The following is a 93474-nucleotide window of genomic DNA, read 5'->3' as shown; positions in this document are numbered from 1 at the left end:
TCTAACACGATTTGTGATTTAAATTCGGCTGTATATCTTTTTCGTTTCATATACCTACCTTAACATCTCCTTTTTTCGTGTCTAGATTCTTGGGTCCATTATATTATAAGTTTGCTTTCACTTCAAATCCAGCAAATTCAAATATTTTCCATACTATACGAATCTATTGCACAATTAGATAATTCTGCAACCTTTCTTACCAAATTAAGAAGATTATCAATATCTACTTGTGTTATAATACGATATTATATATATAGGAGGATTTTCATGAAAAACAACTTATTCATCTTAATTTTTGTTAGCATTTTAGTTCTAGCAGCTGGTTGTAGCTCCACCAATACTTCAGAATCACAATCGGAGCCAGAGCAGAAAACAGATACAAATTCAGAGACACGATCTGAAACTGGAAATGATAATATTGAACCTCAAATTGCAAATCTCATGATTGAAAAAGTAGATGACTCTAGCTTTTATGTTGTTACTACAGCAGAAGGAAACGAAATAAATTATGCATACTATGTATTTAAGGACGGTGAGGTCTTAGAAAAATTCCCGTACAAAAAGGATGCCCACTTTTCTTATTCACCTACAGAATCAGGCACGTATAAGGTTAGGTCATTCATAAGAGACCAAGATGAAAATATAGTTCATGATGATACAGATGAAATTGAATTTAATTTTTAAATTATATTATTCATAGAAGAATTAACATTGCTTATAATCTCATATTTTCAAATAGCTGTAGCAGATATTAAATGCAATTTCCGCTGTGGCTCTGACTCTCTTTATTAAGAGAAGACTACCATTAGTGAATCAATCCATCTGCAATACTTAAATCTAATAGTTGTGCTATTACACAAAAAAGAGGTTCCAAAAATTGTAACTTGGAACCTCTTTTTTTAAGATTTATATTCAGGTATATCTAATTGTAAATTATCCAGTTTTAAAGCTTGATAAAGATTGTACATTGTAGAAACTTGTTTTTGTGCCCATCCAATATCTGTTGCATATTGATGTGTAGCATAGCCATGTCTCTCCATACCTTCTGGATTCCAGCGCATTTTATATAAAGTATTTTGCCCCGCTTTTACATAACTATTACCTATGAATGATGCACCGCCTACAATAGCTTTATATGGTGTTGTCCAGCCTTCTTCATAGGCTCTTTTAGCTCCGCATTCTATCGCACAATTATCAAATGCTCCCACACCATACATATTATAAACTTTTACACCATTATACATTACTCCCTTAGCTAGGGTAGATCCGCCATTACCGGTTTCTAAAATAGCATGTGAAAGTAAATAAACATCGTTTATTCCATGTGCCTTCCCTGCATCTCTAAAAGCTTTTCCCTGACTAGAAAGTGTTCCTTTACCAGAGAGGTAATTGTTTAAATCTGTTATAGATGCATCACTTATTTTAGAGAGATCTAAGAACTGAAATTGCTGTCTTGCATCATTAACAAAATTAGTTGGATCTAGGTAATGTAATACATCTTTTTCACTAGCGTTTACCCATTGTCTATGGTTAAACGAGATTTGATACCATCCATTGTATTCTCCTAAAATAGTAACTTTAGTACCGTTACTAAGCTGACCGACTGTTTTATTCCCAGCAGCCGGCCCACTGCGGACATTTAGGGCACTTGCTGTTACTCTATTATTACTAATGTACGCTTTGGAAACATATGCATAAGGGCTATCTGTTTGCGCAGATGCGTTCATTTGCATTTTTAAAGCTTCTGATAATGTTACATTATAAGGAGTCTTAACAGCTCCACCAGTAATATTCACATCAGCTTTCAGTACGTACCCAATTCGATCCAAATAAAGCACCCGCCACCAATTTCCATAGTCTGAGGCTATTACATAATTAATATCTTTATCTATTTTCCCCATAGAAACTAATTTTCCTGATGAATTATCGTACACATCTACTTGTTTTTTAGGAGTTAACTTTCTATCAGAATTTGTATAAGAATTATTTAAATTATTTATTTCAGTTCCTGTTGCATAGCCGGTATCAGACTTTCTGACATATCCATAGATATCTCCAAACTGTACTCGCCACCAATTTCCGTAGTCACTTACAATCGAAAATACTTGATTTTTTTGCAAAGAACCAACTTTCTTCAAAGAACCGGAACCACGATTATCATAGATTGGTAGGTTATTTCTATGTACTCGGAAAAATTCATCGCCTTTTTTAAACTCCGCTTGTACTTCATCTTTTCTTACATAACCAATTCGATCGGCTAAAATAACACGCCACCAACTTCCGTAATCACTGGCTATTGGAAGAATTGAACCCTTTTCTAAATTACCAAACGGCACAAGAGTTCCAGACGTATTATCATATATTGTCACTCTTCGAAGTGATTTTATGTCTCTTGATATTTTGGTATAATTATTTTTGTTTTGAATAGAACGGCCAGTGCTTGGAGAAGTATCAAATTTTCTTACATAACCGTGAATATCCCCAAATTGAATTCGATGCCAGCTACCATAATCGCTAACAATCGAATACTCTTGTCCTTCAATAACTTCACCGACTTTTTTCAACGGACCAGAACCACGATTGTCATAAATAGCTGTAGTTTGATCAGCTCTAAAATAATTATTAAAGTTCGCATGTTGAAGATTTCCTTCATTTTTTTGCACATATCCAACACGATCGGCAAAAACTATACGCCACCAATTAGTATAATCTGTAGCTATTGGAAACACAGTTCCTTTAGACAATTTACCAATTGGTTCTAAACTCCCTGACGAGTTATCATACACAGTTACATCTTGAGTTGCTTTATATTTATGTTTTGTATCTGTATAGGTTTTATTCTCGTTGTTTATAGATCGTCCATTATCTGGAGAAGTACCAAACTTTTCTACATAACCGTAAATATCTCCAAATTGGATTCGGTGCCAGCTGCCATAGTCATTAACTCTTTCATAAGCCTGCCCCTTCTCAATCTCTCCAACTTGCTTTAAAGGCCCGTTACCTCGATTATCATAGATCGGTAGATTTTTATCTGCTTTAAAATAGTTCTGAAAGTCTGCATACTGAACATTACCTTCATCTTTCCTTACATAGCCAACTCGATCTAAATAAACCACTCGCCACCAACTACCATAGTCACTAGCAATTGGAAATACAGTTTCTTTATTTAGTTCACCAAAAGGAACTAATTTTCCAGAAGTATTATCATACACTGTCACATTTTGATTTGCTGTATATTTATGTTCAGTATTATCATATGATTCGTTCCAATTCTTTATATCAGTTTTCTTTCCACTTACCGTATCGGATTTTTTTACATAACCATAAATATCTCCAAATTGAACTCTCCACCAGTTCCCATAATCACTAAAAATTGGATAAACCTCTCCTTTTTTTAGGTTCCCGATTGGTTTAAGTGGCCCGTTACCGCGATTGTCATAGACAGTCAAATTATTAACATTTACTTCAAAATAACCAGTTGATGAATTCGAAAAAGGAGTTACTGTTTTAAATTGAGTCTGCTCTAAAGATTTATCAGTATTTTGGTGAGAAATTTCTTCTTCATTTTCGGAGGCCTCTTCCTCAATTTCAGAATCCTCTTCTGTTGCTGTTTCTTCTTCAAGGAGCTCTTCCTCGGTTTCAGAGCCCTCTTCTACTGCTATTCCTCCTTCAAGTAGCTCTTCCTCAGTTTCAGATCCCTCTTCTGCTGCTCTCTCTTCTTCAAGGAGCTCTTCCTCAGTTTCAGAATCCTCTTCTGTTGCTGTTTCTTCTTCAAGGAGCTCTTCCTCGGTTTTGGAGTCCTCTTCTATTGCTATTTCTTCTTCAAGGAGCTCTTCTTCGGTTTTGGAGTCCTCTTCTGCTGCCGTTTCCTCTTCAAGGAGCTCTTCCTCAGTTTGGGAGTCCTCTTCTGCTGCTGTTTCTTCTTCAAGGAGCTCTTCCTCAGTTTGGGAGCCCTCTTCTGTTGCTACTTCTTCTTCAAGGAGCTCTTCCTCAGTTTCAGAATCCTCTTCTGTTGCTGTTTCTTCTTCAAGGGGCTCTTCCTCAGCCTCAAGACCCTCTTCTGATTTTGCTTCCTTTTCAAGGAACCTTTCCCCGGTATCGTTCCTTTCTTTCAAATTAATTTCTTCCTTGAAAACTCCGTTGTCACCACTATGTAATTTTTCATTTTCAACAATTTTCCCTTCTTCTAACAACGGTTCTGCGCTTGTTGGTATTGGTGAAACAATCTGTACCAATATAAACAGTGTGAAAATTAATAAAAAGAATTGAAAAATACTTATTTGTTTTTCCATCTGCTGCCTCCTTTCATTATCGTATTATAATAAAAACTACCACCCTAGTTAATTAGGATGATAGTTTTTATTATAATACTTTTGGATTAGATAAACAACGGAATTTTATGTTCATATAAAATCTTTATGAGATTTATTTAGCATTAAAATTAAGCAGTATGTCTACTTATATCACATTACTTCAAGAATTAAATATAATGGTTTTAAAGGGATAAATCATTTTAAAGCTTATTAACTATAAAAGTGAATTCGCATTTGGTTTATATCAAAAGTCCCGTTTGCTCTTCCTTCACTTATCTTAAAAGCAACTTTAAATCTATTTGCTTCTGGATGCATTACTGCTTTATACTTATAAATATTTTTTTGATTCAATATATTTAATTCTTCTTTTTTAGATTCAACTCTTTCAGAATTATTATATTGAATAAAATATAGCTCTAGTAAGAAATCATCAGGTAAATGTTTTTCAACTTCAAAGAATAATTCTGCTACTGAACCCTCTATTTTATATAAATTAGCATATTTTTCAGAAGGTGGTTGTGAAAAAGGGTTATCAAACAGTTGAAAATACAATCTATCGGAAGGAACATAGTCTTTCCAGCTGATGGTACTGGATATATTAGATTTTTTTTCTATCTGCAATTTTTCATTTGAAGTCCTTAAATATTCATTAGGTATTAAATTTATTTTTTTTAGAACTCCTTTTTTCTCTTTAACACTACTCTTAGGAACTTTTATATTTGTTTTTAATATTTTCTTTTCACTTGAATACCACTTATCAGATAACATAATACTACTTGTAAATAAACTCCATAAAAAAGTATCATATACTGCAAGAGATCTTTTTCCTTTTTTATTAAATAATTCTTTTACCTTATTCTTATTGACAATATCAAAAATTGGAGAATTTTCGTCTGCAAAAATAACTTCATAAAACTCTTTATTTAAATTTGTCAATATATTTTTTCTCCAATTAAATCCACCTCTTATCGAAGTTGCATATAAAGGTTTTCTCTTTATCCAGTTTTCTATATCATATTTGCTATAAGGATGACCTTTCTCAAATGACCATCTGTCTTCCGCGAATGGGATATTAACCAAATCAGAATTTATTCTTAATAGAATATTGTATATTAAATGCTCATTACTTCCATAATGAGTTTTTAACAACTGCGCTTTTTTCGCCAATCTAGATTCAAATAGAGGAGGATAACTATAAAAGCCCATTGTGTATCCTGATCTAGAGCTAGCTGACCATCTGCCACTTCTATAAGTTAAATAAAAACTATTTAAAATATCACTATATGTTAAGTGTTTTGGATGTCTGTCTATAAAATCATTGAAAAACTGAGTATACTTTTTGTATTCATCATCATTTATCAAATCATTATACTTAGCAAAACTGGAAAGGAAAAACTCAAGTAATTCCTCTCTAGATGTAATGTTTGCAAGTTTAGCATAACCACCTTTATATAGTCCTCCTCCTTGGCCACCAATACTAATTCTTTGATTATTGAACTCTGGTGTAAGTCCGCTAATATTCTCATAAGCAAATAACATACCTTCACAATTCTTTATTGTATTAACTGCTCTATCATATAAATCAATATTTATTGATGATGCGCTTCCTGGCGGGATTTTAACTTCATGTTTAATATTTAGTTGATTAGCTATTTTTTTTCCTATAATTACATCAGGAGTATCTTCAAAGCCATTCGTTATTGTTTCTACATTCACCCCCAACTTATGCATAGCTGCAATGACTAAACGGCTATCTTTTCCGCCCGTTAAACCCAATTTAAACGTAGAATTATGTTTTTTGAAATATGAAAAACTATCTAGAAATAATTCTGATATTTCATCATAAAATTGATTTGTAGGATCTTGGGTATAAATATAATTATCAAAATCGTCTATTGGACTAATATTTATATGATTATCATAAATAATCATTTTACTATTCCTATATAAAGCTTTAACTCCCATAAAAGGAGTATTATCATCACAAAAAAATCCATTATTTAAAAACGAAACAAACGAACTGACGTCATAATTTGGAGTTTCTAATCCATATGCAATTAAATGAACAAGAAGTGCTTTTGTTCCAACAACTATCCTTTTCGGTGTTTCACAATAATATATTGGCTCTATTCTTGTAATATCAGACCAAGTCGTAAAAGTGTTATCATGAAGCCATGAAATCGTGAATATCCCGCCGATTTCAGATATATATTTTTCCTTATCAGAAGCTGATAAAAAATCATGTATTACAGTATCTTCATCCTTCAAAAAGTCTCCAGATAATCCAAAATGATGTTCATAATGTGAATAATTGATCTCATTTGGTTCATTTGTGTAATTATATAATGATAGATTGTTAGAAGAGCCTGGATTTTTTTTCACTTTAACATTTTCTTTTCCAAAAAAACGTGAAAAAGATTCTTGTATTTTTCTTTCATAATTCAAATTATTTTCTTCTTTTTCTGATATAAAAAGATATCCTTTCATTAAACCATCCTTTCTATTCAAAGCTCTATACTTATATTCAATATAACGCAGCTATTTTTAATTACTCCTCTAGATAATAACGTAAAAACAGAAATATCTAAATAAAAAAATAACATCATTATATACGTATAAATGTTGTTACGTATTACGGACAGATTAATTCAGCAGCACAACAAGTTTTCAATCGTCAAAGTGCTGACGTTTGAGCTAGTAACTACTTTAAGAGAAAAAAGCAATTTTTTTCTGATATAATTAACGAAAATACTATATTTTTCTACCTTTAACTTATCCTTTATATTTGTGCAGAAGTAAGCGAATATCTATCAAAAAAATGCCCAATAGGCACTTCTATTTGAGTATCATACACGCACAATCTTATTTCAAGCACTTGCTTAGGGATTTCTCTCCTTCTATCAAATACATAGAATCAGACGTTACAGTCAATGGCAAGCAGCTTTCACTGCATTTCTCTACTATTAAAAAGTCCATATCAATGTCTCCATTCATCCACAACATCATCTATCCTTTATTGCATACTATTTAATTTATTTCTATTAAGTTTCATTTATATTACTTGCCCATGAATAAATATATAACAATAATAAGACACAACTGTAGAATGAAATGATAATTAATTTAGTTAGTTTCTTACCTAAAGGATAGGAGTCTATTCTATACACTAAAAGTATGACTTTCACCATTTTTACAAATTACTGTATACTTGTTGCCATTTGCTGTTTTTAATACATAATTTTTAATCCCACTATCAGAATTAGGCTCTAAATTAATTATTGTTTTATATTCCAAATTATCGCTTTTATTAGAGAAACGTAATTGGTTAATTGGATACTTTTCATTAAATTTACTAGACTGCCATCCTGCTATTGGCGCCTCTTCACCAAAATAGTGTTTATATTCCGTAACATGGTTAACCTGTAGCAATTCAATTTCTTTTTCATCGGCAGTGCTTTTTAATAATATTTTCTTTTTTGTCAATGAAGTTACCTCAACATCTTTACCAATATTAAATATTTGACTATAAGTATGTGTTTTTGAAGATTGTAACTTATCATGAATAAGGACAGAAGACATTTTTTTAAGATAAATAAGTGTTCTTTCTATTTTGACTCCTGGATATAATTCATGTATTCCAACAACATAGTTATAATCGTGATTAATACCATATTTAATAACTTTAGATTTTCTTAATTGAGCGGATTTTAGTTCATAGGTTTTTCTATCAACAGTCACACTATTATGAGCTAATGTACTTCTGAAATATTTACGATACTCATCGTTTTCTTGATAATTATATTTTCCTGAATCCACAAAAAAATCTGTATCACCAATAGTAAGTAAAAAAGATAAATCATCTGCATGTTTATGGGCTAGCGAATGAAATGAAGCCGTAAAATAAATATATAGTTCCTTCTTCTTTTTCAAGGTATCTTTAAAAATTGCAACACCGTCATCTTCATATACAATTTCTTTTACTGGTTTTTCGCCTTTTTTTCCTTTGGACCTGACATAAAGCATTTTAGGATTTTTAATTTCGGACATATGTATAAAACGTACAGAATCAGGGCCTGAATCACCAGTCATTGGAACTATTCCATTTGGCTTCACAATGTAAGCTAAATATTCTTCCATTTTAAAGATAGTATTGCGAAGTTTTGATATCTGCTTACCGTGATATGAAAGAAAATTATCAATTTCTCGCAATAGCCTTAACATTAATATATGATAAGATGAACTATTTTCTCTATGTACTCCTTTTTCAGATACAAATTTATTAACGTAGGTCAATAGTCTTTCTACTGCTTTTTCATACCAAAGTTGACTATTAGAAATTTGAGGGAAAATTGTTGATAATTCAATTAAAGCTCTGTCTTGATATACACCATGGTTATTTCTAAAATTGTAATTTCTATCAGCGTAAAGAAACTCACCATGTTTTTCTAATAATAATATTAACTGATGTTCAAATTCTTCTTCATATAATTCTGAGTTAATATAAATAGACCAAAAGTAAATAATAGCTACGACACGATTAGCAGTACTGTGATCCTTCCAAGCATATTTACTAACAGATTTTTCTGAAGAATTATTAGCCTCTTCCCAACTCTTTATAATTTCTTTTGCTTTATCTATGTAAACACTTTTTTTTTCGTCTTCATATGCATTCATCAAATAGTTAATAGAGCTTAAACTATGTAAATAATAGCACCATGTTCCATTGTTAAAAGGATCTTGCTTCCAATCAATTCCATCTTTTATTTCTACATGCCCCCATAAAGGATGAACAATTAATTTATTATCAATAATTTTTTTTGCGTATTCTATAGTTTTTTTATTTTTTTTATTTTTAAATATCATAAAAATGCCTCCCTTTATCCTAATTTATATTGTAAACTATTTGTATGCCCACAACAAGAAGCAGTAATATTTAAGCGGAGGAGCAAGTATATGGAAAAACAGATAGTTGAATTCAATCCTTTAAAAGAAAACATTAGCGAAAAGTCCAAGGTAGTTATTTATGATGAGCAATATAAGAAAATTTTTCTTGAAAAAGAAATTGATAAAGACAATACATGGACTATTAAAGAATCAGATTTAGAAGAGCATTTAAAATATATATATAAATATCAAGTGTTCAAGAATAACAAATGGATAGATAAAACATCTTATAAGTCTTTAAGATTTGAAAGAAAAACTAATAAAGGAATAAATTATGTTTTATATCCAGAAAAAGATAGTAATTTTTTAATTGTTGGTTTTCAGGGTATAAGTAAAAATCCTAGCTATAATTATGTTAGAACCTTGAAAAGTATAAAAGCAGTACAGCTTTATATCAAAGATGATTATGGAACCGATATTACAAGTTCTTCTTACTATTTAGGTCCTGATGGTTCAAAAATAATTGCCGAGGCAACATCTGAATTAATTGAAGGCATTCGGGTTGAATTTGGTATTAAAAAAGATAATGTAATCTGCATTGGTTCTAGTAAAGGCGGGTTTGCTGCCCTTTACTTCACCTATAAGGAAAAATACGGACACGCTGTTGTCGGCGGCCCCCAAGTTAAATTAGGTACATATCTTTCACATGGTAAACCTGCAGATAATCTTGATACCAATTCATTTATGCCAAAAATTCTTGAATATCTCATTGGAGAAGTAACTGATAAAAAAATAAAACAGTTAGATAAAATTCTTTTTGACACTATTGAGCAAAGTAATCATGATCCAAATATTTTTATTCACGTTGGAAAAGGCGAACCTCATTATAAAAAGCATGTCATGCCTTACTTAGAAAAGGTAAAATCTTTACATTTAAAAAATACAAAAATAGATTTAGGTGATTATAACACCCACAGTGAACTAGCTAAATTTTTCCCAAAAATATTATATGAAACAGTTTTAAATATAATAAATATAAAAAATGAACCTGCATCAATAAAAGGTTTTGAAAATATAGTTATTGATTTTAACAAATTAAAAACAATGGTATTAAATAAAAATAAGCAATTAGCGTTAAGCGTAGTAAAAGATAATATTACTTATGAATTTTTACTCTATATTAGAAATAATAGTCAAAAAGCAATTGTATTTGGTTCTGGTGCTTATAATCCAAATAAAGTTTCTCCGCCAATATTTAATCGTTTTTCTTGGTATGAACATTTTGAAGAAACTTGTATCTACTACAATGACCCTACTCTGTATTTGAGTGAAGAATTAACGATTGGCTGGGGCTATGGAACAAGTGAAAAGCATTATATTGAGGAAATTGCAGAAATATTAGAGGTACTATATAAAAGAATTAAAATCTCACATGAAAAAGTTTTATACTTTGGATCCTCTGCTGGAGGTTTTCAAAGCTTAATGCTAGGCTCAAGATTACAGGGATTGGTAGTGGTAAACAATCCACAGACTATAATAGAAAATTATTATAAAAATAGTGTAAAAAAACTGCTGAATTGCTTAACAGAGAAATCTCTTAATCCTGAAAGAGCCATTGCCACAAAATATTTTGAAAAAAACAAGTATGTACCGACAATTATATATATGCAAAATATGGCATCTGAACATGATATGCAAAACCAATTTATCCCTTTCATGGAACAATTAAGGAAAATAAACGGTGATTTTATAGAGAAAAGAAGAGTAAGGACATTAATGTATATGAATGAGGAACAAGGTCACAATCCGATGAACACAAAAGAAACCGTAAAAGTAATTAAAAATAATCTACAGCTTCTAAAATGAAATCGAAATCAAAAGTAGCGATTTACAATCAAATTTATAATCTTCAAATAGCCCAAAACTACTAATTAATCGAGTTTGGGCTATTTGAAGATTATTTAAAAACAAAAAACTTGATTAGTTCCAGTACAATAATAAAAACCACAAAAGATTGTATCATTACAACTAACAGAAACAGTAGAACTTTATTTTATCTTAAACATTATATTTCGATTACTAACATCTAAAATCACTGTATATTCAGCTGTAACTAAATAAAATAAACTATCATCACTTGAACTAATTTGTGATTCTGACGTTACCTCATTAATAATCGAAGAATCTACATCAATCTCATCGAATTCAATAGTTTCAGCGATATCATCTTCATTAAAATAATAAGAGTAAGCACCATATTCATATTCAAGGATATCTTTCCCAGATTGGTTTGTATACTCGTCTGTTAAACCTCGTAATGTATTTTTCACATTTTCATAATCAGCACCTAGAAAAGCGAACAAATAAGCATACGATTCTTGTATAGATTCCGAAAATAGCGGTAAAAATGTTTCAATGGAGAGCGTAGAATTCGCCATTTCGTCATCATCTATTAATTCCACATTTTCGGTTTCTACATAACCCGAAATAGTATCATTTTCAACACTAACTTTATAAATAGAATCATCTATCTCTTCTTCAATAAATACTTTCGTAGCAAAAGAAACTTCTGCCTCTATATCATTTTCATTTAAATCAGAATCAAGATAGACAGGTACATCTCTTCCCTTTATTATCCCACTTTTATCAATTGTAAGAATTGCTGGTTCTGATTCTTCTGCTAAGTTGTCGCTATCCTCTACTTCTGTTGCCTGTCCTAAACGATTGGTAATAGCTTCAATTGGATTATCGATAAACAGGAGTATCGTACTACATACAAACAGCGTAAGTAGAAAACTTAATTGCAGGAAAGGGAAGTGTCTCTTTTCAACTTTTTCTTTTTTGGGATTAGACCTTCTTTTCATTGGTATTTCTGGTCCTATTTCTAGACTGTTTATATTTACTGATTGCTTTTGAGTTGCTAACATTTTCTTGCGGTACTTCTTTTGTTCTATTTTGCTCAAATCATTAAACCAATCAATAAATTTAGTATATTCTGCTGCAATTTTATCTTTCTCGCCAAACATCTTAACTTGACCAAAGTTTAACCATAAAATTCGATCAGAAATCGTTTTTACCTGTGAAAGAGAATGACTAATAAAGAAAATTGTTTTTCCCTGTTTCTTAAATTCATCAAATTTATCCAAACACTTTTTGTAGAATGTGGAATCCCCTACTGACAATGCTTCATCTATAACTAAAATATCTGGTTGGATATGAGCAGATATCGCGAAACCTAAACGGGATTTCATTCCACTGGAATAACTTTTAATTGGTTGGTTAATAAAATCTCCAATATCTGCAAACTCAATGATAGTCGGTTTTATTTCTTTTATTTCTTCTTTCGTCAAACCGTGCATCATACATTTCAACTCAATATTTTCCATTCCAGTTAAAAAATTATTTAAACCTGCTGAAATGGCTACTAAAGACGTCTCACCATCAATAGATATATCACCAGTTGTCGGCGGTGTCACTTCAGCAAGTAAACTGGACAATGTTGATTTCCCAGATCCATTAATCCCAATAATTCCAATAGTTTCTCCCTTATATACTTCAAAAGAAACAGAAGATAAGGCTGAGAAACCTTTTTTTCCTTGTTTCAAAGAAAAAATCTCTAATAATTTGTCCGATTTTTTCTTTAACATGCTATATGTTTTTGTTACATTAGTAAATTTTACTACTGGCTTATTCATATGAAGCCTCCGTTATTACAAATAATCTACAAACTTATTTTTGAAATTGTTATGCACAATACAACCTATAAATAAAATTAATAAGGTTAGTGACCAGAAATAAAACATATGCCGCCAGTCTTGATAAAACCAGTCCCCGGATAAAAATGAATCTCTGATTCCCATTACAATATAAGCAAAAGGATTTAATTCAATAAATGGCTTATACTTCTCTGAAAAATTATCTATAGTCCAAAATATTGGAGTTAAAAAGAAAAATAATCTAATTACAGATTGAAGCAGTAATTGAAAATCTCTGACTAACACAGAAATTGTTGATGCAAATATTGTAATGGAAAAAATAAGTGCATACATGCATAGTATATAATAAGGCAACTGAATAAGCTGGATACCAAAATCTAAGTTATAAAAATAAGCAATAAACACTAATATCACTAACATAATTAGAAAATTAAAGGTATTACTAATTATTACTACAGAAGGTAATATACTCACCGGAAACTTCATTTTTGAAACTAAATTCACTTTACTATATATACTATTAGAACCTTGATTAATTGTAGAGCTTATAAACATCCAAGGTACGAGCCCTAATAATAAATACAGTAAAAATGGCGTATCGCCAACAGGTGCTCCGTTCCTTAATCCAATCCCAAATACAAACCAATATACACAAACACGTATAAAAGGATTTAAAAATTGCCAGAGAATGCCTAGATAATGCATTTGATATTTGCTTTTGTTTTCATAAATGGAAAGACGGAAAATTAATGGTAAATATAACACCTGGTCTCGCAAAATAGCTATAACCGATTTCATCCTAGAACTTTCTCTTTATTGGTAAACTCATATAAATTTCCATAGTTAATATAGTCAAAATTGTCATTAGTGTTAGAAACAATATTTTTTGTGTCAAATATCCTTTTATTTTTCATTAAACTTAGGTTTTCTTGGTCTAATACTTTAAATTCATTGTGATCTGTTAGTATAACAACTAAATCAGATTCAGCAACAGCTTGTTCCATATTTACTTCTACCCAATCTGTATCTACATGCGGATCAAAAGCTCTTACTTCATAATTCCCTTGTAATTTAAGCAAACCATAGATATCCATTGCAGGGCTCTCACGAATGTCATCCACATTCCCTTTGTAAGCAAGACCAAACACAGTTACTACTTTACCATCTACTTGTTCCATCAGTTTATTAACATTCTGAACTACATATTCTGGCATAGATGTATTGATTGTTCTTGATAAATCAATTAACTTAGCAGTTTCCGGTGCTTTTGAAATAATGAAATATGGATCAACAGCTAAACAATGTCCCCCGACTCCTGGGCCTGGAGTATGTAGATTTACCCTAGGATGTTTATTAGCCATATCGATTACATCTAATGCATTAATATCTAATTCATTACATACTTTCGCTAGTTCATTAGCTAATGCGATATTTACATCTCTAAATGTATTTTCCATTAGTTTAGACATCTCAGCAGTCTTCGCATTTGTTTTAATAATTTCTCCTTGTACAAACGTGCTGTATACCATTGCTCCAGCTTCTGTACATTCTGGTGTTACACCGCCGACAATACGGTTATTGTAAATTAATTCGTGCATAATTTGGCCAGGTAAGACACGCTCAGGACAGTGAACTAAGAATATATCTTCTCCAATTGTAAATCCAGCTTTTTCTAATACAGGCTGAACTAAATCTTCTGTAGTTCTCGGTGCAATTGTTGATTCTACAATAATAACATTTCCTTTTTCAATATAAGGCAGAATTGTATCCACTGCACTTAGTACATAAGCAGGATCCATTGATTTATGAACATCATCATTGTTTGGTGTTGGAACAGATACAATAAACGCATCCGCTTTTTCAGGTGTTAATGACGCTCTAAATGTACCTTTTTCAATTACTTCTTCTAACGCTTCCTGTAGTCCAGGTTCTTCAATATGAATTTGTCCTTCATTCAATGAATCTATTACTTCTGGCTTCACATCTACTCCTATAACCTCTACATTGTGTTTTGCAAACATGATTGATGTCGGCAGTCCAATATATCCTAATCCCATTGTGTTAATTTTCATTACTTTTCTCCTCCTATAGGTAAGCCTTATTTAAAAGTACTTACCATTTTATTATAGTCTTTTGTTTGATATAATTCTTCAAATAATTTCAAGTCATTATCTTCTACCTGTATATAATCTTTATACAATGCATAGATTTTATATAATGTGTCGATTGCAGATTCTAGATCACTTTCTTCAATCTTACCTAGTCGTTTTAAATACCAATTTTTAAAATAAGTAAAGAATTTCTCTTCCATATATCCTTCTAATAATTGATGTTCCTTTAAAAATCTGATTCTTTCTGTTTCTAATAAAAGATATCTTTGGAAAAACTTCTCTGTAATCACATTAGTTACGGAACCTGATACTGCAGCATAATATACGTGAATATCTAAATCAATGGCTTTTGCCTGTCTGGAATTCATTAATAATTCCTGGAAGAAAAGCGTATCTTGACCTATAGCTCCCTCTACCATCTTTAAATTATTGTTAATGACTAACTCTTTTTTCATTACTAAAGCCTGAATACTCATTGCTTTAAATGAAGTATCTAGCATATACTGTTTCACATCTTTTTTCTGAATAACATCCCCCTTATTATACTGCATGGCTGTTTTATAATAGTTAAAGTTTAATACTTTATCTGAAACCTTCAACATATTACCGACCACAAAATCATAAGTTCCAGAAGACATTTCATCAAGCAGATAGCGATAGCCATCATTAATTGCCTCATTATCTGGATCAAGATAGGTTATATAAGGAGAAGTAGCTATTTCAATACCTTTATTTCTTGGCCGTGATGCACTGCCGCTTCCATTATCATTATAAAAATATGTTTTAATATTTGAATAGCTATCCGCTAAATGATTTATAATTGTTGGTGTGTTATTATCTGTTGATCCATCATCTACAATAATAAGTTCCATCTGTTCAAATATACTGCTTCGTTTCAAACTATTAAAGCATTTATTCAGCAAGTGATCTCCATTATTATAAGTAGGAATGATAACCGATAACTTATAATTCTGTAATGGCTCAACATTTTTAATTTGCTTGTCATTAAATTCAAAATGATCAATACTATAACCGTTCGATTTTTGTTGAGCACCATCCATGCTTAAAAGCTCTTCTACAGAAAAACTGTTACTCCAGAAAACTGTCCTTGTTTTATCATCTATGACATTAACATAATCATGTTCAATTCCAGTGATAAGTTTTTCTCCGTCATAATAAGCATTTTTCGTAATATAATCACTATCTGTATATTTAAAGCCATTAATCATATCCTCTAAGTAAAATTCTCTATACTTTTTACTTTCGTCAAAGAATGTTACCATGTCATATTTTTCTTTTATAGTTTCGTTAAATTCTTCTATAAGTATGAGATCTTTATATGGATATGTTTGTTTATCAAACATTTTTTGAATTTTTTCTGTTTTATTCTGTACCAATACAGCAATTGATTTCGTTTCTTTTTTATATGAAGTATTAGTCATTTCCAAAATATCGATTATTCGTTTATAAGTTGTTTCATGAGACATTACTCTCCGAATTCCATACACTTGATGCTGATATTTTTCTTCTTCTGTAAACCCATTTAGAATATCCTTAACTTCACTTCTATTATTGATTAGGAATACATTAGGGAATTTATTATTCACACCAAGGCTATAGTTTGAAAGTAAAATATTTCCTAATGCTTGAAGTTCATAAATCCGATTAGCAAACATGGTGTTACTGTATTTTACAGAATTTAAATTAATTGCCCAATCATACAGTTTGTGCAGCCTCTGCAAAGTACCATGATCTACTGCTGGTGATAGATATTTCACATATTTTTTAGGGAAGAAATGTCTTTCCAATTTCAACTCATAATTACGATCAATGATTTTCAAATCATCATTATTATCTATTACACCATCAAAAATTCTCTGTGTATCTTCTATTCTATGAGGGTATTTAACATACCAGGAACCTGAAAACAAAATTTCTTTTCTCTTATCAAATTTTTTGAAGCCGATTGGATTATGGTATATAGGATTGATTCCAAAATTTAAAACATCTACATTTTCATTTTTACAATCCTTTTTATAATTGTCTACTACTTCTTCAGCAGTTGTAAATACATACTCGCATTTTTGGGCTAATTCTATAAAGATGTCATAGTTTACCGGATCCTCTTTAGAATAGAATACTGTTTTTATCCCATTTGATTGGTAATGGGATAAAATATCGAACATATCCTTTCTATGTTTTCTGATATTTGGATTCCCTAGACCTTTCCATTCCATATTTAGCCCTTTCCAAGTAGTTACCAATAGAAAGATATCAAGTTTATCTGTATATTCCTTATAGTTATCTCTCGTAATATAATGGAAATTAGCTAATCCATCAAATGAATTATAAAGGAATTCATCAGCTACTATTCCAATATTCACATCTAGTTTCTTATAGAAACGGCTGCCATTACTTTCCGGAAGTTGATTAATTAAAGGTTTAACTTTAGAGATAAAATCTACATCTGCATGTTGATCTCTGTATGCTAAGTATTCCTTTTTTTTCTCAATATCACCTTTTTGTACTTCTTCTCCTTTAACTGATTGGACAATTGGCTGAATTGGCAAACCGTTTTTCAGTTCTTTTTGCTTTTTGTTAATATCTTTAATATCTTCAGCAATACTTTTTTCTAGTTTTCCTTTTAAATCATTAAGTGTCTTCAGTCGCTGTTTAATTGCTTTTTGTTCCACTTGTCTTACCTCCAAAACGTCTTCTGCGCCATTTCCAATAACTAATCGTTAAGCTTCCTAATTTTGATGTCTTTAATGCTTCATATCGTTTCATTAGCTGTGAGTGTGTTTTCAACAATTTTTCTTCTTTGTTATAAGCTTCCAGTAATAACTCATCTGATTTTACTTTCTTTTTCTTTTCATTTAATACTTCTTGCTGCAAGGTAATAATTTGATTTTGAACCTGTTTATTATTTTGTTTTTTATTTTGAGTTTGCATTTTTTCACTTTGCTTTTGCAGTTTTTTCAACTGATTTTGTTGTTTTTTGTCCTTCTGTCTAAAATCTGCTAGCTTTTGCTCTAAAAACGTAATTCTCTTATCTTTTCTCAACTGAGTATCATATGCATTTTGATTGGAAACGTTAATTTCCTGTGTAAGTTCGTTTATTTTTTGAGATATTCCAGTTTTTTCACTTTCAAGGAGTTCGTTCTTTCTCTCTGATTCTTCTAGTTTGTATGTTAAATCTTTTATTAAAAGTTCCTTTTGCTTTAGCTCAATATCCTTGCTATTGTTATCACTTTCTTGCTTACTGAAAAGGGATTTCAAATCATTGTAATCATCTTCTGTTTTACTAATTGATAATTTTAAATTCTCATTTACCTCATTAACATGCTCTATTGTTTTATTCAGTTCTTCAATCGTGCTGTTTAATTCATCAATCTCATTCGTTTTCTCTTTCAATTTTGTTTGCGTTTCATTGTTCCTTTTCTCTAATCGATCCTTTTGACTTTTGGCAGCAGTTAACTGATCTAATAAGTTTCGTTCCAAATTATAGAAACCGTCTTCCAGCTGTCCTATCTGTTTTCTATCTATTGTAATTGCTTCAGCTTCATTTTTCACAAACACTGCACCAATCCATTTGCCTAAAACTTCTATTGAATTAATATTTAGCTGTTTGTTTTGCAAATCCACTAATCCTTGCATATAATAAGTTTTCTTATGATCAAAATAATCATTTATTCCAAAGGGTACAGTAACAATAATTCTTCCGTTATCTGATAAAAGATTTGTAGCTTTTTTTATAAAACGTTCTGTATCTGTAATATGTTCCAATATTTCACCAAGAATAATACTATCGAATTTTTGCTCTTCAAAATCAAAATCTATAAAATTAGCTGTACGGAACTCAACATATTTTTTTGTTACTTCAGCTTCACTATTTAACATTTCATTAGCATAATCAATCGATTCTTGCAATAAATCTATTCCTAAAACTTTTTTACTTTCTCTTCCTAATAAGATTGAAGTAATCCCTTGAGAACAGCCTATATCAAGTATGGATTCTCCTTTAGCCTGTTCACAAACCCAATGAATTCTATTTCTTACTTTTTCGCCAAAACCCAAACCTACTTGGTCATAATAAGCTTCCGTCACCCGATCTAATGGTTTTTTCACTACCCAACACCTCTTAATTCAACAATTTAAATAGTTTCATATACAGTTAAAAAGTTTTTCTTCTCTTCTTCCCAATTATATTTTTCTTTAGCAAATTTACAATTAGCAGCTTTTTTGTCTCTTTCAGCAGGATTTTCCAGTAAATAATTTACTCCGTTTGCTATAGACTGATAATCATGTGAATCTACACAAATTCCTATATCCTCACCTTCAACTACCTTTTTAATCTCTGGAAAGCTGCAAGCCACCACCGGTACATCACTCATTATGTACTCAAATAATTTATTAGATGATGCTGAATAATGATTATAATTGATATTGTTCAATACTTGGAATCCAATATACCCGTTTCTAGTGTATGCTGGAAGTTTTTCAACGGGGACCTTCGTTAAAAATTTCACTTTTTCACCCAAGTTCATCTCATCCACCATCTTCTCAAGATCAGGTTTAATTCTCCCATCTCCAATAAATACAAGTGTCCCTTCTTTAAAAAGCTGTGCTGCTTTAATCAGCTTGTCTAAACCTCTTCCAGCCTGTATACCGCCTTGATATAAAAGTATTTTTTCTTCTTGCGGAATATTTAGCAACTCTTGTAAATTCTCTTTTTTTTGTTGTTTATTTTTCTGTTTAAAAGGGTAATTATAAACTACGTTTGGATAAAATCCATAAAGCTCTTCATTATACTTCGCTCTGGTATGGTTCTCTACTATCATGGAATCTATTTTGTTAATAAAGAATTTTTCTGATTTACCGTATGCACCACTGTCATAACCTGTTCGGCTGGTCTGAACTTCATGTGAATCATATATTAATTTTCTTTTTCTCCATCGCAATTTTGAGCAAATATATCCTTGCGGCAATGTATTCAGATCATTAGAATGATATATACTATAGTTTCCCTGCATTCCTCTAAATATCATTCTCAGTATAATACTGCCGCGAATCCAAACAACTTTAGCTTTTGTTCTCAAAAAAACAAAAGCTAAAGCAGTAAGAGCCCCTATAATTATGGGTTGGAAATATATTAAAATCCCCCATAAAAGAAGAACAAGTACGCCTAGAAGTTTATTTTGAGTACTTTTTTTAAATATCTTTTGTATCAATTCCAATAAAAGAGGATATCTTCTAACTCGATAAATTTTAAAATTTGAATTGCGATGTTCAAATCTAGGCAAATCTTTATGGCTAGGGTCATGAATGCATATCAAGTCTACACCGTATCCGTCTTCTGATAGAGCTGTACATTCACGAAGTACCCTTGCATCGTTTGTAAAATGATTCCATACAAACATACAAACCTTTTTATTCATTATTCAACTCACCTTAATCCTGTTGTTTAATTAGCTTATAACTCTGATTAAATGATCAATATTTTTTTCCCAAAGGTAATTATGTTCAACATACTTCCGTCCGTTTAAGCTCATTTCATCGTAAAGCTTGTCATTCTCTTTCAATTCTTCGATACACTTTATTAGTTCATCCAGATTATGAGAAACAAATCCTGTTTTTCCGTCCTCTATCATTTTTTCAGAAAAGCCGGAAACAGAAGCTACCACCGGCACTCCACATGTCATATAATCAATTACTTTACCTGGTAATACTGTTTCAAAAACCTCTGCTTCGACAAGTGTTACGATTCCCACTTGATGATTCGAAATAATTTTGAAACATTCGCTTCTGGTTGTTGGGTTGACAAACTCAACATTTTTTAAGTCTTTTTTCTTAATATAGTCTATCAAACTGTCACGACGTATTCCATACCCTATAATAGTTAATTTAATATTTCTCTCATTTAACTCTTTCGCTAGATTCATTATAGCTGTTACATCCTGAGCCAGCCCAAGGTTTCCAGCATAAATAACTTTGAAATCGTCACTGCCCTTTTCTTCGGAAATATTTATTTCATAGTTTCTTGCTCCGTTTGGAAGATAAGTTATTTTATCAGCAAAAACTTTGGATTTTGAAACAATATAACCAATAAATCCTTTGCTGTTCACTACAATATTATTTGCCTGTATATATAATAGTTTTTCTATTTTTTCAAACAAACCAATAACAATTGAATAATTAAAAACCCCTACTCCTTTTAGTGATTCTGGCCATAAATCCCTTATGTCCAAAATCAGTTTTGCTCTAAAACGATACTTGGCAATCAAACCAACTATTGCAACAAATATCGGCGGAGAAGAAACAAAAATGACATCATACTTATTTCTGCTAAACAGCACAAAAAAAATCATTTTTATAGCCATCTCAAGATAATAAAATAAGCGATTAAAAATATTTCTAGAGTATTTTTTCTTCATGATTTTTATGCGGTGAATATTCTTATCTTCATTTAGTTCTGTATTATCCCAAAAATGATTTTCATCATAAAAATGTTTGTTTGGATATGAAGGTTGAGTAGTTAATATTTCAACATCTAAACCTTGTTCCTTCAACAATAGATAAATATTTTTCATTCTATTCCCTGCACTGCCTATTTCAGGATAAAAATTTTGAGAAATAATAAGTGTTTTTTTCATTCAGTTTACTTCCTAACAAAATTTAATTAAGCTCATTTTAACAACAAATAATTATGTAATTCGACCTATTTCTCTCTTCCGCTACACAATAAGTGCTATTCTACCTTAATTAAATTATAATTTCAATGCTCTAATTATTTTCAAACACATCACACAAGCTTATATCACAAAGCTTTAAGGCAATTTGTAAATTTCTTGTAACAATATTTGATTACTACGATAGATAATTTTCGTTTTAAGCTCTAATTGATTTTTTACGATCAAACGTTAGAAGTATTCTTCATTATCTTCCTTTATAAGCCACTTCCCCTCTACAAATCGTATAAGCAACATCCATCTCCTCATCTAATAAAACAAAATCCGCATCCTTACCAATCTCAACACTACCTTTTCTATCAAAAATACCAACTTGTTGTGCTGGGTTAACCCCAGTCATCTTCACAATATCCTGTAAAGTCACTCCATCCAGCTTCAGCATTATTTTCACCGCATCAATCATTTTCAAAATACTGCCAGCCAATGAACCATTCTCCAAGGTAGCCTCCCCAGTTTTCACAAAAACAGGCTGTCCACCAAGCTCATACTCTCCTTCATCCAACCCTTTTGCCCGCATTGCATCGGTAATCATAATAATTCGATCAGACCCAACATTATCATAAATAAGCTGCAGCATCTCTGGCACAACATGAATACCGTCTGAAATCAACTCAGCACGTAAATCCTCCAACAGAAAAGAAGCTCCCACCGCTCCGATATCACGATGATGAATGCCATTCATTGCATTACATAGATGCGTCAGCTGCCTAACACCTAATTTCGTAGCATCCTTTATTTGCTGGAAGGAAGCATCCGTATGCCCTGCGGATACATTCACGCCAGATTGATTTAGTGTTTCTATAAATTCTCCTGTTTTATCATGCTCAGGAGCCATGGTAATTGTCCGAATTTGTCCATTTGCATCATCCTGCCAGGCTAAAAATTTAGACAGATCCGGTTCTGTTATATATTGCTTCGGTTGTGCTCCTGCTTTAGAAACTTCTACAAAAGGGCCTTCTAAATGAACACCGACTAAATCCGCTCCTTGTTTTTCTCCATCAGCAGTCCATGCAGCAACATTTTTTAACGCAGCAGATATTTCTTCATCTGATTGGGTAATGGTCGTAGCAAGATAGCTGGTTGTCCCTTCTGATGGCAGCTTTTCTGCAAGTGTCTGTAACGTTTCTGCTGTCGCATCCATCACATCCACGCCATAGCCACCATGAATGTGTCCATCAATAAAACCCGGCAGCAATTTTAATTTGTTCTCTGCATCGATAACTTTTCCAGAAAAGGAAACATCAGCTGCTTCTTCCTGTGTCAGAATCTGTGTTATTTTTCCGTTCTCTGATATAACGGATGCGTTTTTTATAACTCCTTCCGGCAGATATGCTTCTTGAATGTTTTTTATAAGCAATGTTGATTGTTCCACCATCTATTCCTCCAATTAATCATTAATCTATTTCTTCTATTATAACGCTATCTCTTTAATAAATGTATATTTTGTTGTTATTTCCCGGGAAATGATATGATTTATCGAAATAAATTCAATGGAAAGTTACACGTAAACGTCTGTTCAATGTACATTTACATTATTTGCCAAGAATGATTATGTAATTAATTACTTTCCCTCTATCTATATAACTATTTCTGTCATTATTAACAATACTTCAAACCCGATTATATACCTAATCTTCAAATGAAAGTGTTATCAAAACAGTTCTATCGACCTTATTTTTTAAAACATTACAAACATGTTACATTTCTCTATATAACCTACCATTATTATCTATAAAACGATATAATTCTATAAAGATGTATTTATTGGATTATTTTTCATAGACAGATGTGCTAGATTACATATTTGTACTATGCCGTAATGGAATAAACTAGTAATACTTCATTAAAACTAACAAACTACATTCTATCAATCACAATAAACAAACATCTGGGAGTAAAATACATCTTGTTCGTTTATGGAATATGGGATTTGTACTTATACCAGGATTGTTGCGTACATCGTTTATGGATTTATTTCTTCATTAATATAACGTACGAACAAAGCTAATAGAAAGTATACCTGTCACATACAGTTATTTTCTTGATGCACTCCTCTTTGGTCTCCTTACAAATCATATTCAAACACATCTCTAAAACCCCAATCATTAAAATCTAAGGAGGAAACGCACACATGGCTAACAAAAAAATCATCTTCTCTGTTACTGCATCTGCAGCAATTGCATCTGCCTTTGTAGCAACAGACAGTGCTGACGCAGCATCTTACAAAGTAAAAAGTGGCGACAATCTATGGAAAATCGCCCAAAGTCAAGGAACAACCGTGTCCAAATTAAAATCTATCAATAACCTTTCTTCGGATCTTATTTTCCCGAATCAGGTTTTACAAACAACTGGGTCTTCAAGTTCGAATTCCAGCTCTGGTTCTTCTTCTAGTTCCAGCTCCAGCTCGAATTCAAGCTCAAGCAGTTCCAGCGGAAGTACATATACAGTGAAATCCGGTGATACATTAAGCGGTATTGCCTCTCGACACGGTATTTCTTTAAATAACCTAATGAAGTGGAATAATCTATCTACGACATTAATTTACCCTGGAAATAAATTAACTGTCAGCAGCGGCGGTTCCAGCAGTTCAAGCTCTAGTAATTCTAGCAGCTCTAGTTCCAATCCAAGTTCTGGATCAAGCTCTTCCGGCTCAAGCTCCAGTTCTTCCAGCACCTATAAGGTGAAATCTGGGGACAGCCTTTCTAAAATCGCAAGCCAGCATGGAACGACTGTATCTAAATTAAAATCGCTCAATAACCTGTCATCTGATTTGATTATTGCCGGCCAGACATTAAAAGTAAATGGTTCCAGCAGCTCTAGTTCCAGCTCTTCTAACAGCAGCAGTTCAAATAGCAGCTCTGGATCATCCAACAGCTCTTCCAGCAGCTCATCATCTAGTGCAGGTTATAATGTAGATACCCTTATCTCTGTCGGGAAAAGCCAGCAGGGCGACCCTTATGTATGGGGAGGAAGTTCTCCTGGCGGGTTTGATTGCAGTGGGTTCATCTATTACGCTTATAATCAGGCAGGTAAAAATATTCCTCGTACCAGTGTTGCAGGCTATTATGACAGAGCACAGACGATTAGCAATCCGCAGGTAGGAGATTTAGTATTCTTCTCTGGAACGTATAAATCTGGTCCATCTCATATGGGTATCTATGTTGGAAATAATCAGTTCCTTCATGCAGGTTCATCTACTGGTGTTACCATCACATCCTTGGATAACCCTTACTGGAGCTCTCATTTCGACAGTTTTAAACGTTTTTATTAAAATACGAGCATTATTGAAAAATCTGTACCCGCCTGTTCCAGACGAACAGCAGGTACAGATTTTTATTTTGCTTCCCGCTTGACAAACCAGTCCTGTTCATGTCTTTTCAAAAAATGGTACTTCATAACACAATAGATTATGGTAAAATTAAAAATAGATAATTAGAAATACGAATAATTAGGAGGAGAATTGATTCCATGTTAGTAGGACTAATGCAACCTTTCAAAGAACCAACCGATCTGGCAAAAGAGATATCCATCGAAGCACAATCCAAAGGAATCGAGATTCTGTATATGAACCCAAGCGATATCAACGAAGATGACCATATGACCTCCGGGATGGTTTTAAAGGAAGATACGTGGGAAAATGTCGAGATGTCTATTCCAAAGATTATTGATGTTTCTGCATTCTGCTTAAAATCTAAACAAAAAATAGCCTATTTACAAGATCGCGCCTACTTAACCGAGGATGGGAGAAATAAAATCTCCAAGGAAAGTGTCCAGGAAATGTTAACAAAGGATCCGCAGCTTCAGAAGTATGCCATTCCAACCTTACGTTGTAAAAGTTTCTCTATTATTAAAGGCTTCTTAATAAAATATGGAGAAATCGTTGTGAAGCCTGTCTACAGTCAATCCGGAGAAAACATTTATAAAATCGTACAGGAAGATAAAGATTCCTTCCTGGTCAGTCATCAGGATTCCACTGCGAACATGACATTGAAAGAAGTCTTCGCTTTCTTTCAATCTATTATTTCCAAACGTAAATGTATTGTCCAGCCATATATACCTTCCAGAACGGAACATGGCGAGCCCTTTAATTGCCGTGTTCATTTAGAGAAAAATAAAGAAGGCAACTGGGTGATTGTGAAAAAATATATCCGAGTTGGTACGGAGAAACAAGTATCTCCCAACAATCAAGAAAGCGGCGTCACTTTTGATGCAGGTATGTTTTTAACCTTAAAATTTACTGAGGATGCCCCTGCAGTGGATGAGCATCTGGATTCGTTTGCCTTAAATGTTGCAAAAAAAATAGAAAAAACACGAAAAAAAGAATTAGCTACACTTGGTCTGGATATTGGAATCGATAAGGACCAGAACCTTGTGCTCTTTGAATCTATCAGTGCCCCTGATTCTTCACTGCTTCATCAAGAAGTAGCACAATTACGCACAGACTATTATGTTTACTTAGCTGAACAAAATGCGAATCACTTTCCCAAGGAATTAGCTTAAAAAGTTCGGTTCCGTATACGTTTTTTTAATGATGTATCCTGTCAAGAATGTCACAGCCCATTGTGACATTCCTGACAATCTTATATCCATTACACCTATTCGTACGTACAGTTTATCCCATGCCGTGCAAGATACTTTTGCACAGAACTTCATTTCCTAATTTCCCTTTTTCTATAGCGAAAAAACATATTTTTTGTCCTCAGATTTATTCCTGGTTCTTTTCTTATGTTACTATTACGTTAATACGTTTTTAGGAGGTGGAAATGATACGTACTATTCTCACTTATGGAACGTTTGATTTACTGCATGTAGGCCATGTGAATTTATTAAAGCGTGCAAAAGAAATGGGTGATTATCTTATTGTAGGATTATCCACCGATGATTTTAATATACTCAAGCATAAGCAGTCTTTTTATTCCTATGAAGACCGGAAAATCATTCTTGAATCTGTACGTTATGTCGATAAGGTTATCCCTGAAATTTCCTGGGAGCAAAAAAAAGATGATATTTTAACCTATCACGTCGATACATTTGTTATGGGGAATGATTGGAAAGGAAAATTCGATGCCCTGCGCTCTTTTTGTGAAGTGGTTTACCTCCCTCGGACAGATGGCATCTCTTCTACGTTGATTAAGGATAATTTAAGAGACGACAGCTGAAAATAGACACTCTGTCATATAAATAAAGCTGGCGCCGTTTCAGCGTGTCTCAGCTGTACTTATGTGATTCCCCCTGTTACATCATCATAAATATGTAATGCAATTGTAAATTTACTAATAGTTCATTCCATAGTAAAATTAAGTGGGCTTTATCAAGAAATCCGTCGATATTTCTTGTAAAAAAAGGAGATTTGTAATGGTAAAACAAAAGAATATGCGAGGCCGCCGGGTTACGCGAAAAAAGCGTAAACTCCGTAAAGGTGTCTTAATTACCTTAGTTATTATAGGCTTGGCTTTAATTAGTGTTGTTGGTTACGGAAGTTATTTATATGTTAAAGCAAATAATGCAGTCTCTGATTCTTATGAAGATGACGGTCGTGAAGGTTCGGATTTACGGGATTTTGAAGTGGATCCGAATATTGACAACGTGTCTATCCTTATTATTGGAGTCGATGAAAACGAACACCGGGATAATGCAGAAACCTCTCGATCTGATACACTTATGTTAGCGACTTTTAATAGAGAAGAAGGCAGCGTTAAATTAGTAAGTATTCCTCGTGATTCGTATGTATACGTCCCGGAAGTAGGCCGTGAGGAAAAAATCACTCACGCTCATGCCTATGGCGGACCAAAAGCAACAATTGAAACGGTTGAAAATTTAATGGATATTCCAGTCGACTATTATGTACGTGTTAATTTCCACGCCTTTGTTGATGTGGTAGATGCTATCGGAGGCATTGACGTTGATGTTCCATATGAACTTAAAGAATCTGATTCCATGGATAAAGGCGATGCAATCCATCTGCTCCCTGGGGAACAATCCGTTGATGGGGAAGAAGCATTAGCATTCGCCCGGACCCGTAAACTGGATAATGATATTGAACGCGGAAAAAGGCAAATGGAAGTTGTCAATGCTGTAGCAGATAAAGCAGCATCTCTCAGCTCTGTGTTTCAATTTGATGACTTGATTGCCGCTGTCGGCAACAACATGAATACGAACATGACGTTTAATGAAATGATGACTTTTATAAAGTACGCTACCGGCGGTCTTGATATTGAAGATATGACCTTAGAAGGCAGCGATTATCAGCCAGGTTCTACGTATTATTGGCTGCTTGACGAGCCGGCATTAGAAGAAACGAAAAGACTGCTTCAAGATCACTTAGAAATCTCCAGTTCCTCTGCGGAGGAATCAGGAGAAACTTATGAAGATCCTAATTCGGAGGAACCGGCAGAAGAAGGAACGTATGAAGAGGAAGGCTCTTATGAAGAACAAGGTGAACCTTATCAGGAGGAAGAGCCTTATCAAGAAGAGCAGCCTGGTGAATCCTATGAAGAAGAGCCTTATCAAGAAGAACAGGATCCTTATCAGGAAGAAGTACCTCAAGAAGAAACGGACGAATATGGAAATCCTTTATAAACACGAAACTCTTTCCCAGATTTTTTGGGGAAGAGTTTTGTGCTGTCTGTATGTTCACCCATCCTATACATGAAAAAAGCCTCCCTATTCTTGTACCATCCAAGAATAGAGAGACCTGCTTATCTTATTTTAACCTTCTTTTATGCAATTCTTCTTTTTTATGAAATAGAGAAATAATACTTCCTCTCGATCTGATTCCACATACAATCGAGAATAGATGTATCCCCAGTATAACGAAGCTGAAGACAGCCAAGGACGTCATCAGCTGTGCGTTATTAACCACAATTCCCATCGCACCGAAGAACATGCTGAATGCGTAGATAATCCATACAGATTGTCTATGGGAATAACCATTTTTCAGTAATAGATAATGAATATGATTTCGATCCGCTACCGAAATGCCTTGTTTATTACTAATTCTCCGGATGATTGCAAGCAGCGTATCGAATACCGGAAGTGCAATTACAATAATCGGGATAACGAAGCTGAAGAAGGCTACATTTTTGAATAAGCCGAGCATCGATATAATCGCAATCGAATATCCTAAGAATAATGCTCCGGTGTCTCCCATAAATATTTTTGCCGGATGAAAATTGAATGCTAAAAACCCTAATGTTGCACCAATCAACAGGACACATAATCCAATGACAATCACACGATAATCCATGATGGCCATAATCAAAATGCTGATGAAGGCAATGGTTGACACGCCTCCAGCCAGACCGTCTAATCCATCAATCAGATTAATCGCATTTGCAGCCGCCACAATCCAGAAAATCGTAAGAGCTATCCCAACATACTCTCCCAAGAAAACCGTTCCCATAAAAGGTAATGTCACTTTCTCAATGACTAATCCGGAATAGGCAACAACCGAAGCTGCTCCTATTTGGCCTAACAGCTTGGTGCCGGGACGAAGATCCAGTATATCATCCAGAAACCCTGTCAATAGCATGATGATTCCGCCAATGATAATCGCCGTCATCTGCGGATGTTCCGGCTGCAGATAGAGGAATCCTGCAGCGATACCAATAAAAATAGCTAATCCGCCAATGCTTGGTACCGCCCGTTGATGCTGTTTTCTATTATCAGGCTGATCTACTAGATTGCATTTTTTAGAGATCCATATAATGATTGGTGTCGTGATGATTGCTGTCAGCAAAGCGATAACAAACGCAATCAGCAACTCAGCAGCACTCCACATAGTTGTTCACCTACTTAATTATATTCTAGTAAACTTACCTTTGTATTCTATTACCTACTCTTTCGTTTATCATACCATAATTTGATACGAACTGTTATATAAAAAAGCAAAAAACACCCGAATCGATTTCCGGAGAAAGTAATTCGGGTGCTAAAACATATTAACGATATTGTGTAATGTTAAATTTGAATACCGGGTTATTCAGCATATCATATAATCTTTTAATGCTTGGAACTTGCTTCACTGCCCAGCCAATATCTGTTGCATATTGCGGGTATCCAGGGTTCGCAGGATTCCACCTCATTTTATATAACGTATTTTGGTTATATTGATTATGAATGTAGCTGTTTCCGATAAATTGGGCACCGCCAATGATAGCCTGTTCTGGTGAGAACCAGCCTTCATTATAAGCTCTGATGGCTCCGCCGTTATGCGCGTTGCCATCTACCGCACCAATACCATACATATTGTATGTGGTTCTAATATTTCGAAGGCTGCTTCGGTTAGATGAAGTAACTACAACAGGATTTCCGCTCCTATTTAAGCCCACTTCAATTCCTCTTGCTAAAGCAGAGCCTCCATTACCAGTTTCCAATAACGCATGTGAAATCAAATAGATTTCGTTGACACTATGCTGTTTGCCAGCTGTTATAAAGGCTTGTCCTCTGCCGGCAAGAATGCCTTTCCCTTTTAGAATATCGTTATTTAAGGAAGAGGCTGTGACACCAACACTGCTGGTTAAATCTAAATGCTGGAAGATATCATTATTCTCTGGATTCAGATAACTGCTTACATCACTTCTAGTTGGATTTCTCCAAGCATTGTAGCTGATTCTGTACCAATCACCTGTCGAACCAAGAATTGTAACCTGTGTTCCGCTGCTTATCTGCCCATAAATGTGACTCGAACTGCTTGCAGAGGAGCGGACATTTACATTTGCAGTTGTTCTGTTTGAACCATCCACATAATTCTTATGCACATAAGCAGCATTATTTCGATACATATCTGTCTGTTGTAATTGGTTCATTTGCGTATTCAATGCTTGATTGAATGTGACGTCATATGTTTCATGGTTAATTACCCAGCGATTACTGACTGCTTCATCTAGAGCTGCCAGTGTTCTTTCATCTGCGATTCCATTTACGCGCAAGTTATTATCTCTTTGGAATTTCTTTATTTGGCTTTCCATGTAGCTTCCAAATAGCGTAGTTACGGATATATAACCGTAGCCTAACGTGTTTAATTGCCGTTTAATAGCCGGAATATCGCTGTGACGCTTCCCTCTTTGGAAGGAGCTGTTGTAAACACTGTTCAGCTTGTCTTTTGTTGCTTTATTCATTTTCCCAGTCGCACTTAATCCATAGTAAGATTGGAATCTCTTTACTTGCGTTTCCATGAAGCTTCCATAAAGGGTTGTCTTTGTAATATAGCCAAAACCAACAGCGTTTAACTGTTCTTTAAATCGAATTACTTCAGGATGTCTGTCTCCACGCTGGTAAGAATCCTTTGGAGCAACTTCTTTCAATTTAGCTACTGTTACGTCATCTGCTATTCCGCTGACACGCAGGCCATAATCTTTTTGGAATTCCTTTATTTTCTTCTCCATAAAGCTTCCATAAAGGGTTGTTACACTTATGTGTCCGTAGCCAAGATTGTTTAATTGACGTTTGATCTCTGGAATATCATTATGACGCTTTCCTCTTTGGAGCGGATGGTTGTATACACTGTTCAGTTTATCTTTTGTCGCTTTGTTCATCTTTCCAGTGACACTTAATCCGTAGTAAGATTGGAATCTCTTTACTTGGGTTTCCATGAAGCTTCCGTAAAGGTTGGTCTCTGTGATATAACCGAAACCAATGGCGTTCAATTGTTTTTTAAATTGAACCACCTCTGCATGTCTGTTGCCGCGCTCATAGGTGTCTTTCGGAGCAAGTTCTTTTAACTTAGCTACCGTTACGTCATCTGCTATTCCGCTGACTCGCAGGCCATGACCTCTTTGGAATTGCTTTATTTTTGTCTCCATAAAGCTTCCAAATAGTGTCGTAACACTTATGTGCCCATAGCCAAGGCTATTTAATTGCCGTTTAATATCTGGAATACTATTATGGCGTTTTCCTCTTTGAAGCGGGCTGTTATATACACTATTCAGCTTGTCTTTAGTTGCTTTGTTCATTTTCCCAGTTACACTTAGTCCGTAATAGGATTGGAATCTCTTTACTTGTGTCTCCATAAAGCTTCCATAAAGCGTTGTTTCTGTGATATTTCCAAAACCAATGGCGTTCAATTGTTTTTTATACTGAACAATTTCTGCATGCCTGTCTCCACGTTGATACGAACTCTTTTTAGTTAGTTCGTTCAATTTCTTTTTGGTTACTTCATCAACTATCCCGCTGACTCGCAGACCGTGATCTCTTTGAAATTGTTTTATTTTTGTCTCCATAAAGCTCCCAAAAAGCGTTGTAACAGTTATATGTCCATAGCCGAGGCTGTTTAATTGCCGTTTAATATCTGGAATATCATTATGACGTTTCCCTCTTTGCAACGGACTATTATACACACTGTTTAATTTGTTTTTGGTTGCTTGGTTCATTTGACCATTAGCAGTCAGTCCATAGTAGGATTGGAATCTTTTTACCTGCGTCTCCATAAAGCTTCCAAAAAGGTTTGTTTCTGTGATATAGCCAAAACCAATGGCGTTTAACTGCTTCTTCAGTATAACAATCTCCTGATGTCTATTTCCCTTTTTATAGGTACTGTTTGCAGAAAATACGGTTGCTCTGGCAAAGCTTTGTATGCTGATTTCCTTTTCTTCTTCTAATTCAGCATTTTCTTCTGTGTCTGCTTCGGAATCTTCTTCTGTGGCTTCTTCAGAACTTTCTTCTGTTTCTACTTCGGAGTCTTCTTCTGTAGCTTCTTCAGAACTTTCTTCTGTGTCTGCTTCAGTTTCTTCCTCTGTGGCTTCTCCGGCATTTTCTTCTGCGTCCGCTTCAGTTTCTTCCTCTGTGGCTTCTTCAGCGTTTTCTTCTGTGTCTGCTTCAGTTTCTTCCTCTGTGGCTTCTTCAGCGTTTTCTTCTGCGTCCGCTTCAGTTTCTTCCTCTGTGGCTTCTTCAGCGTTTTCTTCTGCGTCCGCTTCAGTTTCTTCCTCTGTGGCTTCTCCGGCATTTTCTTCTGCGTCCGCTTCAATTTCTTCCTCTGTGGCTTCTTCAGAACTTTCTTCTGCATCTATCTCAGAGTCTTCCTCTGTCACTTCTTCAGAACTTTCTTCTGCATCTGCTTCGGCTTCAGCGTCTTCTTCCGCATCGGCTGCCGGCAGTTCTTCGACTTCTTCCTCTTCCGTCACAAATTCTTCAGGTTTACTGAACTCCAGGTGCTCTTCACGGTCGAATGAATCGTCTGCTAAAATGTATTCTATTTGTAGTAGTGTGTCTTCATCTGCAACTCCCGTGTCTTCTATGTCATAAAACTTTTGAAATGCTTTTACAGCTTCCTCTGTATGTAGGCCATAATAAGTTGTAGGTTTTTCTAATGCTGCAAATCCAAGCTCTGTTAAATCTTCTTTCAGATCTAGAATTTGTTCATCGTCATCCCCTAGTTTAAGCTTTATTTCTTCTGACACCGCTTCGTCCGTGGAAGAATCCTGTTCATCAACATCTGATTCTTTATCCCTATCTTCTGGCTCATTATTTTGCTCATCTTCTTTAGATGAATGACTCATCGCATATACTTCACTGACGGAAGCAAATGGAGAAGTCACCAATAAAATCACCAAAAAGAAAGGAAACCACTTTCTTCTCAAATCTTTCCACCTCCTATATTTAATTCTAGCTTTCTATCTATATATCGGCAATACCTAATCTTTTCTTAAGCAATTTTTTTAAATTGAAATCGTTTTATCCTAGAAAAAAGTTCACGAAAGGTTCACTATTTTACTAGATTGCTATATTAGCGCCAAAAGTCCTGGTTTTTGCAGTTTTTTAAGTAAGATAAATTAAAAACTTCACTCAGGTATTTCCTCCCTGTTATATGAATATAACTCTTCTAAATTCCCTCCCTTAGATAGAAAGGACTATAATCGTCTAAAGTAATAATTATAGCCCTTCCATTTATGATGCGTGTGCTGAGTTCCTTTTAGCCCCTATTCCAATCCATTTTCCGAAGTTTACGTTTGGCGCTCTTTGCCCAGCTTTTTACTGCTTCCAAGCTTACCTGTTCTTTCTCTGCAATTTCCTGATTGGATAGTCCTTCTATTATTGCACAGTTAAACCAGATTTTTTGCTTCTCCGTCAACATCGATGTGAATTCAGAGAAATCGGTTTCACTTTCCTGATCTAGCTTTTCTTGCGGATTCGTTCCTCCTTCATTTTTAGAGAGTATTTTTTTCTTTTTCCCATCCATATAATTTCCTGCCTGCGTCTCTACTTCCTGCTGATGCCCCAGCTGCTCTATGTATTTCCTTTCCAAAATGGATTTATGGAATACATTCACCAAACGATTTCGAATTTCAAAATTCATGTATGTCGCTAATGGTCCTTTATCCGGATTATAGTTTTCATACGCTCTCCACATGGCTACAAGTCCTTCTTGAAAATATTCCCCATCCTTATCATTAATTTGCAGCCTTGCCATTTGGTAGTACACCCTACGCTGATTCTGTTCAATAAAATCCTCCAGTTCCCATTTCTTCTTTGTCATTTTTGAACTCCCCTTTCAATAGATTGCTTTTAATCTAGCAGAAGTTAAAAATTATGTCATATTGCCAAACTAGGATTTTCTCGGGGTAAAATGCGAGTTTGTCCGGGTAAACTGTCGTTTTTTAATAAATATGCTACCGTTTGACGCTACAAACGGTAATTTATAACTTATTTGACCTTTTTAATGACATTTTTCGACATTCGCTGTATGAACCCTGCTATAAAGTCTGATATAGAGCGTTTTATAGGATCATTCTTCCCTTTTTAAACAAGTAATTTTTTATCAAAACATAAAATCTTTTTATAAACATGCCCCTTTTTGTCTCTGAGAATTGAATATAAGTGTGAAAGGAGGTGATGAACATGGCAGTCGCAGAATTAACCGAATCGGTGTTGCAGCTTACGCTGAATGAAGGTGTAGACCCCATCACCGGCGAGTTTGTCCTAAAGCAAAAACGATTCAATTATGTGAAACCAGACGCTACTGCTGAACAGCTTTTATTAACAGCAAATGCATTCGCATCTGTTCAGCAGCATACCCTGTACGCAATCAGTCGTCGTGATGTTTCCGAAATTCATGAAAGAGAAGCTTAATGGGGGATTCCGTAAAGAAAGGAGGTGAGAACCTATGCGCAAGCTTGAATTGAAATTTGTAAATGAAGAAGGCCGTGTGGTAACCTACACGCTCGATCATCCTGTGGAACCAGCTGATCCAGCAGCTGTTCAGCAAGCAATGGATACCATTCTTCAGCAGGATGCCCTGTATTCCGCAAGCGGCGGATTAACTGAAATCCACAGTGCCCGTATCGTGGAACGTATTGTGGAAGATATTGAATTATAATCCTTTTATCGTAACAAGACTTTGGCCCGTGAGGAGAGTATCCTCACGGCATTGTCTTTTATTCTAGAAAATTCTTCTGTTATTCGTCTGAAAGCTTGTTCTTAAAATTTGTTTAAAAATCAAAGGTGGTGAATGCGATGGAGGCATGGATTTCTCTTTTAACCGATATTGGGTTTCCTGCTGCGGTAACCTTCTACTTGTTACATCGGGTTGAAGGAAAACTGAATCAGTTGATTGAGTCCATCTACTCGATTTCTATTCCAAAACGATTACATTAAAAAAGAGGATTTTCCCATGTTACGCCTGTGGGAAAATCCTCTTTTTTATTATTCTTGGAAAAATGCTGTTCTTATCTTCTTTCCAGATTATAAGATTGCGCAATGGCATCTGCTGTATATTGTGCCAGCTGCTTTTTATAGCTGTCACTTTTCAGCAATGCGTTTTCTGTGAAATTATCGATAAACAGATATTCAATAAGAATCGCCGGCATATCTGTGTTCCGCAGAACATTAAAGTTCGCTGACTTTTGTCCTCTGTCGGAAACATTTAAACGGGAAGAAATATACGAATGAATGTCATTTTGTCTATTTCTTGTTTCCTGAGAAACGCCCCCATTGTAGATATATGATTCAAACCCGCCTGTTGACCCATTAAAGGCGTTGTTATGAAAACTTACAAAATAATCAGCACCCCATCTATTTGCATGGTTTGCCCGTTCGGTTAATTCAACAAACACATCTGATCTTCTCGACATTTCTACTTCAACACCCTGATACTTACTCGTAAGTATCCGCTCTGTTTCCAGCGCAATGTCCAATACAACGTCTTTCTCGTTTAAGCCGTAGCCTTGACCGCCTGGGTCATGCGCTCCATGGCCTGGATCAAGAAAGATTTTTACATTCGATTGCTGATCAAACGCTTGATTGATTCGGCTTAAAGTAACTTCATCAATCATTCCATTTACTCGTAAGCCATTGTCTCTTTGGAACTGTTCTACTTTTTGCTCCATATAGCTGCCAAACAACGTGGTAATACTGATATAACCATAGCCCAGACTGTTTAACTTTTGTTTGATATCCGGGATGTCATTGTGACGTTTCCCTTGCTGGAATGGACTGTTAGATACACTGTTCAGCTTTATTTTTGTAGCATTATCGATTGTTCCATTGACGTTAAGTCCGTAGTATTCTTGGAATCTCTTTACTTGTGTTTCCATGAAACTTCCAAAGAGTGTCGTCTCTGTAATATAGCCAAAGCCAACCGCATTTAATTGCTCTTTATACGTCACAATATCTGCGTGTCTGTCTCCACGCTGGTACGTATCCTGTGGCGCTGCCTCATTTAATTTCGCTAACGTTACCTCATCTATGATTCCGTTTACCCGTAAACCATGATCTCTTTGGAATTCCTCTACTTTTTGCTCCATGAAGCTGCCAAAGAGCGTCGTGATACTTATATATCCGTAGCCAAGATTATTTAAATCCCGCTTCATATCCGGAATGTCATCGTGACGTTTTCCTTGCTGGAATGGGCTGTTATAGACACTTTCCAGCTTTTCTTTCGTTGCTTCGTCGATTTGACCATTAACGGAAAGCCCATAGTATTCTTGGAATCTTTTAACCTGTGTTTCCATGAAACTTCCGAATAGTGTCGTCTCTGTGATATAGCCAAAGCCAACCGCATTTAATTGCTCCTTATACGTCACAATATCCGCGTGTCTATCTCCACGCTGGTACGTACCCTGCGGAGCCAATTCATTCATTTTATCTAATGTTACTTCATCTATGATTCCATTCACTCGTAAACCTTGGTCGCTTTGGAACTCCTCTACTTTTTGCTCCATAAAGCTGCCAAAGAGTGTCGTGATACTGATATATCCGTAGCCAAGATTATTTAAATCCCGCTTCATATCCGGAATATCATCATGACGCTTTCCTTGCTGGAACGGGCTGTTATAAACGCTGTCCAGCTTTTCTTTCGTTGCTTCGTCAATTTGACCGTTAATGGAAAGTCCATAGTATTCTTGGAATCTTTTAACCTGTGTTTCCATGAAACTTCCAAAGAGTGTCGTCTCTGTGATATAGCCAAAACCAACCGCGTTCAATTGCTGCTTGAATTGAATCATGTCCTCATGTCTGTCTCCACGCTGATACGTATCCTGCGGAGCCAGTTCATTCAACTTAGCCAAAGTTACTTCATCCGCAATCCCGCTGACACGAAGACCATGATCTCTTTGAAATTGCTCTACTTTTTGTTCCATAAAGGTTCCAAAGAGCGTCGTGACACTGATATATCCATATCCAAGATTATTGAGCTTCTGTTTGATATCCGGGATATCATCATGACGTTTCCCTTGTTGGAACGGACTGTTATAGACACTGTCGAGCTTTTCTCTCGTGGCCCGGTCCATCTTTCCATTAGCAGGAAGACCATAGTATTCTTGGAACCGCGTTACCTGCGTTTCCATGAAACTGCCAAAGAGCGTTGTTTCTGTGATATAACCAAAGCCGATTGCGTTTAATTTTTTCTTAAACTTTACAATCTCTGAGTGTCTATCTCCCTGCTGATACGTACTTTGGGCAGCAAACGTTTCTACTTCGTTCAAACGCTGCTCACCAATTTCTTGGTCTTCTTCCTCGGATTCCGCGCCTTCCTCTGTTTCAGATTCTTGCTCTTCCTCGGATTCTGTGCCTTCCTCTGTTTCAGACTCTTGCTCTTCCTCAGATTCTGTGCCTTCTTCTGTTTCAGATTCCTGACCTTCTTCCGATTCTGCGCCTTCCTCTACTTCAGATTCTTGGCCTTCTTCCGATTCCGTGCCTTCCTCTGTTTCAGACTCTTGCTCTTCCTCGGATTCTGTGCCTTCTTCTGTTTCAGATTCCTGACCTTCTTCCGATTCTGCGCCTTCCTCTACTTCAGATTCTTGGCCTTCTTCCGATTCTGTGCCTTCCTCTGTTTCAGACTCTTGCTCTTCCTCGGATTCTGTGCCTTCTTCTGTTTCAGATTCTTGGCCTTCCTCGGATTCTGTGCCTTCTTCTGCCTCAGCATTTTGCTCTTCTTCGGACTCAGCGTCTTCTTCTGCCTCAGCATTTTGCTCGACTTCTTCCGATTCTGTCTTAAATTCTTCTGGCTTACTGAACTCCAGATGCGCTTCACGATCAAAGGAATCTTCCGATAGCAAATCTTCTATCATTTGCAGTGTTTCTTCATCTGCGATTCCTGTCTCTTCTATGTCATGAAAAGCTTGAAATACCTTTACAGATTCTTCTGTATGTAAGCCGAAATATTCTGTCGGGTCCTCTAACGCAGCAAATCCAAGCTCTGTTAAATCTTCTTTCAGTACTTGAATTGCTTCCTCTTCATCACCCAGCTGAAATCGTACTTCTTCTGGCTCTGCTTCATTGTCCGAAGCGTCCTGTTCCGCGTCTATTCTGTTGTTGTCTTCCTCTTCTATGTGCTCATCGCTCTGCTGACTTTCCTTCGATTGATTATTACTCATCGCGTACACTTCACCCGCAGTGGAAAATGGTGAAATAATCAATAAAGCAATGACTAGAAGAGGAATCCATTTTTTCCTCAAACTGCCGCACCTCCTATTAAATTTTACTTCCTTTCTTTGTATCGGCAGAAAACAGGTACTTATTTAGTATAAAAATCACAAAAATAAATACCACTCTACCAAAAGAACTGATTCACAAAGGATTGTTAAATCCAAAAATAAGTCAATGCACCTAAATTTTAATTATATGTATGGTTTAAAAATGATTTATCGTATGTAATTGCTATTATATTTTACCTATTTTTTTATTGGAAAATTAGACAGACTTATGTAAAAAATGTGAATCACAGATAAGACTAACAGAAAATTTGATTTTTAACAACATTTTTTGGAAGTTAAATTTTACTTATGCCTGTGCGTATGCTATTTTCTTAACTAAGCAGCATGATGAGGCAACGCTACACACCGTCCTATTTAACACCAAGATTACAGGAGGCGCGACATGTATATATGTTATATGAGGAATTTTACCAAACCACCCGAATATGTAAAATTATTAGCTAAAGCCGCGAAGTACTATCAAATTGAGGTTATCTACAGTCATCCGAAAAATGTGGATGTAGATAAAGAGGTGATTAACGGGTTTACGCTGCATGATAACAAATGGCGTGAGATAGAAATCCCTGTTCCTGCATATATTGACTTGAACAGTTATTGCTATAAATATAAAAATGTGGCTGCTTTCCTAAAAAAGAAAAGCACGCTGTTAAATCTGAAGGGATTTGGCAGTAAACTGAAGCTCTACAATACTTTGATTGAGGATGGAACGTTTGCAAAATATGTTCCGGATACGGCTCAAATCACGGACTTCGACTCTTTTATGCAGTTTATCCAAAAGCATCAGCGGGCTATTCTCAAGCCCAAAGTCGGCCACAAAGGAATCGGGGTCTATTTGGTCCATCAGATCGATGAAGATTCCTATCAGCTGTACGTCAATAATTCGGAAAAGATGCTGTCTGCGGAAGAACTCAAAGCTTATATCGAAGAATTAATAGATGATAAGGTATATTTAGCACAACAATATATTCAATCCCTGACCACGGAGGGCAGTCCTTTTGACTGCCGGATACGTCTAGAAAAAAATGGAGAGGGAAAGTGGGCTGTAGCCATTCCTCTGATTCGTATCGGTTCCAATAATAAGGTTGTTTCGAATGTGGCCCAAGGCGGCGGCGTACAAAAACTGCTTCCATTTATTAAATTTCACTATCCAGAGGGTTGGAAGGATATTAAAGCGGAATGTGACTATGTCGCAGAATATCTTCCTCCGAAATTGGAAGCTCTCTATCAAAAACAAACCTCCTGCCTTGGCATCGATATAGGAATCGATACGGATGGAAAAATCTATATTTTCGAGGTCAATGCTGCTCCCGGCGTGGAGTTTGGAGAAGCAGAAATTATTAACCTGAAAGCCGATTATTATCATTATCTTCAACAGCAAACAGCGGATGAATAATCAAAAGGAACGAAGCATGACTTCACAGTGTCATGCCTCGTTCCTTTTTTCGTTCCATTAATTAACTTTTCTTCACCAGCTTCTTCGCTTTTCTGAGAAACCCGGTCACCTTCCATGAGGTGCTGTTTATCATATCCTGGATCTGTTTTTCTTTTTTCGCTGTTTTCTTTGTTTCTTTGCTTACTGCTGTTTCTAATTGGGAATTCGCTATTTCCAATTGAGCAATCTTATGCTGGTCATCCTCGATTACATCGACCAGCTGCTTTACTGGATAATTTAATTTTTCTTTCATGACATAGGCATAGTAATTGCTTCGATGGAAGGCTGCTTCGGAGATAACGTTCTTGGTACCCGGTCCATCATTTGTTTCAAACAAATACAAATCGCCATTTGATTCGATGCCAATATCTATTCCCAGGTACATGATGTGTGTTTTTCTTAACTTCTCCATTTTCTTCGGCAGTGTCTTTCCTATCGTCACCAAATTACTGTAAATCGTCTCCCATTTATCTCCGTAGAATGCTTTTAAAAAGGCAACAGGCTCACTGACGCCGCCTCCTTGACTCACATTCGAGACAACAGACTGCCCGATTCCGATCCGTACATAGATTTTTGCAATCGACCATTTGCCGGCGCGGTCTCTTTCCACATGCACCCGAATATCAAAGGGATCACCCTGCGGTGTTTTGGACGCAACGTATTTTTGAAGAATATAATTCCTTTGCTGCAAGACCTCATCAAAAAATTCTCGCAGATCATTTAATGGAACATCCCATTCATTCCGCTGGTAGCCTATTGTAAAGAGATCTTCTCCGATTTTTTCAATAGAGTAGATATCCTTGCCCTTTATTCCATTTCCAGGCTTAATCACGACTTTATTATATTTCATTAAGTTTGGATAGACATCATCAAATGTCTTTACATTATGTGTAGGAATAATTAAATGAGCGAATTTCGGATCTTCCTTTAATATTCCTTGTAATTTCTCTTTATTTATCAAGTTCTCTCTCGTATCCGAAAGAAATGTCGTCTCTCTTAAAAAGTCCATGACTTCTTTATTATCTTTTTTAAAGCAATATATAGCTGCATCAATAAAAGGTGGAATATCGGTTTTTTTATCAACCCATTTATTATTAACCATTACTTTCCCATAAATCTTTCTTTCTTCGATACTAACATCTTTTGGTGACATATAAATAATTTCAATTCCGTATGATTTCGCTATTAATGCTGTCATTGTTGCCAGTTTTGTAGGTTTTTTAAAATTAGTCATAATACCTACTTCGTACATGGATATTCCCACCTTTTCATTCTTTTAACATGCCATTTGCTATATTCTTCATCGCTATTCTACTTTTACTGCTGCTGTGTCCGGGAATAATGCATCGACTACTTTCCCAATGACATCCCTCTTTTTTCCAACCCACGGGAAATGGTGCATGGTAAGCATAGGACCCAGAGGACCGACATTCATTTCCAAAATATGAATATCCTCTCCATTGATCAGAACATCCACGCCGCATATTCTTGCTCCCGGGATAGCACGAACCGCTTTTCTTACGATTTCTTTGATTTCAAAACTAATATCATCTGTTACATCAATGGCGTCTCCGCCTGTTGACACATTGGAATTCGACCTCAAGTATACCATCTCACCGTCGGCCGGGATAGTCTGAAATGTATAATTCAACTTAGATAATACCCGTTCAATTTCCTCATCTAATTTTATTTTAATATGAATGGGATTTTTTCTTTGCTCCCGTTCTTTGTTTTTCGTCTCTACTAATTCAGCAATGGTCGAAACACCATCTCCTGTCACATTAGCCGGGATTCGGTGTGCAACCCCTACAATTTCATTTTTTACATACGTAAAGCGATATTCTTTCCCGCTGATGTATTCTTCAATAAGCACTTCTTTATGTTTTTCGCCAACTTTATGAAAGCACTGCACAAATTCATCATAGTCCGTAAGTTTCACGTATACATCTGTACCTTTTGCATCGTTATATGGCTTTATCACGACTGGTAAAATTGGCTGCGCCCAAGCCCATGCCCGTTCGACATCTGTATTCGAAAACACGATGTTCTCTGGAGCCGGGAAGCCCTTCCCTCTCAGCATTCTGCTTGTGATTTCTTTTCGGTTCGTCACTTCAATGGCCAGCGAGGTATTATAGCTGTTTACAATCATTCCTCTTCTAATGAGGTACGACTTGCCATTGTACGCCATTTTAAATCTTTTATTCGGTAACGGGGTTACCTCGACCCCTCTTTTATGTGCCTCCAAGACAATCATTCGATTCGATCGATTTAATATTCTTCCCGTTAAATCCTTTGCCCTCATAATCTCCCACCTTATGTATCTGCCAGAGAAGACCTGATTGGTTTTATTCCCATTCTTTTTCGCGCCTTCTCTGGCAGGCTATTTAATTGCCTATTTATTCTTCTGACGGTTTCAGCGGCGGTTTGTCTTTGTGATGACCTGAAATCCGGTCTTTCTTGGCTCGTTGGTATAGACAAGATCCTGTTCTTCTACCTTCTCGACAGAGGACTTTTTATTTCCTTTCTCTACTGTCTTTTTGAATGTATCCAGGACTTCTTTTTCCTCGCCGATCAGGTAGACTTCCACCGTCTTTTTATTTATTTTTTTCGCATGGCCAAAGAGATCGTTCTTCAGCGCTTGTCTTTTAATAAAACCCAGATATCCTACCTGGTTCACTTTTCCGGTTACCGTATATTTTTTCGCATACATGTTAATTGCCGGTGTCCGGATCACTTTCATTTCATCTACTGCATATTTTTTTAATGGTTCTAACATGCAGAGATAGTCGAAATAAAAGTTGGATTTTTCTTTCCCGATTGTTTCCGGGAAGTAATAATCCATGATGGCACCAGGGACATCTCTTGCCTTTCCTTCTAAGGGGAACAGGTGAAAACCAATTTCTGCAGTTCCGTTGATTTCCAGCACCACGCCTTTTCGATTGTCCTCTGGATTGACGATAATATCTAACCCGGCATGCGGAAGCGATGGCAATGCCTTTAACGCATCTACGGCAATCTGCTTCACTTCATCTGTCAATTCATCCGTTGCCTCGATTGGATCTCCGCCAGTAGACAGATTGCTTTTTTCCCTTAAGAAGACCTGCTCGTCTTTTGCCGGAATACTGTCTACTGTATAGCCGGCTCTTTTCAACATGGAATTCACTTCGTAATCAACCTCTATAGGCTTTGTTGCTAAATATGGATTCTTTTTTCTTTCGTTATTTTTTAGTTCAATCAATTTTTCAATGGTGTTTATCCCATCTCCAACCACATTGGCAGGAATCCGGTTCGTCGCGCCAATAACCTTATCGCCGACAACATATACACGGTATTCCTTGCCGCCGTAGTGTTTTTCTACAATATATTGACGGTAGGAATAGCTGTTTCTTAATTCTTTTAAAACAGCAGTCAGTTCCGCTTCATTATCAATATTGGTGTAGACGCCTTTTCCCATGCTGCCTTTTAATGGTTTGATAATAACCGGGTAACCAATCTCATTCGCGTAATCAATGATCGCTTCATCTGTTTCTAATGTCTTCCCTTTAGGGACAGGTACATTCCCCTTTTCAAGAAAAGCTTTTGTTTTTTCTTTATCCAGACATATCGTGACTGATTTATTGGCTACTTTATCCCCTCTGGAGCGATAGAAATAATGTAGCGTATCTCCGTTGCTTAAAGAGTAGAATTTCCCGTGCGTGCTGCTGAACATACGATGCAGTTTGCAAAGACTGGATTCATCTCTGTACCATTTTAATTCTAATCCTCTTCTCCATCCTTCTAAAGCGATTAAATAACCGCATAGCTGATAGCCAGTCACATCATTTACAGCTTCCTTTGTCAGTGTAGGAAGGAGTTCTACTTGTTGTGTTTTCATAAAAACAGTCCCCTTATTCTACTTTTAGTTTTATTTTAAAGTGCATGTAATAGAATACAATTCGCTATTTGTCCGGGTTTTAGGGACATATCATACGCTTTGATCGATTTCAATTCTATTAAGTTTTCTTTATATTGTTACACGCATATGGCTATTTCTTTACAAATATTTTTTTAGTTTTTCTCAAAATGCCTGTCATTTTCCAGGAGGTACTATTCAGCATATTATTCAGCCGTTTTTCTTTGCTGGTGAGTTCTTTCTCTTTTTGAACCATTTGTTTTTCCATACCAGTGAGTGCCTCGTCTTTTTCTCTTATTTCTTTTTGCATTTGAGCGATTCTGTCCGAAAGGGATTCTACCTCTTCCTTTGCATCCTTCACTTGAATATTTAATTTTTCGCTTAACACATACACGTAGTAATTGCTTCTAAAATAGGCTACATCGGATTTTAATGCTTTGGAGCTGGGACTGTCATTCACTTCAAACAAATAAAAGTGTTCGCCGCTTTGATCGATGCCAACATCCAGCCCTAATGTCATAATATCTTTTCCTCGCAGCTCTTCCATTTTTTCCGGGATTATTTTTCCGAGTTTTTTTAAATATAGATAGATTTCCTGCCATTTATCCCCGTAATTTGCTTTTAAAAATTCTCTCGTATCACTGACGCCTCCGCCTTGGTTCACATTGGAAATAACGGACTGTCCGATGCCAATCCGCACATAAATCTTAGCAATTGCCCACCGGCCTCTGCCATTTTTTTCTACATGTACCCGGCAATCAAACGGATCGCCCTGAAGCGTTCTTGATACAACGTATTTTTGAAGGAAGTAATTTTTCCCTTTTAACGTAGTATCGAAAAATGATTTCAGTTCATTTAAAGGAATCTTCCATTTTTCTGTATTAAAACCAATTTGGAATATATTCGCTTCTACCTTTTCTATAAAATAGATATTTTTACCGCGCAGCCCGCTTTCCGGCTTCAGCACGACTTTTTGGTACTGATTCAAGTAATGATGTAAATCTTCAACCGTCTCCATCGGATGCGTAGGTATCATTAAATGAGAAAACACCTCATCCTTACTTAATACCTCTTGTAAATATTCTTTCGTGATGACATTTTGTCGATCTTCGGATAATAACGTCGTTTCTTTTAAGAAATCCATAACTTCTTTCGTTTCCTTTTTAAAGCAATACGGAACGACATCGATAAAAGGAGGAATATCCGTCTCTTTATTCACCCACTTATTATTGACCAGTAATCTTCCATATACTTTTTTCTTTTTTATATCGACATCTGCCGGGTTCATATAGAGCAATTCGATTCCATATGACTTGGCAATGAGTGACGTTGTTCTGGCCAGTGAATCCGGTTTTTTTAAATTGCGCATATAGCCTACTATCATCTACAATCCTTCTTCCTGTTGTTTGATAATATCGAGTTTATTTATGATTATAGATATTTTGATCCAAATACAATTTTCCAATTAAAGTGATGAAATCTAACCTATGAAAGGAAACATATTGCTTTGCTTACCTGAGTTTAAAGTCTGGAACCCATTGTGTTAATCTGTTTTTTAGCTCGGTATATATCTCTAAACTGTCAAATGTGCCAAAGTCTGTTTTGATATGGCGATTTTCTTCGATATAATCCCGGAATAAATGCATTTGAAACTCGGTATTGTTCACATCATCGACGAAGGTTAAATCCATTTCAGGCTGTCCGATTGTAACTTGTCCGTCTTCATTTTTGCTTATGTCCAGAGAGAGCACCCCTCCGATTTGCCGGTAGACCCCAAATTGCCCGGTATACAGATTCCCGAGAGAATAGATCGCCAATGATTTGTTTGCCCGGGAATTCAGTATCCACTGCGCCGGCTGCAAGACATGCGGATGATGTCCAAGGATAATATCTGCGCCAGCATCTGATAGAGATGTAGCTAGATTCACTTGAAATGATGATGGATTTAAAGCATACTCTGGTCCAAAATGCACGGCTGCAATTACCACATCCACCTTTTCTTCTTCCTTTAAGCGCTCAATTGTTTTTCTGACAGGGATGGTTGATCCGCCGATGATTCGGTTTAATAAATATCTTTTTCCTTTAGGAAAATCCTTATTATTGGAAACCGTTGAATACGACAGCACGGCCACTTTAATACCATTTCGCTCAAATATCCGGAATGTGTCCTTGTCTGCTTTGGACTTGTGGGAACCTACATAAGGCAAACCAATTTTTTCAAGGTTCTCAATGGATTTCAATACGCCCTCTTCTCCAAAGTCAAAGCTGTGGTTATTGGCATTGGTAACGATGTCTGTGCCAAATTCCTTTAAGTTTTCTGCAATCTCAATCGGGTTATTAAATCTTGGGTACGTCGCAAGCCCAAATTCTTCCCCAGCTACGATTGATTCTAAATTAACAATCGACAAATCTCCCGCTTGTAATAATTCCTTTACGGGAGCCATCTTATCCCGGAAGTCATATTTTCCGTTTTTTATACATTTATCATATACCCTGTCATGTAGCAGAACATCTCCAGTAGCTACTAATTTCATCTGTGACATACTTATACCTCCGCCATCCGTTATTTAAACCTTCTATGAATCTGTGCTTTCACATTGTTATATGTAAATATACTGTACCAAAAAAGACACTTTTTGACATGATTTTATGTATTTTTCAAAAATTTCGTGGCTGTTTAGATGGTCTTTTTGCTTAGTGTTTATTTTAACAAAGTAGTTTCATATATAATGATAAGGAAAATATTGGATTATAATAGATTCTTTTAAACTCATCCATCTTATCATTTCGAAAAGAAAAATGAACTATTTCAGCGTATATCTACTCCAAATAGTTCATTTTATGATAGTTCTTTTACAGTTAGTAGATGCTAATCAGGATGTTGTGATAACTTTAAACCCTGTTTTCCTTGGCCTGCCAGAGAGTTCAAGATCTTTTTCTCTAATATTTTTGACGACAGATTTTTTCGATCCTTTTTTCACATATTCTTTAAATGCATCTAATTCTTCTTTTGATTCTCCGATAAGGAAGATGTCGACGGTGTTTTCATCTATTTTTTTCACATAGCCATATAAATTTCTTTCCAATGCAAATCTTTTTATTTTTGTCATATACCCCACTCTGTTTAATTTTCCAGTTGCCGTATATTTCTTTGCATACTTTTTATTCAATGGTGTTTTAACGACCTTTATCTCCTCAACCGCTCCCGTTTTTATCGGTTCTAAGATGCTCAGGTAATCGAAATAAAAATGTGTTCTCTCAGCGCCTGCTGTTTCCGGGAAATAGTAATCAATGAGCGCTCCAGGAATGTCCTTCGCTTTCCCGATCAGCGGAAATAGATGGAAGCCAATTTCAGCCGTTGCATTCACTTCTAATACGACCCCTTTTGTATTATCCTTCGATTCTACAATAATATCTACTCCGGCATGCGGGATGGAAGGAAGTGCTTTTAACGAGTCGACCGCAATTTGTTTCACCTCATCTGACAGTTCATCGGTTGCCTCAATCGGGTCACCGCCGGAAGAAAGGTTACTTTTTTCCCGCAGAAAGATTTGCTCGCCTTCTTTTGGAACACTGGTTACGGTATATCCTGCTCTTTCCAGCATATAGGTCACTTCATAATCTACCTTTATCGGCTTTGGCGCCAAATACGGATTCTTTTTTCTTTCCTCATTCTTGATTTCAATTAATTTTTCAATCGTGTCAACCCCATTCCCTGTGACGTTTGCAGGGACTCTGTTTGTGGCGCCAATCACTTTATCTCCGACGACATAGATACGGTATTCATTGCCCTCATAATGTTTTTCCACTAAATATCGGCGGTAGGAATATTTTTTTCTTACTTCCTTCAGAATAGTTACCAATGTTTGTTCATCCGAAATATTGGTATATACGCCTACTCCCATGCTTCCGCTTAACGGCTTGATAATGACAGGATAGCCAATCTCATTCGCATAGTTAATAATTTCTTCATCGCTTTCCAAAGCTGCTCCAAGCGGCACCGGCACATCATGTTTTCGCATATAGGATTTGGTTTTTTCTTTGTTTTGACAAATACCTATCGTTTTATTGGCTACTTTATCGCCTCTGGAGCGCAGGAAATAATGCGTTTTTTCTCCATCACTGAGAGAGAAAAATTTCCCGTGTGTGGTGCTGTTTATTCGATGCAATTTACATACGCTTGTTTCATCACTATACCATTTTAATTCTAAGCCTCTTCTCCAGCCCTCCAAAGCTACCGCATAAGCGTCTAATTGAAAGCCTGTTATATCTTTCACTACTTTTTTTGACAGGTCGGGAAGAAGTTCTGCTTCTTGAGATTTCATAACCATTCTCCTTCATCTTTGTATTCACTTGTTTCTCATCATACATGTGAACAGGAATATTTCTATCTGCGGCTACTATATGTATTTGGATTATTTATTATCTGCTCTATATATGACTCTATTTTTTTCCATGCTTTCTATACACATCTTATCATAAATCTAATTTTATTCTCACATCTTTTTTACGGCTGCTTACAAATTAGAATCAGCGTGAAGAAAAAACGCCATTAAATAAGCGGCCTTCCCCTATAAAATTCAGGAAAACGGCCGCTTTACAGCATTTTCTTATTTCTATTGCCTGCGATTCCAGCTGGCATTTCAGCTAAAATACGTAAGTCCTTATCTTTTTATGATAGAAGGTTAGAAACCGTCACGATTCGCCGCTATTTCTTCTTGGTCATCTTCCTTCTCGCTTTTCTCATAACACCTGTCAGCTTCCAGGATTTACTATTTAATATGCTATTTAATTGCTTCTCTTTTTCTGCAATCATTTCTTTTAATTCACGGATTTCCTTCTGGTTATTTTCCAATTCATCCGTGGAATCTTTTACTTTTACTTTTCTGTTTAATCGATTCTCTAAGACATACAAATAGTAATTACTTCTTAAAAATGCCACTTCGGATATAACTGCCTTGGTACTTGGTCCATCATTTACCTCAAATAGATATAATTTGCCGTTTGTATCTATTCCAATATCCAGCCCCAGGGACATAATATGTGTTCCTCTCAGCTGCTCCATTTTTTTTGGTATCTGTGTTCCGAGTTTTAATAAATTTTGATAGATTTCCTCATGCTGCCTATTAAAGTTTGCCTTGAGAAATTCTTTTGGATCACTAATTCCTCCGCCCTGGTTCACATTAGATATAACAGACTGACCGATACCGATCCGCACATAAATTTTAGCGACCGCCCACTTGCCTGTTCCGTCTTTTTCTACATGGACCCGGCAGTCAAACGGATCTCCTTGCGGGGTTCTGGACGTAACGTATTTCTGGAGGATATAATTCTTTCCTCTTACCGTGTTATCAAAAAATTCCTCCAGTGCATTTACATCAGCATCCCATTTTTCTTTATTAAAGCCGATTGTAAATAAATCGTTATCCTTCTTTTCAATAATATAGATGCCTTTGCCTCGCAGTCCTTTCCCTGGCTTCAATACAATCTTCTGATAATCATGCAGATAGCTGTCCATATCCTGGAAAGACTTGATTTTATGCGTTGGTATCATCAAATGAGAAAATTGCTCATCCTTGCTTAACGTATTTTGTAACATCTCCTTTGTTACCACGTTTCTTCGATTATCTGATAAAAAGGTTGTTTTTCTTAAAAAATCCATTTTCTCTTTATTTTTTCTCATAAAACAATATGGAGCAGCATCAATGAAAGGGGGGATATCTGTTGTTTTATCCATCCATTTATTATTCACTAGAACTTTTCCATACACCTTTTTCTCTTCTATATTAATATCCTTCGGCCGCATGTAGATTAGCTCCATGCCGTATGCTTTTGCTACTAGAGAAGTCATTTTCGCTAATTCCGTCGGCTTATTAAAATTGGTCAACATCCCGATTTCTTGCATGTCCAATCCTTCTCTCTTACTAAGTTATTATTTGAAAACCTATTTTTCTGGGTCTGTTTGAATACTCCAGATTTCGTTCCTCAATCTGTTCAACAATGGATTTTTTAGACCCTTTGCTGACAAACTTCTTGAATGTATCCAGCCCATCTTTTTTCTCACTGATAAGATAAACTTCAATCGTATTGTTATCTATTTTCTTCGCATAGCCAAAAAGGTTATTTCTTAGTGCCTGCCTTTTAATATAATTCATATACCCTACCCGGTTCACTTTCCCGCTGACGGTATATTTTTTAGCAGACATTTCCTTCATTGGAGTTTTGATAACTTTGATTTCATCTACAGCGCATTGCTTTAAAGGGTCTAGTAAGCTGAGATAATCAAAATAAAAATAAGATTTATTCTCCCCTGCTGTTTCAGGGAAGTAATAATCGATAATTGCACCAGGAACATCCCTTGCTTTCCCTACTAAGGGGAACAGGTGAAAACCAATTTCCGCCGTCCCATTTATTTCTAAGACAACGCCCTTTCGATTATCCCTGGGGTCTACAATAATATCTATTCCGGCATGAGGGAGAGAAGGCAGCGCTTTTAATCCATTTACAGCAATCTGCTTCACTTCTTCTGAAAGTTCATCGGTAGCTTCGATAGGATCCCCGCCAGAGGACAGATTACTTTTTTCTCTCAGGAAAACCTGCTCCCCTTTTTCAGGAATATTATTCAGCGCGTAACCGGCTCGTTCCAGCATGTAGGTTACTTCATAATCTACTTTTATCGGTTTCGGTGCTAAATATGGATTCTGTTTTCTTTCCTCGTTCTTGAGTTCAATCAATTTTTCTATCGTGTTTATTCCATCACCAACCACATTTGCCGGAATCCGGTTCGTCGCGCCAATAACTTTATCTCCAACCACATAAATTCGATATTCATTGCCATCATAATGCTTTTCCACAATATACTGACGATAAGCATATTTCGACCTTAATTCTTTAATAACTCCTGCTAACTCATTTTCATTGGATATATTTGTATAGACCCCTTTACCCATACTTCCATTTAATGGTTTTATAATTACAGGATAGCCAATTTCATTCGCGTAAGCAATCATATCTGCATCTGTTTCCAATGTCTTTCCTATAGGAATAGGCACATTACTCTGTTCAAGAAGCGCTTTTGTTTCTTCTTTATTCTGACAAATTCTTACTGCCTTATTCGCTACTTTGTCTCCTCTGGAGCGAAAGAAATAATGCAGGTTATCTCCATTACTTAGTGAAAAGAACTTTCCATGTGTACTGCTGTTCATTCTGTCTAATTTACAAAGACTTGTTTCGTCTCGATACCATTTTAATTCCAGTCCTCTTCTCCAGCCTTCCAACGCTACTAAATAAGAACATAATTGGAAGCCAGTTATCCCTTCCACTACTTTTTTACTCAGTGCAGGTAAAAGCTCTACCTCTTGAGATTTCATAATCATTCTCCTCTTTTTTGTTTAATGACTAATTAGAAAAAAATGCATATTTCTTTTCCCAATCAGCTTGTTTCCTGCTGTTGTTCGTTCTACTGATTATCTAAATCCCAACAAAATATATTTCTTGAAACATCATTTTATTTCAATCTTTTTACTTAAATTTACCCTATTTTTAACTTTTAACCATTTTGCAGCATGAAAAATTATTTTCTCTTGCAAATCTAAAACAACAAAGGTTATTTTAAGAAATTCGAAGCTTGGATTCATTTTATAGCCATTGTTTTTCAGATTATAAATATTATATAAATTAATACCGAAAATAGATAGTTAAATTGTTAAAAATTTTGTCGCAGGAAGACCGGCTGTATGCTCTCGTTTCAATTAACAAGGAAAATGTCATTTATTTTGTTTCAAAATCAGCTTAGGGATAATTGGGGTTGTTCACAAGTGAATTTGATGGGCGTTTATTGGGAGGACAGTTGAAGAAATATGTTATAATAATAATTAACTATTTAAGCGAAATTATGTTAGGAGAATTGATTATGACAGAAAATCGATTTCTAAAAAGTTTAGACCACCCTATACCGGAAAAAGCAAATAATTATATGTTGAGTACCTATAGTATTATATTAGAAGCCTGGCGAAGAGGATTAACCATTTCTTTCAGTATTGTAAAAGAAGGAACAGGTAAATTTGAACCCTCTTATGTTATTACAGATGGTAATAAAAGCCATCATTTTAGTGCCACTCGTGGCGATTTAGTTTCTAAACGAACGAAAGAATTAACAAAAAACAAAGTTAAAACGAAAGAGGTTCTAGAGAAAAATAATGTGTCTACGCCTGGAGGAAAAGACTTTAGTGCCGATATCAGTGATTCTGAAATAATACAGTATGCTGCTGAGATTCAATACCCTGTTGTGGTAAAGCCCCTAGCGGGAACTGGAGGAACAGGCGTTATCGCTGGTATTCAAAATGAAGAAGAGTTGATTGAAGCTTTAAATTATGTTCGAGTGAAATTAAAATCTCCTCATATTATTTTAGAAAAGTATTTTGCTGGAGAAGATTATCGTGTTTATGTTCTAGACAGCAAAGTAATCGGAGCTTTAAAACGAATAAAGGCAAACGTTGTTGGTGACGGTAAAAGTACAGTCAGGCAATTAATTGATCAAAAGAATGAAGAACGCGCTAAACTTCCATCGCTTACAAATCGAAAAATAAAAATCGATGATGAGCTGAGAAATATGTTACGCCGAGAAGGCTATGATCTGAACTCTGTTATCCCAGATGGGGAATTAGTCTATATCAAATCAAAAAATAATGTATCTGCAGGCGGCGATTCCATCGAAGTTACAGATGATCTGTCTGATAACATCAAACAGATTGCCGTTAATGCAGTAAGTGCTTTTGACGATTTACCTCAATGCGGTGTAGATATGATGGTGGATGAAGAAAATGATACAGCGGCTGTTATTGAGTTGAATACACGGGCGCATATTACGCAACATTTGTTTCCAATGAAAGGAAAGGCGCAGGATATCCCTTCGAAATTAATTGATTTTTATTTTCCAGAAACAGTGGATTACGACCGGACAAATGCTCAAAACTTCTTCTTAGATTTTGATTTTATTTTCGATGCTTGTATGAATGGAAATGCAACAGAAGTTGGTATTCCTGTATTGCCTTTGAGAGCATTAAAGCTTACTCGTTATGTAGTCAGCGGCTGTGAATATACAAAAGCTTTTTCCGGACGTGTGCGTCGTTTGGCATATCATGCTAAAGTCCATGGTTATATAAAACCCCTAAATAATGGAGATATCTCTATTATTGTTGGTTCCAGTCAAAAAAGAATCAATGATTTCCAAACAAGACTGGAAAGATATACAAAACGAATCAGCAAGTCGGCAACAATAACAGAAAAGAAACGTTCAAGCCCTATTATGCATGGGTTTCATATTGAAACGCCAAATGAAAAAGCTGCCAGCAGTGAGAATAGTAATTCGGAAGAAAAAGCTGCGTTGAATAAATATATCAAAGACTATGCTAAATTAAAATCAGACTATCAATATGCCGTGAACCGTCTAGCAAAATATGAGCGGGACGAGCGGACTCTAGAATTGACCCAGCGACAAAATAAACAATTAAAGAAACGCCTGCAGCAAATGGAAGAAAGTAACTCTTGGAAAATGACGAAGCCTATTCGGGCATTTACAGAAAAACTGAAAAAATAACAACATAAAGCCATAAGCACTCGGGATTTAGTATTCCTGACTGCTTATGGCTTTATTAATCTATTATTATTTTAATTTAAACTCTGGCATCCACTGCGTTAACCGCTCTGTTAATTCGCTATATACTTCCAGACTGTCGAATTTATCATGGTCTGTTTCAATGTATGGATTTTTAGCTATATAATCACTTAATAAATGCATTTGATAATTGTTTTTACGATTAGCATCTACAAAGGTCAGATCCATTTCCGGATGGTTAATTGCCACTTTACCATTTTCATCTTTGCTGATATTCAGAGACAATACTCCGCCTATTTGTCTATACAATCCTTTTTGACCGCTGTAAAAGTTTCCTAAAGAATAGATGACAAAGGTCTTTTTCCCTCTGGAATTCAATATCCACTGTGCAGGCTGAAGGACATGCGGATGATGTCCTAAAACAATATCTGCACCAGCGTCTGATAAAGATGTAGCAATATCTACCTGAGAAGCTGGCGGATTAAGCGCATATTCTCTTCCAAAGTGCGCTGCAACAACAACTACGTCCGGGCTTTCTTCTTTTTTCAAGCGCTCAATATCCCGTCTTACTTCCTTCGTAGAGCCGGCCACAATACGATTTAAAAGATACGGTTTATTTTTAGGCGGATTCTTGCCTAACGTGACAGCCGTATAAGATAGAATCGCTACCTTAATTCCTTCCTTCTCAATAATACGGAATTTTTGCTGGTCTTCTTTTGACTTATGTGAACCAACGTAAGGAAGCCCTATTTTTTCAAGGTTTTCAATTGATTTAAGCACGCCTTCTTCGCCTAAATCAAGACTGTGGTTATTCGCATTTGTGACAATGTCTGTGCCGAATTCTTTTAAGTTTTCCGCTAATTCTACCGGGTTATTAAATTCTGGGAAAGAGATAAGGCCTAATTCTTCTCCGGCTACAATCGATTCTAAGTTAACAACAGAGATATCTCCTGCTTGCAGCAGTTTTTTCGCAGGAGCCATTTTATCTTTAAAATCATATTTCCCATTTTTTTTGCTGATATCGTACACTCTAGAGTGTAGCAGCACGTCACCAGTAGCTGTTAATTTAATTTGTGACATGAACATTCCTCCACAATTATTTATCATCTTATCTCATCGATACTAGACTAGATAAATGATTATTTTTTATTCTTCACCTTCGAGCCGACCTTCCGTATAGACTCTGTGACCTTCCAAGAAGTACTATTCAAAATATGCTTAACGTCCTTATCCGCTCTGTCTTTTTTCTTTCTAAGTTCCTGCAAATCTTTATCCATTCGTCTTAAAGCATGCTGCACGGATTTTATATTATTGGTATTATACCGCTCGGAAATTTCAAAGCCTACCGTAATAAAGCTGTCATAGTCTTCCTCTTTAATACGGGTTACTTCCGATCCTTGCGGGTAGCCTTTGATAACCTCTTTAAAGTCTTCCACTGCTTTTTGATCCGTTCCAGCTACAACGACTTCAATTTCATCAAAGACCATGCTTTTCACATAACCATGCAGGTTTTGAGCAAGAGCTTGTCTCTTCAGCCATTTATGGTAATTGTATCGCTGCACATTTCCATTCACGATATATTTCCGGATATAAAGCTCTCCGATTGGCGCAGGAGCAACTTCTACTTCCAGTGCTGCTCTATTTTCAAGCGGCTCTAAAACATTGATTAAATTAAAAGAGACTCTTGATTTTGTAGTGTCTACCTTCCCTTTGGTTTCTGGGAAATAATAGTCTATAATCGCTTTCGGAATGTCTCTTGCTTTTCCTTCGATTGGGAAAAGCGCCCCGCCAATTTGTGCGGTAGGGTTCAATTCAATAACAACGGCTTCCCCTTTCAGGTCTTCGCGGTCATTGACAATTATATCGACGCCGCCCTGTGGAAAATCATCGATTGCTTTTAACGCATTGATGGCAATTTCCTTATACTCTTGCGGCAGAGTGTCTGTTACATCAACAGGGTCTCCGCCGGAGGATACATTCGTTTTCTCCCGCAAGTAAATTACTTTGTCCTTCTCCGGGACACTTTCCAATGTGTAGCCAGCTTCCTGAATAAACTCGAGAATTTCGACATCCATATGAATCAGACAGCTGTTTAAGCGGGCATTTTTTCTGCGTATCGCGTTCTTGATATCGATTAATTGCTCAATGGTGTGTTCCCCATCGCCCATAATGTTCGCAGGTACACGGTTGTACGCTGCAATCACTTCATCACCCACGACATAAACACGATACTCTTTCCCGCTGACATATTGCTCCAGCACGACTTCTTCATACTCTAATTCCCGGCGGACATAATGAATCGCCTTGATTAATTGTTCTCTATTTTTAATATTCGTTACAACACCATTTCCAAGACTCGCGTTGGTTGGTTTGAGAACTAATGGAAAGCCGACTGTATCCGCAAATTCGATAATCTCTTCATTGGTTGCCTCTGCTTCAAAGCCTTTTCCCTTTGGTACAGGCACGCCTGCATTGCCGAGATAGATTTTGGTATCATCCTTTTCTGATCCAATTTCTACTGCTTCGCTGGAAACCAGGTCTCCTCTTGTTCTAAAGAAGTAATGTGTCTGCTTCTCTGAGGTTAATGAAAATAAACGTCCGGGCGGGTTCACTCCAAAAATAACCATATTCTCAAAGTGCTCGGAATCCTTCGTGTACCATTTTAGCTTCAGACCTCTTCTCCATCCTTCTAATGCAACAGAAAATGCGTCCAGACGTGTTTTTCGCGCATTTCGTACAATGTCATTATTCAGATGTGGAAGACTTATCCCTAACTGATTGTCTTTCATATTCATATCCTCCTGTAGCTTCTTTCAACTCATCATTATCCCTTAAACTTCTTAAAGATCGACCCAACCGCCCGGATTGGCGAGGTTGCCTTCCAAGAGACGCTTTCGTAGTACTTTCTCCGCTTCAACTCGGCTTTTTTCAAGGCCAGCTCGGTTTCTTCCAGTTCACGCTTGTACCATTTTAATTCTTCTACCTGTGTTTTTAAATCTGTTTTTATCTCAAAGCCGACTTTCACTGCTTCATCGACATCTTCTTCTAATACTTCCATCACGGTTGCTCTTTCTTCATCTTCCCAGATACCGTGTTTAAAGTCTTCTACCATTTCCGGATCTGTGCCGGCTACGACGATTTCGATATCGCCGATTTCCTTCGTCATGATATATCCATGCAATTCCCGTTCAAATGCCTGCTTGCGAAGGCCGCGGTGGTAACCGATATCTAAGACATCGCCGACCACGATATATTTCTTCATATAGACCTTTTGCTGCGGGCATGGGGTGACAGTGGTCACGGTTGCGTCCCGATTTTGGAGCGGGTCCAGTACATCATGGAAATCAAAGAATGTATTGATTTGTGCAACATTCTTGTCCTTTGTTTCTGGAAAATAAAAGTCTATGATTGCTTTGGGAATATCTCTTGACTTGCCCTCGATTGGATATAATAGCCCGCCCAGCTGTGCGGTAGGGTTTAATTCTAATACATAGGCTTTGTCATCCTTCTCATTGATAATGATATCGACGGCCCCATGTGTCAATCCTGCAACGGACCGCAGCGCTTTAACTGCTGTGTCCTTCACTTCCTGGGACAGGCTGTCTAATACATCAATTGGATCGCCGCCAAGTGAGATATTTCCTTTAAAGTTTAAATAGATTAAATCATCTTTTTCAGGAATGGAAGAAAGCGTATGACCCTTTCTCGCGATAAAATCTGTTAATTCATCATTTACGATAATTGGACAGCTTACTAAACGCGGATTTTTTTCTCGCTCTGCATTTTTTAATTGAATCAACTGTTCTATCGTATGTACACCATCTCCGACAACGTTTGGCGGCTGGCGGTGCATTGCTCCGACAACTTCATCTCCGACAACATATAGGCGGTAATCTTTTCCGGTGATATATTGCTCGATAATGATGTCATCGGTGGTTCCCAGCTCTTTGGTGTAGTCATAGCATGCTTCTAATTCTTCTGTGCTGGTAATGTTGACAAAGACGCCGCGGCCAAAGCTTCCGTCCTTTGGTTTTTGCACAACGGGAAATCCGATTTTGCTGCCGCATTCCAGAACTTCTTCTTTCGTGTGCTCGCTGGTAAATATTCCTCCCTGCGGTACTGGAACGCCGTGCTCGCTTAAGTGCTGTTTGGAGCTTTCTTTGTCTTTTCCAATAGATACAGCTTCATTGGTTACTTTATCTCCTCTGGAACGGAAGAAATAATGTGTCCTGCTATCTGAACTTAATGAAAATAATTGTCCAGGTCTCTCGGTGAACCATGTAACCATTTCACTGAATTTCTCTGAATCTTCAACATGCCACCTTAATTTCAGACCTCTCCGCCAGCCTTCCAGCGCAATTACGTATGCGTCTAATAAACTTCCGTGTACATCAGAAATAACTTCTGATGATAAATGCGATAGCCATTCAGCATTATTCTCACTCATGCCTGATCCTCCTGATTAATCCATTTTAGTACGTTATTCTGCATTTATATTTTAAATGTTTTTCCTTGAAGCAGGTCTCTATCTAACTTCCCCTGTGCTTCGATAAATAAATTTCCTAAATATGTGTCTATTTTATCATTGAATTCATCATAATTGCCCGGTTTTGGTGTGAATTCTCCAAAAACCAATCCATTTTCGGATCGCAGAAAATCGATTCGCATAAAGGGGCTGGGAATCATACTGCTGATTCTCTCTGCCATGTCGATTTCTTCCTTGGAGACTCCTTTGCCTTCGAAGGCTTTGTCCTCATATTTTCCTGTCTGGATACGTTTCCCCTGTCCATCCCACCAGCAGTATTTCATCTCTGGCGTGCGGATGATTTCCAGGATAACGCCGACCTTGCCATAAAAGCAATAAAACTTCACATCGCGTCCAGAAACCTTGTTGGCCGTATCCTCGAGAATTAATTCTTCGATGCGCCAGGCATCCTGATCCACTTTATTTTCCTGCAGATCCTTCTCCATGCGATGCTTGAGTAAAGACCAATTCGACAATTTCTCTCCTGTCTTTACACTTATTATATCACTAGATGCATATACAATGTAAACTCCACGTCCTCCAGCTCCATTTGCCGGCTTGATAACAATATTTTCTTCCTCCGGCAGGGATTCTATCGTGTAGATATCCTCCGGGCTGCCAGGCGTGCGTATCGCTTGTTTTTCCATAAAGCGATACGCTGTCTGCTTATCGTCTAATTCATATTCCGGGAGCGTTCCTAACAGCTGATATTGTCTGACACGCATATTCATGCAGGCACGATAGGAAGCGACGTCCGCCATGCTGACAGGGTCTTCCGTAAGTCCTGCGCGTGCCATGAATTCAGAAGCATGCCCTTTGGCTCCGGCTAATACTTTGGTGAAAATCCGCTGTTTAAAGGCCGTTTCTTCTTGCTGGAACTGCCGTGCAGCTGCCTCCAGCAAATCCCGGAAATGACGGTCTTCTAATTTTTTCTGCTCGATGCGTTTATCTAATTCCGCAATGATTTTTCCTTTGTCTTTCTTTTCTTTGATATATCTCCAAAGGGTATTATAATCAAATTGCTTGAGCGCTTTTTCGCGTTCTGCTAACTGCTCCTTCAACAAAACGGTTTCCGATTGATAGTGAAGAAGCTGTTCTTCCAGATAAGCGATATAATTGTCTTTTTCTTTCCCGGAAGGAAGGAGTTTGCGAATAGAAGCTGTTTTTTGATACGTATTGCTTTTCATGATTTTTTTAATTTGTTTATCTATCTTGGCAATACTTGCTTTGGTATCATCTACCTGCGCTTCTTTTTCGATAAGCTGATCAATCAGTTCTTCATACGATTTATCCTCTGGCATCTTCATGCCCTCCTTCCTTCCATTTGCCTGGAACGACAAAATTATCTTTCAGCATCTTTCTAAAGGCCTGCTCTTCCTCTATCCAATTGGATGCCGCCACTGGATAATAGCGGATGGTATGGCTCTGTTCCTCAATCAGCTGTTCTCTGATTTCTATGCTCGCCGGATACCATGCGGCTGCCTGTCCCAGATAGCGGTGCAACCTCATTACACATTGGCGCATATTGTATTCCGGATTATTTTTCTTCGGTATTTTATTAATAATGACCTTGGCTGCGGTTGTCTTGAGCTCCGGCACATAGCGCTGCTTCTCCTGAAAGATAAGTGGATTTTTGATAATAGTGAGCTGTGCTTCTGCTTTTTCTCCGTAAACGAGCATGCATGCCTGCTCTCCATCTACGAAGTCCCTTACCTTGTGATGGATAAACTTGGATTGCTTCAAATCATATATCCCGCGCTGGATCAAACCAACCGTAAAGCCATTTTCCTTCAGCCATTTGATTTCCTTGCCTATCTCCGCATCATATTGGCGAAAATCTGCTATATACGCAACATCCACCTGATGCCGGGCTCCTTTTTCAAGCATCGGCTTCGGCACGGCAAATGGGCGCTCCTGCTGCTGATACGGAAAATATACATCCTTTGCTTGCTGATGCATCCGGTTATGTGCCTCGGCATATTCCTTGCGTGCTCCCATAAGAAAGCCGTTATAGCCAAAGGAGGAATTCCCCGTTAATGAACCGGAGGATTGCATCGGGAAGGAAAGCGGTCCGGTCGGCAGATCTTTCACCTGCTCTGCGCCAAAGGTGAGCGCCAGCCGCTTTTTAAATTCACTGTCTGCGGCAAAACGCACCGCATCCCAATAGCCGACCTTCTCTAAAACTGGAATTCTCTGAAACATAATGGATGACATATTGGAAAAAATATATTTCCCCGGCATCCCCCTGCGATACAGATATAAATCCTCTGTCAGCCTGGCATGCTCCGATGTATTGGCGATAACAGACGGATTTTCCAGCAAATGCCGTGCCTGGATTTCTATTTTTTGCGGATGAGACCAGTCGTCCGCATCATTAATGGTCACGAATTCTCCTGTTGCTTGCTGGAGCGCGATATTTCTGGCTACATATGGCCCTGAATTTGTTTCAGTTTGCAAGAGCTTAATTCTGTCATCCTGCTGCATCCATTCTTTGACAACAGCTGCGGTATGATCCGGACTGCAGTCATCGACAACGATGATTTCCAGGTTTGTCCACGTTTGCTTTGTCAATGATCTTAATGCAACAGAAATGCCCGATTCCGAATTGTATGCTGGAATGATGACCGTGATTTTAGGCTGTTCATTCTGCTCCTCTTTTATCTGAATCGGGTGGGTGTCTAATTGATCATAGAGATAAGCGCCTGAGATTGCGTTATTGATATAAAGCGGCTCCAGCTGATACGCATGCAGCACTTCATTGATCCAATACAGACGGTCCTCCTGATTTCGGCACAGGTTGGCCAGTGCCAGCAGTAAATCGGGATGCCATCCTTGGTTCAGTGCTTCTTTAATCAGCTGCATCCCTTTTGCATGCTGCCCCAGTATTTTATAAGCTTCGGCAAGCAGGATGATAATACGACGGCGCACGTCTATATTCTGCTCTCCCTCGAGCGCAATTTCCAGATAGGTGACGGCTTGCTCTGCACTGTTTGGAGTCAGTTTATTGGCAAACCAAAACCCCAGCTCCCATGCAGCTGCTTTGACAAGATACTTATTGTTGGATTGATACAGCATATCCTGTAAATCGCTGAGAGCGCGTTCTTCAAAGCCGAGGTCATATAAATAATTTTTGACCGGCTTCAATTGGTTGCTGGCGTCCTTCTGCTTATAAGAAGTACTGTAGAGCTTTTTGATATTTCTTCGTCCCAGAGCATAGGAAGGGACTGCTTTTGCCAGCGAAATACTGTTTTTCTTCCAGCCGGCAGCCTTTTGCTTTAAGGTTTCTGCAAACAAAAAGGCAGACTTATAGCGTCTATAAGTCTCCTTTAATGCTGCTTCTTCTTTTCTTTTGGTATCGAGCTCTTCTTCTGCGTGCTGCAGACGTGTGTGAAGCTCGGTTTTATCGATTGGTTGTTTCATTTTCTAGACAACTCTTTTCCCATACACGGTCGGCATATGCCTGTTTGATTTCCGTTGCTGGAATAGTATTTTTGATTTCCTGCTGTATCTGTTCATCCGCCGGGAACCATGCTCCCAGCTGACCAAAGTATTCTTCGATATGCTTGGCGGCATTGTTTAGAGCTGCCTGATTGTCAGGTGCTTCTGTCAGTACAACTGCCAGCTGCTTCGTCGTCAAGGTTGGCAGGTACTTCTGCTGATATTGGTACACGGTCGGCTTGATGCATACGGTCTTCTCCGCATCAACCTTTTCTCCATACACCAGCATCTGCAGACGATCTCCATCTAACTTTTGACGAATGCCTTCGTCGATTTTTTTCGGAAGCGCGAAATCATAGGCGTTGATTTGCACCAGGCCGATTCGGGTCCCTGACGCTTGTAAGCAGTCGTTGAATACCTGCCAATCTGCTTCGTTCAATGCCCGAAAATCTGTAGCAATAACGACATCAAACTTCCGGAAACCCTCTGTTTTTTCTTCCTTAGCCGGCCACATTGGCTCCGGCACGGGATATGGCCGTTCCGTCATTGGATAAGCATAGCGGACATCCTCTGCCCGTTGATGATGATTCTCCAATGATTCCACATACTCCTTGCGCACACCCATAAAGAAGCCGTTATAGCCAAAGGCGGAGCTTCCTGTTAAGGAGGTGACAGCTTGTCTTGGCAGGGATAACGGACCAGAAGCTAAGTCAACATAAGTCCGTGTGCCAAAGCTTTTTAACAAACGGCGTTTAAACTCGCCATCTGCGGCAAAACGGACACTGTCCCAATATCCGACTTTTTCTAATACAGGCTCCCTGCGGAACATAATCGATGACATATTTGGGAAGATGTATTTTCCTGGCGTTCCCCTGCGGTACAACGTCATCTCTTCGGTAATTCTCGCATGCTCGGAGGTATTGGCAACCACCTCTGTATTTGCTAATAGATGCTTCGCCTGAATCTCTAATTTGGAGGCATGCGACCAATCATCTGAATCATTCACGGTCACAAATTCGCCAGCCGCTGCTTCCAGGGCAATATTGCGTGCAATGTAAGGACCGCTGTTTTGCGGGGTCTGCATGACTTTAATCCGGCTGTCTTTTGCTGCATATTCCTGTACGATTGCTAATGTGTTATCCGGGCTATGGTCATCGACAATAATCAATTCGATGTTCTGCCATGTCTGCTCCAGAATTGATTCAATTGCTACCCTGATTCCATCCCCGGCATTATAGGCAGGAATAATGACAGAGATCAGCGGTCCATCTGAAATATTTTCATGTGTTTTGATGGTATGGAGGCCGTCATATTGGCCTGTTTCATCGGTGGCAATGTTATCCAGGTCATAGAGAGAGAATGCTTTATTGATATAAACAAATCGATCCTTGATATCCGCTTCTAAATTTGCTAACGCCAGATAGATATCTGCGTGTTCTCCTGCTTTTAAAGCGTCCTGTAAGACGTTTCTGGCTGTTTCACGCTCGCCCGTTTCATCCAGCAGCTCTGCTTTGATAATAGCGATACGGCGCTGCTGGTCCGGCTGCACTTCGCCTTCTTCGGCAAGCGGAAGATATTCTAATGCAATCGCCGCATCCTTTTCATTATATTGATTGGCATGCCAGAGTACTTTTTCCCAGGCTGCTGTTCTTTTTAAGGATGGATCGTTTGCTTCCTGTATATAGGCTTCTAAATCGGCTAAGCCTTTCTCGATAAAGCCCAGATTATATAAATGGAACTTGATTTGTTTCAGGCGCTGTCTCTCTGCTTCTTTTTTGCCGAGCAAGACGCGTTTGATGGCGTCTTTCTGCTGGTTGCTTAAGATGTTTAAGAGGTATTTGCGCTGTTTCTCTCCTAAAACCGAGTAGATAAACCAATCTACTGGTTCTGCCACTATTTTTTTAATAACTCCTGCCATTATGACACCACCATTTTTCTTCTATCCGTTGAATTTATTGCGAAAGATTTAACCTGTATAAGTTTAAAATTATATTTTATCTTCTAGCTGTCGCTCCGGAAATACACTACGCTTTCCATGGGCTTGCGCTCAGCCTCCTCGGTAAAAAGAAGAGCACTTTTTCCCTGCGGGGTCTTCCCACTGCGCTTTCCCATAGGAGTCTCCGTGTATTTCCTCCGCTGGATAGAGTGCTTAACTATAGAAAAAATAATTTATTTTATTAGATGAGAAAGATAAAATAAATAAATTTAAATTATTTTATACCATTGCTTTATTTCTGTTCTGCGCTTTTTGTTTTTGCTGCGTTTGCTTTGACTGGTTGTTTGGCGTTGATGACTTTTGGTTTTTTCTTTGCTGGCTTTTTTTGGACGCCCATGGCTTCGCGGTATTTTGCTACGGCTTCTTCTGCGGTGCCGTCGAATTTCACTTGGCCCTGTTCCATCCAGATGCCTCTGGTACATACTTTTTCGACAAAGCCCATGCTGTGGGATACGATGATGACTGCTTTGGCGTGGTCCATCATCTCTTGGATGCGGACACTGGCTTTTTCCTGAAAGGCAAGGTCGCCTGTTGACAGGGCTTCATCGACGATAAATACATCGGGCTTTAAAATTGCTGCGATACTAAAGCCGAGGCGTGATTTCATTCCTGCTGAATAATGCTTTACCGGCTTATCGATTGCTTTCCGGATACCGGAGAATTCAATGATTTCATCATATTTTTCATCCACACGTTCCTTTGGGATTCCTAACAGCATCGCATTTAAATAAATATTGTCTGTTCCTGTTAATTGTGCGTTAAAACCTGTGCCGTAGCCGAGCAGGGAAGATGTCTGGCCATTTACCGTCAAGGTTCCCTCATCGGGTCTGAGTATGTTTGTAATGGCTTTACAGAGTGTACTTTTCCCGGCGCCATTATGCCCGATGATGCCGACGACTTCTCCTTCTTTAATATCGAAGCTGACATTTTTTAATGCCCAGTAGTCTTCTTTTTTATTTTGAAGCTTGAAGGATATGCCGACATTCTCTGCTTTTACGATCGATTCCTTACCGACATTTGTTTCTGTCTTAGTCACATTCAGACTGCGCTTTTGCCTTCTTTGACGCGCAACGGGAGGGACCGTTTCTTTATAATGCTCAATGACGGTTTTTGGATCTCCAATTTCTTTGACATAGCCATTGTCCAGCCAGATCAAGCGATCGCAGTTCTTTTGGGCATAACGCAGACTGTGGGTAACAATCACTACCATTTTCGCATTCGCAACCAGCTCCTTGAGCTTTGCAGCTGCCTTGCTGCCAAATTTCACATCTCCTGTGTTCAATGCCTCATCCAAAATGAGGATTTCCGGCTGAAGGTGAGAAGCGACACTGAAACCGAGCCGCGCCTTCATCCCGCTGGAATAGTATTTCATCGGCTGGTCAAAAAACTGGCCAATCTCCGAGAATTCATGAATATCTTCAATATAATCATTAATTAATTGCTTATTAATGCCGAGCATCATTCCGTTTAAATAGACATTTTCTCTGCCTGTCAGCTCTTTATTAAAGCCCATGCCGAAAGAGAAAAGAGCTGTTACATTTCCATCGACGTTCATTATTCCTTCATCCTGTGTAAGAATGCCGGTAATGATTTTGCTCAACGTCGTTTTACCGGCACCGTTTGAACCGATAATTCCTAAAATTTCTCCCTGATAGCCGGTAAATGTAATATCCTTTAACGGCCATACCTTTTCCGATTTCTTCTTATTTTTTTTCTTCTTGAAAAGGTTCGTCAGGGTGGATTTTAAATCATCGGCATGCCGGTTATCATGAAAGGATACGGCTATATTTTTCGAAACAACAACCTCTTCTTTCGACTGTTTATCGATTTTTTCATTATCATGATTTGACATAATAAAACCTCTTTTATCGCACGATAGCTTTTTATCTGAACCATGAGGTCATGCTCCAGTATTCTGTAAAACCCTCTCCCCGAAAAAGAGAGAGGGAATTTTTATCCTATGCTGCGTGCTTGATTCATTCCATTCTGCTAAAGGCGCATGATGGATTACAATGCTTTAATAATCTTGTGTTCATTCTTACTGTAATAATAAATCATATAGACACATATTGCTAAGCTTCCGACAAAAATGATGCTCAAGCCTAGAAAGTCCGGTGCCCGATGATACATTAAAATATCACGGTAGGATGTTACCAGTATCGCGATCGGATTAATATCGACAAAGAAACTGTATTCCGGAGGCAGACGTCCGCCTTCCCAAATGATTGGTGACGCGTAGAAAAAGAGTCTCGTCACATAGCTGAGTAAATTATCGATATCCCGAATAAATATTGTAGCGTATCCTAATACAAGTCCCAGCATTAAGTGGAAGGTCAGCTGTATCAGGATTAGCGCTGGCAAATAGATAACATGCCAATCTGGGAAAACACCATATCCTATCAAAAATCCTGCAATGACGATTAAGCCAAATCCAAAGTTAAATAATTGCGTCAGCGTAAAGGATATCGGAAATAGTGATTTTGGCAAATAGACCTGATTAATAATCGAGCTGTACCTTAAAATCGATTTAGATGCTGAATTCATGCTTGTGGATACCCATCTCCAGACGACTAAACCGACCACCAGGAATAAACCGAAATTTTCGCCGCCGCGATCTAAGATAATAACGACTAAGAAATAAAATACGAGTACGTTTAACAGCGGGTCGAGCAGCCACCAGAAGTAACCGAGGTAGCTGTTTCGGTGCTCCGCTTTGAGTCCGGATTTTACGAGGTAGAAGAGTAAATCTTTTCTCCGTAAAATCTCTTGTATATAGTTTTTCATTATAATTTGACACCGCCTAATTGTTTCAACACTTTCTGTGGACATATTGTAAGTTGTCCTTTATGGAAAGTGGCTTTTTCAATCATATCTTTATCAGGTTCCCTTATTAGAAGGTTTCCTGAGCTTAATTACTATTATACACCAAAATTATATTGTTTTTTTAATAGTATACGTTGAACTACATGGTTTCACTTATTCTCTTTGCTTTTGGAGTCATATAGCTTCCTGGCAACCGCTGCGGAAAAACACTACGCTAAGGAAATGTTTATACTTTCAATCCTGAAATATCAACTATTCTGTTGTATTAATCTGTTATCACACTTTAACTATCCCTACTTCTTCGCATTCCATTTCAGTAAATCCCGGAGTGAGCGGGTTACGTAGTGGGAGAAGTAGTATAGGGTTTTGGGAAGGGTTTGCTGTTCTACTTCCCGGAATACGTACCAGTTTCTTTTGGCTGCTTTCCATTTGTTGCTGGAAATGGAGTTGCCTACGAGGCGGTACCTTGCGAGCACTTCTGAAAGTCCATAGGCAAAGTGGCCGTTTCTGGTGATTTCCAGCCAGAAAGCGTAGTCTTGTCTGGTACGGATATTGACCATGCGCCGTTCGCCTATTCTTTCACGATCTAACATGACGGTCAGGCAGCCGATGACGCAGCGTTTCATTAAATCCTCATATGTCACGGTTGCAGGGGCTGTGCTGATTGCACAGGTATCTGTGCCGTCTTCATTCATACGCACATACTGTGTGAATGAAAAGGCAACCCCGTTGTCCTGCATAAAGGCGAGCTGCTTTTCCAGCTTTTCCGGCAGCCATAAATCATCGCTGTCTAAAAAGGCAATATAGCGTCCTTTCGACTGATCCATAGCTGTGTTGCGTGAAATGGCAGAGCCTTGATTCGTATCTAATACGGTTAAATGGATACGTGCGTCTTTTTCGGCATAGCTTTTCACAATTTCGGCCGTCCGGTCTGTCGAGCAGTCATCCACAATATTCATTTCCCAATCCGAAAAAGTTTGTGCCTGCACCGATTCAATGGTTTCTGCAATAAACTGCTCGGAGTTATAGGTTGGCGTAATGACAGAGACTATCGGTTTGCTATCTCCCAAGTTGTTCACCTACTTCACTTCGTCCTATTTGTTTCCTAAACGCTGGTAAATGGCAATCAATTTTTCTTCTTCCGCTCTCCAATTCAATTGTTCCTGGACAGCTTTTTTCCCATTTTCGCCCATCTGTTTCGCTGCATCCGGATGATTTCTTAAATAATCCAGCGCATCCTTTATTTCTTGGTCATTATGGGGGTCTACTGTGATACCGCATCGATATTGATTGATAAAATGCTTCCAGACAGGGAAGTTGGAACAAATAATTGGAATACCAGCATTCATATACTCAAAGAACTTGGTTAATTCTTTCTTCATATAATGCTCTGTTTCCGGAAAAATCGCAACCCCTGCCAGCCAATTATGCTTCAAATAGGCTTGTTCAATTTCTTCTTTTGGAATGTATTGGTTCACTCCATTGATTTGAATCCGGTCTGACTGGCTGCCAGCAATGTGGTAAATTTCATCTGCGAATTCTGTGGAGCATTTACCAATATAATTCATGGTAATTTTCTCATCTATTAAAGGCAATTTTGCATGCAGAAATGCACCGCGCACATCTGTTACATTGCCCGTATAAATCAATTTATCTTCTATTTTTCCTTTGCGCTGATGCTTTATAAAAGCGGTGTTTACCATCGGATAATTTAACACACATTCCCCGTCCGGATAAATATCCTTATAATACTTTTCAGCAAGGATTCGTTCCATCTTTTTTGTGAAAAACTGCTCCATTTTCTTATATGCTTTGGCAGCAAATTTACGAAGCGGCTTCGGTAAATATTCTTTTTGCAGCATGCTCGTGATGTAGTCTTCATGAATATCATATATCACATGATTCCGGCGATTTTTAAGCAGCCATGCGACTGGCAGCAGCTCCGGGTCATGAAAATGATACACATCCGCTTTTAATTTTTTCGCCTGCTTATAAAGTGTCCAGGCGCCCTTGGTCATGCGTTCCCATCTGCTTTTGTAATCTTTGATTGGGATATGCTTGATGCCGCTCTCTCTATCTATTCCTGTTTCTGTTTCTTTGGCAATTAAGTATACGTCGAATCCAGCTTTTTTTAATGATTTACATTCCTTATGATAAATTCTCGGATCATGAGGATGATGTACTGTTGTTAAATGAACAACACGTTTTTTTTCATTCATTGCAGCTGTCCTCTCTATTGGTTATTCATCGTTATTGATCAATCGTTTGTTTAAAGAGCTTCTCATATTCTTTGACGATTTTCTCTGCACGGAAGGATACCGCTCGTTCCCAGCCTTTTTCCGTGACCTGGTTTCTTTTTTCATCATCCCAATGTAAAGCATCTTCCATTTGTGCAGCAAGTGCATCTGCATCCCCTACAGGGGTAATCACACCATATTTACCATTATCCAGGACCTCTGCTGCCCCTGGTCTGGCATCGGTGGAGATAATCGGAATTCTGGCGGCGAGCGCTTCTGTCAGCACATGCCCGAACCCTTCTCTTTTGGAAGACAATACAAAAATATCCGCCTGATTAAAATAAACATATGGATTTTCCTGAAAGCCTACAAAAAATACAGCGTCCTCTAGATGCAATGCTTTTACCTGCTTTTTCAGCTTCTCTTCCAGCTCTCCCTCACCAAGAATGACAAGGCTTGCTGAGATGTTCTTTCGTAGTTTAGCAAAAGCATGAATCAATGTCGCCTGGTCCTTATCGTCTACCAAGCGTCCTGCTGTAATAATCACTTTTTCTTTCGGGTCATTAAATATAGATTGATACTCCTCGGCAATTTTTCCTTGCTTCATCAAGGATTCTATATTTTCCACATCGACCGGGTTATAAATAACCTGTACCTTTTTCGGGTTTACTTTGTAGTTTTGAATGATATTCTGCCTTACCCCTTCAGAAAGGGCAACGACTTTTTTCGAAAATCGATAGGCCAATCCATATATTTTCAGGTTCGTATTTCTTTTTCCTTCTGTTCCTAATAACGCTGCTTCCCGGACAATGTTTTTTGCTTTGTGACCGGACAGCAGTCTTGCTGCAATGGCAATGAGGTTATAGTTAGGAATGGTACTGAAGACAATATCGGGTTTTTCCTTTTTAATTATTTTGGAAAAAGGGATGATTCCCGAACGCAGTCTTCTGGTCGGCAGCTTGATAAAGGTGATTTCTTTTTTTAAGTATTTTTCATAATCGCCTTCATAATTCAAGGTAATCAATGTCGGCTCAAACTGCTCCAAATCCATGTTATTTAATAAATTGAGCATCGTTCTCGCCGCACCGCCGGACCCCAACTGATATATAAAGAAAAATATTTTTTTCTTTTCCCCCATTTTTTTTCATTCCCCTGCAAAGTAATTTGTCGATATTTTACCCAGAAGCATTATAACATAGGGGTGCGGATAAATAAATTTTCGACAGTGACTATTTTGTGAAAAAAGGCTTGAGGACGGTTGCTGAAGCAGAAAAAATGAAACAAAGGGATGGAGGGCTTATTTTGGATGATGACTTTATAGCTTATGAATGCCATCATCGAAGAGCACTGGATCTTGAAAAGTATTTTCTCTTTTTCCTTGTAAATTTGTGATTCAATCTAGTTAGCAGAATGACAGTAAACTAAGCTTGTGCTATTTTAAAATAACATGAATAAAAAGCGCTCTACAGGGAATAGATATATATCACCCTTATTAAGAAATAGATGCTTGCTTGCATGAATATTATTTGACACAAAGCATTGATTGCTACTATAATAAGGGTGTAAAGAAATATTGTGCGATTTTCGCTTCAAGGGCGAATAAAAAAGTTGGGGTGGTTCCCAGCTTTTTTTTTGAAAAAACGCCCTCATTAATGAGGACGAAAAAATATTTTTATTTACGACAAGAACAACTTAATCAGAACAACTATATCTTTTGCAAGGGGGGTCAGACCTTTGATTATAGCTATTCTTTTTTGTTGCCTTTCTCGCTTTTTCTTCATTGTGCGATTTTCTTTTTGCCCCAAGGGGTTCACCTCCTTTCAGTTAGCTACTGCCAACTTGGGGAAGTTTTTGATTGCATAAGATACGTGCTTGCCCGCCTTATGCTTTTATAATTCCACCACAAAATATTAAGAAAAGTCCCAATGTTATGTTTAAAAATAAGAAGTTATTAAATTTACCTGCATATAATAAAGAATGCAGACCACTATAAAGCCCGCATCCCCCTTCTACTTACTCTTCTTCTAATTTCCTTTTCATATACGCCAGCACATCTGCTTTTAAATCCGGTCTTCCCAGCGCAAAATCAATCGTTGCTTCAATAAAACCAAATTTATTGCCCACGTCATATCGATCACCTTCAAAATTATAAGCAACGACATCCTGTGTCTGATTGAGTTTCTTTAACGCATCTGTCAGCTGGATTTCATTATCCTTGCCTGGTTCAAGCGTCTGTAAAATAGAAAAGATTTCCGGTGTCAGGATATACCTTCCCATAATAGCCAAGTTGGACGGCGCTTCCTTCGCATCCGGTTTTTCAACTAAATCATGAACAAAGCTGGTTCTGCCTGCCGTCTCTTCTTTGTTTTTCGGGTCGATGATTCCATATTTCGATACATCCTCCCATGGAACGGAATGTGCGCCTATTACAGCCGCATGGTGTTCCTCATGGACATCAATCAGCTGCTTTAAGCATGGTTTTTCGGACACCACAATATCATCGCCAAGCAAGACAGCGAAGGCTTCATTGCCGATAAATGAACTGGCACAGCCGATGGCATGCCCGAGGCCAAGCGGTTCCTTTTGGCGGATATAGTGAATGTTCGCGAGTTTAGAGATGCTTCTGACCTGTTCTAATGTCTCCCAATCCTGCTTCTGCTCTAATTTTTCTTCTAATTCATATGATTTATCAAAATGGTCTTCAATCGCGCGCTTGCCTCTTCCAGAAATAATAATGATATCCTCTATCCCGGAGGCCACTGCTTCCTCAATAATATATTGAATCGTCGGTTTATCTACAATGGGAAGCATTTCTTTTGGCTGCGCCTTTGTTGCCGGTAAAAATCTTGTTCCAAGTCCTGCTGCGGGGATAATTGCTTTTTTTACTGTCATACGGCATCCCTCCAGTGTATTTTAATGAAATAAATCGCTTAGGTTACAATAAGTCTAACTACCATTTACTATACATCTAATTTAGATAATTGTATAATATGGAACAAGTAGATGTTACATGAATTTACATTTAAAAAGGCAGGCTAAATAAATGAATCTATTTCAACAAATTCAAGATAGAAAAGCTAAGATTTCCGTCATTGGTCTGGGTTATGTAGGACTGCCCCTGGCAGTGGAATTAGCAAAAAAATATGATGTGGTCGGTTTTGACCTGAATGAAGCAAAGGTTGCGCAATATCGAAAAGGCATTGATGTAACGGAAGAGGTCGGAAGTGAGGCGCTAAAGGAAACTACCCTGGAATTCACAAGTGCGCCGAGCGATATCAGCGATTGTACCTTTCATATCGTCGCTGTGCCGACACCGATCAATTCGGATAAAACGCCGAATTTAAAACCTGTGATTTCAGCAAGTGAGACAGTTGGACAACACCTTACGGAAGGCTCAATTGTTGTTTATGAATCAACGGTTTACCCGGGGACAACGGAAGAGGTTTGCATTCCTATTTTAGAGGAAAAATCTCAATTGACTTTCGGAAAGGATTTCAAAGTAGGCTACTCTCCGGAACGAATCAATCCCGGCGATAAGGTGAATACCCTTGTCACTATCCAAAAGATTGTGTCCGGCTCAGATGAGGAAGCATTAAAGGAAATCTCCGCTTTATATGGTTCCATTATTCAAGCTGGTGTCTTTGAAGCAAAATCGATCAAGGTTGCAGAAGCGGCAAAGGTGATTGAGAATTCACAGCGGGATATCAATATCGCCTTTATGAATGAGCTTTCCATGGTTTTCAATAAGATGGATATCGATACGAAGGATGTGCTGGAAGCGGCCGGCACGAAATGGAACTTTTTGAAGTTCACTCCTGGTCTTGTCGGCGGACACTGCATCGGCGTGGATCCTTATTACTTTACCTATAAAGCAGAGCAGCTCGGCTATCATTCGCAGATTATCCTAGCGGGAAGAAAAATCAATGATGATATGGGCAGATATATTGCCAGCAGCATCATCAAGAAAATGATTAAGTCGAAGCTGCAGGTGGATGGCGCGCGTGTTGCCATTCTCGGACTGACATTTAAAGAAAATGTTGCAGATGTACGTAATACGAAGGTCAATGATATCGTGGATGAATTAACGGAATACGGTGTCGATGTGCTGGTTCATGATCCAAAAGCAGAACCTGAGGAAGTCAAAGAGGTTTTCGGATTTGAATTGGTTCAGGATAATCAATTAACCGATTTGGATGCGGTTGTTTTAGCTGTACCGCATCAGGAATATCAGGAATACCAGGTAAGTGATTTCCATCCAATGTACCGGACGGATGAGAAGGTATTTATCGATATTAAGGGAGCTTACGGCAGAGATGCGCTGGAAGCTGAAGGCTTTAAATACTGGAGCTTATAAGGAAGCTTGATTATAGCGGAACATCAAAAAAGCAGTGACATGCGATTAGTCACTGCTTTTTCTTGATTTCTTCTTTTTCTTAAACGGTTTAAATATAAATGACTTTATCCGCCGGAGGATAGTGACAATAGGTCTTCTCCCTCCCATAACCAGTCCGGCGAGTTCCGCAAAAATATGTAATAGAAATATCATCACAGCTGTGAAAACAAGGGAAATGGCCAGATCCGCTTCGGAAAAGAGAATCCCGATCACCCCGAACAAGCCGCTGAACAGATAGATAATCACCACTGTTTTCCGGTGGCTGTAGCCGGCATCGATTAATTGATAATGAATATGGCGGCGGTCTGCTGTCATAATGCTTTCTTTATTATAAAGCCGGCGAATCATTGCTACCAGTGTGTCAAAAATAGGCACTGCCAAAATCACAATCGGAATAATAAAACTAAAGAAGGTAATGTTTTTAAACAGACCTAAGATCGAAATAATTGCAATGATATAGCCCAGCAGGTTAGATCCGGTATCCCCCATATATATCTTGGCGGGGTAAAAATTATGGTATAAAAAGCCGATATTCGCGCCAATAAAGGTAATGCATAAGTAAGCAACCAGCACCTGCGTGTCCACAATCGCCATGGCGAAGATACTGATCATCGCAATTGTTGTCACTCCCGTGGCCAGTCCGTCCAAGCCGTCAATTAAATTAATGGCATTGGTGATTCCGATAATCCAAAAGAAGGTCAGCACCGGACCTAAAAAGCCTAGTTCCACAACGCCCAAAAGCGGAATGGTGATTCGTTCAATAATCAAACCCGCATAAATCAGCAGACTCGCGGCAATGACTTGTCCTGATAATTTAATTAAAGGGCGTATCGTATATTTATCATCCAGCGCTCCGGTAATCAAAATGATAAGCGAGCCAATCAAAATTTCATCTATGAAGACATGTCTTGGCTGCAAATACAGCATACCTAATAAAGCACCTGCAAAAATAGCTAATCCACCTAATCTTGGTGTGACACTCTGATGTATTTTTCGATGGTTTGGTTTATCCATTGCTCCTATTTTTACTGCCAGCTTTTTCACTGGATAGGTAATCAGCAAAGCTGAGATGGCAGAAATTAAAAAGGCGATTGTTAAATCTACATAGTTTAGCATAGTATTCTCCTAAATATTACAAGTCACATACTCCTAAAAAGAATGGCTTTCATTTGGTCAGCAGCAGGGTTGAAGATAGGTTGATTTTCCTATTCTGTTCCCATTGCGTTTCTTTTTGCTCATCTGGCTTCAAGTGCCAGACTTTAAAGGTTCCATGTCGAAATTTGTATGTTTATTTTTCCCTTATTTCGACATCATTTCCTGTGGACTTCTTTAAATTATATAGGACTCTTCCTATATTGCGCAATGATTTATCCGTTTATTCTTTGGGAATCTTTCATGGCGGGGATTTTGCTGGAATAGAAATAGGTAAAGCGCATCTTTTTTTAAGGCTGCGGCTGTGGTACATTCATTAGGAATATCAGCTTGTAAAAAGGAGGTGCCTCATATGTTTTTATATCTTTATGTATTAGCAGCTGCTATCGCTGTGTTTGGAATGATTGTTGTATTCCGTTCCACCATGGATAACATGCTGACAGAGCCGGAAAAGTTCCCGCAGCATTTAAGCCGTTTTTTTACCAAATTTTCTATTCTTGAAATCTTGCCAATTGCGATGATTGTGCTGGGATTTATCTTCCCGCCAAGTGAACAGCTGGACATGTCGGATGCGCTGATTCCAATTGTCATTATTGCCCTTTTAATGATTATTCATATTTTTTATATCTTCTCGCAGCGTTCTCCTGCAGGTAATGTCGAAAAAGAGCTCAAACAGCGGATCCAGCCATTTATATTTATGGCGATGGCTTTAGGAAATGCGGTTCCTATTATTGCAATTGTTTTTATTCTGTTAATCGTCAGCTAATCTATCCTGATGTGTTTCTTGCACATCGGGTTTTCTTTTTGCATTTACATCCACCAGGATAAGAAGACTTCTCAAAAAAAGTTTAGGTTTATACCTTTCTTTCGGGGACTGCTTTACCTATAATAGAACTTAGTTTGAACCGGATGCGGAGGTTATGTTTTGAGCAAGCAATCTGTTACTGTAGAAAAAATATGTTTATTAGCCGGAAAGATTATGCTGGCTTCTGGAGCAGAGACGTATCGGGTCGAGGATACCATGGACCGGATCGCACAGTCTTATGGGGTAGAAAACCCTCAAAGCTATGCTACATTAACCGGACTGCACTTCTCGCTCGATTATACTGAAAGCAGTTATTTCTTACGGATTACCAAACGCGCTACAGATCTACATAAAATTGATGATGTGAATCAGCTTTCCCGGGAAATTGTCGCGTATCAGCTTCCCTTGGAGACAGCTTATCATAAATTAAAAACGTTAGAAAAAAATGTACCAACCTTTTCTTTAAGCTTCCAAGTGCTTGCAGCCACACTGGTCAGCGGGTGTTTTTCCTTAATGTTCGGCGGTACGTGGGCTGACTTTTTACCAGCCTGTCTTGCAGGAAGTATCGGGTACTCGACGATGATTCTATTTGATAAAATGATTGAAATCCGCTTCCTCGCAGAATTTATCGGATCATCGTTCATTGGTTTAACAGCTGCGATCTGTTTTTTGCTCGGCTTTGGCGGAAGTCTGGAAATGATTATTATCGGCGCGGTTATGCCGCTTGTTCCCGGGCTCCCAATTACGAATGCCATTCGCGATTTAATGGCGGGTCATCTTGTTTCCGGTGTTTCCAAGGGAATCGAGTCACTGCTTACCGCTGTAGCGATTGGAGCCGGAATTGCGATGGTTTATGGGTTTTTTCCAGTTTAATTGCTGTCATCCGAAAATAACAAGGCAGCTCTCATCGGTGTGGCAGACGCAGAAGTCGTCACACTCTGCGAATGCTTAAATGGAGGATAGAATACAAATGTTTGATATTATTGTTCAACTTGCTGCCAGTTTTATTGCATCTGCAGGCTTTGGTGTTTTATTTAATGCACCAAAAAAATCATTGATTCCATGCGGTCTTGTCGGAATGCTTGGCTGGATTCTCTTTTACACCCTCAGAGAATTTCATGTCGATATCGTTGCTGCAACCACCTTTGCGGCAATTCTTGTCTCCATCCTCAGCCAAGTTTGTTCCCGTATTCTAAAAAGGCCAATCATTATCTTCACGGTATCCGGCATTATCCCGCTCGTGCCTGGAGGCGTCGCCTATAATGCCATGCGAAACTTTGTTGAAAATGATTATAATACGGCAATTCAGCTTTCAGCCCAAGTGATGCTTCTGGCTGGAGGCATTGCGATTGGTCTAATGTTTTCCCAGGTTATTAATCAGATTATGATGAAGCTGCAGAAGACAAAGCCGTAATTTTTTCATTTTCATTGAAGTGACCAATCCTTCGTTGATAAAAGCTTTGCTTCGTACAATTCTAAAAGGGAGACGGTATATTTTTAAATGTCTCCCTTTTTTGTCTTATGAAAATTGTTTGTTTCTTCGTTTTATTTACTTGCCTACCAGCTTTTTAATTTCTTCTTTACTTAATTTTGTGATCTCTGCTATTTGGTTGACTGGCATGCCTATTGCCAGCAATTCTAAAGCTATTTCTTGTTTTCCTTCTTGTTTTCCTTCTTGTCTCCCTTCCTGCTTCCCTTTCTCCAATCCTCTCTCAAAATAAGAATTCGGCAGCTGCAAAACCATGTCTTTTTCCTCCTCCGGCAAGTTCTCCATTTGCTCCATCATTTGCGCTTCCTCCTCTTTGTTTAGTTTTAGATAAGTTTCGAAATAACCATACAGGAATTCCATTTGCGCCGGGTTGATTTTCATCCGGGTGATCATGCGCAGAAACTCCAGCTTCACCTGAACCCGCTCATGCGCTTCATACCCCATCTGACTGAGCAAGGCTGCTGCGGCCGGGTTGTCTGATTGAATATAAGCTCTCCAGTTTTTCTTGATTAAGTGTAATTGTAAAAAGTTAAATTGAAGGACGTCTTGGATGGGTGTATTAATTCTGAATTGCGTAGGTTCTTCTTTTTCCCTATTATAACTCAAAACAGCGATGGGTTGAATGGGTTTGCGGTGTTTGGCGTAAAGGTAAGAAAAATAGAGAAACATTCTTTCAGGAAAATTTGCTTCACGGGTCGATTGTGCTTCCGTATGAATATGCAGGATTTTGTCTTCATGATTCAGCTTAACTTCGGCGAGGACGTCTATTTCTTTCTTGCGGCCATTGAGGTAATCCAGATAGACTTCCTGTTCGAGGAAGGTCACGTTGGAGAAATCAATGTAGGGATAGAGATTGGGGAAAAATGCTTCGATAAACTCTTCAAAAAACTCTTGAATCAGCTTTTTCGTCAGCCGATCATGCTTCATGTAGTCTGCTTCTTCTTCGAGAATAACTGGTGCTGTAAGCAATAGACCACTTCCTTTCTTTGAATTGTCTATATTTTACCAATCATTTTAAAATAAAGCCAGTCTTTTTTCAGATAAACTGGGTAAATATTTACTGCAGATGGTTTTTATAAATTCCATCAAGCTAAGCAGTTGTATATACTCCCCCCTCTTTTTTTATAATAATTCCATTATATCCAGTTCACTCCAAACAAATTCTGAAAAATTAATTTATTAACTCCATTTTAGAGGTAAATAAATTGACAAAGCCACCATTCATTCTGTAAAGTTAATGATTAATCCCCTTCTATCTTTAGGGAATTTTTAATGTGTTTGTGCGTGTTCCAAAGCTTCCCTGTAAAATGTGCCTTTCAATCCAAATTGGCGCGGTCAAAACCTTGATGGATTTAGTCTGTTGGACATTTCCATCTGTTTTCAAATCAGCATTTTAGAGGATACTTACACGCATTTTTTAACATCTTTACAGAAACTAAAGAATTGAGGAACCTAATCATGAGTGAAACTATACAACCAAAGGCAACGATTGTGATTTTTGGAGCAACTGGAGATTTGGCAAACCGTAAACTATACCCTTCCATTTACCGCCTTTATAAGAGCGGTAAACTAGACGAGAATTTCGCGGTTATCGGGCTTGCCCGCCGTGGATGGGATAATGACATTATACGTGAGAAGGTAGAGCAGTCTATCCAAGGGTTGACTTCCGAGGATGAAGATGTATCTGAATTCACTTCTCATTTTTATTATAAATCATTTGATGTTACATCGACAGATTCCTATACTGACTTAAAATTTATGGTGGAATCTCTTGAACGGGAATATCATACGGAAGGCAATCGCCTGTTTTATTTAGCGATGGCTCCTGACTTTTTCGGGACTATTGCCAATCAGCTGAAAGACCATGGCTTAAAAGAAACGTCTGGATGGACACGTTTAGTGATTGAAAAACCTTTTGGGCATGATTTACCTTCTGCCAAAAAACTGAATAAAGAGCTTCAAGCTGCTTTTGATGAAAATCAAATCTATCGAATCGACCATTATCTAGGAAAAGAAATGGTTCAAAATATCGAAGTTATCCGTTTTGCGAATGGAATCTTTGAGCACTTATGGAATAACCAATTTATCAATAACATTCAAGTAACAAGCAGTGAGACACTTGGTGTTGAAGAACGCGCACACTACTACGATGCATCAGGTGCAACAAGGGATATGATTCAAAACCATATGCTGCAAATGGTTGCTCTGCTTGCTATGGAGCCGCCAATCAATCTCAGCACCGAAGAAATTCGTTCGGAAAAAATCAAGGTATTGCGTGCTCTGCGCACCATCAAAGAAGAGAAGGTTCACAAGTATTTTGTCCGCGGTCAATATGGTCCCGGGGAAATCGACGGAAAAAAAGTCAATGGTTATCAGGATGAAGCTGAAGCATTAAAAGACTCCACAACAGAAACCTTTGTTGCTGCAAAGCTTGTTATTGACAACTATCGCTGGGCCGGCGTTCCTTTCTATATTCGTACAGGAAAACGAATGAAAGAAAAATCAACCAAAATTGTTGTGGAATTTAAAGATATTCCAATGAACCTTTATCATAAAAAAGATGATTTACGAAATCCTAACCTGCTCGTTATTAACATTCAGCCAAATGAAGGGATTACACTTCATTTGAATGCGAAGAAAACAGGGAATGGTAATTTAACAGAGCCTATTCAGCTGGCTTATCACCAAGATTCAGAATCTGGTATCAATACTCCAGAAGCATATGAAAAGCTTATTTACGATAGTATGCTTGGTGATGCAACGAACTTTACACACTGGGATGAAGTTGCATTGTCATGGGAATTTGTTGATCGTCTTTTAGCGAGCTGGGCAAATACAAAACCGGATTTCCCGAATTATGAATCTGGTTCGATGGGTCCAAAAGCTGCAGATGAATTGCTTGAAAGAAATGGCTTTCATTGGTGGCCGGAATAAACTATATATTACTCCTATCAAAAATAAGCCTCCTGCTTTCTTAATGTAGCAGGAGGCTTATTTTTTAATATCTTCTTGGTTGAAATACGGAAATAATCAATACAATACATGTAATCCAATGCAATGTCATGCCAACAAGTGGGATAAAGCCAATAATACTTGTTACAATTCCTAAAACACTGCCCGCTATCCATCTTCTATCCCGGCTGGCGAGGAGTAATGTAATAATATGAAGAATCAGCATGACGAATAATGGCGTATAGCCCGACCCCATGATATAAATACCGCCAAAGACTGGAATACCCAATAATCCTTCAAAAACACCGGTGATTAACTGCATTACTTGGGATATTACCATTTTATCTACCTTCTTTCGCTTTTCTTTGTCTTTATCATACCCGATTTTCGACATGAAATGAATTCTAGCCTGTTGTTAATCAAAGAAAATTATTTATGTCATGAAAAGGGCAGTTCGGCAAATGAGATGATTGTCTCTCTGCCAAGAGCTGCCTCATTTTTCATTACTTACGTTTACTTTTTCGCTGCTTTCTTCCGCTTCCTTCTTCCCCTTACTTTCTTCGTTATGTTATCAAAGATCAGATAAATAACAGGAACAAAGAATAAGGTAAAGATGCTGGAAATCGTTAAACCGAAGATTATCGTTACAGCTAATGGCTGCTGCAGCTCGGCCCCTTCACCAATTCCCAGCCCTAGCGGAACCATCGCCAGAATCGTGGTAAGGGATGTCATCATGATTGGGCGCAGTCTGGAGCGTCCTGCTTCAATAATAGCTTCTATCTGGTCCATTCCTCTTCTGCGCAGAATATTGATATAGTCTACAAGTACAATCGAGTTATTAACCACTATTCCGGCAAGCATAATAATGCCGATAAAGCCGGCTACGCTTAAGGATATATTTGTCACAAACAGTCCGCCAATAACACCAATAATGGTTGTCGGCAATGCAAACATAATAATAAATGGCTGCAGGAGATTTTCAAATTGTACAGCGAGTACGATATACACTAAGAAAATCGAGAATATCAGCGCTACGCCAAGCTCCATAAAGGCCTCTTCCATATCTTCTGCCTGGCCGCCAATGCTATAGCTGTAGCCTTCAGGAAAGTCCATTTGACTTAGCTTCGTTTCAATATCGGATACGACACTTCCTAAATCGCGACCGACAACTCCCGAGCTGACATTCATTTGTGCCTGCTGATTTTCTCTCAGGAGCGTCTGTGGTCCTTCTGCCTGCTCGATCTCAACAAGTTCATCCAACGGAACCGTTGCTCCTGAAGGGGATTGAATACTGCTGTCTAACAGGTCTTCAATACTTGTGCGAGTATCTTCTGGATAGGCAATGGTAATATCGATTTCCTGTCCTTCTTCCCGATATTGGCCGACCACCTGTCCGGAGAATTTCATTTCCAGCTGGCTGGTGATTTGCGACCCTGACAGCCCATAGCTGGAGGCTGCGTCCTCATCTACCCGAATTTCCATTTGCGGAATGCCATCTTCTGCTGTAGAGGTTGTATTGGTTACTCCTTCAACCTCCTCCATTTCAGCAAGGACCTGTTCGGATAAATCAATCAGGGTATCATTTTCAGGGCCATTTAATTGAATCGTAATCGGGTCTCCCATTTCCATACCGCCATCCATCGCAGAGGCTGCAATATCAGCACCTGCAATATGCTGCACACGTTCATCGATCTCTACCATAATCTGTTCCGTTGACCGGTCCCGCTCTGATGCAGGTATTAATTGCAGCGTATAGGTTGATTCATTCATACTGCCAGTAAAGTCAGCAGATCCGATGGTTACATAGCTGACATCCATATATTCCTCATAGTCTGCTAAAATGTCATCCACCTGTTCTGTCATGCCGATCGTATAGTCTAAGCTGCTTCCCGGCGGTGTCTCTACCGTGATCTGCGCTTGTCCCTGGTCTGCTGATGGCATAAACTCCATCCCGATACGCGGAATGAGAAAAAGGCTGCCGATAATCGCTAATATCGTTACCAGGACGGTTGTTTTTCTAAATCTCAGTACTTTTTCTAATCCTTTTCCATAACGTGTTTTCAACCAATTTAAAAACCTGTCAAACCAATACCTTTTTCCCGATCCTTCCATGACATTTGCCAATAGCTTCGAGGAGAGCATTGGTACTAATGTAATCGCAACGACTAAAGATGCGACTAAGGAGAAGGAAACAGCCAGTGCTAATGGCGTAAATAAGTCGGATGACATTCCTTCTACAAAAACAATTGGTAAAAATACGACTAATGTCGTCGTTGTTGAAGCAATAACTGCCGGTGCTAATTCAATCGATCCCTTGGTTGCCGCCTCAAACAGGCTGTAGCCTCTGCGCCGGTAGGAATAAATATTTTCTAAAATAATAATGGAGCTATCCAGCATCATTCCAATCCCTAAAGCCAATCCGCCCAGGGAAAGTACATTCAAGGTCTGACCCGTAAAGTACATTAATACAAAGGTTGCGATAATCGCAATTGGTATCGATAATCCAATCACAATGGTTGCACGGATGCTCTTTAAAAACAGGAGCAGAATAAGAAAGGCGATTGCCCCTCCAATTAAAATATTATTCATGACCGAATCAATCGACATTTCAATAAATTCAGAGGTATCAATGATGGTATTTAAACCCATTCCTTCTGGTAAATCTTCCATCATTCCCGGCATCGCATCTGTAATATTCGATGCAACCTCTACCGTATTCGCATCTGTCTGCTTCATTACAGACAAGACAAGTGCATGCTCCCCGTTCACCATCGTTTCGGAGGAAGTCTCTTTAAAATCGTCCTGCACGTCTGCAATATCCGAAATACGGACAACGCCGCCTGCCTCTGACTGAATCTGTGTATTTTCAATATCCTCTATGTTGTCAAATTCACCAATGACGCGAATCTGTAAATCCTGATTTCCCTGTTCTACCGTACCGATGGAGGAAGAGCTGTTCTCGCTTCCCAGTGTATCCATGACACTTTGAGGCGAGATGCCATATTGTTCTAAGCTCGCTTCATCTAATTCAATTTGAATCTCTCTTTCTAAGCCGCCTTCAATCGTGACTGAGGCTACCCCTTCTTGTCTTTCAAAGAAAGGAACAATTTGCTGGTCTGCGATTTCGGTCAGCTCGGCTAAATCATCGCCCGTTAACCCGAGGTACATAACCGGAAGTGAATCAGGGCTGAAGCGAAGAATATTCGGGTCCCCTGCTCCATCAGGTAACATTCCTTTTACTTGGTCGACCTGTTCTCTCACATCCAACAGGGCCTGGTCTAAATCTGTTCCATTTTGAAACATCATCATTACCATGGAGGACCCAGATTGTGATTGAGATTGAACCGTATCGATTCCTTCTACTGCACTTACTGCTGATTCCAGCGGTCTGCTGATTAAATTCTGCACATCTTCTGGTGCTGCATCTTGATAATTGGTAGCAACGACGGCTACCGGCAAATCTATTTCAGGGAAAAGATCGACCGCAAGATTTCGCAGGGACATAACCCCTAAAGCAAGAACAGCTAATACAATCATAATGACGCCAATTGGCCGTTTTACTGAAGTTTTTATAAGCTGTTTCAAAATCTATTCCCCTTTCACTACTTCGACAGCATCGCCGTCTTCTAATCCGGATTGACCTGTTATGACGATTTCTTCCCCAGCTTCGATATCTCCCTCGATTGCGGTTTGCCGGGATTGCATCGTAATAACAGAAACCTCGCGCTGCTCTACCGTTTCCTCATCCGTTACCACAAAAACAAAGGACTCCCTTTCACTCTCTACAACCGCTTCTGTAGGTACTAATAAGGCATCCGATTCTACGGTTTCCTCGACGGTTATTTTTGCAACAGCTCCGGAGATAAAGGACGAATCTCCAGTTTCAAAAGCTGCCGTAACCGGATATAATCCGGTATCATCCGGAATCTGATCTATATTGGTAATCGCAGCTGTTTTCTCTTCTCCGCTCACAGTCACTTCTACTTCATCATCGATATTCAAAAGGTTCAGCATGCTTTCGGAGGCACTGCCTTCTGCTTTCCATTCATCTGTATCCGCAATCAGCATAAAAGGCTCTTCCGGGTCGATATTCTCGCCTTCCCCGGCCTGAATCTGAATGACTTCCCCAGCTTCCGGTGCGTCCACAGATTGTGTATTGCCATCAAGCGTTAATTCAGCGACTGTCTCATCTTCTTCTACCGTGTCGCCGACATTTACTTCTAAGGTGTCTACTTCTAAAGGCTGTTCAATCATAATCGGGGTTGTCTGTGAAGGCTCCAGCCGGGCATTAAATGTTCTTTCCCGCGTCAATTCCCCTTCTTCGACCTCCTCTGTCTGTACAGAAGTAATTACCTCCTCCTGTGTTTCTTCAGCGGATTCATTGTCATCCTCTGTACACGCCGCTAAAACAAACAGCATCAAAATCAATCCAATTGCTCCAATACTTTTTTTCATGGTTATGTAGATACCCCTTCCTTATTTTAACTGGCACTTGCCTGCTCTCGTTTTTATACCTTTTTTCTGTCTCTTTGTTTCGTACGAAAGTGACACGCAATTCGTTTCAAAAAATTCCTCATTTAAGTATATCCCTTTCAAAATACCCAAGCAACGTTTGTCTGCCAGGTGATGAGAGAAGTTATTAAATACACTTTTTCTATAACATATCCCCTCACGGAACGTCAGACGCAAGTCTTATCTGCTTATTGCCGCATAATAATTCCAGCAATGATTTTGGTGGGGCGAGTAATCGCAGTCCCAGCGCTTTTGATGGGACGAGTAATCGCAGTCCTCCATCATTCTATTTTCCTATGAATCTGACAAGATTCGACTGATTTTTATCAATCATTTTGAAAACGCATACGTATTTTAGAGCATTCTCGACAATTACAAAGATAAACACGCTTAAACCTGCCTTCACCTCTTTATACATCGAAATATGCATCTTTATCCACTTTTAAGCGCTTTGTTTAATTTTATAACTATAAGGTATAATTAAAAATCGAATCATAGCTTATTTCCATCCTCATACATCATTTTCTTTCAGCTTTTGAATAAATAGCTTGATTGATTAACCCGCTGCAAAATTTTTTGTTTTACACACTATTTTGCTTTCATTTTCATCGAAATATATACCTGAAAATTCCAAAAATAAAAGGGGGAGAAAAAATGAAGAAATTATTATTTGCTTTGATAACTGCATCGGTTCTTATTTTAACTGCATGCAGCGATGCATCAAGCGAGGGAGAAATTGATACGATTGTTTTAGCTGATGCCGGCTGGGACAGTATTAATGTACACAATTATATTGCGGCACAAATCATGGAAGAAGGATACGGCTATGATACAGATATTACTTCCGGTTCAACTGCAGCGACCATACAGGGGTTAAGTGATGGGGATATCAATGTGTATATGGAGGTATGGACAGATAATATCCGCGATATTTATGAGGAATTAACAGAAGCAGGCGATATTGAAACCTTATCTGTGAATTTTGATGATAACAATCAGGGGCTGTATGTTCCTGCCTACGTTATCGAGGGTGATCCAGAACGAGGAATTGAGCCGCTTGCACCTGATTTACAAACCGTAGAAGACTTGAAGGATTATCCGGAAGTATTCCAAGATCCGGAAGATCCGGATAAAGGACGTATTATTAATGCGCCGAGCGGATGGGCTGTAGAGGAAGCCATTAATGATAAATTCGATTTCTATGAATTAGATGAGACCTTTAATAACTTTAGCCCAGGCTCTGATTCAGCTATTATTACCGATTTAGCCCGTGCTTATGAAGCTGGAGAAGGATGGGTCGGCTACTATTGGTCACCTACAGCGATTACTGCAAAATATGATTTGATTTTACTAGAAGAAGCACCTTATGATGAAGAAATTTGGGAAGAGTCAAAAGGAACCGAATTCCCTCCAAATGATGTGGTTATTTCCGTTCATCCGGATTTTCTTGAACAAGCACCTGAGGTTGTGGAATTCTTAGAACAATATGAAACAAGCAGCGCATTAACCGAAGAAGCGTTAGAGTATATGGAAGATAATGGCGCATCAGCAGAAGAAGCAGCTATCTGGTGGATGCAGGAGCACGAAGATATCTGGACAGCCTGGCTTCCAGAAGATACTGCACAGGATGTAGTTGATTCATTGGAATAAAAAAATAAACAATAACGTGGAGTAGCTGGCCACCAGGTTAGCTGCTCTTTCTTTTTCACAATCCGTCATTTCGTTTTTACCTTAACTAAAAAATACATTACAGAAAGAGAGGTAAATACTGCTTCCTTAGCAGTTATCATGCTTATGATTCAATTTCCAGACATTACATTCGAAGCTGGAAAGTATGTTGACGAATTTGTCAGCTTTCTTGCCAATAACTTAGAAGTTTTATTTGATTTTATATTTTTCATCACCTCGAGGTCTATCAGCGGACTCACTGATTTTCTAATGATTATTCCATGGTGGCTGTTTATCGTTATCATCTTTTTACTTGGATGGTATTTTAAATCGCTTTTCTCAGGTGTTTTATACGGCCTCTTTATTTTTCTCATTGGGAGCTTTGGCCTGTGGGAGGAAATGATGATTACGATTTCCATCATTTTAACTGCCGTTATCATTTGCTTGATTATTGGAATTCCGCTTGGAGTTGCAATGGCATTTAATAAATGGGTCTCGATGATTTTGCGTCCGATTCTTGATGCGATGCAGACGATGCCGAGCTTTGTATATCTCATCCCGGCTATTTTCTTCTTTGGTCTGGGTAATGTTTCTGCTATCTTCGCTACATTAATTTATTCCCTGCCGCCGGTCATCCGTTTAACCGACCTGGCTATCCGCGGTGTGGATAAAGAGGTTGTGGAGTCAGCGCATTCGTTTGGCTCTTCCAGATGGCAGACCTTATCCAAAGTTCAGCTGCCGCAAGCATTGCCGACAATTATGGCCGGTGTCAACCAGACGACCATGATGGCATTAGCCATGGTTGTTATTGCATCCATGGTCGGTGCTTCCGGTCTGGGCGAGCAGGTGCTGGTATCGATTAACCGGATCGATATTGCGCTCGGCTTTGAAGCTGGTATCAGTATCGTATTTCTGGCGATTATTATTGATCGTATTACCAATGGTATCGCAGAAAAAGTACAACGTCGTGGAGGTAATCAATAATGTCTGTACAAATACAAGTAAAAAATGTTTCTAAAATATTTGGTTCCAAACCGAAATCTGTCATCCCTATGATCAAAGAAGGATTATCGAAGGAAGAAATTTTGAAGAAAACAAATCATACGGTTGGTGTCTATGATGCAACCTTTGACATTCAAAAGGGAGAGGTCTTCGTTATCATGGGGCTGTCGGGAAGCGGGAAATCCACCTTAATCCGCTGCTTCAACCTTCTGAATAAACCGACAGACGGTTCGATTCTGATTGACGGGCAGGATATTACCAAATGCAGCCGGGACGAATTAAAAAAAGTCCGTCAGGAAAAAATTGCGATGGTTTTCCAGCACTTTGGTCTCTTCAGCCACCGGACGATTTTGGCAAATGTCGAGTATGGATTAGAAATTCGGAATGTCCCAAAAGAAAAACGCAGGGAAATTGCAATGCAAAATATTGAAACAGTAGGGTTAAAGGGCTATGAGGATAAATATCCGGATGAATTATCCGGCGGTATGCAGCAGCGTGTCGGCTTAGCAAGAGCACTCACCAATGACCCGGATATTTTATTAATGGATGAGCCTTTCAGTGCACTTGACCCGCTGATTCGCCGGGAAATGCAGCTGGAGCTGTTAGACATTCAAGAACGGCTGCAAAAGACGATTATTTTTATTACGCACGATGTGAATGAAGCCTTTCGAATCGGCGATCGCGTAGCTGTGATGAAGGATGGACATGTGGAGCAGGTCGGGACTCCTGAAGAGATTATCGCCAGCCCCGCCAATGACTATATTTCTGAGTTTATTAAAGATATCGACCGTTCCAAGGTATTTCAGGCAAGTCATATTATGACCAAGCCGAATGCGCTTGTTTCCATCAAGGATGGAATCAATGTGGCTGTCAAAGAAATGCGCGAAAATGGCATCTCCAGCGTATTTGTCGTAGACCGCTCCAGACGGCTTCAAGGGATTGTGACGATTGATGATGCGATACAGGGAATCAAAGAGCATAAACAATTAAGCGATCTGATCAAGAAAGATATTACGGTTGTCGCAGGAGATGAATATATCAATGATTTAATCCCGAAAGCATTGGAGTCCAGCTTTCCTTTAGCTGTAGTGAATGAGGAACAAAAGCTGGCCGGCTATATTTTACGTGTTCATGTATTATCCGGTCTTACTTCCGATGATGTGACGGAAAGTGAAGAATATGTTCATTAAGCAGGCTTCATCATTTCTTAAAAAATAATAAGAAGAAGGTAATGGACGTGGGGGATTTACTCCTATCAGCGTGAGAGAATTTTTATTTCTCTTCTCACTGTAAGAGGATAACCAAAAAGTCATTGCCTTCTTCTTTATTATTTAGAGCGGCTTATTCGTTATTACGAGGCATGTCTTCTTCTCTCTCGTCAAAGTTGTCTTCATCCATGGGATCATCATTACGATTATCGTCGTTACCGTTAAATTCATCTTCTCTTTCTTCATGATCAATGGTCGGGTTATCATCTGCCGGCTCTTCATTATTGGATGTACCGCATCCAGTTACCAGCGTAAGAGCAAGAGCAGAAGCACCAACTTTTAATAATACTTTTTTCATAAAAAATTCCTCCCTTCTATATTAACCTATTGCTCGAAATTAGGTTAACCCAGAAAAGAGGAATCATACATTTCTTATTCATAATCATTTAGGAAATTTATTACATATTGCTGACGAATCCTTTATTTGATTGCAAATGTAATTTCTGCTTCACATGCAACCTCACCGTTAACCGTCGCAACGCCTTTTCCTTTGCCGATTGGCCCCTTCATGCGAATAATCTCAACCACCAGCTCCAGCTGATCTCCTGGCTTCACCTGACGTTTGAAGCGGCATTTATCCACGCCTGCTAAAAAGCCGATTTTCCCTTTGTTTTCTTCGATGCCTAAAACAGCGATCGCGCCTGTTTGTGCCAATGCTTCTAAAATAAGAACTCCAGGCATTACCGGGTAATCTGGGAAATGGCCGGGGAAAAATGGTTCATTTGCTGTGACATTTTTGATGGCTATCACTTTTTTGCCTTCTTCTATGTCCTTCACCTGATCCACTAATAAAAACGGATAACGGTGCGGAAGAACTTCTTTGATTTGTTGAATATCCATATTTTTTCGACTCCTTTTTTAAAATAAGAATGTTAATAAAATAGCTGAAAACAGCCGCTCTGGAAAAACACTACGCTATATAAATTAATATTAATAGTTGCCGCTACAGAAAAACACTACGCTTTCCATGGGCCCCGAGCTCATCTCCTTTAAGAAAGACTTAGCGATTGGCAAGCCGACAGGCGCAGACAGAGCTAAAGTCGCACTTATGCCCCGAGGGTAGAAAAAAAGAAGTTCGCTTTTTTTCTGCGGGGTCTTCCCTCCGCGCTTTCCCACGACGGACAGGACGTCCTAGTGTCGGTCGTTGGTCACAGGACGTGACCGTTCTTAGCCGACCAGGAGTCTCCATGTTTTTCTTCTGGGACTGGGACTGCGGTTACTCGCCCCACCGAAAACCATTGCGATTACTCGTCCCATCAAAAAGCATTCGCTAGTCTCTGTTCTCAATCATCATTTCGTCAATGTTATAAGAAAACAAATGGCTATCTAGTTGTATCAAATATCACATTTAAAAATTCATTAACCTGATAACAATGCTGGCATTACTCGCTCCATCGAAAACCGTCGTAGCGGAGATCTTCTTGGCAAGAACACCGATGATTTAAAGAGCAAGTAGTGTTCTTGTTTTTTCTTATCTGTGCACAAATTCAGTTTTAGTAATAATTTGCTTAACGTACCTATTTAAACTATAGCAAAAACATATTCGTCCATCCTCGAATATGTTTTACTCTGTTTTATTTACAATGTCGATAATATGCTGCCAGGTCTCTAGGCGCAGAACATCTAATGGAGATCCGTCGCCAAGTACAGCAAAACCAATCATTAGGCCAATGATGAAGGCTGCTGCAGCAAAAATTGTGATAACAATGATACGCAGCCAAATCGGAAAAATACGCAAACGCGGTCTGCTGCGTTTCTCCTCACGTTTACGCTGCTGTTTTTCTTTTTTATCTGTTTTTCTAGAAATATCCTGTTGTACTGCTTGTTCCTCACCAGCTGCTGTCTCTTGCTCAGCTTCCTGTGAGGTATTCTGTGAAGATGGATTATTCGTCATTTCGGTAACTCCTTACAAATGGATGTTCAAAAAGAGCAATCAAACAACGCATCCTTCTTGAACACTAACGGTATGTAACTGCCATCGTCTCAACCTGAATCAGGAACGAATGGTATTCACTAACCCAAGCATTTGATCGCCCATGGTGATGGAACGTGAATTAAATTGATAAAGCCGCTGGGCTGCCATCATATCTGTCATCTGCTGCGACATGTCCACATTTGATTGCTCCAATGACTGCGGATGGATTACAGCACCCTCACCAGCATATGCTTGTATGATTTCGTCTATATCCGCTGCTCCTGAAACAGTAAAGAAATTATCTCCTTCTGCTTCCAAAGCGCTGGGCCGTACAGCTTCCACAACAGCCAATTCAGCTTCTGCCGTCTGTTCACCGTCTCTGGTGACCACCAATTGACCTTGATCATTTAATTCAATGGCATCAAACCCGTCTTGGATTTCAATCGGTCCCTCTGTCCCGATAATAGGGTGACCATCGGAAGTTGTCAAGGCAACGCCCCCTCCTTCAACTGGAGAAAGGAAAAAGGAACCGTCTCTCGTATAGACTGTATCCTGCTGCCCATTTTCTACGCGGTTCACTTGAAAAAACATATTCTCTTCCGTTAATGCAGCATCTAAGCTGCGATCTGTCTCTATCATGCTTCCCTGCAGCTGGTTCAGGTTAATAGCACCTAACCCCGCCCCTGCTCCCACACGTATTCCATCGGGAGTCAGTCTGCCTTCTGCATTTTCCGGAGCATTCAAATTATCAATTTGCTGGCTTAGTAAGGAAGAAAATTCAACTTGTCTGTTTTTATATCCAGTTGTGTTGCTATTGGAAATATTATTGCCAATAACATCAAGCTTGTGCTGGATTTGGTTCATGGTTACTGCTGATTGATTCATAATACGTGACATGTTCAATTCCCCCCTATCCTAATCGACCAACTTCTGTAACAGCTTTTCCGAGACTCTCATCATATACCCGTAAAACGCGCTGATTACTCTCAAATAACCGATAAGCATTCATCATATCCGTCATGGCTTGTTCGGTATTGACATTCGATTGTTCTAATGCCCCCTGGTGCAATACATACGCTGCATCTGCCGGCACAGCCTCTGCATCCCCTTCAAAAAGATCATTTCCTTCTTTCGTCAGCGTGTTTGCATCCGCTGCATACTGCATACCAATTGTCACATCGCCGCCAGCTGTCGGAATAACGCCCTCTGGGGTAATAGTCTCTATCGTTCCGTCTGTCTGAATGTTATTCCCGTCTTCATCTAAAACATAGTATCCCTGATTCGTCACAAGGAAACCTTCTGCGTCAATCGTAAAATTACCATTTCGCGTATAACGTACATCTCCATCTTCATTTTGAACGGCAAAGAAGATAGCCCCATTTTCATCTGGAACATTTCCCTGCTCGATCGCAACATCTGTCGGCAGTCCCGATTCGTTGATATCCCCTTGCGCAAAATGAGGAATCGTTTCTTGAACATATACGCCTGTATTCATACCGCCCAATTGACGGGATAAAGGAATATTGAAACCTCCTTGCGTGGTCGGGATGGTGTTCCCGCCGCTTTGCTGTATCAATAATTCCGGAAAAGCACGAATTGCCGTTTGATCGGCTTTGTATCCTGGCGTATTTGCATTGGCAATATTATTAGACAATGCTTCCTGCTGCCGCTGCTGCGTTATCATACCACTTGCCGCTCCATATAAACCTCTTAACACAAAGCTTCCTCCTCTGTATGTAAAAGATTAGAGCTGGCAGGGTAATAAAATAAGCAACACATTCTGCCAGCTTCTATTAATGATTAGTTTACACTTCTTTTTTCAAGCTTATCAATATTTTCAAGCATGATTCCCGTTCCCTTTGCAACACAATCCATCGGATCCTCTGCAACAAAGATAGGAACCTTTAATTCTTCCGCCAATAATTGGTCAATTCCATGAAGCAGTGCGCCGCCTCCAGTCAGGATAACGCCCCGGTCAATGATATCTGCGGATAATTCGGGAGGTGTCTGTTCCAGAACTGCTTTAGCTGCCTGAACAATAAGTGCTACAGATTCCATCAACGCCTGTGAAATTTCCTCTGATTCAATCGTTATCGTTCTCGGTAAGCCAGATACCATATCCCGGCCTCTGATATCCATGGATTCTTTACGTGATTCAGGGAACACCGTAGCGACATTGATTTTAATATCTTCTGCAGTACGTTCACCAATAAGCAGTTTGTATTCCTTTTTAATATATTGCAGAATATCCCAGTCAAACTTATCTCCAGCCATTTTAACGGATTGCGAAGTAACAATGCCGCCCATGGACAACACGGCTACATCGGTTGTTCCGCCGCCGATATCTACTACCATGTTTCCGCTTGGCTGATAAATATCCATTCCAGCGCCAATCGCAGCTACTTTAGGCTCTTCTTCTAAGTATATGCGCTTTCCGCCTGACTTCTCTGCTGCTTCTTTAATGGCTTTTTGTTCCACTTTCGTTATGTTTGTCGGGCAGCAAATAAGCATTCTCGGCTTTGACAAAACACCTTTGACATTAATTTTATTTATAAAATATCTTAACATGGCTTCTGTGACATCAAAATCAGCAATAACGCCGTCCTTTAACGGGCGCAGCGCCTCTATATTACCCGGTGTACGTCCAACCATACGGCGGGCTTCTTCTCCAACTTCAAGCACACGGTTCGTATTTCGATCCATGGCAACGACAGATGGTTCATTTAAAACTATTCCTTTTCCTTTTACATGTATCAACACATTTGCGGTACCAAGATCAATCCCAATATCTCTGGAAAACATGAATCTAAATCCTCCTAGCGTTACTATCTTGCACCGTCCTAAGACAAAATGCTACTAGTATACTATTTTACCACAAAACCCGGTAATTAACTGTATGAAAATAAGATTTTTTTATTTTTTTAAGGCGCTTCACCAAAATATCCAGAGGACAAACTACTTTAAAATGTGAAAGTGGAGTAATTAAAAAGGCAAAGTTGACATGATATTTCCTATGTCAACTTTGCCTGAACACTTCTTTGTATTTTTTTAGGCTATGCGTTCCGCTGCAGTTCTCCGGCTGCTTTCACTCTAACCCGTGTGGCATTTCCCGGGAGATAAGCTAAAGGAACGTCCTCTACATCAACAATCACAAGAGTCTCCGGATCTGCACCTGCATTTACTGCTGTTGCTTTTGCCTCCGATTTTGCCGATTCCAGTGCATGCTCCCGTCCTACCTCATCTAATAAGTAGATTCTTTCTACTTGTCCGCTGACCTGAGAAATCGCTGAACCAATGGCATTAGCAACACCGGAGTGTTCTGGTCGGAGGACGCGTGAAGCCCCTTTTAATTCAGTTGGTAATAAAATACTCCCGCCGCCGACAAGAATAACAGGAATGGGATCCGCGGTTGTCTTCATTTTGTCAATAGCCTCTTCTACAAGCTCCACCATCTTCTCATAAACTTTATTCAGCCATGACTTATCCAGATGAGCCACTTTGGATGCATCACCTAAATCAACTTTACCAAGCGCTACTGCTACATCTGTTGTTGTCAGTGTATCACCGCCGAAAATCATTGCTTTCTCAGGCAAACGGTACCCGACGCTGTCCGGACCAATTGAAAATGCTTCGTTTTCTTCTGCATGGATAATTGTTC

General features: G+C 38.2%; 67 protein-coding genes (1 of these 67 cut by a window edge). 19 read left to right on the top strand and 48 right to left on the bottom strand.

Features of this window, described 5'->3' with window-relative positions; all coding sequences use genetic code 11:
• The first annotated feature begins 267 nt into the window (after positions 1-267).
• On the top strand, positions 268-684 hold the full coding sequence (locus tag ACFO3P_RS04305) for a hypothetical protein (RefSeq protein ID WP_379542209.1): 417 nt from the start codon (positions 268-270) through the stop codon (positions 682-684).
• A gap of 215 nt (positions 685-899) precedes the next feature.
• Here the strand turns inward: ACFO3P_RS04305 and ACFO3P_RS04300 are convergent, their stop codons facing one another.
• The 3 genes from ACFO3P_RS04300 to ACFO3P_RS04290 all read right to left on the bottom strand — a co-directional run bounded on the left by ACFO3P_RS04300 (position 900) and on the right by ACFO3P_RS04290 (position 9176).
• Complete coding sequence (locus tag ACFO3P_RS04300) at positions 900-4292, bottom strand: SH3 domain-containing protein (protein ID WP_379542208.1); 3393 nt, start codon at positions 4290-4292, stop codon at positions 900-902.
• Positions 4293-4523: 231 nt separating this feature from the next.
• Positions 4524-6800, bottom strand: a complete 2277-nt coding sequence (locus ACFO3P_RS04295) for an asparagine synthetase B family protein (protein ID WP_379542207.1) — start codon at positions 6798-6800, stop codon at positions 4524-4526.
• Between the two features lie 672 nt (positions 6801-7472).
• On the bottom strand, positions 7473-9176 hold the full coding sequence (locus ACFO3P_RS04290) for an alginate lyase family protein (RefSeq protein WP_379542206.1): 1704 nt from the start codon (positions 9174-9176) through the stop codon (positions 7473-7475).
• Positions 9177-9266: 90 nt separating this feature from the next.
• Here ACFO3P_RS04290 and ACFO3P_RS04285 point away from each other — a divergent pair, with 90 nt between their 5' ends.
• Positions 9267-11063, top strand: coding sequence for a hypothetical protein (locus ACFO3P_RS04285; protein ID WP_379542205.1), 1797 nt, complete (start codon positions 9267-9269; stop codon positions 11061-11063).
• Between the two features lie 182 nt (positions 11064-11245).
• Here ACFO3P_RS04285 and ACFO3P_RS04280 read toward each other — a convergent pair whose 3' ends face one another.
• The 8 genes from ACFO3P_RS04280 to nagA all read right to left on the bottom strand — a co-directional run bounded on the left by ACFO3P_RS04280 (position 11246) and on the right by nagA (position 23148).
• Entirely contained in the window at positions 11246-12892 is a 1647-nt protein-coding gene (locus ACFO3P_RS04280; RefSeq protein ID WP_379542204.1) for an ATP-binding cassette domain-containing protein, read from the bottom strand.
• 15 nt (positions 12893-12907) lie between these two features.
• Positions 12908-13711 (bottom strand): ABC transporter permease, encoded by an 804-nt coding sequence (locus tag ACFO3P_RS04275; protein ID WP_379542203.1) that lies wholly within the window; start codon positions 13709-13711, stop codon positions 12908-12910.
• On the bottom strand, positions 13708-14985 hold the full coding sequence (locus ACFO3P_RS04270) for a nucleotide sugar dehydrogenase (RefSeq protein WP_379542202.1): 1278 nt from the start codon (positions 14983-14985) through the stop codon (positions 13708-13710). The genes ACFO3P_RS04275 and ACFO3P_RS04270 overlap by 4 nt, the downstream gene beginning before the upstream one ends.
• A gap of 26 nt (positions 14986-15011) precedes the next feature.
• Positions 15012-17717 (bottom strand): glycosyltransferase, encoded by a 2706-nt coding sequence (locus ACFO3P_RS04265; protein WP_379542201.1) that lies wholly within the window; start codon positions 17715-17717, stop codon positions 15012-15014.
• The gene (locus tag ACFO3P_RS04260) at positions 17698-19152 is read right to left on the bottom strand and encodes a methyltransferase domain-containing protein (RefSeq protein WP_379542200.1); all 1455 of its coding nucleotides are present in this window, start codon (positions 19150-19152) and stop codon (positions 17698-17700) included. The genes ACFO3P_RS04265 and ACFO3P_RS04260 overlap by 20 nt, the downstream gene beginning before the upstream one ends.
• 26 nt (positions 19153-19178) lie before the next feature.
• Positions 19179-20462, bottom strand: coding sequence for a glycosyltransferase (locus tag ACFO3P_RS04255; protein WP_379542199.1), 1284 nt, complete (start codon positions 20460-20462; stop codon positions 19179-19181).
• 30 nt (positions 20463-20492) lie between these two features.
• The gene (locus tag ACFO3P_RS04250; RefSeq protein WP_379542198.1) at positions 20493-21677 is read right to left on the bottom strand and encodes a glycosyltransferase family 4 protein; all 1185 of its coding nucleotides are present in this window, start codon (positions 21675-21677) and stop codon (positions 20493-20495) included.
• A gap of 283 nt (positions 21678-21960) precedes the next feature.
• Complete coding sequence (nagA, locus tag ACFO3P_RS04245; protein ID WP_379542197.1) at positions 21961-23148, bottom strand: N-acetylglucosamine-6-phosphate deacetylase; 1188 nt, start codon at positions 23146-23148, stop codon at positions 21961-21963.
• A gap of 756 nt (positions 23149-23904) precedes the next feature.
• Here nagA and ACFO3P_RS04240 point away from each other — a divergent pair.
• From ACFO3P_RS04240 to ACFO3P_RS04225, 4 genes are all read left to right on the top strand, one after another.
• Positions 23905-25044 (top strand): C40 family peptidase, encoded by a 1140-nt coding sequence (locus ACFO3P_RS04240; protein ID WP_379542196.1) that lies wholly within the window; start codon positions 23905-23907, stop codon positions 25042-25044.
• 197 nt (positions 25045-25241) lie between these two features.
• Entirely contained in the window at positions 25242-26273 is a 1032-nt protein-coding gene (locus ACFO3P_RS04235; RefSeq protein WP_379542195.1) for a YheC/YheD family protein, read from the top strand.
• Positions 26274-26539: 266 nt separating this feature from the next.
• On the top strand, positions 26540-26932 hold the full coding sequence (gene tagD, locus ACFO3P_RS04230) for a glycerol-3-phosphate cytidylyltransferase (protein ID WP_289585075.1): 393 nt from the start codon (positions 26540-26542) through the stop codon (positions 26930-26932).
• 196 nt (positions 26933-27128) lie between these two features.
• Positions 27129-28352 carry an LCP family protein gene (locus ACFO3P_RS04225; protein WP_379542193.1) on the top strand — a complete coding sequence of 408 codons (1224 nt, stop codon included), beginning with the start codon at positions 27129-27131 and terminating at the stop codon, positions 28350-28352.
• Positions 28353-28476: 124 nt separating this feature from the next.
• Here ACFO3P_RS04225 and ACFO3P_RS04220 read toward each other — a convergent pair whose 3' ends face one another.
• The 3 genes from ACFO3P_RS04220 to ACFO3P_RS04210 form a co-directional block, all read right to left on the bottom strand.
• Complete coding sequence (locus tag ACFO3P_RS04220) at positions 28477-29553, bottom strand: MraY family glycosyltransferase (RefSeq protein ID WP_379542192.1); 1077 nt, start codon at positions 29551-29553, stop codon at positions 28477-28479.
• A 160-nt stretch (positions 29554-29713) separates the two neighbouring features.
• Positions 29714-33349 carry a peptidoglycan-binding protein gene (locus ACFO3P_RS04215; protein WP_379542190.1) on the bottom strand — a complete coding sequence of 1212 codons (3636 nt, stop codon included), beginning with the start codon at positions 33347-33349 and terminating at the stop codon, positions 29714-29716.
• A 332-nt stretch (positions 33350-33681) separates the two neighbouring features.
• Positions 33682-34245, bottom strand: a complete 564-nt coding sequence (locus ACFO3P_RS04210) for a sigma-70 family RNA polymerase sigma factor (RefSeq protein WP_379542189.1) — start codon at positions 34243-34245, stop codon at positions 33682-33684.
• Positions 34246-34607: 362 nt separating this feature from the next.
• Here ACFO3P_RS04210 and ACFO3P_RS04205 point away from each other — a divergent pair, with 362 nt between their 5' ends.
• The 3 genes from ACFO3P_RS04205 (at position 34608) to ACFO3P_RS04195 (ending at position 35363) form a co-directional block, all read left to right on the top strand.
• Positions 34608-34838 (top strand): DUF1659 domain-containing protein, encoded by a 231-nt coding sequence (locus ACFO3P_RS04205; protein ID WP_042529621.1) that lies wholly within the window; start codon positions 34608-34610, stop codon positions 34836-34838.
• Positions 34839-34872: 34 nt separating this feature from the next.
• The gene (locus ACFO3P_RS04200; protein WP_042529620.1) at positions 34873-35085 is read left to right on the top strand and encodes a DUF2922 domain-containing protein; all 213 of its coding nucleotides are present in this window, start codon (positions 34873-34875) and stop codon (positions 35083-35085) included.
• Positions 35086-35222: 137 nt separating this feature from the next.
• Positions 35223-35363, top strand: coding sequence for a YvrJ family protein (locus ACFO3P_RS04195; protein WP_084612819.1), 141 nt, complete (start codon positions 35223-35225; stop codon positions 35361-35363).
• Positions 35364-35434: 71 nt separating this feature from the next.
• On the opposite strand, the gene ACFO3P_RS04190 is transcribed toward ACFO3P_RS04195, so the two are convergent.
• A complete protein-coding gene (locus tag ACFO3P_RS04190) occupies positions 35435-38662 on the bottom strand; it encodes a peptidoglycan-binding protein (protein ID WP_379542188.1) in 3228 nt (1075 codons plus the stop codon).
• Positions 38663-39083: 421 nt separating this feature from the next.
• Between ACFO3P_RS04190 and ACFO3P_RS04185 the strand changes: the two genes are divergently transcribed.
• Entirely contained in the window at positions 39084-40094 is a 1011-nt protein-coding gene (locus ACFO3P_RS04185) for a YheC/YheD family protein (protein WP_379542187.1), read from the top strand.
• Positions 40095-40155: 61 nt separating this feature from the next.
• On the opposite strand, the gene ACFO3P_RS04180 is transcribed toward ACFO3P_RS04185, so the two are convergent.
• From ACFO3P_RS04180 to ACFO3P_RS04145, 8 genes are all read right to left on the bottom strand, one after another.
• The gene (locus ACFO3P_RS04180; protein ID WP_379542186.1) at positions 40156-41385 is read right to left on the bottom strand and encodes a YheC/YheD family protein; all 1230 of its coding nucleotides are present in this window, start codon (positions 41383-41385) and stop codon (positions 40156-40158) included.
• Between the two features lie 54 nt (positions 41386-41439).
• Positions 41440-42435: a hypothetical protein gene (locus ACFO3P_RS04175; RefSeq protein WP_379542185.1), complete on the bottom strand. Its 996-nt coding sequence runs from the start codon at positions 42433-42435 to the stop codon at positions 41440-41442.
• A gap of 111 nt (positions 42436-42546) precedes the next feature.
• Entirely contained in the window at positions 42547-44007 is a 1461-nt protein-coding gene (locus tag ACFO3P_RS04170) for an acylphosphatase (RefSeq protein ID WP_379542184.1), read from the bottom strand.
• Between the two features lie 151 nt (positions 44008-44158).
• A complete protein-coding gene (locus tag ACFO3P_RS04165; protein ID WP_379542183.1) occupies positions 44159-45409 on the bottom strand; it encodes a YheC/YheD family protein in 1251 nt (416 codons plus the stop codon).
• A gap of 127 nt (positions 45410-45536) precedes the next feature.
• A complete protein-coding gene (locus ACFO3P_RS04160) occupies positions 45537-46568 on the bottom strand; it encodes a CapA family protein (protein WP_212929160.1) in 1032 nt (343 codons plus the stop codon).
• A 330-nt stretch (positions 46569-46898) separates the two neighbouring features.
• Positions 46899-48350, bottom strand: a complete 1452-nt coding sequence (locus ACFO3P_RS04155; protein WP_212929161.1) for an acylphosphatase — start codon at positions 48348-48350, stop codon at positions 46899-46901.
• A gap of 383 nt (positions 48351-48733) precedes the next feature.
• On the bottom strand, positions 48734-49930 hold the full coding sequence (locus tag ACFO3P_RS04150) for a YheC/YheD family protein (protein ID WP_212929162.1): 1197 nt from the start codon (positions 49928-49930) through the stop codon (positions 48734-48736).
• A gap of 19 nt (positions 49931-49949) precedes the next feature.
• Positions 49950-51395 carry an acylphosphatase gene (locus tag ACFO3P_RS04145; protein ID WP_212929163.1) on the bottom strand — a complete coding sequence of 482 codons (1446 nt, stop codon included), beginning with the start codon at positions 51393-51395 and terminating at the stop codon, positions 49950-49952.
• A gap of 542 nt (positions 51396-51937) precedes the next feature.
• On the opposite strand from ACFO3P_RS04145, the gene ACFO3P_RS04140 reads away from it, so the two are divergent.
• The gene (locus ACFO3P_RS04140) at positions 51938-53623 is read left to right on the top strand and encodes an ATP-binding protein (RefSeq protein WP_212929164.1); all 1686 of its coding nucleotides are present in this window, start codon (positions 51938-51940) and stop codon (positions 53621-53623) included.
• A gap of 66 nt (positions 53624-53689) precedes the next feature.
• Here the strand turns inward: ACFO3P_RS04140 and ACFO3P_RS04135 are convergent, their stop codons facing one another.
• From ACFO3P_RS04135 to galU, 13 genes are all read right to left on the bottom strand, one after another.
• Positions 53690-54721, bottom strand: coding sequence for a CapA family protein (locus ACFO3P_RS04135; RefSeq protein ID WP_341173342.1), 1032 nt, complete (start codon positions 54719-54721; stop codon positions 53690-53692).
• Positions 54722-54780: 59 nt separating this feature from the next.
• The gene (locus ACFO3P_RS04130; RefSeq protein ID WP_341173343.1) at positions 54781-56430 is read right to left on the bottom strand and encodes an acylphosphatase; all 1650 of its coding nucleotides are present in this window, start codon (positions 56428-56430) and stop codon (positions 54781-54783) included.
• 35 nt (positions 56431-56465) lie between these two features.
• Positions 56466-58088, bottom strand: a complete 1623-nt coding sequence (locus ACFO3P_RS04125; protein ID WP_379542182.1) for an acylphosphatase — start codon at positions 58086-58088, stop codon at positions 56466-56468.
• 44 nt (positions 58089-58132) lie between these two features.
• Entirely contained in the window at positions 58133-59467 is a 1335-nt protein-coding gene (locus ACFO3P_RS04120) for an ATP-grasp fold amidoligase family protein (RefSeq protein ID WP_379542181.1), read from the bottom strand.
• Positions 59454-61586 carry a glycosyltransferase family 2 protein gene (locus ACFO3P_RS04115; RefSeq protein ID WP_379542180.1) on the bottom strand — a complete coding sequence of 711 codons (2133 nt, stop codon included), beginning with the start codon at positions 61584-61586 and terminating at the stop codon, positions 59454-59456. Before ACFO3P_RS04115 ends, ACFO3P_RS04120 begins: the two co-directional genes overlap by 14 nt.
• Complete coding sequence (locus tag ACFO3P_RS04110) at positions 61567-63522, bottom strand: glycosyltransferase family 2 protein (protein ID WP_379542179.1); 1956 nt, start codon at positions 63520-63522, stop codon at positions 61567-61569. The genes ACFO3P_RS04115 and ACFO3P_RS04110 overlap by 20 nt, the downstream gene beginning before the upstream one ends.
• 310 nt (positions 63523-63832) lie before the next feature.
• Entirely contained in the window at positions 63833-65452 is a 1620-nt protein-coding gene (locus ACFO3P_RS04105; RefSeq protein ID WP_042529597.1) for an ABC transporter ATP-binding protein, read from the bottom strand.
• Positions 65453-65607: 155 nt separating this feature from the next.
• The gene (locus ACFO3P_RS04100) at positions 65608-66384 is read right to left on the bottom strand and encodes an ABC transporter permease (protein ID WP_379542178.1); all 777 of its coding nucleotides are present in this window, start codon (positions 66382-66384) and stop codon (positions 65608-65610) included.
• A 332-nt stretch (positions 66385-66716) separates the two neighbouring features.
• Positions 66717-67493, bottom strand: coding sequence for a glycosyltransferase family 2 protein (locus tag ACFO3P_RS04095; RefSeq protein ID WP_379542177.1), 777 nt, complete (start codon positions 67491-67493; stop codon positions 66717-66719).
• A gap of 24 nt (positions 67494-67517) precedes the next feature.
• Positions 67518-68642 (bottom strand): glycosyltransferase, encoded by a 1125-nt coding sequence (locus tag ACFO3P_RS04090; RefSeq protein ID WP_379542175.1) that lies wholly within the window; start codon positions 68640-68642, stop codon positions 67518-67520.
• A 31-nt stretch (positions 68643-68673) separates the two neighbouring features.
• Entirely contained in the window at positions 68674-69798 is a 1125-nt protein-coding gene (locus ACFO3P_RS04085) for a glycosyltransferase (RefSeq protein ID WP_379542174.1), read from the bottom strand.
• Positions 69799-70336: 538 nt separating this feature from the next.
• Entirely contained in the window at positions 70337-70465 is a 129-nt protein-coding gene (locus tag ACFO3P_RS04080) for a hypothetical protein (RefSeq protein ID WP_379542173.1), read from the bottom strand.
• A gap of 208 nt (positions 70466-70673) precedes the next feature.
• A complete protein-coding gene (galU, locus tag ACFO3P_RS04075; RefSeq protein WP_212929176.1) occupies positions 70674-71552 on the bottom strand; it encodes a UTP--glucose-1-phosphate uridylyltransferase GalU in 879 nt (292 codons plus the stop codon).
• A 151-nt stretch (positions 71553-71703) separates the two neighbouring features.
• Between galU and ACFO3P_RS04070 the strand changes: the two genes are divergently transcribed.
• Positions 71704-73014, top strand: a complete 1311-nt coding sequence (locus ACFO3P_RS04070; protein WP_042529585.1) for a nucleotide sugar dehydrogenase — start codon at positions 71704-71706, stop codon at positions 73012-73014.
• Between the two features lie 45 nt (positions 73015-73059).
• Here the strand turns inward: ACFO3P_RS04070 and ACFO3P_RS04065 are convergent, their stop codons facing one another.
• Positions 73060-74169 (bottom strand): glycosyltransferase family 4 protein, encoded by a 1110-nt coding sequence (locus ACFO3P_RS04065; RefSeq protein ID WP_042529583.1) that lies wholly within the window; start codon positions 74167-74169, stop codon positions 73060-73062.
• A gap of 388 nt (positions 74170-74557) precedes the next feature.
• On the opposite strand from ACFO3P_RS04065, the gene ACFO3P_RS04060 reads away from it, so the two are divergent.
• The 3 genes from ACFO3P_RS04060 (at position 74558) to ACFO3P_RS04050 (ending at position 76424) form a co-directional block, all read left to right on the top strand.
• A complete protein-coding gene (locus tag ACFO3P_RS04060; RefSeq protein ID WP_256705196.1) occupies positions 74558-74971 on the top strand; it encodes a hypothetical protein in 414 nt (137 codons plus the stop codon).
• 159 nt (positions 74972-75130) lie between these two features.
• Positions 75131-75883, top strand: a complete 753-nt coding sequence (locus tag ACFO3P_RS04055) for a threonine/serine exporter family protein (RefSeq protein ID WP_042529579.1) — start codon at positions 75131-75133, stop codon at positions 75881-75883.
• Positions 75884-75980: 97 nt separating this feature from the next.
• Entirely contained in the window at positions 75981-76424 is a 444-nt protein-coding gene (locus ACFO3P_RS04050; protein ID WP_042529577.1) for a threonine/serine exporter family protein, read from the top strand.
• 135 nt (positions 76425-76559) lie between these two features.
• Here ACFO3P_RS04050 and ACFO3P_RS04045 read toward each other — a convergent pair whose 3' ends face one another.
• Positions 76560-77468, bottom strand: a complete 909-nt coding sequence (locus tag ACFO3P_RS04045; RefSeq protein ID WP_379542172.1) for an Rpn family recombination-promoting nuclease/putative transposase — start codon at positions 77466-77468, stop codon at positions 76560-76562.
• A gap of 489 nt (positions 77469-77957) precedes the next feature.
• Between ACFO3P_RS04045 and zwf the strand changes: the two genes are divergently transcribed.
• On the top strand, positions 77958-79433 hold the full coding sequence (zwf, locus tag ACFO3P_RS04040) for a glucose-6-phosphate dehydrogenase (protein ID WP_256705199.1): 1476 nt from the start codon (positions 77958-77960) through the stop codon (positions 79431-79433).
• Positions 79434-79497: 64 nt separating this feature from the next.
• On the opposite strand, the gene ACFO3P_RS04035 is transcribed toward zwf, so the two are convergent.
• From ACFO3P_RS04035 to ACFO3P_RS04025, 3 genes are all read right to left on the bottom strand, one after another.
• Positions 79498-79791 carry a hypothetical protein gene (locus tag ACFO3P_RS04035; protein ID WP_042529572.1) on the bottom strand — a complete coding sequence of 98 codons (294 nt, stop codon included), beginning with the start codon at positions 79789-79791 and terminating at the stop codon, positions 79498-79500.
• Positions 79792-79964: 173 nt separating this feature from the next.
• Complete coding sequence (locus ACFO3P_RS04030) at positions 79965-83036, bottom strand: efflux RND transporter permease subunit (protein WP_256705200.1); 3072 nt, start codon at positions 83034-83036, stop codon at positions 79965-79967.
• Positions 83037-83039: 3 nt separating this feature from the next.
• Positions 83040-83906: an efflux RND transporter periplasmic adaptor subunit gene (locus tag ACFO3P_RS04025; RefSeq protein WP_256705201.1), complete on the bottom strand. Its 867-nt coding sequence runs from the start codon at positions 83904-83906 to the stop codon at positions 83040-83042.
• Positions 83907-84617: 711 nt separating this feature from the next.
• Between ACFO3P_RS04025 and ACFO3P_RS04020 the strand changes: the two genes are divergently transcribed.
• The 3 genes from ACFO3P_RS04020 (at position 84618) to ACFO3P_RS04010 (ending at position 87823) form a co-directional block, all read left to right on the top strand.
• Complete coding sequence (locus tag ACFO3P_RS04020; protein WP_193065083.1) at positions 84618-85613, top strand: ABC transporter substrate-binding protein; 996 nt, start codon at positions 84618-84620, stop codon at positions 85611-85613.
• A gap of 144 nt (positions 85614-85757) precedes the next feature.
• The gene (locus tag ACFO3P_RS04015; protein WP_212929177.1) at positions 85758-86615 is read left to right on the top strand and encodes an ABC transporter permease; all 858 of its coding nucleotides are present in this window, start codon (positions 85758-85760) and stop codon (positions 86613-86615) included.
• On the top strand, positions 86615-87823 hold the full coding sequence (locus ACFO3P_RS04010; protein ID WP_256705202.1) for a quaternary amine ABC transporter ATP-binding protein: 1209 nt from the start codon (positions 86615-86617) through the stop codon (positions 87821-87823). The genes ACFO3P_RS04015 and ACFO3P_RS04010 overlap by 1 nt, the downstream gene beginning before the upstream one ends.
• 151 nt (positions 87824-87974) lie before the next feature.
• On the opposite strand, the gene ACFO3P_RS04005 is transcribed toward ACFO3P_RS04010, so the two are convergent.
• The 7 genes from ACFO3P_RS04005 to ACFO3P_RS03975 form a co-directional block, all read right to left on the bottom strand.
• Entirely contained in the window at positions 87975-88199 is a 225-nt protein-coding gene (locus tag ACFO3P_RS04005; RefSeq protein ID WP_042529564.1) for a hypothetical protein, read from the bottom strand.
• A 122-nt stretch (positions 88200-88321) separates the two neighbouring features.
• Positions 88322-88741, bottom strand: a complete 420-nt coding sequence (gene fabZ / locus ACFO3P_RS04000) for a 3-hydroxyacyl-ACP dehydratase FabZ (RefSeq protein WP_379542171.1) — start codon at positions 88739-88741, stop codon at positions 88322-88324.
• Between the two features lie 724 nt (positions 88742-89465).
• On the bottom strand, positions 89466-89795 hold the full coding sequence (locus ACFO3P_RS03995; protein ID WP_042529560.1) for a DNA-directed RNA polymerase subunit beta: 330 nt from the start codon (positions 89793-89795) through the stop codon (positions 89466-89468).
• 99 nt (positions 89796-89894) lie between these two features.
• Positions 89895-90713, bottom strand: a complete 819-nt coding sequence (locus tag ACFO3P_RS03990) for a flagellar hook-basal body protein (RefSeq protein WP_379542170.1) — start codon at positions 90711-90713, stop codon at positions 89895-89897.
• A gap of 13 nt (positions 90714-90726) precedes the next feature.
• Positions 90727-91533 (bottom strand): flagellar hook-basal body protein, encoded by an 807-nt coding sequence (locus ACFO3P_RS03985; protein ID WP_256705205.1) that lies wholly within the window; start codon positions 91531-91533, stop codon positions 90727-90729.
• Positions 91534-91616: 83 nt separating this feature from the next.
• Positions 91617-92618: a rod shape-determining protein gene (gene mreB / locus ACFO3P_RS03980; protein ID WP_379542169.1), complete on the bottom strand. Its 1002-nt coding sequence runs from the start codon at positions 92616-92618 to the stop codon at positions 91617-91619.
• 251 nt (positions 92619-92869) lie between these two features.
• Positions 92870-93474 carry the end of an ROK family protein gene (locus tag ACFO3P_RS03975; protein WP_042529551.1) on the bottom strand. It continues 961 nt past the right edge of the window, so the window shows 605 of its 1566 coding nt (coding positions 962-1566); its start codon lies beyond the right edge, outside the window; the stop codon is at positions 92870-92872.

The organism is Oceanobacillus aidingensis, assembly GCF_042654105.1.
Classification (GTDB): domain Bacteria; phylum Bacillota; class Bacilli; order Bacillales; family Amphibacillaceae; genus Oceanobacillus; species Oceanobacillus oncorhynchi.
Note: the sequence above shows the minus strand (reverse complement) of the source record. Positions and strands in the feature narration are given on the sequence as shown.

Bases quoted from the DNA above. Each gene is read 5' to 3' on its own strand.
- ACFO3P_RS04145 (WP_212929163.1), bottom strand. From the start codon at position 51,395: ATGAAATCTCAAGAGGTAGAGCTTTTACCTGCACTGAGTAAAAAAGTA.
- ACFO3P_RS03995 (WP_042529560.1), bottom strand. From the start codon at position 89,795: ATGACGAATAATCCATCTTCACAGAATACCTCACAGGAAGCTGAGCAA.
- ACFO3P_RS04090 (WP_379542175.1), bottom strand. From the start codon at position 68,642: ATGAATGAAAAAAAACGTGTTGTTCATTTAACAACAGTACATCATCCT.
- ACFO3P_RS04225 (WP_379542193.1), top strand. From the start codon at position 27,129: ATGGTAAAACAAAAGAATATGCGAGGCCGCCGGGTTACGCGAAAAAAG.
- ACFO3P_RS04180 (WP_379542186.1), bottom strand. From the start codon at position 41,385: ATGTACGAAGTAGGTATTATGACTAATTTTAAAAAACCTACAAAACTG.
- ACFO3P_RS04020 (WP_193065083.1), top strand. From the start codon at position 84,618: ATGAAGAAATTATTATTTGCTTTGATAACTGCATCGGTTCTTATTTTA.
- ACFO3P_RS04155 (WP_212929161.1), bottom strand. From the start codon at position 48,350: ATGAAATCTCAAGAAGCAGAACTTCTTCCCGACCTGTCAAAAAAAGTA.
- ACFO3P_RS04060 (WP_256705196.1), top strand. From the start codon at position 74,558: ATGTTTTTATATCTTTATGTATTAGCAGCTGCTATCGCTGTGTTTGGA.
- ACFO3P_RS04195 (WP_084612819.1), top strand. From the start codon at position 35,223: ATGGAGGCATGGATTTCTCTTTTAACCGATATTGGGTTTCCTGCTGCG.
- ACFO3P_RS04135 (WP_341173342.1), bottom strand. From the start codon at position 54,721: ATGTCACAAATTAAATTAACAGCTACTGGTGACGTGCTGCTACACTCT.
- ACFO3P_RS04175 (WP_379542185.1), bottom strand. From the start codon at position 42,435: ATGAGGGCAAAGGATTTAACGGGAAGAATATTAAATCGATCGAATCGA.
- ACFO3P_RS04250 (WP_379542198.1), bottom strand. From the start codon at position 21,677: ATGAAAAAAACACTTATTATTTCTCAAAATTTTTATCCTGAAATAGGC.
- ACFO3P_RS04015 (WP_212929177.1), top strand. From the start codon at position 85,758: ATGATTCAATTTCCAGACATTACATTCGAAGCTGGAAAGTATGTTGAC.
- ACFO3P_RS04255 (WP_379542199.1), bottom strand. From the start codon at position 20,462: ATGAATAAAAAGGTTTGTATGTTTGTATGGAATCATTTTACAAACGAT.
- ACFO3P_RS04290 (WP_379542206.1), bottom strand. From the start codon at position 9,176: ATGATATTTAAAAATAAAAAAAATAAAAAAACTATAGAATACGCAAAA.
- ACFO3P_RS04025 (WP_256705201.1), bottom strand. From the start codon at position 83,906: ATGAAAAAAAGTATTGGAGCAATTGGATTGATTTTGATGCTGTTTGTT.
- ACFO3P_RS04305 (WP_379542209.1), top strand. From the start codon at position 268: ATGAAAAACAACTTATTCATCTTAATTTTTGTTAGCATTTTAGTTCTA.
- ACFO3P_RS04270 (WP_379542202.1), bottom strand. From the start codon at position 14,985: ATGAAAATTAACACAATGGGATTAGGATATATTGGACTGCCGACATCA.
- ACFO3P_RS04065 (WP_042529583.1), bottom strand. From the start codon at position 74,169: ATGCTAAACTATGTAGATTTAACAATCGCCTTTTTAATTTCTGCCATC.
- ACFO3P_RS04105 (WP_042529597.1), bottom strand. From the start codon at position 65,452: ATGTCAAATCATGATAATGAAAAAATCGATAAACAGTCGAAAGAAGAG.
- ACFO3P_RS04035 (WP_042529572.1), bottom strand. From the start codon at position 79,791: ATGGTAATATCCCAAGTAATGCAGTTAATCACCGGTGTTTTTGAAGGA.
- ACFO3P_RS04125 (WP_379542182.1), bottom strand. From the start codon at position 58,088: ATGAGTGAGAATAATGCTGAATGGCTATCGCATTTATCATCAGAAGTT.
- ACFO3P_RS04210 (WP_379542189.1), bottom strand. From the start codon at position 34,245: ATGACAAAGAAGAAATGGGAACTGGAGGATTTTATTGAACAGAATCAG.
- ACFO3P_RS04280 (WP_379542204.1), bottom strand. From the start codon at position 12,892: ATGAATAAGCCAGTAGTAAAATTTACTAATGTAACAAAAACATATAGC.
- ACFO3P_RS04140 (WP_212929164.1), top strand. From the start codon at position 51,938: ATGACAGAAAATCGATTTCTAAAAAGTTTAGACCACCCTATACCGGAA.
- ACFO3P_RS04005 (WP_042529564.1), bottom strand. From the start codon at position 88,199: ATGAAAAAAGTATTATTAAAAGTTGGTGCTTCTGCTCTTGCTCTTACG.
- ACFO3P_RS04110 (WP_379542179.1), bottom strand. From the start codon at position 63,522: ATGGCAGGAGTTATTAAAAAAATAGTGGCAGAACCAGTAGATTGGTTT.
- ACFO3P_RS04235 (WP_379542195.1), top strand. From the start codon at position 25,242: ATGTTAGTAGGACTAATGCAACCTTTCAAAGAACCAACCGATCTGGCA.
- ACFO3P_RS04010 (WP_256705202.1), top strand. From the start codon at position 86,615: ATGTCTGTACAAATACAAGTAAAAAATGTTTCTAAAATATTTGGTTCC.
- ACFO3P_RS04170 (WP_379542184.1), bottom strand. From the start codon at position 44,007: ATGAAAACACAACAAGTAGAACTCCTTCCTACACTGACAAAGGAAGCT.
- nagA (WP_379542197.1), bottom strand. From the start codon at position 23,148: ATGGTGGAACAATCAACATTGCTTATAAAAAACATTCAAGAAGCATAT.
- ACFO3P_RS04205 (WP_042529621.1), top strand. From the start codon at position 34,608: ATGGCAGTCGCAGAATTAACCGAATCGGTGTTGCAGCTTACGCTGAAT.
- ACFO3P_RS04200 (WP_042529620.1), top strand. From the start codon at position 34,873: ATGCGCAAGCTTGAATTGAAATTTGTAAATGAAGAAGGCCGTGTGGTA.
- ACFO3P_RS04295 (WP_379542207.1), bottom strand. From the start codon at position 6,800: ATGAAAGGATATCTTTTTATATCAGAAAAAGAAGAAAATAATTTGAAT.
- fabZ (WP_379542171.1), bottom strand. From the start codon at position 88,741: ATGGATATTCAACAAATCAAAGAAGTTCTTCCGCACCGTTATCCGTTT.
- ACFO3P_RS04185 (WP_379542187.1), top strand. From the start codon at position 39,084: ATGTATATATGTTATATGAGGAATTTTACCAAACCACCCGAATATGTA.
- ACFO3P_RS04150 (WP_212929162.1), bottom strand. From the start codon at position 49,930: ATGCAAGAAATCGGGATGTTGACCAATTTTAATAAGCCGACGGAATTA.
- ACFO3P_RS04130 (WP_341173343.1), bottom strand. From the start codon at position 56,430: ATGAAAGACAATCAGTTAGGGATAAGTCTTCCACATCTGAATAATGAC.
- zwf (WP_256705199.1), top strand. From the start codon at position 77,958: ATGAGTGAAACTATACAACCAAAGGCAACGATTGTGATTTTTGGAGCA.
- ACFO3P_RS04220 (WP_379542192.1), bottom strand. From the start codon at position 29,553: ATGTGGAGTGCTGCTGAGTTGCTGATTGCGTTTGTTATCGCTTTGCTG.
- galU (WP_212929176.1), bottom strand. From the start codon at position 71,552: ATGACAGTAAAAAAAGCAATTATCCCCGCAGCAGGACTTGGAACAAGA.
- ACFO3P_RS04300 (WP_379542208.1), bottom strand. From the start codon at position 4,292: ATGGAAAAACAAATAAGTATTTTTCAATTCTTTTTATTAATTTTCACA.
- ACFO3P_RS04275 (WP_379542203.1), bottom strand. From the start codon at position 13,711: ATGAAATCGGTTATAGCTATTTTGCGAGACCAGGTGTTATATTTACCA.
- ACFO3P_RS04100 (WP_379542178.1), bottom strand. From the start codon at position 66,384: ATGAAAAACTATATACAAGAGATTTTACGGAGAAAAGATTTACTCTTC.
- mreB (WP_379542169.1), bottom strand. From the start codon at position 92,618: ATGTTTTCCAGAGATATTGGGATTGATCTTGGTACCGCAAATGTGTTG.
- ACFO3P_RS04085 (WP_379542174.1), bottom strand. From the start codon at position 69,798: ATGGGGGAAAAGAAAAAAATATTTTTCTTTATATATCAGTTGGGGTCC.
- ACFO3P_RS04285 (WP_379542205.1), top strand. From the start codon at position 9,267: ATGGAAAAACAGATAGTTGAATTCAATCCTTTAAAAGAAAACATTAGC.
- ACFO3P_RS04240 (WP_379542196.1), top strand. From the start codon at position 23,905: ATGGCTAACAAAAAAATCATCTTCTCTGTTACTGCATCTGCAGCAATT.
- ACFO3P_RS03990 (WP_379542170.1), bottom strand. From the start codon at position 90,713: ATGTCACGTATTATGAATCAATCAGCAGTAACCATGAACCAAATCCAG.
- ACFO3P_RS04050 (WP_042529577.1), top strand. From the start codon at position 75,981: ATGTTTGATATTATTGTTCAACTTGCTGCCAGTTTTATTGCATCTGCA.
- ACFO3P_RS04165 (WP_379542183.1), bottom strand. From the start codon at position 45,409: ATGATAGTAGGCTATATGCGCAATTTAAAAAAACCGGATTCACTGGCC.
- ACFO3P_RS04160 (WP_212929160.1), bottom strand. From the start codon at position 46,568: ATGTCACAGATGAAATTAGTAGCTACTGGAGATGTTCTGCTACATGAC.
- ACFO3P_RS04115 (WP_379542180.1), bottom strand. From the start codon at position 61,586: ATGAAACAACCAATCGATAAAACCGAGCTTCACACACGTCTGCAGCAC.
- ACFO3P_RS04070 (WP_042529585.1), top strand. From the start codon at position 71,704: ATGAATCTATTTCAACAAATTCAAGATAGAAAAGCTAAGATTTCCGTC.
- ACFO3P_RS04120 (WP_379542181.1), bottom strand. From the start codon at position 59,467: ATGCCAGAGGATAAATCGTATGAAGAACTGATTGATCAGCTTATCGAA.